General features: G+C 57.4%; 68 protein-coding genes. 34 read left to right on the top strand and 34 right to left on the bottom strand.

The annotated features are described in order from the left end of the window. On the bottom strand, nucleotides 1–317 hold a 317-nt coding region (gene tnpA / locus A9Q02_RS08480), incomplete at its 3' end, for an IS200/IS605 family transposase (protein ID WP_097651919.1). Nucleotides 318–803: 486 nt separating this feature from the next. Between tnpA and A9Q02_RS08475 the strand changes: the two genes are divergently transcribed. Together A9Q02_RS08475 and A9Q02_RS23645 are read left to right on the top strand one after the other, a co-directional pair. Then, nucleotides 804–1,052: a helix-turn-helix domain-containing protein gene (locus A9Q02_RS08475; protein WP_097651918.1), complete on the top strand. Its 249-nt coding sequence runs from the start codon at nucleotides 804–806 to the stop codon at nucleotides 1,050–1,052. 68 nt (nucleotides 1,053–1,120) lie between these two features. Beyond that, entirely contained in the window at nucleotides 1,121–1,732 is a 612-nt protein-coding gene (locus A9Q02_RS23645) for a hypothetical protein (protein WP_141508781.1), read from the top strand. On the opposite strand, the gene A9Q02_RS08465 is transcribed toward A9Q02_RS23645, so the two are convergent. From A9Q02_RS08465 to A9Q02_RS08445, 6 genes are all read right to left on the bottom strand, one after another. Continuing rightward, nucleotides 1,729–3,702: an N-6 DNA methylase gene (locus A9Q02_RS08465; RefSeq protein ID WP_172450798.1), complete on the bottom strand. Its 1,974-nt coding sequence runs from the start codon at nucleotides 3,700–3,702 to the stop codon at nucleotides 1,729–1,731. The two genes, A9Q02_RS23645 and A9Q02_RS08465, sit on opposite strands and share 4 nt — an antisense overlap. 289 nt (nucleotides 3,703–3,991) lie before the next feature. Further along, nucleotides 3,992–5,287, bottom strand: a complete 1,296-nt coding sequence (locus tag A9Q02_RS23640; RefSeq protein ID WP_172450796.1) for a VWA domain-containing protein — start codon at nucleotides 5,285–5,287, stop codon at nucleotides 3,992–3,994. 399 nt (nucleotides 5,288–5,686) lie between these two features. Continuing rightward, nucleotides 5,687–7,384, bottom strand: coding sequence for a thiol reductant ABC exporter subunit CydC (gene cydC / locus A9Q02_RS08460; RefSeq protein ID WP_097651915.1), 1,698 nt, complete (start codon nucleotides 7,382–7,384; stop codon nucleotides 5,687–5,689). Beyond that, nucleotides 7,381–9,054, bottom strand: a complete 1,674-nt coding sequence (gene cydD, locus A9Q02_RS08455) for a thiol reductant ABC exporter subunit CydD (RefSeq protein WP_216361474.1) — start codon at nucleotides 9,052–9,054, stop codon at nucleotides 7,381–7,383. Before cydD ends, cydC begins: the two co-directional genes overlap by 4 nt. A 92-nt stretch (nucleotides 9,055–9,146) precedes the next feature. Then, a complete protein-coding gene (gene cydB / locus A9Q02_RS08450) occupies nucleotides 9,147–10,160 on the bottom strand; it encodes a cytochrome d ubiquinol oxidase subunit II (protein ID WP_097651914.1) in 1,014 nt (337 codons plus the stop codon). 14 nt (nucleotides 10,161–10,174) lie between these two features. Beyond that, nucleotides 10,175–11,569, bottom strand: coding sequence for a cytochrome ubiquinol oxidase subunit I (locus A9Q02_RS08445; protein WP_097651913.1), 1,395 nt, complete (start codon nucleotides 11,567–11,569; stop codon nucleotides 10,175–10,177). A 351-nt stretch (nucleotides 11,570–11,920) separates the two neighbouring features. Between A9Q02_RS08445 and A9Q02_RS08440 the strand changes: the two genes are divergently transcribed. The 11 genes from A9Q02_RS08440 (at nucleotide 11,921) to A9Q02_RS08390 (ending at nucleotide 22,258) form a co-directional block, all read left to right on the top strand. Further along, on the top strand, nucleotides 11,921–13,003 hold the full coding sequence (locus A9Q02_RS08440; protein WP_097651912.1) for a vitamin K epoxide reductase family protein: 1,083 nt from the start codon (nucleotides 11,921–11,923) through the stop codon (nucleotides 13,001–13,003). Between the two features lie 28 nt (nucleotides 13,004–13,031). Then, nucleotides 13,032–13,493 (top strand): GIY-YIG nuclease family protein, encoded by a 462-nt coding sequence (locus A9Q02_RS08435; RefSeq protein ID WP_097651911.1) that lies wholly within the window; start codon nucleotides 13,032–13,034, stop codon nucleotides 13,491–13,493. Nucleotides 13,494–13,696: 203 nt separating this feature from the next. Continuing rightward, nucleotides 13,697–14,893: a trans-sulfuration enzyme family protein gene (locus A9Q02_RS08430; protein WP_097651910.1), complete on the top strand. Its 1,197-nt coding sequence runs from the start codon at nucleotides 13,697–13,699 to the stop codon at nucleotides 14,891–14,893. A gap of 3 nt (nucleotides 14,894–14,896) precedes the next feature. Then, the gene (locus A9Q02_RS08425) at nucleotides 14,897–15,721 is read left to right on the top strand and encodes a sugar phosphate isomerase/epimerase family protein (RefSeq protein ID WP_216361473.1); all 825 of its coding nucleotides are present in this window, start codon (nucleotides 14,897–14,899) and stop codon (nucleotides 15,719–15,721) included. Between the two features lie 70 nt (nucleotides 15,722–15,791). Continuing rightward, nucleotides 15,792–16,211, top strand: coding sequence for a phosphonate C-P lyase system protein PhnG (locus A9Q02_RS08420; protein WP_097651909.1), 420 nt, complete (start codon nucleotides 15,792–15,794; stop codon nucleotides 16,209–16,211). Further along, nucleotides 16,211–16,759 carry a phosphonate C-P lyase system protein PhnH gene (phnH, locus tag A9Q02_RS08415; RefSeq protein ID WP_097651908.1) on the top strand — a complete coding sequence of 183 codons (549 nt, stop codon included), beginning with the start codon at nucleotides 16,211–16,213 and terminating at the stop codon, nucleotides 16,757–16,759. The genes A9Q02_RS08420 and phnH overlap by 1 nt, the downstream gene beginning before the upstream one ends. Then, nucleotides 16,759–17,868 (top strand): carbon-phosphorus lyase complex subunit PhnI, encoded by a 1,110-nt coding sequence (locus tag A9Q02_RS08410; RefSeq protein WP_097651907.1) that lies wholly within the window; start codon nucleotides 16,759–16,761, stop codon nucleotides 17,866–17,868. The genes phnH and A9Q02_RS08410 overlap by 1 nt, the downstream gene beginning before the upstream one ends. After that, the gene (locus tag A9Q02_RS08405; RefSeq protein ID WP_097651906.1) at nucleotides 17,865–18,839 is read left to right on the top strand and encodes an alpha-D-ribose 1-methylphosphonate 5-phosphate C-P-lyase PhnJ; all 975 of its coding nucleotides are present in this window, start codon (nucleotides 17,865–17,867) and stop codon (nucleotides 18,837–18,839) included. The genes A9Q02_RS08410 and A9Q02_RS08405 overlap by 4 nt, the downstream gene beginning before the upstream one ends. 463 nt (nucleotides 18,840–19,302) lie before the next feature. Next, complete coding sequence (locus A9Q02_RS08400; RefSeq protein ID WP_097651905.1) at nucleotides 19,303–20,121, top strand: ATP-binding cassette domain-containing protein; 819 nt, start codon at nucleotides 19,303–19,305, stop codon at nucleotides 20,119–20,121. 90 nt (nucleotides 20,122–20,211) lie between these two features. Then, entirely contained in the window at nucleotides 20,212–20,886 is a 675-nt protein-coding gene (locus A9Q02_RS08395) for a phosphonate C-P lyase system protein PhnL (RefSeq protein WP_097651904.1), read from the top strand. A 193-nt stretch (nucleotides 20,887–21,079) separates the two neighbouring features. Continuing rightward, the gene (locus A9Q02_RS08390; protein WP_097651903.1) at nucleotides 21,080–22,258 is read left to right on the top strand and encodes an alpha-D-ribose 1-methylphosphonate 5-triphosphate diphosphatase; all 1,179 of its coding nucleotides are present in this window, start codon (nucleotides 21,080–21,082) and stop codon (nucleotides 22,256–22,258) included. A gap of 73 nt (nucleotides 22,259–22,331) precedes the next feature. Here A9Q02_RS08390 and A9Q02_RS08385 read toward each other — a convergent pair whose 3' ends face one another. From A9Q02_RS08385 to A9Q02_RS08375, 3 genes are all read right to left on the bottom strand, one after another. After that, complete coding sequence (locus tag A9Q02_RS08385; RefSeq protein WP_097651902.1) at nucleotides 22,332–23,399, bottom strand: alpha/beta hydrolase; 1,068 nt, start codon at nucleotides 23,397–23,399, stop codon at nucleotides 22,332–22,334. 123 nt (nucleotides 23,400–23,522) lie between these two features. Then, a complete protein-coding gene (locus A9Q02_RS08380) occupies nucleotides 23,523–25,088 on the bottom strand; it encodes an acyl-CoA synthetase (protein WP_245860462.1) in 1,566 nt (521 codons plus the stop codon). A 114-nt stretch (nucleotides 25,089–25,202) separates the two neighbouring features. Continuing rightward, the gene (locus tag A9Q02_RS08375) at nucleotides 25,203–25,745 is read right to left on the bottom strand and encodes a hypothetical protein (protein WP_097651900.1); all 543 of its coding nucleotides are present in this window, start codon (nucleotides 25,743–25,745) and stop codon (nucleotides 25,203–25,205) included. Nucleotides 25,746–25,938: 193 nt separating this feature from the next. On the opposite strand from A9Q02_RS08375, the gene A9Q02_RS08370 reads away from it, so the two are divergent. From A9Q02_RS08370 to A9Q02_RS08360, 3 genes are all read left to right on the top strand, one after another. Further along, the gene (locus A9Q02_RS08370; RefSeq protein WP_483862428.1) at nucleotides 25,939–26,889 is read left to right on the top strand and encodes a glycosyltransferase family 2 protein; all 951 of its coding nucleotides are present in this window, start codon (nucleotides 25,939–25,941) and stop codon (nucleotides 26,887–26,889) included. A 13-nt stretch (nucleotides 26,890–26,902) separates the two neighbouring features. Beyond that, nucleotides 26,903–28,327 carry an undecaprenyl-phosphate glucose phosphotransferase gene (locus A9Q02_RS08365; RefSeq protein WP_245860461.1) on the top strand — a complete coding sequence of 475 codons (1,425 nt, stop codon included), beginning with the start codon at nucleotides 26,903–26,905 and terminating at the stop codon, nucleotides 28,325–28,327. Nucleotides 28,328–28,844: 517 nt separating this feature from the next. Then, nucleotides 28,845–30,368, top strand: coding sequence for a type III PLP-dependent enzyme domain-containing protein (locus A9Q02_RS08360; protein ID WP_245860460.1), 1,524 nt, complete (start codon nucleotides 28,845–28,847; stop codon nucleotides 30,366–30,368). Nucleotides 30,369–30,443: 75 nt separating this feature from the next. Here the strand turns inward: A9Q02_RS08360 and A9Q02_RS08355 are convergent, their stop codons facing one another. From A9Q02_RS08355 to A9Q02_RS08335, 5 genes are all read right to left on the bottom strand, one after another. Next, the gene (locus tag A9Q02_RS08355; RefSeq protein WP_097651899.1) at nucleotides 30,444–30,911 is read right to left on the bottom strand and encodes an anti-sigma factor; all 468 of its coding nucleotides are present in this window, start codon (nucleotides 30,909–30,911) and stop codon (nucleotides 30,444–30,446) included. A 10-nt stretch (nucleotides 30,912–30,921) separates the two neighbouring features. Next, nucleotides 30,922–31,593: an RNA polymerase sigma factor gene (locus tag A9Q02_RS08350; RefSeq protein ID WP_097651898.1), complete on the bottom strand. Its 672-nt coding sequence runs from the start codon at nucleotides 31,591–31,593 to the stop codon at nucleotides 30,922–30,924. Between the two features lie 176 nt (nucleotides 31,594–31,769). After that, nucleotides 31,770–31,982 (bottom strand): membrane protein insertion efficiency factor YidD, encoded by a 213-nt coding sequence (yidD, locus tag A9Q02_RS08345; RefSeq protein WP_097651897.1) that lies wholly within the window; start codon nucleotides 31,980–31,982, stop codon nucleotides 31,770–31,772. 1 nt (nucleotide 31,983) lies between these two features. After that, the gene (locus tag A9Q02_RS08340; protein ID WP_097651896.1) at nucleotides 31,984–32,619 is read right to left on the bottom strand and encodes a 4-vinyl reductase; all 636 of its coding nucleotides are present in this window, start codon (nucleotides 32,617–32,619) and stop codon (nucleotides 31,984–31,986) included. A gap of 21 nt (nucleotides 32,620–32,640) precedes the next feature. Then, complete coding sequence (locus A9Q02_RS08335) at nucleotides 32,641–33,156, bottom strand: MogA/MoaB family molybdenum cofactor biosynthesis protein (protein ID WP_097651895.1); 516 nt, start codon at nucleotides 33,154–33,156, stop codon at nucleotides 32,641–32,643. Nucleotides 33,157–33,368: 212 nt separating this feature from the next. Between A9Q02_RS08335 and A9Q02_RS08330 the strand changes: the two genes are divergently transcribed. The 6 genes from A9Q02_RS08330 (at nucleotide 33,369) to A9Q02_RS08290 (ending at nucleotide 43,207) form a co-directional block, all read left to right on the top strand. Further along, entirely contained in the window at nucleotides 33,369–33,623 is a 255-nt protein-coding gene (locus tag A9Q02_RS08330) for a hypothetical protein (RefSeq protein ID WP_097651894.1), read from the top strand. A 324-nt stretch (nucleotides 33,624–33,947) separates the two neighbouring features. Further along, the gene (locus A9Q02_RS08320; RefSeq protein ID WP_097651892.1) at nucleotides 33,948–36,773 is read left to right on the top strand and encodes a cation-translocating P-type ATPase; all 2,826 of its coding nucleotides are present in this window, start codon (nucleotides 33,948–33,950) and stop codon (nucleotides 36,771–36,773) included. Further along, nucleotides 36,770–36,991, top strand: a complete 222-nt coding sequence (locus tag A9Q02_RS08315) for a PLD nuclease N-terminal domain-containing protein (RefSeq protein ID WP_097651891.1) — start codon at nucleotides 36,770–36,772, stop codon at nucleotides 36,989–36,991. Before A9Q02_RS08320 ends, A9Q02_RS08315 begins: the two co-directional genes overlap by 4 nt. A 206-nt stretch (nucleotides 36,992–37,197) precedes the next feature. Then, nucleotides 37,198–37,629 carry a hypothetical protein gene (locus A9Q02_RS08310; RefSeq protein ID WP_097651890.1) on the top strand — a complete coding sequence of 144 codons (432 nt, stop codon included), beginning with the start codon at nucleotides 37,198–37,200 and terminating at the stop codon, nucleotides 37,627–37,629. A 142-nt stretch (nucleotides 37,630–37,771) separates the two neighbouring features. Next, entirely contained in the window at nucleotides 37,772–39,445 is a 1,674-nt protein-coding gene (locus A9Q02_RS24605) for a PAS domain S-box protein (protein WP_216361472.1), read from the top strand. Nucleotides 39,446–39,466: 21 nt separating this feature from the next. Continuing rightward, nucleotides 39,467–43,207 carry an HD domain-containing phosphohydrolase gene (locus tag A9Q02_RS08290; RefSeq protein WP_097651889.1) on the top strand — a complete coding sequence of 1,247 codons (3,741 nt, stop codon included), beginning with the start codon at nucleotides 39,467–39,469 and terminating at the stop codon, nucleotides 43,205–43,207. 78 nt (nucleotides 43,208–43,285) lie between these two features. Here the strand turns inward: A9Q02_RS08290 and A9Q02_RS08285 are convergent, their stop codons facing one another. Beyond that, a complete protein-coding gene (locus A9Q02_RS08285; protein ID WP_097651888.1) occupies nucleotides 43,286–44,515 on the bottom strand; it encodes an AI-2E family transporter in 1,230 nt (409 codons plus the stop codon). Nucleotides 44,516–44,563: 48 nt separating this feature from the next. Further along, on the bottom strand, nucleotides 44,564–45,109 hold the full coding sequence (locus A9Q02_RS08280; RefSeq protein ID WP_097651887.1) for a helix-turn-helix domain-containing protein: 546 nt from the start codon (nucleotides 45,107–45,109) through the stop codon (nucleotides 44,564–44,566). Nucleotides 45,110–45,472: 363 nt separating this feature from the next. Here A9Q02_RS08280 and A9Q02_RS08275 point away from each other — a divergent pair, with 363 nt between their 5' ends. The 4 genes from A9Q02_RS08275 to A9Q02_RS08260 are packed head-to-tail and all read left to right on the top strand — an operon-like array spanning nucleotide 45,473 to nucleotide 51,112. Further along, nucleotides 45,473–46,726: a Stp1/IreP family PP2C-type Ser/Thr phosphatase gene (locus A9Q02_RS08275; RefSeq protein ID WP_425430793.1), complete on the top strand. Its 1,254-nt coding sequence runs from the start codon at nucleotides 45,473–45,475 to the stop codon at nucleotides 46,724–46,726. 36 nt (nucleotides 46,727–46,762) lie between these two features. After that, entirely contained in the window at nucleotides 46,763–48,322 is a 1,560-nt protein-coding gene (locus A9Q02_RS08270) for a PP2C family protein-serine/threonine phosphatase (RefSeq protein WP_097651886.1), read from the top strand. Beyond that, the gene (locus tag A9Q02_RS08265; RefSeq protein ID WP_245860458.1) at nucleotides 48,319–49,575 is read left to right on the top strand and encodes a vWA domain-containing protein; all 1,257 of its coding nucleotides are present in this window, start codon (nucleotides 48,319–48,321) and stop codon (nucleotides 49,573–49,575) included. Before A9Q02_RS08270 ends, A9Q02_RS08265 begins: the two co-directional genes overlap by 4 nt. Before the next feature lie 7 nt (nucleotides 49,576–49,582). After that, nucleotides 49,583–51,112, top strand: a complete 1,530-nt coding sequence (locus A9Q02_RS08260) for a double zinc ribbon and FHA domain-containing protein (RefSeq protein WP_245860457.1) — start codon at nucleotides 49,583–49,585, stop codon at nucleotides 51,110–51,112. A gap of 76 nt (nucleotides 51,113–51,188) precedes the next feature. Here A9Q02_RS08260 and A9Q02_RS08255 read toward each other — a convergent pair whose 3' ends face one another. The 8 genes from A9Q02_RS08255 to hoxE all read right to left on the bottom strand — a co-directional run bounded on the left by A9Q02_RS08255 (nucleotide 51,189) and on the right by hoxE (nucleotide 60,496). Next, complete coding sequence (locus tag A9Q02_RS08255) at nucleotides 51,189–53,264, bottom strand: TolB family protein (RefSeq protein ID WP_097651883.1); 2,076 nt, start codon at nucleotides 53,262–53,264, stop codon at nucleotides 51,189–51,191. 3 nt (nucleotides 53,265–53,267) lie between these two features. Beyond that, the gene (locus A9Q02_RS08250; protein ID WP_097651882.1) at nucleotides 53,268–53,954 is read right to left on the bottom strand and encodes a LuxR C-terminal-related transcriptional regulator; all 687 of its coding nucleotides are present in this window, start codon (nucleotides 53,952–53,954) and stop codon (nucleotides 53,268–53,270) included. Between the two features lie 131 nt (nucleotides 53,955–54,085). After that, the gene (gene dnaN / locus A9Q02_RS08245) at nucleotides 54,086–55,219 is read right to left on the bottom strand and encodes a DNA polymerase III subunit beta (protein WP_097651881.1); all 1,134 of its coding nucleotides are present in this window, start codon (nucleotides 55,217–55,219) and stop codon (nucleotides 54,086–54,088) included. A 286-nt stretch (nucleotides 55,220–55,505) separates the two neighbouring features. Continuing rightward, on the bottom strand, nucleotides 55,506–56,930 hold the full coding sequence (locus A9Q02_RS08240; RefSeq protein ID WP_097651880.1) for a Ni/Fe hydrogenase subunit alpha: 1,425 nt from the start codon (nucleotides 56,928–56,930) through the stop codon (nucleotides 55,506–55,508). A 67-nt stretch (nucleotides 56,931–56,997) separates the two neighbouring features. After that, nucleotides 56,998–57,531, bottom strand: a complete 534-nt coding sequence (locus A9Q02_RS08235; protein ID WP_097651879.1) for an NADH-quinone oxidoreductase subunit B family protein — start codon at nucleotides 57,529–57,531, stop codon at nucleotides 56,998–57,000. A 20-nt stretch (nucleotides 57,532–57,551) separates the two neighbouring features. Continuing rightward, nucleotides 57,552–58,259 carry a bidirectional hydrogenase complex protein HoxU gene (gene hoxU, locus A9Q02_RS08230; RefSeq protein ID WP_097651878.1) on the bottom strand — a complete coding sequence of 236 codons (708 nt, stop codon included), beginning with the start codon at nucleotides 58,257–58,259 and terminating at the stop codon, nucleotides 57,552–57,554. Between the two features lie 101 nt (nucleotides 58,260–58,360). Further along, nucleotides 58,361–59,977 carry a NuoF family protein gene (locus tag A9Q02_RS08225; protein WP_097651877.1) on the bottom strand — a complete coding sequence of 539 codons (1,617 nt, stop codon included), beginning with the start codon at nucleotides 59,975–59,977 and terminating at the stop codon, nucleotides 58,361–58,363. A 9-nt stretch (nucleotides 59,978–59,986) separates the two neighbouring features. Further along, on the bottom strand, nucleotides 59,987–60,496 hold the full coding sequence (hoxE, locus tag A9Q02_RS08220) for a bidirectional hydrogenase complex protein HoxE (RefSeq protein ID WP_097651876.1): 510 nt from the start codon (nucleotides 60,494–60,496) through the stop codon (nucleotides 59,987–59,989). A gap of 196 nt (nucleotides 60,497–60,692) precedes the next feature. Here hoxE and bchJ point away from each other — a divergent pair, with 196 nt between their 5' ends. From bchJ to A9Q02_RS08205, 3 genes are all read left to right on the top strand, one after another. Next, nucleotides 60,693–61,304, top strand: a complete 612-nt coding sequence (gene bchJ / locus A9Q02_RS08215; RefSeq protein WP_097651875.1) for a bacteriochlorophyll 4-vinyl reductase — start codon at nucleotides 60,693–60,695, stop codon at nucleotides 61,302–61,304. Nucleotides 61,305–61,413: 109 nt separating this feature from the next. Further along, the gene (bchE, locus tag A9Q02_RS08210) at nucleotides 61,414–63,048 is read left to right on the top strand and encodes a magnesium-protoporphyrin IX monomethyl ester anaerobic oxidative cyclase (protein ID WP_097651874.1); all 1,635 of its coding nucleotides are present in this window, start codon (nucleotides 61,414–61,416) and stop codon (nucleotides 63,046–63,048) included. Between the two features lie 260 nt (nucleotides 63,049–63,308). Further along, nucleotides 63,309–63,740 carry a phage tail protein gene (locus A9Q02_RS08205; RefSeq protein ID WP_172450794.1) on the top strand — a complete coding sequence of 144 codons (432 nt, stop codon included), beginning with the start codon at nucleotides 63,309–63,311 and terminating at the stop codon, nucleotides 63,738–63,740. 153 nt (nucleotides 63,741–63,893) lie between these two features. Here the strand turns inward: A9Q02_RS08205 and A9Q02_RS08200 are convergent, their stop codons facing one another. Both A9Q02_RS08200 and mnmG read right to left on the bottom strand, forming a co-directional pair. Then, entirely contained in the window at nucleotides 63,894–64,430 is a 537-nt protein-coding gene (locus A9Q02_RS08200) for an acyl-CoA thioesterase (RefSeq protein WP_205712586.1), read from the bottom strand. An 86-nt stretch (nucleotides 64,431–64,516) separates the two neighbouring features. Next, a complete protein-coding gene (mnmG, locus tag A9Q02_RS08195) occupies nucleotides 64,517–66,481 on the bottom strand; it encodes a tRNA uridine-5-carboxymethylaminomethyl(34) synthesis enzyme MnmG (protein ID WP_097651872.1) in 1,965 nt (654 codons plus the stop codon). A gap of 72 nt (nucleotides 66,482–66,553) precedes the next feature. On the opposite strand from mnmG, the gene A9Q02_RS08190 reads away from it, so the two are divergent. Then, a complete protein-coding gene (locus tag A9Q02_RS08190) occupies nucleotides 66,554–67,762 on the top strand; it encodes a response regulator (protein ID WP_172450792.1) in 1,209 nt (402 codons plus the stop codon). Nucleotides 67,763–67,871: 109 nt separating this feature from the next. Here the strand turns inward: A9Q02_RS08190 and A9Q02_RS08185 are convergent, their stop codons facing one another. The 4 genes from A9Q02_RS08185 to A9Q02_RS08170 form a co-directional block, all read right to left on the bottom strand. Beyond that, on the bottom strand, nucleotides 67,872–69,902 hold the full coding sequence (locus A9Q02_RS08185) for a PP2C family protein-serine/threonine phosphatase (protein ID WP_097651870.1): 2,031 nt from the start codon (nucleotides 69,900–69,902) through the stop codon (nucleotides 67,872–67,874). A 12-nt stretch (nucleotides 69,903–69,914) separates the two neighbouring features. Beyond that, nucleotides 69,915–71,225, bottom strand: a complete 1,311-nt coding sequence (gene obgE / locus A9Q02_RS08180) for a GTPase ObgE (protein WP_097651869.1) — start codon at nucleotides 71,223–71,225, stop codon at nucleotides 69,915–69,917. A gap of 158 nt (nucleotides 71,226–71,383) precedes the next feature. After that, nucleotides 71,384–71,581, bottom strand: coding sequence for a twin-arginine translocase TatA/TatE family subunit (tatA, locus tag A9Q02_RS08175; RefSeq protein ID WP_097651868.1), 198 nt, complete (start codon nucleotides 71,579–71,581; stop codon nucleotides 71,384–71,386). A gap of 114 nt (nucleotides 71,582–71,695) precedes the next feature. Then, nucleotides 71,696–72,379 carry an NUDIX hydrolase gene (locus A9Q02_RS08170; RefSeq protein WP_097651920.1) on the bottom strand — a complete coding sequence of 228 codons (684 nt, stop codon included), beginning with the start codon at nucleotides 72,377–72,379 and terminating at the stop codon, nucleotides 71,696–71,698. A gap of 326 nt (nucleotides 72,380–72,705) precedes the next feature. Between A9Q02_RS08170 and A9Q02_RS08165 the strand changes: the two genes are divergently transcribed. The 3 genes from A9Q02_RS08165 (at nucleotide 72,706) to A9Q02_RS08155 (ending at nucleotide 79,706) form a co-directional block, all read left to right on the top strand. Continuing rightward, on the top strand, nucleotides 72,706–75,294 hold the full coding sequence (locus A9Q02_RS08165) for an MBL fold metallo-hydrolase (RefSeq protein ID WP_097651867.1): 2,589 nt from the start codon (nucleotides 72,706–72,708) through the stop codon (nucleotides 75,292–75,294). Nucleotides 75,295–75,525: 231 nt separating this feature from the next. After that, complete coding sequence (locus tag A9Q02_RS08160; protein WP_097651866.1) at nucleotides 75,526–78,771, top strand: PAS domain S-box protein; 3,246 nt, start codon at nucleotides 75,526–75,528, stop codon at nucleotides 78,769–78,771. Next, nucleotides 78,768–79,706: a diguanylate cyclase gene (locus A9Q02_RS08155; RefSeq protein ID WP_097651865.1), complete on the top strand. Its 939-nt coding sequence runs from the start codon at nucleotides 78,768–78,770 to the stop codon at nucleotides 79,704–79,706. Before A9Q02_RS08160 ends, A9Q02_RS08155 begins: the two co-directional genes overlap by 4 nt. Nucleotides 79,707–79,775: 69 nt before the next feature. On the opposite strand, the gene A9Q02_RS08150 is transcribed toward A9Q02_RS08155, so the two are convergent. Next, nucleotides 79,776–80,954, bottom strand: coding sequence for an MFS transporter (locus A9Q02_RS08150; protein ID WP_097651864.1), 1,179 nt, complete (start codon nucleotides 80,952–80,954; stop codon nucleotides 79,776–79,778). 1 nt (nucleotide 80,955) lies between these two features. After that, entirely contained in the window at nucleotides 80,956–82,197 is a 1,242-nt protein-coding gene (locus tag A9Q02_RS08145; protein WP_097651863.1) for a cysteine desulfurase-like protein, read from the bottom strand. Nucleotides 82,198–82,342: 145 nt separating this feature from the next. On the opposite strand from A9Q02_RS08145, the gene A9Q02_RS08140 reads away from it, so the two are divergent. Beyond that, nucleotides 82,343–82,537, top strand: a complete 195-nt coding sequence (locus A9Q02_RS08140; RefSeq protein ID WP_097651862.1) for a hypothetical protein — start codon at nucleotides 82,343–82,345, stop codon at nucleotides 82,535–82,537. Between the two features lie 68 nt (nucleotides 82,538–82,605). On the opposite strand, the gene pknB is transcribed toward A9Q02_RS08140, so the two are convergent. Further along, nucleotides 82,606–84,417, bottom strand: a complete 1,812-nt coding sequence (gene pknB, locus A9Q02_RS08135; protein ID WP_097651861.1) for a Stk1 family PASTA domain-containing Ser/Thr kinase — start codon at nucleotides 84,415–84,417, stop codon at nucleotides 82,606–82,608. Nucleotides 84,418–84,828 lie beyond the last annotated feature (411 nt).

Here is an 84,828-nt window from a genome sequence, read left to right as displayed (position 1 = left end):
TAGGAGCGCGTCCAAAGTGACGGAAGTTTCCGCAAGACGGCATAACGTTCGCGTAGCTCGTGAGAGGTGAGACCCTTCACCGCCTTCACCACGTCGGCAGCCGAAACGCTCGGCCAAACGCGCACAAAGAGGTGGATATGATCAGGCTGGATCGCCAACTCCACGATCTCCCACCCCTGCTCAGCGCACTTCTGCTCGATGAGCTGCCGACAGTCTACGGCAATCGCATCCTTCAACACGGCCTTGCGGCGCTTCGGCGTCCAGACGAGGTGATAGAGGATGAGATGGACCCGGTGTTCGTCGCGCTGGTACTCCATCGCGCTCCCTTGCACTTGTCGATTTCTATGTTGACAGTATAACATAGAATGACAAAAATCGCAAGGATGTTCGATGTTCTGGCTAAAGCCAGCGAGAAACCCGCCTCACCGCACGCCCTAAAGGGCGGCGGCTTGCGGCGGGTTCCCGAAGGTCAAGATAGACCCGCATGACGTCAGTCGCTCCTTCGATGCGCAGCATTCACAGACATCGTTATTGTATCACAGGGCATAGCGGGTACGATGGGAGGGATGCTCGCTTACGGCGACCTAACGTTCCGCGTCAGCTGCGCCGCTGGCGGGCGTGTGAAGCGGAACGAGCATCGACATGGACAGTCATCGTAGATCGCATCCAGGTTAGGGCCGCGCCAGCGGCGTCAGTTGCACGCGGTTGTTAGGCAGCAAGTACAAGTGAATGATACTCATAGTCTGTAGAATTATAGGGTGTCTACTCATAGAATACAAATAATATGTACTAGGAGCTTATTCATGCAACAACTCTTATCTGACTTCGGCACAACCATTAGAGAAATTCGGAACAAACGAGGACTTTCGCAAGAGGATCTGGCGGATTTATGTGGCTTACACAGAACATATATAGGTGGAATTGAACGTGGTGAACGTAATGTCGCACTCATAAATATTTTCTATTTGGCGAAAGCTTTAAATGTGTCGTTATCTGATTTGTTCGCCAATTTCGATACAGTGTATCTCTCACAACTTCCAGAGAAACTTTAATGGAACTTTGTCTTCAGCGAATTCGTAGTACATCGCGGTTCGATAATGCTCAGCATCGACTTTGTCAGATGCCTAAGGGTCATGACGGTAAACATGATGAATTCCCATACTTGCGTCATCTTCTTAAAACAAATCCAACGGTTGCTGCAAAGATAAAACGCGATTCTACTATGACAACAGGTGCTGCGTGGAAAAGTGAAGATGCTGGGCCAAATAGGATTTTGCGCTGGATGATGCTTCTTTCCGATGAGGAACTACTGGAGTATGGAGTTAATATGGTGGCTTTGTCAGCGCAAGTCGTGGCAAAGCTTCGCGAGAAAGCGGCTAATTACGAATCCTGTATGCGGGTAGCACGCAAACTGACGTGGCTAGCTTACCAAATGCCGGGTGCTCCAGTTCCTCTTGAGCCCATTCGTATATATTTAGAGGACTTCTATGGTTCGATGAATGTTCATAGTACATACTGCTTGGTATGTCGTCTGCCCTTGCATTTCGACCTTTTTGCAAATGCCCGACGCGGAAAGGCTGATGTTGAAACTGCTCATAGCAATCCTCGAATACATGATGACAGTAATGTGGGTTTTGCTCATAGAGAGTGCAATATCGCCCAAGGTGCCAAGACGTTGCCAGAATTTTACGCTTGGATCGAAGCCATACTTGATCGTGTAAAAGCCGATTAAAGCTCGAAAGAATCATTATCGAACTCCCGTAGTCTGGTGAGGAGTTTTGCTCGTTGTTCAATTAATTGACGAAACTCCTCAATTGTGTCATGCCATTGTGTATTACGCTTTGGCTTGGGAATACATATGTCTCCAATCCGCGACCCAAGAGCGCCAAGTGTGGATTGGATAAACACGAGGTTGCGGATTTGATGTTGAACCATTGGTAGACTCAGGAGATACAATAGCTCTATAGAATTTATCGGTGATTTATCCGTGACCGTTATAATCTTTACATGACTTTGTACCACACACTTGTAGTTGTGGGAATGCAGAATAGCAGTTCGTCCAATTCTGTATCGTCCATCACTTACTATCAAGATGTCGCCTGGTGCAAGTTGTTGTAGAGGGGCATACTCCTCATACACCTCCTCGCTAACGGATCTGGTCGGATCAATAGACACCTCGTAGTTTGAAATATCGGATGTCCTAACAAAAGGGATATCTCCTGTTCCATAAGCTTCTGAGCCTACTTCATGTCCTTTTCGTATCTTCAAATGGCCGCTCTTTGCCATCTCTCGGAGCGAAACAAGTTCAATTTCAAATCGTGGATCATCTCTTGAAATGTCACTAAGGGGCGACTTATCATAGTAACGCGGAACAAGATAGTAAGGATCTTTGATATTTACTTGTTGCCATAATCCATTTGCCATTTCTCGCGTCACAAAGGTTTCCCCAATGGTTTTAAAATCATCAGGGTACGGATCACCGGAAGCCATTGTGTTTCGCCCACGCCTATCGTGCCCACAGTGAATAGCTACTGCTGTCCAAACCATGTTTGTTTTAGTTGTTTGCCCCGTTGAATTGGCCTTGCGGAAGAACAAAACGTTTGTCTTGGTGTCTGTCCCGGGCTGAAATGTGGTTCGAGGGCAGTCGATTAACGCAAAAATCTCTCCTTGAGACCGTATAAAGTCCCAGACATAACCATATGTAGAGTTGCCGAAAACCCCTTCAGGTAAGACGATACCCATCATACCAGATGGCTTGAGCAGTTTAATACAGAGTTCAATAAAAAGAATTTGGGGATCTTGAGCCTCTCGAATATTTGGATTTTGTTCCCAAATACCTCCCTTGTTTTGATTCCATCGATAGCCAAGGGCGAAGTTTTTCAATATCGCGCTGTCAGTTATTTTGATATTGGCGCCGAAAGGAGGGTTCGTAATTACATAATCCGCATTAAATGGATTTGTTTCTTCGGGCAAAAGTGCAAGAGATTTCAGGTCTAAAGAGTTTTGATTTAGTACAGTAGCGTGATTCGGCGCAACAATTTCTAAGATTGCTTCGGCGAGACGAGCTAAGTCGCGATCCTTATCAATACCTATGAGTGTGAGGCGCTTTTTTCTTGAGCCCCTGCTATTCTCAAGGAATGCTTGCACTTCGACAAGAAATCCACCAGTTCCGCAAGCCGGATCGACAATCTTGGCACCTTCAGTTGGCTGGAGGACATTAATAATTGATCGAACAAGGCTTTTTGGTGTAAAGAACTGGCCTTTATCTCCACGTAGTCGCGGGCCTATTAGCGATTGAAACGCCTCTCCTAAAACATGAGCAGGTGCTCCTGTCAAAGGTAGAGATATGATCTCCTGTAAAGCATACCGCAACACGGCATCTTCTAAGGAAAAACGATCTTCATTATCTACAAGATGTGGGAAAGCCTCGTGCAACATAGGCAGTAGTATTGAATTTGCAGAGCCTTTGCCATCAAGAAATTGTTCTAATAGTTCCTTTTTGCCGTTTCGCTCCCCAATAACTTTGCACAACAATAGACTTGAAAGATCTGACATTATTCTTTCAGCTCTACTTGCATTACTGTTAGAATATAAGTGATAGTACAACTTGCGAAACGCGTTGGCATAAATTTTCTCATGGGATGTATTATCCTGTAAGACATTAAACAAGTTTTGCTGTCGGAGTTCTTTGATAGTCGGCATCTGTGTGCACCTTTGTCTGCGCGGGTCAAGCATGATGATTATAAGTGTCATCGCACAAAATTGCAAGTGGCTGAATTGCGAGCGTTAGTACGCGATACTCGGCTGAGTGCTGACTATTGCTGCCCAACGGACAGCGGTCAGCGGCACCGCTGGCACGCGTGAAGATCGACAAAGGCGATGGCACGTGAGTGCTGCCTAAAACGCGCCCAGGTTGAGGGTCGCGCCAGCGGCGCCCGCTGCACCGCGTTGTTGGGCCGCTTGCGATCTAGTTAAACGATTTAATAAAATGTTAAATGGAGATATTAAATATAGTGGATATTTGATCTATATATCTAAGATGATGAGTTATAGAATCAGGTGTGGCTTCTTCCATTCTTATAAATGCAATTCTAGGATCGGGTACTTGAGAGGCAAGGTAGGCAATACTGACAAGTAGACCACAGCAAATAATAACTATTGAAGTAAAGCGATTATATTTTAAAAGCCGATCTATTTGCGTTGTCCATTCATCTGTCGGATTTCCATCAAGCATGATAAATGCAATAGGTAAATAGTCGCCCATACAAGTATATGATCGAGAAACAAACTCCTGCTGTAGTGCATTTTCCAATAGTTGTAAAGCGCAACCCAGGTTGGTCTCTTCTTTCGAATTAACAATTAATTCAGGTGGGCAAAAGTCAATTATCGGTGTAAGCGGGACTAGTTGTTGGGCAGAACTCGAAAAACTAATCACACTAATAGCCGCAAGTTCTACTGCCATTCCATCGCTCATTAATTCATTCCAAATTAAGGCCATTCCTTGATTCATGGCCTGTATAGGAGCCCCGGACATTGATGAAGAAACATCTATTAATAGATATACTGGTAACCATCGTTGCGTAGCCCACTGTCTTAGATTTTGAGGATCAGGATACTTAGGATGCCTTTCCTCTAAATCGGCAAGAGCATTAAGAACTATTGGTCGGCGGCCTTCATGGCGCAGATCGCAAATCCTCTGATAAAAGACATCGAGTTCTAGTTGTTGCATAGCCCACTGTCTTAGATTTTGAGGATCAGGATACTTAGGGTGTTTTTCCTCTAAATCCGCAAGAGCATTAAGAACGGATCTCCATTGCCCCTCGTTACGTAGATCACAAATAGTTTGATAGAAGGCGTCAAGTTCTAAATATTGCTGTACCACTTTAAGCTTGCTTCGAACCTCGTCATCTTCAGAATTTGCTGCTAATACTTGAATAAAGAGTTCCTCAGCCAGATTCCATTGTTGCACAAAGTACGCCTTGAGTGCTTGCTGACGAATTTGACGAAACCAAACCGGTGATGTAGTTGATATATCACTGATGCTTGTGTTCATTATTTCGTCCGCTTTATTGTCATCATCAGGGTGATCGTCCAATATAATATTCCATGATCGTAGTGTATTCTTGATTTGATGAATATTTCTGCGTGCGTCAAGTATGCCATTAGTTATACCTGGCGGAATGTAAGCACTACCTAATTCTGCCTGCTGCCGCAGATAATGGGCTAGCGTGCGTCGATAGAGCTGTAGCCGCTCCTGTTGAATTTCAATGTCCTCCTGGGATGGCATGTGATTGCCCCTGCTTAACATAACATATTGTTACGAGTACCTTGTATCATGCAAACATTTTAGCATAGATTTCGATGATTTACACACAGCCCCAGGCATGAGGCAACGACCAGCTGCCGCCCAACATGAATTAGACGGCGTTTTTGCCACCTCCGCCCGCCATACCCATGCCGCACGGCGTTTTTGCCACCTCCACCCGCCGTACCTATGCTACGCGGCAATCTTGCCACCTACACTTGCCTTCGGTTATCGTAGACGGCGCATGCGCCGTCTATGCGAGTTTTCGGTCATATTTCGCGCAGAAGCGCATCGGTAACTAGCAACGGATATTCGGTACGTTGATCAGCGAGCGCCACGGTGCAGCCGGATGAGCGGCTGGCAGCTATAGATGCGGTTCGCTTATGACTCGGCGCCTTTCGTCGTGGGATGATCTGCATCGTTTCCGCAGCGGGCTTGGTAGAGCTTCACAATCCGCTCAACGCTGGCGAGGTGTTCGTGGCGGTGGGTGATCGTGAGCGTGGTGCGCCCCTGCCGCAGTTGCTCGAGTGCGGTGACGACGTCGCTGGCGGTGGCCTGGTCGAGATGCGCCGTTGGTTCGTCGAGGATGAGAATCGGCGCGTCTTTCAGCAGGGCGTGGGCAATGGCGAGCCGTTGACGTTCGCCGCCACTCAGTTTCATGCCCTGTTCGCCGATCCAGGTGTCGTAGCCATTGGGTAGCCGTTTGATCAGGTCGCTCAGGTGGGCGCGCCGACACGCTTCGTCCAGTTCGGCCTGGCTTGCCATTGGGCGGGCAATGCGTAGGTTGTCGGCGATCGTGCCGTTGAAGAGGTGTGTGTGCTGCGCGACAACGCCAATCATCTGCCGTACGTCTTCGGCGCGATACGCCCGGAGCGGAACACCACCAAGCAGAATCTCGCCGCTCCATCCTTCCCAGAAACGCAAAATCAGGTACACCAGGGTGCTTTTGCCTGCGCCACTCGGGCCGATCAGGGCGAGTTGCTGCCCCGCTTCGATGCGCAAACTCAGGTTTTCCAGGACGTTCTGGGACTGGCCGGGATAGCTGAAGCTGACGTTGCGCAGTTCGAGACTGTAATCTTGTGGCTCTGGTGAGGTGGCTGGTTCGTTGCTGATCTGCGCTGGGGTGTCGGTGATGGCGAAGATCCGGCGTGCCGCCGCCAGGCTTGTTTCGAGGCTCTGTAAGGCGACCGCGAGTGGGGTCACGGCTTCAAATGAGGCAAGGGCGGTCAGCGCAAGCAGGGCCAGGTAGACCCCGTCGAGCTCGCCGTTGCGCACTAGGGGGATGGCAAGCAGCAGCATTGCTAGTGCCGCGAGGTGGCTCAGCAACAGTACGAGGCCGTTGCCGAGGCCGCGTACCGTCGCCAGGTGTTCCTGGGCCTGCGCCAGGCGGCGACTATCTTCGCGCACGCGTGCCAGCAGCAGATCCTCGCGCCCAAGCGCCAGCAGGTCGTCAAGCGCCTGCACTCCTTCGACCAGGTTGGTCGAGAGGGCGGCACGGTGGGCGATGCTTGCCCTGGCAGGGCGCCGACTCAGGGCGTGGACAAGCAGGGGGACGACAAGGCCAGCAAGCCCGAGGAGCAGCAAGAGCATAAGGGCCAGACGAACGTCAAAGGCGAGCATCAGTCCGCAGGCGAGCAGGCCGGCGAGCAGCGCGACGAGAGGCGGCGCAAGGACACGCAGGTAGAACTGCTCGAGCGTTTCAACATCGCCGACGGCTCGTGCGAGCAGGTCGCCCCCGCGCTGATCAATGAGACCGGCGGGGGCCAGCGGTTCGACTGCCTCATAAAACCAGCCCCGCATCCCTGCGAGCAGCCGGAAGGTAGCCGTATGTGCCGTATAACGCTCGGCATACCGAAAGAGCGCCCGCGCAATGCCAAAGAAGCGGACACCGACAATCGGTATACTCAAGACGGCAATCGAGGGCATCAGGGCGGCACTGGCGATCAGGTAGGATGACGTTGCGATCAGGCCGATGCTGCTGCCCACCGTCGCAAAACCAAGCAAGACCGCAACGGCAAACCAGCCACGATAAGGCGCGATCAGCACGAGTAGGCGTAAGAACAGGCGTGGCGTGCTCATCGCGGGGCCTCCCGCAGCATGGCTGATGGCGAACCCTGCGCTACCATCGTCTCTTTGTTGCCAAGCGGTTCGAGTTGCACCACGTGATCGACCTCAGCTAGCAGTGATGCGCTATGCGTGATGATCAGCGCTGTCCGACCGCGCAGCAACTCACGCAACGCTGTGCGTACCTCCAACTCGCTGGCCGGGTCAAGGTGCGAGGTTGGCTCATCGAGGATCACAAAAGGCGCATCTTTGAGCAAGGCGCGGGCGAGCGCGAGATGCTGGCGTTGCCCGCCCGAGAGCCGTGTTCCGCCTTCGCCGATGGGGGTGGCATACCCTTGCGGCAGTGCCGTGATGAAAGCGTGCGCACCGGCGGCGCGTGCGGCCACTTCCAGCGCCTCATCGGAAGCGTCGGGGCGCGCCAGGCGCAGATTCTCGGCGACACTGCCATAAAAGAGTGCCGGATGCTGGCTGACCCAGGCCACCTGCTGCCGCCACGCGCCCAGATCGACCTCGGTCAGGGGGACGCCGCCAACAGAAATGCTGCCTTCGTCGGGCTGAACAAAGCCCATCAACAGCGCCGCCACACTGCTCTTGCCGACGCCACTTGGCCCAACCAGCGCCACCGTCTGCCCCGCCGGAAGGCGCAGGTCAAACTGATGCAAGACCGGACGGGCACCGTGGTCATAGGCAAATGAAACCCCCTTGAGTTCGAGGTCTCCGTTCGTAGGGAGTGCCTGTCGCATTGGCGAGGGTGGCACAGCCACTGGGGTTGCCAGGATCGCCTCGATCCGCCCGAGCGCCTCTTTGCCCGCCATGCCGGCGTGGTGGCGCTGGCCGAGCAGACGCAGCGGCAGGTAGAACTCTGGCGCGAGGATCAGGATCGTCAGGGCTGGCTCGAAGGCCATGCGCCCATAGAGCAACCGTAGCCCGATCTCGACCGCAATAATCGCCGTACTGAGGCTCGCAATCAATTCGAGGGCAAAGGCCGAAAGAAACGCAATGCGCAGCACCTGCATCGTCACATCGCCAAACTGCGCACTGATCGTCGCAACCTCTTTCAGGCGTTCGCGGCTGCGCCCAAAGAGCTTGAGGGTGGTCAAGCCCTGGAGCGTATCGAGAAAATGGGCACTCATCCGGCTCATATCGACCCATTGGCGTGCCGTCAGTTCTTTGGCGAGCGAGCCAATCAACCAGAGAAAGAGCGGAATAAGCGGGGCTGTCAGCATCAAGACCAGCCCGGAGAGGGGGTCAAAGGGGAGGACAAAGACCAGCACGATCAAGGGCATCAGCGCTGCTAGCGTCACCTGGGGCAGATACTGACTCAGATACTCATCAAGTGCCTCGACGCCCCCGAGCGTCGTATTCGCCAGTTCGCCACTGCGCTCGCCCCGGACAAACGTCGGTCCGAGGGCCACCAGATGTGTCAGTACACGTTCACGGAGCGCCTGCTTGACGAGACTGGCGAGCCGTTGCCCCGTCATCTCGCCTGCCCAACTCAGGGCTGCGCGCAGCAGCGCCAGGGCGACCAGGCCAAGCAGCAGCGCCTGCACATCGGCCAGATCGGCCCCACCCAGAAAGACTTGCGCAATCACCCTGCTCAAGAGCACCGCCTGACCAACGGCCACCACCGCCGTCAACGCCCCCAGCGCAATCGTCACCCATAACCAGGGGCGCTGCGTTGTCATCAGGTTTGATCGTCTTGACCGGGTCATATTCCCAAACCGGGCCATATTCCCAAGCATCGCAGGGGCGGGACGACAGTCCCGCCCCTGCGATGCTAATACGTCAACTCACTCTCAATGCTTATACGATGCCGAAAGACCCAGTAGGTCCAGGTCTGATACGCCAGCACGATCGGAATAAAGATCAGGGCGACGATGCTCATAATCGTCAGGGTCTTCGGGCTTGACGACGCATTGTAGATCGTCAGGCTCCAATCGGGATTGAGACTTGAGACCATCACCCGGGGGAAGAGCGCCATAAAGATGGTAATGACCGAGAGGCCGATATTGACGCTGGTCATCAAGAAGGCCCAGCCGAGGCGCCCGATATGCACAAAATAGGCGGCGGCAAAGAGCGCGCCCAGGGAGGCGATGGGAATCGGTCCGGGATTGACGCCGAGGCGGCTGAATGAATCGGTCATCAGATACGTTGACACAATGAAGATCGCAACCATCACCGTTGTCACCGGGCCAATGCGTCGGGTCAGGTGCAGCGCCCGCTCGCTCAGTTCACCGCTTGTCTTCAGGTTCAAGAAGATCGCCCCGTGCAGGAGAAACATCGAGAGCGACGTCAACCCACCGATGATTGCATACGGGTTCAGCAGGTCAAAGAAGGTACCGACGTAGTGCATATCGGCATCAATGGGCACCCCGCGCAGCATATTGCCGAGCGCGACCCCCCAGAGGATCGCGGGGATCAGACTACCAAAGACAATGCCCCGATCCCACCAGGCGCGCCATTTTGGATTTTCTGCTTTGCTGCGGTACTCAAACGCGACGGCCCGGATGATCAACGCGACCAGCATCAAAAAGAGCGCGAGATAAAAGCCACTAAAGAGCGTCGCATACCAGTGCGGAAAGGCCGCAAAGATCGCGCCGCCAGCGGTCAGCACCCAGACCTCATTGCCATCCCAGACCGGGCCGACCGTATTGATCACCACCCGCCGTTCGGTATCGGTCTTGCCCATAATCGGCAAGAGAATGCCCACCCCATAATCAAAGCCTTCGAGGATGAAGAAGCCGATAAAGAGCACGGCGACGAGTATAAACCAGAGGATATTGAGATCCATTGCAGGGTGTCCTTTCAGTCGCCAGCGGGGGCAGGGCGTAGCGAAGGTTGTTTGCTCATCTGAGGCTCTTCGCCGGGTACCTGACGGGCATATTTCAGCATCAAAAAGATCGTCGCGGCGATCAAGCCCAGATAGACCAGGGTGAAGCCAATCAAACTCATCAAGACATACCCGACGCCAACGGTCGCCGAGACGCCTTCGCTCGTCAACATCACGCCATAGACGATCCAGGGTTGGCGGCCCATCTCGGTGAAGATCCAGCCGGTCGCATTTGCCAGATAGGGCAGGCCGATCGACGGGATCAGCAACCAGAGAAACGCCGTACTACTCGTGATCCGATTGCGCAAGACAGAGTAGAGGGCCACTACAGCCAGGCCAAGCATGGCAAAGCCTGCGCCAACCATTGCCCGGAAGGTCCAGTAGGCGAGAAAAACATTGGGCGTATAATTGCCAGGCCCATACGTTGCTTCGGCTTCGGCTTGCAGATCTTTGATTCCCGGAACTGCACCCTCAAACCGATTGTAGGCCAGGAAACTCAACAGACCCGGAACCTTGATCACAAAGAGATCGCGTTGTTCTGGCGTGCTTGCTATGGTAAAGAGCGACATCGGTGCGGGATCCTCGGTCTCCCAGATTGCCTCGGCTGCCGCCATTTTCATCGGCTGCACTTGGATCATATATTGCGCCTGGGCATGGCCTGCCAGAATGACGCCGACCACCCCGATAACGGCGGCAATGGCCCCAATCTGGAACGAGCGGCGGAACATGTCGTGCCCAGCCTCGCTGAGTGGGCGGCGCAGATGGTAGGCACTGATACCCAGCACAAAGAAGGCCGCTGTGCAGATCGCCGCCATCATCGTATGCGGCCACTGCACCCAGACATGCCCGTTGGCAATCAGCGCCCCAAAGCTCTCCATCTCGGCGCGGCCATTGCGGATCACATAGCCAACCGGCTGATGCATAAACGAATTCGCCACCAGGATCCAGAACGACGAAATCGTTGACCCGATGGCAACCATCCAGATGCAGGCAAGGTGAACCCCCTTAGAGAGCTTGTTCCAGCCAAAGAGCCACAGACCAAGGAAAGTCGACTCGAGGAAAAAGGCCATCAATGCCTCGATTGCCAGCGGAGCCCCAAAAATATCCCCGACGAACCGTGAATATTCAGCCCAGTTCATACCAAACTGAAATTCTTGCACAATTCCAGTAGCTACTCCGATCGCAAAATTGATCAAGAGCAACTTACCCCAGAATTTGGTCATGCGTTTGTAGGTTTCATTGCCACTACGGAAGTAGACCGTCTGCATAATGGCGACAAGGAGGGAGAGTCCAATCGAGAGGGGAACAAAAAAGAAGTGGTAGACCGTCGTAATTGCGAACTGCCAACGTGCGAGAATGGTGACGTCCATTATAGCCTCCGAGCCAGGCCAAAGCCTTGGCATCAAGAGATTGTGCCAATATACACAATCGTATCAGGTTCCACCCCTGGTGCGGTTATGATCGTATAACTGGTAATGAAGGCTTGATACTTGTGGTTCGGGTTGTCGGCTGATAACCGGGTTTTCAGGCAATGCAATTTTGTTGTCTACTCTGGTTGGGTACAATAAGGGTGTTGCTTTGCTGGCACAACCGCCAGTTTTGCTGGCGGTTGTGCCAGCAAAGCAACGCTTGATGGGGTGCCGCTCCTAGATATGGCTTGCTGCTCTGCTGGTGGTCTGGGTTGGCATTCCCGTGAGGGTTCGAACGTAAGGAGTACGTTGATGATACGTCGAAATGTTTCACGCTGGTCGCTCCTCGGGGTGGCGACGCTCTTGCTGATGTTCGTTTTTGCTGGGCGCGTTGCTGCGGCTGATCCAGCCGCCCGCGCCGTCTTTTTCTATTCGCCGAGTTGCCCCCATTGCCATACGGTCATGGACGAGGTCTTTCCGCCGCTTCAGGCGCGCTATGGTTCACAGCTCCAGATTGTGCGGATTGACGTCAGCCAGCCTGCCGGTCAGACCCTTTATCAGGCCGCGATTACGGCCTTCAATATTCCCGACAATCGCCTCGGCGTGCCCACCATGGTCTTTGGCGAGACAGTGATGGTTGGCAGTGGCGAGATTCCGGCGCTGTTGCCTGGTTTGATCGAACAGGCGCTTGCCACTGGCGGCAATGCCTGGCCTACTATTCCGGGGATCGAACCGGTCATTGCGGCCCAGGTGGTCACGACTGAAGCGGGTGAGGTTGCGGTGGTGCCACAATCTACATCTGCGGTAAGCCCGTTTCAGCGCGATCCGCTCGGCAATAGCATTGCGGTTTTGATGCTCTTGTTGATGACAGTTTCCGTCTTTGTGTTGGGCCTTACCACACGCCCGCCCTTTGATCGCCCGCTGCTCGGGTGGCGTAATCTGGCCGTGCCAATCCTTGCTGTCGCAGGGATCGTTGTTTCGGCCTATCTGGCCTTTGTAGAAGTGAGTGGCGCCGAGGCGGTCTGTGGCCCGGTTGGCGATTGCAATGCGGTGCAACAGAGTGTCTATGCGACCTTCCTTGGTATTCCGGTTGGGGTGCTGGGGGTTGCTGGTTATGCCTTCTTCCTGGTTGTGTGGCTTGTGTATCGCTTTGGCGCAGGTCAGGCTGCCCACTATGCCAGGCTCGCGATGCCGCTCATGGCCCTCGGCGGGACGATCTTTTCGATCTACCTGACGTTCCTCGAACCTTTTGTCATCGGTGCAACGTGTATGTGGTGCATTGCCTCGGCTGCAATTATGACGGGTCTCCTCTGGGTGACGGTTCCCCGTGGGGCACCGCCTGTGCAACGGGGGCGGGGCAAAGTCAATCGTCGCCCCGTGGCCGCCAATCGATAACAATGCTATACCGCTTCCACCCCTACCAATGAAGGGTACCTATATCCTGGTACTCCAACTTGACCAGACGCTCACTCAACTTCAGATTGGGCGTCTGGGTTCTTTTGCGTTTGCCCCGGGGTTTTACCTCTATGTGGGCAGTGCCTTTGGTTCGGGTGGGTTGGCGGCGCGCCTCAAGCATCACGCGAACGCCCACAAACCTCGCCTGCACTGGCATATTGATTATCTCCGGGCGCAAGCACACCTCCGCGCTGCCTGGACGTTGACTGGCACCGGGCGGATGGAGCATGCCTGGTGTCGTGCGCTTGCATCTGTTTCTGGTGTTACAATGCCTGTGCCGGGGTTTGGTGCCAGTGATAGCCCCTGCTCTACTCATCTCTTTGCGCTTGCTACGGCACCTCACCCTACGTTGCTGGCCGAGGTCATCTTCGGTTCGCTTGATCCAACGCAGAGTGCGCATGTCCAGCTCGATATCCATCTTTTTGATTGATCGCTGCCCTGCATCCGCTACGCTTCTCTGAAGCTCGCTTGTGCTGGTGAAAACGGCCAGCTTCGTTGGCCGTTTTCACCAGCACAAGCACGGGTTTTGAGGGCGGCAGTCCTAACTGTTCATGCGTGTAGGGGCGTAGCCCCAGGAAGCGTACGTGAGTCAGTATCAGTATACGTACGCGTTGTAGTCATCAGGAGCCTGTTATGTCTGAGAGTCTCTTTACCATCGCAGTCCACGCTGGCCGTCCCGAAGAAGGCAATCCTTCGATTCCCTCTGTTCCCGGTATTGACTTGGCGGTGAGTTACCGGGCCTCTGATGCTGCGACCCTCCACGCGATGCTCGGGGGCGACGCGCCAGGCTTTTCGTATTCGCGCTATGGTAGCCCGACCAATGCTGCGCTTGAAATGGCGCTTTGCCAGATGGAAGGGGCAGCGGTGGCGCGTGCGTGTGCTTCGGGTATGGCTGCCGTCCATCTCGCCCTGTTGCTCACCGGGTTACAGGCCGGCGATACGCTGCTGGTGGCCCAGGACTCGTATGGTGCGACGTTTGCCCTGGTTGATACGATCATGCGCCGCATGGGGGTCTGTCCGGTTTTTGTCGACGCAACGAACCGCGCCACCCTCGCGGCGGCGCTGGCCGAGCATCGTCCCCGGGCGCTGATCCTCGAGCCGATCTCGAATCCGTTGCTCCGCCTCTGTGATGTTTCGGCAGCGGCTCGGCTCTGTCACGAACACGATGTGCAATTGGTGGTTGATGCGACCTTTGCGACGCCGTATCTGTTGCGGCCACTCGAACTGGGGGCCGATATTGTGTTGCATAGTTTGACCAAGTATCTTGCTGGTCACGATGATGTGCTTGGTGGCATTGTGCTGGCTGGCGAGTCGTATGTCACCGAGTTGCGCAATCTGACGATCCTGACTGGCGGCCTGCTCGATCCGCATGCCGCCTATCTTGCGTTGCGTGGCTTGCGCACGCTGCCCCTGCGCATGCGTGAGCATTGCCGCAATGCCGTCGAGGTTGCCAACTGGCTTGTCGAGCAACCCGGCGTGGCCCAGGTCTACTATCCTGGCTTGTCGTCACATCCCCAGCATCACCTGATGCGCCAACTGTTGCCGAACGGTGCAGGCGGGATGGTTGCGTTTGATCTGGTGCAGGCCAACGAAGCCGCTGTGCTGCGCTTCCTCGATGCCCTGCAGATGATCTTGCCTGTCACGACGCTCGGCGGTGTCGCCAGTCAGATTCTCTATCCGGCCTGCTCTTCCCATCGCTCGCTCTCGGTTGAGCGCCGCCATGCCCTTGGCATTGGTGACGGTTTGCTGCGCCTCTCGGTTGGTATTGAGGATGCGGTTGATATTCAGGCCGATCTCTCCCGTGGGTTTGCCGCTGCTGCAAAGGAGTAAACGATGATCCAGCAAACGGTGCCGCTGATGGGGGCGGCCTTACAGATCAAAGACCTTGAAGTCTATCGCGACTGGTTGCTCGATGGGCCGCGTGATCTTGAAATCCAGGATCCGATTGCGCCCGAAGTCCTTGATGGTGATTGGCGCACCGCCGCTCGCCATGCTCGCGAGATGCTTCGTGGCTATACCGGGCGTCTGGGCATCCACGGGCCGTTTCTTGGCCTCGATCTGGCCCCCTACGATCCAAAGGTGCGCCAGGTGGTCATCGAACGGCTGCGCCAGGGCCTCGCGTTTGCCGAGGCGGTTGGCGCGACCCATATGGTGCTGCATAGTCCCTTTCTCTGCTTTGGCACCCCGGCCCACGTCTTTACCCCGTTTGCGCGTCGTGAGTGGACAATCAAAGAGGCCCATGCGGTCATCGAGCCACTGTTGCCCCAGGCCGAGGCGCTTGATTGCATGCTGGTGATCGAGACGATTGCCGATGGCAGTGTGGCCCCCCTGCTTGATCTGGTGCGTTCGTTCGATACGCCTCTCGTACGGCTCAGCATTGATGTAGGCCATGTGTGCATGATGCAGCAAATCGGTGGCCCTACCCCTGATCAGTGGGTGCGCGAAGCCGGCGATCTGCTTGCGCATGTGCATCTTCAGGATACCGATGGGCACCTTGACCGTCATTGGGCGCCCGGTGATGGCGCGATCAACTGGTATGCCTTTTTTACCGCCCTGCAAACCTTGTCCCATCAGCCACGTCTGTTGCTTGAACTCGAAGATCATGCGCACATCCCCCGTGGGATGGCCTATCTGACGAGGTGCGGTTTTGCGTGTTGAACCTGTCCGGGCTTCTTTTACGTAATCTTTTCACGAAGTTAACGCCGGCTTAATCTCAATGCAGTAGGCTATGCTGATGCAAGCACACGAGCTATTGGATATCTTGACCCGCTCCCCTGCGGATGCGGTCAAGCGCTTTGCGGAGGATCTGCTGCCGCGCCTTGAGCCGGTAGAGGTGTTGCGCAACCGAACAGGATTGGCGATGTTGCCATTTCGTGAAACGGCCCAGGAGAGCAGTTTTTATCTGGGCGAGATTTTGTTGGCCGAGGCTCATGTCCGTGTCGCTAGGGTTGAAGGGTATGCAGCCTGTCTTGGGCGCGATCTTGAACAGGCGCTTGCCCTTGCACTTATCGATGCCGCCCATCGTGCCGGGATCGCTGGCCCTGCCATCGCCGATTTTGCCCGCACCCAGGCTGCTGATCTGGCGGAGACCGATGAAGCTTTGATGCGTGCGGTTGGGCAAACGAGGGTTGATCTGGAGACGTTTTGATGTCTATGCCGCACATGACTCCCGCCGAACTCCGTCAGCACGCGACCTTTACGGCGTTGATGTGGGCGTTCAGTTACCCTGGACGCCCTCAGCGCCTCCCCGCCGCTGGCCTGGCCGCCTTTGTTGCCATCGGTGAGACGTTGCTTGATCTCGAGACCGGTTTTTTTACGCCCTATGACGATCTTGTGCCTGCTCTCGCCGCAACCGGCGGACGTCCACTTCCGCCGATCCACGCACCCTACCAATTTTATCCTCAACTCACGCTCGCCGAGCTTGATCTGCTCGTGACGGCACCGCTTGGTACCTACGCCGAGCCGGATCGTGGGGCAACCCTGGTGCTCGGCTGTGGTTTTGCGCATGGAACGCCGTTGCACCTCAGTGGCCCCGGTCTTGCCCAGCCATTGACGATCACGGTTGCTCGGTTGCCTGACGCACTTTGGCGTGCCCGTGCGACGGTGGCTGTCTATCCGCTTGGCTGGGATCTCTATCTCGTGGATGGCGATCAGGTCATTGGCCTGCCACGGACGACCAGGGTGGAGGTGGGTTGATGGCGTATGTGGCAGCACGCGGCGGCGAGGCGGCGATCCTTCAATCCGAGCAGTTGCATCAGTTGCTCAACGCTCCGTTGAGCCTCGCGACGGTGCGGATGATCGAAGCGAGCCTGCCGTATCTTGTTGATCGCGTGATGGGCGAAGGTTCCCTCTATGCGCCTGAATTGGCTGCACTTGCGCTCGCCCAAACGGGTGGCGATCTCTACGAGGCGGTGTTACTCTTGCGGGCCTATCGTTCGACGCAACCCCGCCTTGCCTATGCCGAGCCGGTGACGCAGACTGAGTTGCTGACGGTGCGCCGCATTTCGGCCTCATTCAAGGATATCCCAGGGGGGCAGATCCTCGGGCCGAGTCTTGATTATAGCCATCGCTTGCTGCGACTTGATCTGCTCGATCAGGACAATCAGGATCGCAGTGCGCCCGCACCTCCTGCGGCTACCGTGTCATCTGATGCACCAGCGGGCGAGGTTCCTCCCTCGTACGATCCATCGCCGCTGGCGGTCGCTGACTGGCAGCGTAGCGAAGGTTTGCTTGCGGCAGTGCCTGAAGTTCTGCCCACCGATCCGGCCTCTTTACCTGATCTGACCCGCGAGCCGGCCGATTTTCCGGCCCCTCGTGCCCATCGTCTGCAAGCCCTGGCACGCGCCGATACGGGGGGCGTGCTGGCACTTGGCTATGCCAGTATGCGTGGCTATGGCCTCGCCCACCCGACCGTCAACGAGTTGCGTCTGGCCTATGCCGATGTGCGGTTGCGCCATCCCGTCACCGGCGAACCCTTTAGCATCGGGCGGGTGCGGGTCAGCCAGTGCGAGGTCGTCAATACGCAGGCCACCGAATTGCGCCTCGGGTACACGGCAACCCTGGGCTGGAATGAGGTCAAATGCATCGCCGGGGCGATGCTCGATCTCGAGATGGATGCCCCGCAGCCCCATCCGGCCCATAGCGAAGAGTTTGTGCTCTACCATACTGAACCCGTCGAAGCGTCTGGTTTTTGCATTCACTACAAACTCCCTCACTATGTCACATTCCAGAGTGGCCTCGATGCCCTTCGTGACGCCCGCGCAACGGCCACCGACGCACCCACAGAGCCAGGAGACGTGCAATGAGCCTTGCCTCGCTTGCCCATCCTCGTCAGGATTTCAGCTACGGTTTCTTGGATGCGTTCGCGAAGCGTGAATTGCGTCGGCGCATGCTCAAAGCCATTGCCATTCCCGGCTTCCAGGTGCCCTATGCCAGCCGCGAGTTGCCGATTGCCCGCGGGTGGGGCACCGGCGGCCTCCAGGTTACGCTGAGCATCGTGAGTCCGGTTGATACGCTCAAGGTGATCGACCAGGGTGCCGACGACTCGGTCAACGCGGCTAACCTGCGCCGCTTCATTGCCCGCATGACGGGTGTCGCCACCACAACCGATACCCTGGCCGCCACGGTCATCCAGAGCCGCCATCGCGTGCCCGAGGAACGTCTGCGCGAGGGGCAGGTGCTTGTCTTGCAGGTACCCGATCCAGAACCCCTGCGCCAGGTGCAACCCGATAGTTCACGTGCCCGCGAGATGCACGCCGATGCCGATTATGCCCAGATGTGGCTGACGCTCTATGAACAACTGGTGCGCTTCGGACGGTTTATGCAGGGTGCCAGCTACCCTGTTCTTGTCCACGGGCGCTATCTGATGAGCCCCAGCCCCATTCCACGCTGGGATACGCCTGCGTTGCACCAGGCCGCCCATCTCACGCTGCTCTCGGCAGGGCGTGAAAAGCGGCTCTATGCGGTGCCACCGTATACCGACGTGCGCCCGATTGAATTTGAAGATGTCTTTTTTCAGGTCGAGAACATGGCCGGACGAATCTGTATGCTTACCGGGGCACGCAACAAATTTATGGATGAACTACCAGTTGCTGAAGGTGGTTCCCAGTTCCGGCTTTCGGACACTGGGTATGCCGCCAAATTGCTACGTCGCGCACGCGGCGACGCAGCCACCCTTGGCGCGACCTATTTTGATGATGAGGGCCATTTTTATCAGCCAGGGGTCATCCGTCATCTACCCAACCGTAATGGTCTTCCAGAAATTAATCCGGTATAGCCCGCGCAGGCGGGCTTCGCTTCCCCTAGCCGAGGGCTTTAGCCCCACGGCATCGGGCGGATAGCGGATCATTTACTGCAAAACCATAACGGTTTGGCTTGTCCCTGGCGCTACCAACCCGAAGGTCGGCATCCGAGACCATAGGCTGAATGACCGCAGCCCTGAAACGACCGAGGCCCGCTTCGATGGACGCACGACCCTTGAACCTTTTACCCGGCAGAGGACTGCCTGTCGGAACCCCCGAAGGCTCAGTTGTTGAAGTGCCAGCCGGTGCTCTACGGTGTCCGGTAGAGTGCCTTTGCACATCTGTTCGTATTGTACAAGAAACAACGGCTTGATGCAACCTCGTGGGCTAAAGCCGATCAAGCAGGGGCGTTCCTCCCGGCGCTCAAACTGCCGGGCTTCCCGCCCTAAAGGGTAAACATCCGTGAAGAGTAAGTCAGGAATAAATGTCGAGCCTGTGATGCCTCAACCGCAGCCACACCAGCGGCGCCTGCTCCCGCCGCGCCTGGTTCGCCAGGCACCCCTGCTGGAACTACGCGGCCTGAGCAAGCGCTATGGGCGCATTGTTGCGGTGCAGGGCGTGAACCTCGAACTCTACCCTGGCGAAACAGTGGGCATTGTCGGTGAGTCGGGCTCGGGCAAATCGACCGTCTTGCGGATGCTCAACCTGGAAGAGGCCGCCGACGCAGGCACGTACCACCTGGCTGTCCCAGGGTTCACGGAGCAGAACCTCTTTGCGCTCGATCGCTTTCATCAGCGGCAACTGCGCATCCAGCAGATTGGCATTGTCTACCAGCAGCCGCATATGGGCTTGCGGATGCAGGCGACCAGTGGCGGCAATGTGGCCGAACGGCTCATCATGGCGGGCGAGCGTCGTTTTGCGACGCTGCGGCGGGCTGCAAGCGACGCGTTGGCAAGTTCCGAATTTCCGGCTGATCGCATTGACGACCCGCCAGCGGTGCTCTCGGGCGGGATGCAACAGCGGGTGCAACTCGCTAAAGCCATTGCGCTGCGGCCAGCCTTGCTGCTGCTTGACGAGCCAACCACCGGCCTCGATGTCTCGATTCAGGCCCTCGTCCTTGACACCCTGCTCCGCCTGAGGCGTGAGCGCCAGATCACCACGCTCATCGTCTCGCACGACCTGGGCGTCATTCGTACCCTGGCCGACCGGGTACTCGTCATGCGCCATGGTGCAGTTGTCGAATGCGGCCTGACCGATCAGATTCTTGATGACCCCCAACATCCCTACACTCAGCAACTCGTCTCGGCCCGTCTCTGATCGAGGGCTGCCGCCCTAAAAGCCCATGCTGCACGCAACCTTTTTCCATAGAGGCCGTAGGTCTCACACTCCCAGCCGGAGGCTGAACGTATGCCGCTTCTTCAAGTTGAAGATTTGAGCAAGAACTTTGTCATTCATGCCCTGGGCCGCACCATTCCAGCCTTTCAAGGCGTTAGCTTTACGCTTGAAGCGGGCAGTCTGTTGCTGATCCGTGGGCCGAACGGGGCCGGCAAATCGTCGCTTTTGCGTTGCCTCTACCGCACCTATCTCCCTGATGGCGGGCGGGCGATCTACGCGACGGCTGACGGAACAATTGATCTCGCCTCGGCCGCTGATGTCGACATTGCCCTCTTGCGTCGAACCGAAATCGGCCATGTCACCCAGTTCCTGCGCCCACGTCCACGAGTGACGGCGCTTGACCTTGTCGCTGAGCCATTGCTCGTGGCGGGGCATAGCCTCGCCGAAGCGCGTGAGGCAGCAGCGGATTGGCTTGGGTCGCTGGGGCTCAAGGCAGCGATCTGGCAGGCCTATCCGAGCACCTTCTCGGGGGGCGAGCAACAGAAGATCAACCTGGCGCGTGCGATGATCGCCCCGCGGCGCTTGCTGCTGCTCGACGAGCCAACGGCGGCCCTTGATCCCGACGCCCGCGCTGCGCTGCGCTCGCGGATCAGCACCCTCAAGGCAGCCGGCGTGGCGATGATCGGTGTCTTCCATCACCCCGAAGATATCGCAGGATTGATCGATGTAGAATTTCATGTAGCATGATTAGTGTGTAACCTACGTTTCTTGATCCCAGCGGGAGCTTCGACAGGCTCAGCCTCCGTCCGTTCGCACCGCCCATCGTCCACCGTTGGCTGAGCTTGTCGAAGCCAATACCGAGAGCAGAAAACTTTTGTTACAGACCAATGATGTGTGCAAACGGCAAAAGCTGTAATTGTCCTAGAGGAGCAAGCGGTCTATGTTGATTACGAATGTTCGTATCGTCCTCCCTACGATGGTCATTGAGCGTGGCTGGCTTCTGATTGAGGGCGAGCAGATCGCGGCGTTTGCTGAAGGTGACGCCGTTGTTGGCGCTATGCCAATTGTTGAGGGGCGTGGGTTGACGCTCATCCCTGGCATGATCGACATCCACGGCGATATGCTCGAGCGTGAGATCGAACCGCGTCTCGGGGCCGATTTCCCGATTGATATGGCGATCTTTGAACTCGACAAGCGCCTTGCTGCGGCAGGCATTACCACCGCCTACGCGGCCCTCTCATTCTGGGATCATGATAGCCACGATAATACCCGTCGCCTCGATACCGTGCGCCTGATGACAGAACATATTCACCAGTTGCGACCACAATTGTTGATTGATCTACGTGTGCATGCACGTTTTGAAGTCTCAACGCCGGTTGTTTCGCCAATGCTTGGCGATCTGCTTGAGACCGGACAGATCGAGTTACTCTCGCTGATGGATCACACGCCGGGGCAGGGGCAGTACCGTAACATCGAGCGCTATGTCACGTCGATGTCGCAATGGCGACGCATTCCGCGTGATCATGTCGAAGAGGAATTAGGGCAACGCCTTGCGCAGGCGGGAAGCCTGGAAGAACGCTGGGCGCTGGCGCGTGACATTGCGGCGCTGGCCGCAGAAATGGGCCTGCCTATTGCTTCGCACGACGACGATACGTCGGCGAAAGTTGATCTCGTCGCCACCCTCGGCGCGACCATCGCCGAGTTTCCTGTGACACTCGAGGCTGCCCAGGAGGCCCGCCTCCGTGGCATGTCGATCGTGATGGGTGGCCCCAATGCGCTGCGCGGCGTCTCGCATTCGGGAAATCTGAGTGCCCGTGAAGCTGTTGCCGCGGGTCTTGTCGATTGTCTGGCGACCGACTATCACCCCGGCACGCTCATCCATGCGGCCTTTGGTCTTGCCCGCGAGGGCATCACTGATCTCCCCACCAGTATTGGCCTGGTGACTGCCGGGCCTGCTGCTGCCCTCAATATGGCCGAACACGGACGCATTGCCCCCGGCCTGCGTGCCGATCTTTGCCTGGTCGAAGACGGTCGCTTGCCGCGCATGCGGGGAACGATCCGCAATGGTACGCCGATTTACTGGGATAAGGTGATGTGGCAGCGTGCAAGTCGGGTTTGAGGGCGTTAGCCCTAACCGCCGTGCCAACAGCCAGTCTTGCTGGCTCTTGGCACGGCAAAGGCACGCACACCGCTCACTTCTTGTGCAAGAGTGCGTGGAATGCGTTATTAAACGCCTTGGGCTTTTCGAGGTAGGGACTATGCCCACAATCGGCCAATTCGATCTCGTGGAAATAGCCACCGGCTTCGATATAACGTTGCAAGACACGGCGCGTCTGCCCCTTCATTGGCTGAGGTGGAAAGGCCTCTTCGCCGGGCCAGTCAGGGACAGCCTGGATCTTGCCGAGCGTCCCGAGATCAAAGAAGCTCATATCGCTTACGATCTGATCATCGGCCCCGTGGATCCAGAGGATTGGCGGTTTATGGTCAGCGGCGAGAATGCGTTCGACCATATCGCCCACATACTTGGGTGACAACGCATTATTCGGACCAATCACGCCTGGCCCGACCCCGGGCCAATTGGCTGATTTGACCATATCGCCGGGATAGTGATCTTCCTTCACGCGAATCGTGAACATGCTCGACAGCAGTTCCTCTTCGCGGGCAGGGCGGAACGGCACCTTCCAATAGAAACTATTCATCACCAGGCGGGGCGAGGCGCGGGGATTGTCAATGCCACGGTCTTGCACTGCCAAAAGGCCAGCAAACTCAGGACTCACCAGACCACCCCCCGAGCCGGCAAAATCAGGCCAGCATGGTGTCCCATCGAGATCCTTGGTGCCCCCAAATCCATACGGTGAACCAGGCGCGGCGAGCGTGATCGTCTGCAGGCGTTCAGGTGCCGTCGCCAACACCTGGAAAGCGACCGAGCCACCCATCGAATGACCAACAACATGGAAACGGTCACACCCCAGCGCATCAGCAAGGGCCAGAACATCATCAGCAAAATCACCGAGGCCACGGGTCGCGTCGACGGGCTTGAACTCACTCTCGCCGTACCCTCGCAAATCGGGGGCGATTCCGCGAAAACCCTCGGGCAACGCCAGCATCGTCTCTTCCCAGAATGTGCCGGACGACACATTGCCATGAATGAAGATCACCGGCTCGCCGGACTCAGGGCCGCTCAGGCGGACGTGTTGGAGCAGACGACTGGTGGCGACCTGCTGAGTTGTTATGCCCGGCATAGTGGGGAGCTTGATCATCGGACAACCTTTCCAGATAGGGTTTCTATTCAATCCGGCATCTGCGTGCGTAGTGAACACGTCAGCAGGGGGTTGCCTCTTGGTGACGCAACCATTGCTGCCACACACACACCGGGTAGCACCTTACTGATGCACATCATTGTGTAGATAGGTACGGAGCAGCGCATGCTTATCAACTTTGCCTGCCGCTGTTTTAGGCAACGGTTCAGCCTGGATAATCACCTGACGGGGCAATTTATAGCGGGCGAGACGGGTTCCGGCAAAGTCTAGCAAGTCATGGCCCTGCAAATGACATCCTTTCCGGGGCACAGCCACTGCCCAACCGACTTCGCCCCAGTGTGGGTCAGGTACGGCAACCAGGGCCGTCTCGGCGACCGCCGGATGGGCCGCGAGCACACTCTCGACCTCAGCAGGATAAATATTCTCGCCCCCTGAAATAATCACATCTTTCAGCCGCCCGACGATGGTATAGTACCCTTCGGCATCGCAGCGGGCGAGATCCCCTGTCCGTAGCCACCCATCGGGCGTAATGGCCCGGGCGGTCTCTTCAGGTCGGCCCCAGTATCCACGGCACACATGAGGACCGCGTACCCAGAGTTCACCGACCTCATCGGGTTCACATGCGCTCCCTTGTTCGTTGGTAATGCGTATGTCAATGAAAAGGAGCGGAAAACCGACAGAACCCGGCTTGCGCCGCACATCTTCGGGGGGGAGCCAGAACGTATTGGGGCCAGCCTCGGTGAGCCCATAGCCTGTCTTGAAATCAACCCCACGCCGCCAGAATTCTTCAAACACGGGCTGCGGGCAAGGTGCGCCGCCACTGATTACCAGTTTCAAGGGGCTAAAATCAACCTGGTTCCAGCGCTCGTGTTGTTGCAGAGCGAGAAAGATCGTCGGCACACTAAAAAAGATGCTGACGAGCCGACTGCCGATCAAATCAAAGATCTGATTGACATCAACACTCTTGCAGACAATCGAAGCCCCGCCTATCATGGCCAGGGGTGCGGTAAAGACATTGAGGCCACCAGTATGAAAGAGGGGCATATTCAGGATCGTCGTATCATCGGCATTGAGCCCCCAGCTCATCACGGTATTGACCGCATTGAAGGTCAGATTGCCGTGGGTCAAAATCGCCCCTTTGGGCAGCCCGGTGGTACCGCCGGTATAACAGATCACCCACGGATCATCAAACCCAAGCTCGATTGGCGGAACGGGTTCGTGGTGCTCATCGCGGGCCATCAAAGGCACATCAGCGGCATGCGCCACGGTCGCTGCCTCGATGGCGATCCAATGGCGTACCGACGTAGCCGTGGTACGTAGCGTGAGCGTTGTGGCCGCAAATTCTGGCCCATAGGCAAAAATGCAAGGGTTCGCGTCATCAATCAGACCAGCCAATTCAGCCGGAGTCAAGCGCCAGTTCAACGGCTGCATAATCGCCCCAAGCTTGCCACATGCAAACCAGAGATCGAGAAACGCGAGGCTGTTGTGGGCCAGCACGGCCACGCGATCGCCCCGTTCAACCCCGAGCGAGCGGAGCAAAGCTGCCGTACGCGTCGCGGTCGCATTCCACTCATCGTAACTGATCTGGCGCATATCACTCTGAGCGTCGTAGAGTGCCGTACGTTCGGGCGAGAGTTGCGCTCGCCGTCCAAGCCAGTCACCAAGGTACATCTGGAACTGTCTGCTCATAACCTGCTCACTGAGAGGGGCAACGAAACTGGTTGTCAACGGGACGGCTCATAAAACAAGCCGATCCATTCCTATTATACAGGCCCCAGTTTCGTTGATATCACGTGCATCGTATTACAAGCCGTGGGCCAGTCCGTGTATCTTCCACGTCTCACCTTGCTCATACAGCCGCAGATCCCATTGCACTGGTGCTGCTGGATCGACCATGGCCTGGGCCATGCCCCCAAGTGCTGGGCCTTCGGTGGCGTTGAACCCATAGGCCAGACTCAGATGCAGCTGGCTTTTGAGCCGGATGGTCTCGCGTCTGCTTGGCGACACCGCCCGCGCCGCAAAGTTGGCGGCCAGGTTCTCGAGCCACGGCGAAACGATCAAGAGGCCGTGAAAAGCCTCGGTACAGGCCAGTTCCGTGACGATGACTGGCTGATCTGGTCGTTGCGCCATCGCTGTTGTCCAGGCCGCCGTGAGGGCGCTGGTATAGATAGGAAGCGCCGTGGCCTCATCCTGAAAAAAGCCCGTCAGCGTAATATGTGGAGGGTAAGCGTGCGCCTTGTTTGGCCCAAACTGGGCACGACTGGCATCGTAAAACGCCGCGATCTGCTCGGCCATTGGCCCCAACGGGCACGCATAGACAATCAAGCGGGCAAGCGATGAACCCATACACCCTCTTCTTTCAGCGTGTCACCAGGCATACTGGCCTGAGTTGGTTCCCTCAAAACCCATGCTTGTGCTGGCGAAAACGGCCAACTTCGCTGGCCGTTTTCGCCAGCACAAGCGAGATTCTTGGGGGCCGCAGGCCCCAAACCCCACCGCCGGAGGCAAACTCTCTGGCTTTGTTGCGAGCAAAGCCAGTATGGTATACTATACACGCTTTTTGATTGCTGGCCCTGTTGCCCTGGAGCAAGCTATGTCGCGCCTAGCGGTTGTCATTCTGAATTATAATCGGGCTGACTTGCTGGCTGATTGCTTAGCTTCGCTCTATGTTGCTCCTCCCCGTTGCGACCTGACAGTCTGGGTGGTGGACAATCATTCCAGTGATGCAAGTGTCGCAGTCGTGCGCGACCGCTTTCCTCAGGCCCGTCTGATCGTCAGCCCGATTAATGGCGGCTTTTCGTATGGCAATAACCTGGCCTTACGGGCGATCAGTGCTGAGCAGTCGGCTGATTATGTGTTGCTGCTCAACAATGATACGGTTGTGCCGGCAGGTGCCCTCGATGGTCTGGTCGATTATCTTGTCGCTCATCCTGAGGTGGCGGTCGTCGGGCCGCGCTTGCTCTTGCCCGATGGCAGCCTTGATCTGGCCTGTCGGCGCAGCTTTCCCAGTCCCGCGATCTCCTTTTATCGCATGTCAGGGCTGGCAGCGCTCTTTCCCCGTAGTCGCCGTTTCGGGCGCTATAACCTCACCTATCTTGATCCGGCCCGTGAAACCGAGGTTGATGCGGTTGTTGGGGCGTGCATGCTCTTGCGGGCGTCGGTGATTGATGAGGTCGGGTTGCTTGACGAACAGTTTTTTATGTATGGTGAGGATCTTGACTGGTGTTATCGCATCAAAGCGTATGGTTGGCGCATTGTCTATTATCCGCAGGTGATCGTTCATCACTACAAGCGGGCTTCGAGTACCCGCCGCGCCATCCCGTCGATCCGTGCTTTTTATGATGCGATGCGCATTTTTCATCGCAAACATTACGCGGCTACGACCGCTGCTCCACTCAATCTCTTGATTGAAGTTGGTATTAGTTTGAAGGAGTTCATGGCACTTGGCCGCAATCTCCTCCTCCCCCCAGCCGCACGCCGCGTCGGCTAAGGTGCGTCCACACTTGCGATCACGCACCTGGCGGGCGTTGCTGCTTTTGATGTTGATCGCTGGCGATCTGCTCGCCCTGAATGGTGCGTTGATTGGCACCTATCGTTTCTTTGCGCCCGCAATCGAGACTTCGGGGGCCATTATGCCCTCTGATCCAGTTGTGGTTGCCCGCTTCTTGCTCTTTTTTAATCTGATGGCGCTTGCGGTCTTTACCTTCAATGGCCTCTACGAGATGCGCCGTGGGGCGTCACGGGTCGATGAGGCGTTCAAGGTCTTTACCGCGATCTCACTGGTCGCTATCGGTGCGATTGTAATCAATACGCTCTTGCCCCAGATTGGGGCTGATGAGTTGCCCTTTACCCGCGATGTGCTGGCCTGGAGTTGGACGATGGCGATTGCGGCATGTGTGTTGCTGCGGGCGTTCCATCGCTCAGTCGTGATCTGGCTGCGTCACCACGGGATTGACACTCGGCGCGTCGTGATTGTGGGTGCCCGCGATCCTGGCCAACTCGTCTGGAATATTATTCGCCACCGTCCCGAACTAGGCTATCGGGTGCAGGGCTTTGTCTCGGATAGTGCCCCGATTGGGAGCATGGTGCTCGATCTGCCGGTGCTCGGTCGTACGCCTCAACTCGGGCGAGTCGTGCGGGCAACTCGTGCCGACGAGGTCATTATTGCGCTTTCTGCTCGCTCCACCCAGGATCTGATGGAAATTATTGCGCTGGCAGAGGATGAGGCGGTCACGATTAAGGTCTATCCCGATACGTTTCAGTTGATTACCAATAACGAGCTCTCGATTGGCGATCTCAGTGCCCTCCCTCTCGTCAGTGTCAAAAATGCAGCCCTTGATAATCCGTGGAACCGGATCTTGAAACGTACCCTTGATCTGGTGGTGGCGTCGCTTATCCTCCTCTTTGGCGCACCGATCTTCATGCTTATTGCGCTCGCGATCCGTCTCGAGTCGCCAGGTCCGGTCTTTTTTCTCCAGGAGCGGGTCGGGATGGATAAACAGCCCTTCTGGATGATCAAGTTCCGCACGATGCGCCCCGATGCCGAGTTGCTGGGCACATGGACAACCGAAAATGATCCCCGTGTCACCCGCGTGGGCCGTTTTCTGCGCCGCACGAGCCTTGATGAGTTGCCCCAGTTGATCAATGTGCTGATCGGCGAAATGAGCATCGTTGGCCCCCGCCCCGAACAGCCGCGCTGGGTTGAACAGTTTAGCCAGGAGATCCCGCGCTATATGCGACGCCATAAAGAGAAGGCTGGCCTCACTGGATGGGCTCAGGTCAATGGTCTCCGCGGTGATACTAGCATCAAAGAACGTACCCGCTATGACCTCTACTATATCGAGAACTGGTCGCTCCTCTTTGATCTCAAAATTATTCTGCGCACAATCGCGAATTTCCTCACTGGCAAGCAGGAAAACGCGTATTGACACAGGGTACTGATGGGTGTATAATTCACAAGGCTGGGCCAACCAGCCAGTTTATTCGCGCCCCTCGTTACGTTTTGGTGACGGGTTTCGCGTTCCGGGAAGGCACCCGGCACTGCGCAACACGCAACATCGAACACGAAACGGATGTCGCTCTGAGAAGTATCACCAGTGTCGGTGGGTTCTTCTGTTTCCAGGGTGCCGAGTGGGCTATGGTGAGGGTCTATGGACGGTAGTGACAATGTACGCACCAATGTGCGGCATAAAAAAGTTGATCGCACCGATCTGCAGATCGCTGGGGGCTGGCCTCTTTGCCTACCCTGGTAATGTCATGACGCGCTTCTGAGGCGTCCTGACGAACGCCTCTCCCCCCAACGACTCCTGCCATTGGTGCAGGGTTTTTTTTTGCCTCCCCATTGTGTCGTTTCCCATGCTTGTTCGCAAGCCGTGAGGGCCTGAATGCCCCACGGTCTGACTCGTTGCGTCTTGATCTTTATCCCGAAGGAGGGTTCTGGTACAATTGAAGCAGCAGACATATACCACCTATCTTCAGAATCAGTTCGATCTTGATGGTGATGGTGCGTTGACTAGTTTTATGACGCGTCAACGTGGCGAGCTTATGTTGGGTGGCCGGGTCAATTTGAATGTGCTGGCGCAGCAGTATGGCGCTCCCTTAGAGGTCGTCTATACGCCCCAGATTACGACTCAGGTTTCCCGGATGCAAGCATGGGCGGCCCAGGCACGGGCAAGCAGTGCCTATCCCGGTCGGTTTCTGTACGCCTATGCGACCAAGGCCAATTTTGCTGCCGAGGCCGTCGAGACAGCGTTGCGGGCTGGGGTTCACTATGAGACATCGGCGGCGGCCGATGTGACCATTGCGCGCAGTCTCTACCGTCAGGGGTTGCTGCCAACTGATCGCTTGATCTGCTGCAATGGCTCGAAAGAACCAAACTATCTTGAGGCTATTCGTGGTCTGCGGCTTGATGGCTGTACCAATGTGATCCCGGTACTCGATGATCTTGCCGAACTAGAGGCGCTGCTCGACACGTCGGCCCCGCTGCGCTTTGGCGTGCGTGAGCGTGCCGCCGGTAATCGTGATGGCCGTCATCCTGGCAATGATCGCTTTGGCTTGACCAGTGCGGAGATCGAGGTTGCCGCTGAGCGGATCGCCAACAGCCAGCACGATCTTGTGCTCTACCATGCGATGGTTGGGAGCCAGATCGAGGACGAGGCGCATTTCCTGGCGACGCTGCGCGAGTCGGTGGCTGGCTATTGTCGGTTGCGCCGTCGGGTGCCGAGTCTGCGCTATTTCAATTTCGGTGGTGGCATCCCAACCGCTGGCTATCGTCTCGATTTTGCGTTTGATTATGCCGGTTTTCTCACGCGTTTGATGCATGAAATCAAGGCGACCTGTGCCGCCTACGATGTTCCACCGCCCGATCTGATTGGTGAGTTTGGCCGCTATACGGTGGCAACGCACAGTGTCTACCTGCTCGAAGTTGGGGCCGTCAAAGCTGGTCAGCCGGGTGAGCCTGACTGGTACCTGATCAACGGAAGCATGATGGTGACCTTGCCCGATGCATTGCTGGTCGAAGGTCAGGAGTTTGTCATCTTTCCCTTGACCGATTGGGATCGCCCGGTGCGCCCGGTGCGCCTGGCTGGGCGGCGTACTTGCGATAGCGACGATGTCTACCCGCGACCCGACGCTCCCCCGTTGATGTTGCCCGACACCGGGGCGGGCCTAGTGCTTGCCATTTGTGGTGTCGGTGCCTATCAGCAGATGATCTCGGGGCGTGGCGGGGCGCATCATTGCCTCAGCCCCGAGCCGGGGCGGGTCATTATCAGCGAGCTTGATGGGCGCTTGCAGACCCGGTATGTCCCGCAGCAGGATCAGGCGTCAATCATGGAGTTGCTTGGCTATCAACCCCAACGCTTCCCCGTTCCGCTAGAGATCGAGCGTCGTACGCCGGTTCCCGTCATGGCACGGCGGCGTCTGGCGCAACGCCCGTCACGTCAGGCGCGTGCGAGCGCCCAGATGGAATAAGCATCCTTGTGCGTCTAGATCCGAACAATCAAAAGGCCGCCCCCAAGGGGGCGGCCTTTTTGGTTGAGCTACGACTCAATTCCGTACTGTTTGACGTTGGGGTTGCTGGTCAAAAGCGAGCCAGAGCATAATCGCCAGGAGGAGCCAATGGATCTGGTCGCGGATCACCAGCAGGATTGCTACTACCTGACGCGAGGCAGGCAACGCATCGTAGAGCCGTTGCAACCCGATCAGTGGTGCGTAGCGCAACTGATCAAACATCGCGATCAGCCCGAGTTCAGCCCCAACCGTACCATAAAACTGCCAGGCAACCCCCAGCGACAGGCCAACCGCCGCTGCCGTCAACACCAGCACGAGCATGCTATACCACGACTGCGGACGCGGCGGTGCTGGCACAGCCGGAGCGGGCACCTGGTTGCCAGGCACCAGCGCCAGCAGGCGTGCTGAGACCTCGGGAGGCGTTTCCCAGTGCAACTCTTGACGTAACACCGCATCGAGGCGGTCGTCAGGGTCACGGGAAGGAGTTTTCATCAGATCGTTCATCTGTTCACCTCTATGCACCGCCAAACATCAAACGCACCGGCACCGCACCTGTTCGCGGGCCATCGGCATCATGGCGCGGCTGGCGTGGCACAGCCTGGGCAGGAGGGGGTTGCTCTTCTGCTTCCAGGATGGCGGCCAGACGATCCTTGCCCCGGCGAATATGGCTCTTGACGGTGTTGAGCGGAATATCGAGGATCTCGGAAATATCAGCATACTTCAGATCATCGAAATAGTAGAGCGTTAAGACCAGGCGATAGTGTTCTTCAAGTTGATCAAGCGCACGCCGTACCTGGCTGCGCACCTCTTGCGAATCAAGGGCTTGCTCGGGACTCGTCCAGCGGTCATCATCAGCCACACTTGCCAATTGGTCAGCCTCGTCTTCTTCGAGTGCGGGTGGGGTCAGAGGTACCTGCCGCCCGCGCCGTCGCAACTCATCGCGGCCCAGATTAACGACGAGCCGGTAGAGCCAGGTGGTAAACCTGCTCTCACCATTATATTGTGGCAGCGCCCGAAACAGCCGGATAAAAGCCTCTTGTGTGAGATCGGCCGCATCCTCGGGATGTTTCAGGACACTCATCGCAATGCTATAGACATAATGTTGCTGAGTCAGCACCAGTTGTGTCAAGGCTTGCGGGTCGCCCTGCTGGGCCTGTGCAATCAACTCACGAGATGGTTCAGCCACCGTACACCTTTCCCTGGCGCGTATGCGCCGTCGCTGATTGTGCTAGAGAGAGTATCGCACAACTATGGCCAACGGGCATCGCTCATGCGACAGAGTGCGGGCCCCAACTTTGGTTGGAGGGTTCCCGTCACAAAGTAGGACGTACGACCTGGGTCAAAAGTTGCAGTCTCTGCTGGTTATGGGACAGGATCGTGCCCACCTGGACCCCAGGGGTGGCAGCGCGAAATGCGTTTGATTGCCATCCAGCCCCCACGTACGGCACCATACTTGCTGATCGCCTCGAGGCCATACTGCGAACAGGTTGGCTGATAGATGCAACTTGGAGGAAGCCACGGTGAAATGGCGAGCTGATAAAAGCGAATCAATTTCAGCAATAACCAGCGGATCATACTATTCAAGCGGCTCCTTGCTAATGGTAAAACGACACGATGGAGCGCCCTGAGCGATGCAACTACACTGTTCCACGGCAAAATGACGCCCACCCGAGACCCAGAACGTCGCCTCTTCAATGATGCCACGGGCAATATAGAAGACCGGCCCTGGTTCGGGGCGGTCAAGACAATTCGAGCAGCGGGTGATATGGTAACTAAACTGGCCGCGCTCTTCTTCGACATGGCTTGACTGGTCACTGAAGCGGTCGAACGTCTGGGCCGTGGCATTGAGCACAATCTTCAATTTCATGGTGACCGGCATCAACTTGAGCGCCAGATCAGCCATCCCGAGCAACGGCCCAAACTCTTTAAGGCCCAACGAAAACGCGACGCGCCCGGCCCGTAACTCTAGGCCACGTGCGCCACGCGGCCCATACATGGTGCCAAGCGCCACCGAATAGGCCGCAATAGCCTCGAAGGGGAACTCGCGTTTCAGGTCATTGGGCGGATACGCATCAATATATTGATGGAGATCGGCGAGGCGCAGCAACGCCTTGACCCCGTTTTCGCCCATCACCTCTTCCAATGACAGAAAGCAGAGACGACCGATGCGATTAGGATAATGCATATTACGAAAAGCATCTACCGAGGTCATTGGCGTGCGTGCTCCTTCGCATCACTGGCGTACTGTCTCCCAGATCAGATGGGCTGTCTGTGGAATGATTAGCTTATCAAGCGCGAGCTTGACGGCTGCAGTTGAGCCAGGGAGACAGAAGATCAGCGCCCCCCCATAGACACCCGCGATAGCCCGTGAGAGCATTGCCGCCGCGCCGATATCGTCGTACGAAAGCATGCGAAACAACTCGCCAAACCCTGGCAGACGTTTCTCGAGCAGCGTGTCAATGGCGTCAACCGTACTATCGCGACGGGCAATGCCTGTGCCACCGTTGGTGATGATCAGCTTGCAACCGTCAGCGGCATAGCTGCGTACCAGTGTGATGATCTGGTCAGGTTCATCGGGAACTACGCTATATCTTACCACATCATGCCCTGCCTGAGTGAGTGCCGTGCGAATGGTGCTTCCACTGGTGTCATTGTCAGGTGTGCGCGTATCGCTGATTGTCAGCACCCCACACCGAATCGTTAGCGGGCCTTCGCGCTGTGCCTGGGCTTCATGTTCCTGGTGTCCCATCGTCTCCTCGTTTCTGTTTTGCAACATTGTATCAAGGATGGTACCACAAACACAGGAGGGGCAAAATGCGGCTTTGCCCATGCTATGACCCGTAACTTTTGGCGGGTTGGTACGGTTCACTCACTGTACACTTCGTCTTGGTGGAAGCTCTGTGAAAGCATAGCCCTGATCGCTGGATCGTGCGCTGACGTTCACAGGGCCAGGGAGTTGTTATGTCCATCGCTACCCATTATCAGATGCCCACTGCTTCGCCATCCGTCGTTCTCGAACAGACCATTTATGCCCATCTGTGTGTCTGGCGGCATCAACGTGCTACACGTCGGGGTTGCCCCGAGCAAATGCTGGTTGATGATGCCACTTTGCACCATATCGCCGGCCATCATATGTCACTCGAACTTGCCACAACCTTCTCAGGCGCACGCAAACCTCCGCGCCCTGATAAAGCTTCACTCTGCCTGATTGCCTGAGCCGTCAAAAAGATTATCTTCTCTGCGGGGGATGCCAACGCAGTTGGCATCCCCCGCAGAGAAGATTCCATAACGTATGGTGAAGATCTTCGCCTCTAGATCAACAATGATCCAATGAGGTATACTGTCTATGAGGGCTGTTAGATCCTGGTTGGGGAGTAGCCACCTGTTCGCAGGTTCGATTGTCGTCAAGACAGCGGTGCCCCCGCTCGGCAATCGATTCGTGTTTCAACACGATTGGCAAGACCACCACGATAACAAGGTATCGTGGTGGTTTTTGTGCATGATTCTGCACACCATCACCTGTAGTGATGAGGTTCCCCAATGAAAGTTACGCTCCCTTCTTCACCTGAGCAGCGTGATCCTGCCAATGAAACACTGTCTGCGACGCCACAGGCGGTGGCCTGGTATGCGCTGCCGCCCAAGGTTGCGCTGCAACGGTTGACAAGTGCCTCCACGGGCCTGGATCAGGGCGAAGCTCAGGTTCGTCTGACGCAGTATGGTGCCAATGAATTAATTGAACACGGAGGTAAGCATCCCGCCAGGATCCTGTGGGAACAGTTTACCAATGTGATGGTGCTGATCCTGATTGCTGCGTCGGTGCTTTCGCTCTTCCTTGGCAAATTCCTTGAGGCGGGGGCGATTCTGGCGATTGTGGTGCTCTTTGCGGTGCTCGGCTTTTTTCAAGAGTACCGCGCCGAGAAGGCGATTGCAGCGCTCAAGAAACTTGCTGTGCCCAGTGTGCGTGCCTATCGCAATGGCAAACTGCTTGAGTTGCCCGCACGTGAACTGGTGCCCGGCGATGTGATCGTGCTCGAAGCGGGCAATCTGGTGCCCGCCGATGTGCGCATTATCGAGAGCATTAACCTGCGCATTCAAGAGTCGGCCCTTACTGGTGAGTCGGAACCGGTTGAGAAAGTTACCGAAGCGCTGACCCGCGCCGAGGTGCCCCTCGCGGATCGTCGCAATATGGCCTACCTTGGTACGACGGTGACCTATGGTCGGGGGAGTGCGCTGGTGGTGGCAACGGGTATGCAGACCGAGCTTGGCACGATTGCCGATCTGCTGCAGGCCGTACCTCACGAGGCAACGCCACTTCAGGTGCGCCTCGATATGGTTGGCAAGCAACTGGCCGTTGCGGGCGTGATTGTGGCGGTGCTTATTTTTGGTATTGGCCTCTGGATGGGTGAGCAGGTGACGATCATGCTGCTTACCGCCGTCTCGCTGGCCGTCGCGGTGATCCCCGAGGGTCTGCCGGCTGTGGTCACGTTTACGCTGGCGCTTGGTGCCCAGCGGATGCTCAAACGCAATGCGCTGATTCGCAAGTTGCCTGCGGTGGAGACGCTTGGCTCGGTGACGACGATTTGTTCGGATAAGACCGGGACGCTCACCGAGAACCGGATGACCGTGACAATGGTCGTGCTGCCGGGGATGCTGGTTGAGCTAAAGAATGGTCACCACGGCCCAGTTGCGCTCTTGAATCCTGATGCGGCTATGCAGGAACTGCGCACCCAGAAACCTGTCGGCTCGGCGCTCTTGCTTGCCGGAGCAGCGCTCTGCAATGATGCAACGCTGAGCCTTGATCCCGCTACGGATCAGTATAAACTGGTGGGTGATCCAACTGAGAGCTCGTTGCTGGTGGCGGCTGCCAATGGTCAGTTGCTCAAGCATGATCTTGAGCATGCGATGCCTCGAGTCGCCGAGTTGCCCTTTGATAGCGACCGCAAGCGCATGACCACGGTTCATTACCGCCCCCAGAAGATGATTGAGGCCCACCTTGGTGCGATTTGGGGCGTTGAGGGGTATGCGCCTGAGATGGCCTATATTGCGGTGACCAAAGGGGCTGCCGATGGCTTGCTGGAAATCACAAGTCAGGTCTGGACTGAAGGTGGGCCTGAGCCGCTGACCGAGACGTGGCGTCAGGCGATTTTGACCGATAATGAACGGCTGGCCCGCAATGGGATCCGGGTACTCGGGGTGGCTTTTCGACCTCTCGCTTCGACCGAACGGATCCACGAGGTCGAGCGCGATTTGATCTTCCTCGGTCTTCTTGGCATGATCGACCCACCGCGCGCCGAGGTGCGTGCAGCCGTTGCAACCTGCCGCGAGGCTGGTATTCGGCCAGTGATGATTACCGGTGACCATCCGTTGACCGCGAGCTATATTGCGCGGACGCTTGGCATTGCCACTGACGAAACCGTCGTCACCGGTAGCGAACTGAGCGCGATGAGTGATGCGCAACTTGTGCAAGCGACGGCCTCGACCGCCGTCTTTGCACGGGTCAGCCCCGAGCACAAACTCAGGATTGTCGCCTCACTGCAACGCCAGGGGCACGTTGTTGCGATGACGGGCGACGGAGTCAACGACGCGCCAGCCTTGAAAAAAGCCGATATCGGCGTGGCCATGGGCATCACTGGCACCGATGTCTCCAAAGAAGCGTCGGCGATGGTGCTGCGCGACGACAACTTTGCCACGATCGTTGCTGCCGTCGAAGAAGGTCGAGTGATCTATGATAATCTGCGCCGCTTTGTCAAGTTCGCGGTCGCGGGCAATATCGGCAAAGTGCTGGTGATGCTGCTCTGGCCGTTACTCTTTTTTGTCGTAGGTATGCCAACGCAGTCCGCCGTCGCGCTCTTGCCCCTGCAGTTGCTCTGGCTCAACCTAATGACGGACGGACTGCTCGGCTTGAGCATGGGCATGGAGCCTGCCGAGCGGCATGTGATGCATCGCCCGCCCCACTCTTCGACCGAAGGCATCTTTGCGGGTGGTATGGGTTGGCAGGTGACGTGGGTTGGGGGCGTGATTGGCGTGCTCGCCCTGGGGGTGGGTTTCTGGTATTACCAGGCCGGCCTGGCGCAATGGCAGACGATGATGGTGGTGAGCCTGACCCTCTTGCAGGTTTTTCAAGCCCTGGCGACCCGCTCGAATACCGAGTCTATTCTCACCATCGGGGTCTTCTCGAATCGTGTCATGTGGGGTATCATTATCCTGGTGGTCGGGTTACAGGTGCTCGCCCTCTTTAGCCCACTGGGTCTTTTCCTTGGTTTACTACCCTTGACCCTCAACGACATGCTGATCTGTGTGGGCCTGGGCTTGCTCCTCTTTATTTTGATCGAGGTTGAAAAACTGATCCAACGGAGGCGATCATGAAAAAAGTGGCTTGGAGCGACCTTTCGCCCAAACAACGGGGCATCCTTCTCGCACTCGCGAGTCTTCAGTTGAGCCTGTTGGCGACCGCGCTGGTGGACCTCTTCTTCCGCCCGCCCGAGCAGGTCAACGGCCCGCGCTGGGCGTGGGCACTGGCCTCATTCGTGAGCTTTGTGGGCCCACTGGCGTATCTGCGCTTTGGGCGTAAGCGAGCGGAGTAGGTTCTCGGTTCTTTGACGAGGTTGGGTCGCACGATGGCAGCAACGCTGCCATTGTGCGGCCCAACCTTGTCATGCGTACCCAGCCGCTATTTCCTCACGCAAACCTGGGAAGAAAGTGCGCTCGTTTGGGACACGCATCAGTCGCTGGCTAGCTATACTCAGTGCATACCTTGTTGTGACGCACCTGGAATGCATTGGGGAGACCTATGGCACTGATGGAGATGACCGGCCGACCACGTGTCTGGCTACACCGCTACCTTCCAGCTGAGGCTGTTGGCCTTCTTGCAACCGTGATTGGCACGCTGCTTGCCCTCGAATGGAGTGGCAGTGTTCTGCTTGCGGCACTAGTTGGTACCTGGGCCGAGAGTCTTGGTTTTTATAGTGTCATCTTCTGGCGTGATCTCCGGCGTCGCGGCGGATTGTCATGGCGATCTTTGCGTGCTACGTTCACTGCGATGCTGGTTGAATTTGGCCCTGCGGAACTGTTTGACAGCTTAGTGGTAGGACCTGCGGTACTTGCGCTTGCCCTCGTGATTTTCCCCTCGCCTTTATTCGGCACGATTATTGGTAAACTGGCTGCCGATGCCATCTTCTATCTGTTGACAATTACGAGCTACGAACTGCTCAATCGCCGGTGAGATGCGCATAGTTTGCGGGCCATTGGCCCGCAAACTATGCTTCCTCCCAATATAAGCCTCAAGCACCACAAGCTATGCCCCTAGCATCCGTTACTCACCTGACGTATAATAGATAGCTATAGACGCTGGTGGGGAGGCTCGGATGCGCACGACATCTTCGGTGACAACAGAGGGCCAGGACTTCATTCAAGCTGCTCTGGACGGTCTTTCCGCCCATATTGCTGTCCTGGATCTGAACGGCAATATTGTCGCCGTCAATAAGGCCTGGTGTACCTTCGCCGATGAAAATCCGCCGGTTCCAGTCAACTATGGGCTGGGGGCAAACTACTTTGCGATCTGCGAATCCCGGCCTGATCCGCATATTTACAACCTCACCGATGCATGTGATGAGACGATCCCCCAAGGTATTCGCGAGGTCATCGCAGGTGAACTTGACGAGTTTATCCACGTCTATCCGTGCCATTCGCCCACCGAGTTGCGCTGGTTTCGTTTGCGTGTGACCCGGTTTATTGATGGTAGTCACCTTATTACCGCGCACGAAAATATTACTCAGCAGATCCTGGCTGAACAGGCACGGGAGGATGCGCAGCAAGCGTATCTTGCCTATGTCGAGGCGAGCAGTCTCCAGCTTGCGTTGCGTGAAAATCACTTTCGTGCGTTGATCGAGCACGCGGTTGATGGTATTGTGCTAGTCCAAGAAGATGGTACGTTGATCTTTGCCAGCCCTTCAGCTTGGCGCACCTTTGGCTATGGTGAAGCTGAACCGCTTGACTTCAAACCCATCCAGGCGACGCATCCTGATGATCTGCCCCGTGTCGTTGAGGCACGTACCCAGGCGCTCAACCATCCTGAGCTTCACCCGACCATTGAGTATCGCGCTCAGCACCGTGATGGATCGTGGCGCTGGATCGAGACGACTTTTACCAATCTCCTTGCCGAGCCGAGTGTGGCTGCACTCTTGATTAATTTTCGCGATATCACCGAACGCAAACAGGCTGAGGCGGATCTGTATCATCGGAACCTCCTCCTGCACATCGCGGGACGGATGGCTCGTCTCGGTGGCTGGTCGGTGGATCTGCGCGATAATCGGGTGGTCTGGTCCGACGAGGTTGCTTTCATCCACGAAGAACCCCTTGGGATTTCACCTTCGGTCGATCAGGGCCTCAACTATTACGCCCCCGAATATCGCGAGCGCATTGCCGAAGTCTTCGGGGCCTGCGCCCGCGATGGGACGCCCTACGATGAAGAATTGCAGATTATCACCTCCAAAGGTCGCCGGGTCTGGGTGCGCACTATTGGTGAGGCTGTCCGCGATGCTGATGGTACGATTATCCTGGTGCATGGGGCGTTCCAGGATATCAGCGAGCGCCGGAAGGCCGAGGAACAACAGCGTAACCAGTTGGACGAGTTGCAACGCTGGCATCTGTTGACCCTCGATAATGAAGAGCGCATCATCGCTCTCAAGCGTGAAATCAACTATCTGCTGCAAGATACCGGCAAAGCCCCTCGCTATGCAAGTGTCGATCTCCACTCTGTGGTTGCGCAAGAGCACGAGAAGTATATCCTCTGTCTCTATATTACCGGGATGACGACCCATTCCTTCCGTGCGGTGACCAATATTACAGCGATCTGTGAAGAATATCTCAAGGGACGCTATGAATTAGAGATTATTGATCTCTATCAGCAACCTCAGCTTGCCGAAAAAGAGCGTATCATTGCGGTACCGACGCTGGTGCGTCAGCAACCGCTGCCTGCCTGTCGCATTGTTGGTGATCTCTCTGATACGGCACGTGTGCTCATTGCCCTCGATCTCTAACCCACGGAATCTGAGACTATCATGGAAGATAAGCCCCTCACGAGCACTGATGCCGATTCCGTTGCTCAATTACAACACGAAAATGCCGATCTGCGTGCTCGTCTGCTTGAACTCGAAGAGGTTATTGGCGCGGTTCGTGACCGCAAGGTTGATGCCCTGGTGATGAGTGGAGCCTGGGGCAAGCAGATCTTTACTGCCAGAACAGCCGATCAGACCTACCGCACGCTCATTGAGGCGATGAGTGAGGGTGCCCTCTTGGTGAGTGCGCAAGGCATTGTGATCTATTGCAATCGGCGTTTCGCCGAGATGCTGATGACTCTTCCCGAACGGGTAACGGCTTCACGCCTGCAAGATTGGGTGACTCCTACGAGTCGCAAGTTCTTTCAGTCTCTGCTCTATGGCGGCGGCCGTGGTGAGTTTCTCCTCGAAGGCTATGGCGATGTGAAGTTGCCGGTGTTGCTCTCGTCGAGTGAGGTGCAACTGGCTGATGGCGAGCACCTGTTTTGTGTCATTGCAACGGATCTGACGGAACAACAACGCCATCGACTCTCCCGCGAAGTGGAACATCAGGCGCACGTTGAACTGGAACAGTCCGAACGTGCCCGGCGCACGCTCCTGAGCCTGCTCGAAGACCAGAAGCGCATCCGCTCACGCTACCAGTCGATCTTTCAGTTTGTCCCGGTTTCGATTTGGGAAGAAGATTGGACGTCAGTCATCGCGATGATTAGAGCGTTGCGCCAGGCTGGGGTTACTGATTTCCAGGCCTACTTTGCTCAGCATCCCGACCGTGTCAACGAGGCGCTGCATCAGATTCGTGTCCTTGATGTCAATGATGCAACCCTCAAGATCTTTAAGGCGCAGTCGAAATCGCAGATGCTCAAGTCGATTGCGCCCAAGTTTGCCCTCCCCGAAACCATGCCAGGCTTTGTGCAGCAGTTACTCGCCCTTGCTAATGGCGAGACCGTCTTTGCAACGGAGATGATGCTCTCGACAGCTTCCCTCGAACGCCTCTATGTCTTGCAGACGATGGTCTTTCCTTCGCTCGACAGTGACACTGGCACGGTGCTGGTGAGCTTGATGGATATTACCAGACGCAAACAAGATGAGCAGCGCATTGCCGAAAATGCCCGGCGTAATCAGATTCTTGCCCGCCTGAGTGTGGAAATTTCTGCGCCCATGGCTCTGGAAGAGAAATTGCAGATCCTGACGGATGGGCTCCGTGAGGCCATTGGTGCCCAGATTGCGCTGACGTTTCTCGCTGCCCAGCGCAGTCTGACGCATCCTCTGCTTATGTCATCCTTCGCTCCTGACTATGCACAGTGTCAACAGACAGATCAGGTTGAGCTCGCCACAGTTGTAATGACTCATTTGAAGTCGCATCACCATCTCGTGCGCTTGACGCACGCCGAGCTTGAGCAGTTCTCGACCTTGCGTCAACTAGTTAGCCACACTGCGCCGTGTCCGCTCTTGGATGGCCTGCTTGCTTCTTTGCTGCCTGGCAATAATGGCGCGTCTCTGGGTTGTGTTATGCTCTCGCGTCCTTCTTCAGGTGAGTTTAGCGTTGACGATGAAGCTGTATTGCTCCAGATTAACCAGATGATTGCAGGAGTGGTTGAGCAAGACTGGTTGCTCAAAGTGACCCGCCAGCGCCTCGATGAACTCGAAGCAGTCTATGCGATTGTTCGTTCGCTTCGCGTCGTCCCTACCTACCGTGAGTTGCTCGCTCTCTTTCTGGAAAAATCACGCACGATCTTGGGTTTTACGGCCAGTTTCTTCCTCTGGCGCGATCTCAACGCGCATCAACTCATCCCCATGGCAATGTCAGGTGACTTTGCTGATGTGCCGTTGACTTCCCTTGAACGGGGTGAAGAGGTCGTGGAAACCTTGATCAATGCTGGCGAGATTCTCCTGGTCGAAGATTTTCAGACCGATCCGCGCCTTGCTGCTTCGTTGCGCCACCAGATGCCCGCAGGCTGGCGGGGTGTCTGCGCTGTCGTCGAGTCGAGCAATCTGATTGAGGGTGTGCTTGTCCTTGCAACACCAATTGTCTCTGGCGGATCCTCTTATAGCCCCCATCTCTTTGCGACCTTGCTCGATATTTTTGGCAATTCGTTGCATCGGGTGCGCCTCCAGCAGGATGCGCAGATGCGCGCTGAACACCTTGCACTGATCAATCAACTCGGTCGCGATCTCTCGAGTACGTTTGATCTGCCGACGATCTATGCGACGGTCAGGGCGACCGTCCAGAAACTCTTTCCTGATGTCGAAGCTATTCTGTTGAGTCGCTATGATGCCGAGAGCCGCATCATCATCCCGGCGCATATCTACCATGATGGTCAAACGGAAGATCTCACGCACGTTCCTTCCGTTGCCCTTGAGCCACCTGGTTGGGGTACCCATAGCGAGGCGATCCATACCCGGCGACCGGTGATTCTTCCTCATTATCAAAAGGCTCTCAGGCGCATCCACGCCCCGCTCTCTGATACAGGTGCTGAACTGATCCAGTCAGCCATCTTTGTGCCCATGCTCGCCAAGGATGCCGTTGTTGGTGTGCTGGCGCTGCAGGATCGTCAGGTCAATCGTTTTGGCGAGACCGATGCTGAATTGCTGACCTGGGTTGCCAATACGACGGCAATTGCGCTGCATAATGCGGAACTCTTCCGCGAAACGCTCAAGAAGATCGAGCAGCAGCAAGCCCTGCGCATGATTGATATGGCGATTACATCGAGTATGGATCTCAGCATTACGCTTGATCTCATCCTCAACCGGGTCACGGCGCTGCAAGATGTCGCTGCGGCAACTATGTTGCTGCTCCAGTCCCATTCCCATGAACTGCGCTTTGCGGCAGGATATGGTTTTCGTACCAATGCGGTCAAACATTCGCTCGTCAAGGTTGGGAGCGGACTCTCGGGCACGGCTGCACTCGAGCAGCGCCCTGTGCGTGCCTATAGTGCCGAGGAGATCGGCACGAACTGGGTCGGTGACCGTTTCTACGAGCGTGAAGGCTTTACGCATTACCTGGCGTTGCCGCTGCTCGCCAAAGGTCAGGTGCAAGGCGTGCTCGAGATTTTTGACCGCAAGCCGATCCCCGAAGATCAGAACTGGATGAACTTCCTTGAGGTGATTGCCGGTCAGTCGGCAATTGCTATTGATAATGCGACGATGTTTGAAAATCTGCAACGGGCCAACACGGAACTTGCCCTTGCCTACGATAAGACGATCGAGGGTTGGTCATATGCCCTTGATTTACGTGATAAAGAGACGGAAGGCCATTCGCTGCGGGTCACTGAATTGACCCTGCACCTGGCCCGTGCCGTCGGGATGAGCGATGCGGAACTTGTCCATATTCGCCGGGGTGCGTTGCTCCACGATATTGGCAAAATGGGTATTCCCGATGCGATCTTGCTCAAACCTGGGCCGCTGACCCCCGAAGAGTGGGAGATTATGAAGCGCCACCCGACCTATGCCTATGAGTTGCTCTCGCCCATTACCTATTTGCGCCCGGCCCTCGCTATCCCTTATTGCCACCACGAAAAATGGGACGGCACAGGCTACCCTCGGGGCCTCAAGGGTGAAGCGATCCCGCTGGCAGCACGCCTCTTTGCGATTGTTGATGTCTGGGATGCCCTCCGCTCGGATCGCCCCTACCGCAAGGCATGGCCTGAAGACCGCGTGCGCGAGCATCTCGCGAGCCTCTCAGCCACGCACTTTGATCCGCAGGTCGTCGAGCTCTTCTTCCGGATCCTCAACGAAGAAGCCTGACCTCGGCGGCCCTGCTTTTTAACGCAGAGACTCAGAGGCGCAGAGCTGGTCTACCTCTCTGCGCCTCTGCGTTAAAACCTACGCCTCTTTATCATCCTCCGCAGCCTCTTGCTCAGGCACACTCTTGGGCTGAGACCCAATCACCAGCAGAGGCATCCCGGCGAGGTGCATTCGTTTGGGAAGCAGCCCGGCCTCACGCGGCGGTTCTTGCAGCCGACCATAGAGATAGCTGAAGGTGTCACGGGCCACAGCCCCAACCGGGGCCGACAAGATTGCGCCGATAATGCCAAAGACTTGCGCCCCCACAACCAGCAGGATCATCAGGATTGCCGGATGGAGCCCCACGCTCTCACCGACAATGCGCGGCACCAGGAAATTGTTCTCGAGTTGCTGAATGACCACATAGAGGATCAAGACCGCGATGCCCGTCGTTGGCGAATCGAGAAAACCGAGCAAAATCGCCGGAATCGAGCCAAGAATCGGCCCGATGATCGGAACAAGTTCGGTGACACCGGCAATCACGGCGAGCAGCAGCACATAGGGAACCTCAAAACCCACGAGATTCAGCACCAGCAAACCGACTCCGGCCGCGCTGCCCACGGCTGCCCCGAGCAACAACTGACCACGCAGGTAGCCACTGAAATCATAATCAATAATCGTCAGCACCGTCCAGAAATCGGTACGGATCCACGAGGGCAACCAACGATCAAGCTTATCGCGCCCTTCTTGTTGATCCATCAATACATAAAAGAGCCAGAAGGGGATCAAGAAGAACCCAAGCAAAAACGAGACGGTATTGACAACCGAGAAGACGCTGTCGATCAGGAAATTACCGACATCCTGGACATAACCGATAAAGTTGGTACGTAAGGTGTTGGCCGCCTGGGCCACAATCTCGGTTACCCAGCCTTGCACCTCCTCGCGCATCCCTTCGGGCAGATTCGCGAGCAACTGCTCGTACTCATCAATGAGGGTTGTGACCCAGCGTTGAATAACCTGAATATCGGGGATGGCGCGAATAAGTTGCCCAACCTGATCAACCAGCGGCGGTACCAGGAAGCCAAAGAAGGCTGCCACGAAGCCAAGCACAATCAGATAGACTAGCAGGATGGCGGCCCAACGCGGCATATGGGGGTTGAACTGATTCACCAATGGAAGAAAGAGATACGCAAGGATCGCCCCAAAGATAAAGGGGATCAGGGCTGACATCGCCTGCACGATCATCCATCCAACGATGTAGAGTGCAGCTAGCACGAGCGCCCATCGCGAAACATCGCGGGCTGTAAAGCGAGCTAAAAAAGTTCTCATACCATCCCTGGGGCAGGCTATCTGCGCATGATAGGCCGGGTTTTTACGCTACCGATCCTCGCGTCCACTGAGGACACTAATCGTTAAAACGTGTGCTATCGTTGTCCCCGTATTGACCCAGCTATTGGGTACATCGTCGCGATAGAAGAGCGTATCACCTGTATTGAGCGCATACTCTTCATCACCGAGGGTAAAGTTCAAGACCCCCTCAAGTACCAGCACCATCTGGCTGCCCCGGCTCGAGAAACTCTGTTGCCCACTGCCGGGTCTAGCTTCGATCAAGCGAGCCTCAAGATCACTATTAGGTGGGAGCAGCGCAAAGACTTGGACAGGCGCCTCATCGAGGCTCAGCCTGATGCGCTCACTGGTGCGCATCATTTGCCCAACCTGTTGATTATCTTCACCTTCAAAAAAATGGGTCATCTGCACACTGAAAAACTGTGCTAGTTTGCGCAGATTAGCTACCGAAATATTGACTTTGTCCCGTTCCAGGCGGCTGAGAAATGAAGGCGTCAGCCCGGAACCTTCTGAAACTTCCTGCAGGGTCAGTCCACGCTCCTGGCGGAGCCGACCGATTTTTTGTCCGAGCGACATCGTGTACCGCCTTCCGAGGCTAGTGGATGGTTTTGAAGGGCTTTGGCTGGTACTATGCTTAGGTACCTTTCTAGAGCCTTTATGTATTATACGTAAAGAAAATTGGCCTGTCAAGGATGTGCACACCCCTTCCTGTTTGTGTATTTGGCATCATAATGGCTTTTTCGGGCTCTCTACTTGCATTTTTGCAAAGGGCCTATGCGCATCATCTTGAACTATAGACAATAACGCCTGGTTTTCAAGTCAATACCCAGAAGATACTATGGCGGGTATGCTATAATCAGCATAGCTTCAGGCTGCATCCTTTTTACCCTGCCCAACGTCCTACTCAGTGCGATGTGCAAGCTCAAAGGGGCGTAACCAGTGACCGCTGTGGGTTCCCGATCCTGTTCTGTCTGTGGGACAAGCCTTAGCCCGGGGGCACGCTACTGCACCCGCTGCGGTGCCGTTGTGGGCGATGAACCCGAAGAGATCGCCTTGTCAGGGGGCCGCCGCCTCCACTTAGCTCCTGATACCCTTAGTTTGCCTGAGCTTCTGGCTGTCGTTGAGTCGGGGGTGACGTTCTGGCGGCAACGCCTTGCGTCGACGGATGGGGTCGCGCGTGCAACCGCCGCCGCAGCCATTAAGGATCTCTCGCAGATCCTTGATAGTCTGGCGACCCAGATCGCGCTCGGGCGTGAGACGGTGCAGGTGACTGGGTGTTTGCCCGCCCAGCGTCTCTTCCCGCTCCCATGCGCTATCTGTGGCCGAGGTAATCGCGCCAGCGCTAGGTATTGCATTGCCTGTGGAACCCCGCTGCGGCCTGATCTTCAGACGGTGCCCCGCGTGTCGCCCTTACCACGGTTGCAGATCGCTTCACGTACTGATATCGGGATGGTGCGACCAGTCAATGAAGATACGTTTTATACTGGTGAATTTACGACGGCTGATGATACAATTGGTACGTTGCTGATCGTCGCCGATGGGATGGGTGGGCATCAGGCGGGCGATGTGGCGTCGACTCTGGCGACAACGACCCTGAAAACCTATCTGGTCAAAGCGTTGAGCTATGGTGTGCCCACCACTGATGCTGGCTGGCATGAATTGTTGCAACGGGCAGTTTTGCAGGCGAATCAGATCGTCTACCAGCACGCCCAGACCCATGCTAATCAGCAGGGCATGGGCACAACCATGACCGTTGCGCTAGTTGTCGGTCGGCGCGTGCATCTTGGGCACGTTGGCGATAGTCGTGCCTATCTGATTAATCCGGCTGGGGTGGTCAACGAGGGCTTGCCCTGGGTGCAACTGACGACTGACCATAGCCTGGTGGCTCGCCTGGTTGATATTGGGCAGATCACGCCCGCCCAGGCGCGTATGCATCCGCAACGCAATGTGGTCTATCGTTCGCTTGGTGGTGATCCGACCCTAGAGGTCGATACGCGTAGCCATGCGCTGGCTCCCGGTGATACACTTTTGCTCTGCTCGGATGGCCTGGTCAACCATGTTGAGGATGAAGAACTCGCTCGTATGGTACTCAATGCTTCCTCGGTTGCTCAGGCGTGTGCGCAGTTAGTCGCTCGCGCCAACGAGGGCGGGGGCAAGGATAATATTACGGTTGTGATGGCCCGTGTGGTCTGATCGTGTGGTGAAGTTCCGCGAGGCCTCCAGGAGAAGATGATGAACCAGTCAGCCCCCAATCTGTTTGCCGACCGCTATGTGCTCCCCGAGGGCGATCGCTCTGGTACGATCAGTGTCGTCGATACGATGCCCTGGCAACGCTGCTGGGCCTGTGGCTCGCTCTCTAATGAGGCTGGTGATGCGTTTTGCAATGACTGTGGCGCAGCCCTTGATGAGCGGAGCTATCGGGCCACCCTGACCACGCCCGATGCCCTCATTGGCCCGGCCCTGGTGCCGACGATTGATGCTGAAGAGGTGCGCCTCCTTTTGCCCGAGGTTGTCGCCCAGGTTGCCGAGGATGATCTCGTCCTGACGCTCTTGCACGATCACGGGCCAACGACGCTCGCCGCCCCGCTTGATGAATTTGCGGCGCTTGATCTTGGTATGACGCTCGCCCGGCTGCTCGTCTATTTGCACGACCACGCGCTGGTGCTCGGTTCGCTGGCAATGACCGATCTTGAGGTGATGCCCAGTGGTCGCGTGCGTCTCCGTGATGCTGCCGGTTTGCGTCGGGTTGAGGCTGACCAGGCCTCGGCGGCGGTGCGCACCGATTTGATGGCCCTTGCTGAATTGCTCGAGCAGTTGACGGTCACGCCGCGTACAACCCGACGCTTGAGTGAAGAGGCTGCCGCCGCTGCAGAGGCTGAACAGCCGGGTTTGCCTCTGTTGTTGCGTCAGGTACGTACTGGTGAGTGTACCAATGCGCTCACGCTGCTCACGCGTCTCGAAGCGATGCGGGCTGAACGTGCCTTGCCGGTTTGTTTGCGCCAGATCGTTGGGGCCGCAACGCATGTTGGGATCGTGCGTGACCATAATGAAGATAGTTACCTGACCTTGCAACTCGCCGCAAATAATAATAGCTCCTTCCAGGCTATCGGCCTCTATCTTGTCTCGGATGGCATGGGCGGCCACGCGGCAGGTGAGCTCGCCAGTGGCCTCGCGATGCGGGCTGCGGCGCAACTCGTGATGCAGGCGTACCTGGCCCAGGCGCTTGATCCTGAGCACGGCTATAACCAGGTGGAAGTCGGGGAACTTGTCCGCCGTGCAGTGCTGGCCGCGAATGAGGCGGTGGTCAACGAGGCCCGTGCCCAGGGCAATGATATGGGCGCGACCCTTACGATGGCGCTGGTTGTTGGTGATCGGGTGACCGTCGGCAATGTTGGTGATAGTCGTACCTATCGCTATCACGAGGGGCGCCTCATCAGGATCAGCAAAGACCATTCGCTGGTGCAACGCTTGGTTGATCTTGGTCAGATTGCCGATCAAGATATTTATACCCATCCTCAACGCAATGCCGTGTTGCGTTCGCTCGGCGATCGCCGTGAAGTTGAAGTTGATATCTTTCACGAGCGCGTCCGCGCTGGTGATGCCCTGCTCCTCTGCTCTGATGGGCAGTGGGAGATGACCCACGATCCCGAGATGGAACTGTTGCTGGCCGCTGATGATGATCCCCACGTGATCTGTGAGCGCCTGATCGCTGCGGCGAATCGTGCCGGCGGCGAAGATAATATTGCGTCGATTCTTGTCCGTTTTGCTGATATTCCCGGAGGCATATGATGGCTGATGCCGTCACGTTGACATGTACATGGGGGCGGGCGCCCCTACCTGTGACCGGTACGCCCCAGGTAGCCTATCTGCTTGTCGAGGCTACCCCCGCGACCCAACCCTCGGTGCCCGTGCCACTCAATTTCTGTTTTGTGCTTGACCGCTCGGGTTCGATGCAGGGTGCCAAGCTTGAGAGTATGAAGGCCGCTACAAGCCGCGTTATCGAGACGTTGACCCCGGCGGATGTGGTTTCAATTGTCATCTTTGATGATACGGTGCAGACCCTGGTGCCAGCGACGCCCGCAACTGATCCTGCGGCTCTCCTTGCGGCGGTCAATACGATTACCGAGTCGGGTGGTACCGCGATGTCCCTTGGTCTGCAAGCCGGCCAGGCCGAGTTGCAAAAATACCTTGGCCCCGACCGCCTCAGTTATCTCGTGCTCCTCACTGATGGGCAAACCTGGGGTGATGAGGATCTCTGTCGTACTCTTGCCAATGACCTCGGGCAGGCCGGGGTTCGCATAACCGCCTTGGGCCTTGGGGTCGAGTGGAATGAGAAGTTGCTTGATGATCTCGCTGACGCGACTGGCGGGGTCTCTGACTATATCGCTGAACCGGCACAGATTGCAACCTTCTTTCAGCGTGCGCTCCGTAGTGCGCAGGGCACAGCCGCTACGGATGCCCGTCTCTTGCTCCGGCTCGTCAAAGAAGTTGTTCCCCGCGCTGTGCATCGTGCAACCCCAACTATCGCCAATCTTGGTTATCAGCCCATTGGCGAGAGCGAAGTTGCCGTTAAACTCGGCGATCTCGTCCATGGACAGGTCAATAGTGTCGTGCTCGATCTGATGGTTCCCGTACGTTCCGCTGGTACCTTCCGTATTGCCCAGGCCGAATTGCACGCTACCCTTCCCGGTGCATCTGGGCCTGAGGTGGTGAAACAGGATCTGTTGTTGTCCTTCACTACCGAGGCTGCGGCCCCTGTCTATGACCCACGGGTGATGAATCTTGTCGAGAAAGTCACTGCCTTCAAGCTGCAGACCCGGGCGCTCGCTGAGGCAGAGCTTGGCAATCTCTCTGGGGCAACGCAGAAACTTCGTGCTGCCGCAACGCGCTTGCTTGACCTCGGCGAACTAGATCTTGCGGCGAAGACGACCGCTCAGGCCGATCAGCTTGAACAGGGGAGTGGGTTGAGTGCTGAAGGCCAGAAAGAGTTGCGCTATGCGACCCGCCGGTTGACCCAGAAATTGGATGAAGCAGATGTGTGAAGGAGTCATGATGATTACCTGTCCCTCGTGCGGTGCGCTGAATGATCCAGCCAATCGCTTTTGTGACCAGTGTGGCGCTCGTTTGACCAATGATCTGCCGGCCTCGCCTCCGCCCCCCGTGGCGGTGACTGCTGCCCCTGCCCCGGTCTTGACGACGGCACCGGTGTGCCCGAGTTGCGGCGCCTCGGTGTTGCCCGGTGAGGCATTTTGTGACAATTGTGGCGCCGATCTGCAGATGCTCTGGCAGCAACTTGCCGCGGCTTCGGCGCACCCAGGGTCACCTCCTTCGTCCGCTCAGGTTCCCCTTGAGGTTCCCGCTGCCCCTGAGTCACCACCAACGCTGCCCGAACTGACCGTTCCTGCCCCCGTCGAGACCGAGCCGGTGGCCCCTGCGCCCGTGATGGAGGCAGTGCCGATTGTATCTGAACCCGAGGCCGAACTCGTCGCGCCTGAGCCGGTGGCCCCTGCGCCGGTCGAAGCCGAGCCGGTGGCCCCTGCGCTGGTCGAAGCCGAGCCGGTGGCCCCTGCGCCGGTCGAAGCCGAGCCGGTGGCTCCTGCGCCCGTGATGGAGGCAGTGCCGATTGTATCTGAGCCCGAGGCCGAACCAGCGTCTGCCATGCCCATCGTGGCTGAGCCAGTTGCCCCTGCACCAGCGCTAGAGGCCGAGCCAAGCGTAAGCGCGTCCGCGCCGGTCGCCCCTGCGCCAGTGGATGTCGCGAGCTACGAAGCACAGCGCAACGAACTCGAGGCCGAGCTTGCCCGCCAGGCGCAGATCATCATTCAGTTTGAACAGATGCAAGCCACCTTTGGGGCCGATACGCCCGCTGCAGTTCTCGCTGGTCTGGCCGAGGCACGTGAGGCCTATACGCGTATCGAGGCTTCGCTGGCAGCGCTTGTACCTCCCGCACCGACCGTTGACCCTGCGGTGGTCAGTGCCCTGCAGGCAACCGTGGCCCGCCAGCAACAGATCATCAGTCAGTTCGAGCAAATGCAGGCCACGTTTGGGGCAGCAACACCTGCGGCCGTCTCGGCTGGTCTCGCCGAAGCGCGTGAGGTGTTGAGCCGTGCTCAGGATGAATTGAACAAACTCGGCCTTGCTCCAGATGCAGCTCCGGTTGCGGTGGCCCCGGTAGCGCCCCCGGCCCCGGTTGCGGTGGCCCCGGTAGCGCCCCCGGCCCCGGTCGCCCCGCCGGCCCCGGTCGCCCCGCCGCCGCTCGGTCCGCATTTTGTCATCGCTGACGGCGGGCAAATGCTGACCTTGCCCACTGATCGGGCCGAAATCATCGTCGGCCGCGAAGATCCGGTGAGTAGTATCTTTCCCGAGATTGACCTTACCTCATTTGGCGGTGAAACAGGTGGCGTCAGCCGCAAGCATGCACGGATCACGCACAAAGACGGTCAGTGGATGCTGACCGATCTCGATAGCACCAACCACACGCGGATCAATGGCGAGCGCTTGCTCCCCAACGTCCCAACCCCACTCCCCGACCAGGCGAAAGTCCAGTTTGGGAAAGTCGTCGTAACCTTTCACGCCTGATCGTTGACGCTTGATCATGCATGAAAAAAAGCCAGCATAGCTGGCTTTTTTTCATGCATCACTATAACACCGGTAGTTAGCGTTCCAACCCAGCCATCCCACGCTCGGTCACGAGCAACTGTCCACGCGTCCCCTCGGCAAGATCCCAGAGCCAGAGTTCAACCGGGTTGCGCGGAGTGAGCGCAACTGGCCCACGCTGCCCTGTCGGTGCGGTGGTCAGCACATAGGCAAGTTGATCGCCTTGCATCACTGCCTGACCAATGCCACCTGTACGCTGGCCCGCCAGGATCAGTTCGGTACGTTGCGCACCGTTCCATCGGTAGATCTGGTAATCGTGTACCGCCTGACTTGCGCAGAGCGTCGTGAGATAGACCAAATGCCCGCGATCATCCCAGCCAAGGGCTCTCGTCCAGAAAGGCCCATCGCGCACCGGTTCGAGTATCGGCGTGGCCGTTGGTGTCGGTATCGTGGTTGGCGTCACCGTTTGTGTTGGCTCGTCCGTAGCCGTTGGTGTGAGCGTTGGCTCGGCGGTCGTGGTGGTGGTGACTGGCTCGGTGGGGAGACTCGTCGGTGTCACCGTTGGTACTGCGGTACTGGTGGGCCTGATAGTTGGGGTAAGCCTGGGCCCAGGCGTGATATCGATCGAGGTTTCTGTACCGATGATATCAAGGATCGTACCGGCGGCATCGAGCACCACCAGGTCGGCACCACGCTCATCGTTGCGCCATGCTTCAACCGCAAAACGTTTGCCATCAGGGGCCACAAGTGGCTGCCCGAGCGCGCTATAAGGAGTCTCGCCATCATCGCGTACGAGAATGGCTGCCCCAACATCAACGACCGTACCATTGGCGCGCCGCAAAAAGAGCGTACTCCGCCCATCTTGTGAAGTAGCCGCGATCACCATCTCACCGTTATCGAGCCACTGAGGACTCGTGCGACCCCACTCATCCACACCTTCGTGCATGCGCCGTGGGGGCGTATTCGCGGTGGCAGGCACACTATAAATAGCGCGTTGGATCGGCATCGCCCCGGTCTCATCTACGGCAAAGGCAATGCTCTTATCATCAAGGCTAAAAGCCGGATCGGCACAACTGACGCCAATCTGGGCGATGGGGCGCTGATTCGTGCCATCTGCTTCCATCAACCAGAGCGTACTTGGTACAGGGAGCTCGGTCTCGGCAGGATCAAGCCCGGGCAAAGCGCGACAGAACGCCACGAGCGAGCCATCGTGACTGACCGCCAGATGCGTCTCGGTCTCGGGTGAGTCGGTCAAATTGACGGCCCCGGCATTATCGGCCCTGATCGCATCGGTAGCGGCCTCAATTCCGTGCTCGATGCGCCAGATATCGCCATCAAGCAGCATAAAGAGGGGGGCCGCAAGTTTGGCACGGGCAGCATCAACGCCGAGGGCCAACGCATCATTGGCACTGGTCAGCGACGACGTACGGGCGACCGCGATCGTGAGCCTGGTCGGATCGCCACTGAGGTTCAGCCGAAACGGCAGTGGCTCGTTCAACGTGAGTTTCACCACCGCCCCGGTCTCACCATCATCGGCAGGCCCAAGCTGTACTCCGGCAAGCGTCCGTGTAGTGGTCACAACTTCAGTGAGTGCCGCGACCGACTCCTCGAAACGGGCATCCCTGATCCAACCGGGGAGGTAGACCTCAAGCTGATGGAGCGTCTGATCATTGTCGTTGGTACTCACACACGACGCGAGCGCACCAATGGACCTCGTTTCAGCGCCCGGTTCAAAATTCAGCACCACCTCTTCGTAGGCCGGATTGCCACTGATTTCGACGGCCACGAGGCGGGCCGAAAAAAGACCGCGCACATCACCAACGAATTGATCGCAGAAGCCAAACCCGACGAGCGCAGGATTCGGCGTAGGGGTTGGGGGCAACGGCGTACTCGTTGGCAACGGAGTGAGCGTGGGTGGTTGAGTCGGGCTAGGGGTAGGCGTGATCGTCGGCGTACTGGTTGGCGCGGGTGTACTGCTGGCGGTCGGAGTTGGCGAGGGCGTCAGAGCCAGGATCGTCTCGATCCCAGCGATCTCTTCGCGTTCCCCAGCCGTGGTCAAATCACAACTGGCGAGCAGCAACATCAGCATCAGTGGAAGCGCGAGCAGAGCGCGCGAGAAGCGGTTTAGAGTCATTGATCAATCACCAGGAAGCACCACCTTGATCCAGCCGCGGCGCATCGCATAGACGACCGCCTGCGTTCGGTCATTAACGGCAAGCTTGCGCAGGATCGAAGAGACATGGTTTTTAACCGTCTGATTGCTAATATCCAGCCTGGACGCAATTTCTCTGTTTGTATGACCGGCGGCCACCAATTCGATCACTTCAAGCTCTCGGGGCGAAAGTGGCGAATAGATACTCTGCGTATCTTCATCAACAACCATCTGGCGAAACGCAGCAATCACCTGCGCGGCGACTTCGGGCAGTGAGAGCACCAGATCGTTAATCGGATAGCCTCCATTGCGCACCTCGTTGATCAACTCAAGCAAATTGGGCCAGGCAATATTCCGTGGCACATAGGCTGATACCCCGGCCCGGATTGCCTTCACCACCGAACTACCCTCCATTGAGGTGTTAAAGAGGATAATGCCCGTTTGCGGGTGGGTGCGTTTCAGCGCCCGTGACACCTCAAGCCCATTGACCCCGGGCAGATCAACATCCATCAACACCAGATCAGGGTTGCTAAGATCAACAAGCTGGATCGCCTGCTGACCATGCCCTGCTTCCCCAACGATGATGGTATCAGGCAAGGCCATGATGTGATGGCGGAGACCTTCGCGGAAAATTGCATGGGCATGTACAAGTACAATCGAAGTGATACTCAAGAACGGCTCCCTTGCACTGATCAAGAGTGCGCACGAGCACGTAAATCGCGACGAGCTATGCCTAGCGTTACGATGCTACATTTCCCAGAACTGACTCATATAGTATAGCTGATGGATTGTCCTTCGACAACCTAGCGAATGCTCATGGGCATAATAATATGGATATAGCCATCTTGCCCAACCGGCTTAAAGACCCCGGGACTCTGGGGCGATTGGGTCTCGAAGGTGATTTGGGCACTCTTAATGGCCCCGAGCAATTCCGTCAAATACTTGACGTTGAGGGCAATCTGCCCGCCCTCACCCTGAATCATACCATCAATTTCGCCGGTATTATCACCAACTTCGGCGGCATTTGCACTGATGATCACCCGTCCTGGCCCAAGTTCGCCGCCGGGTTCCATCGTCAATTTCACGACGTTCTGACTCGCCGTAGCGAAATACGAGGCAAGTTTGACCGCCTTCGCGAGCTCACTCGTTTCGAGCACCGAACGGGTCGTGTGCTGCTGGGGAATGATGCGCTCGACATCGGGGAAGCGTCCATCAATGAGCCGCGAGACAAGTTCGGTCGTTTCGGTATGGAAGAGCACCTGGCTGCCCCCGGTGGCGACGGTGATACTCACCTGGCCCTGGGTTTCACTGGCGATCCGTGCCAACTCGGCGAGCGTACGGGCAGGCACAATGAATTCGCTCTGGCGCGTGACGGGTTCAGGCAGGGGCACAATCCGTGTTGCTAGGCGGAAGCCATCGGCAGCGGCGAAAAAGAGACGTGTATCGTTCAACCGCACGAGCACACCGGCAAGCACAGGGCGCGACTCATCGGTTGCAGCCGCGAAGACGACCTGGTCAATCGCTTCCCGCAGCACATCAGGGGGCAGCGAGGTGAGGGGCTCTTGCCCGGTGATCGACGGAATCGTCGGAAACTCGTCGGCCTCGATACCCTTGATATTGCTTGTGAAACGGCCACATTCGACCTTGAGTGTCTGCGTACGGGCATCAAGGGTCAATGTCACCCGGTCATTGGGCAGGCTCCCAATCACATCTGCCAGCAATTTTGCTGGCACTGTCACGGCACCTTCTTCCTGGATTTGCGCCCCGATCCAGTGCGTAATGCCAACTTCGAGATTCGTTGCCGCGAGTTTCAGCCGACCTTCGTCGGTGGCAAGCAACACATTAGAGAGGACAGGCAGGGTGCTTTTGCCGGCGACCGCGTGGCTGACTGTGGCGAGGCCACGTTTGAGGTTATCTTGCAGACAGGTCAACTTCATACGACGTGCTTGCCTTTAATATAGAAAAGCTGTTTTCCTCGGGTACAAAACGAACCCGTGGCAAGGAAGGCGCAGGCGCTCCTGGCTTCTTCCTCGATACCTGACCACAGGCGTTGCGATGTAGCTTTATTGTGTGGCCCAATTATAGCATAGAACTGCGTACGTGCTTCGTGGGGATTAGGGCTGCGGCCCTAAAAACCTTCCGTGTGCTGGCGAAAACGGCCAACTTCGTTGGCCGTTTTCGCCAGCACACGTGGCGATTCTTGGGGCCGCAGGCTGCCAAACCCTACCGCACCGCGTGATCCACCACCCGCCCATCGGGGCCGATCAGGCTGATTGCAAAGGCCGCCTGGCCTACTGCGTGGGTCGAGCAGCTCAGGCACGGATCATATGCTCTGATGCCAGCCTCGACCCGATTGAGCAAACCTTCTTCGAGGCGATCCCCGCGCAGGTAATGGCGGGCGATCTGCGCGACGGTCTGGTTCATCGCCAGGTTGTTCTGCCCTGTCGCGATGATCAGGTTCAGATAGGTGATCAGGCCATTCTTGTCGACCTGATAATGATGGAAGAGGCTCCCCCGTGGTGCTTCGCTACATCCGACGGCTTCGAGATGATTGACCCCGGCATCGGCGCGCAATACGCTCGAACCCAGGTCGGGGTCGTCGAGCAACTGAGTAACCAGTTCAAGCGCCGCGAGGATCTCGATCAGCCGTGCATAGTGGTAGTAGAAACTTGCCGTGACCATCCGGTGCCCAGCACGCTGGCGCATCTCGGTCAGTTCTGCGTCGGCGAGCGGTGTCCCTACCTGGTCGCACACGTTGAGGCGCGCCAATGGCCCCACCCGATAAATGCCGTCGGGATAGCCGAGGGGTTGATAATACGGGAATTTTAGGTAGCTCCAGGCTTCCGATGCTTCGCCAAAGAGTTGCTGATAGGCGTCAGCTTTGACCTGGTCGGCCAGGATCTGGCCTTCGGCATCACGCACGCGCAGTTTGCCGCCGTGATGTTCCCAGTTGCCTTCGGGCGTCACCATGCCCGCAAAAAGGCTAGGGAAGAAGCCATAGCTGCGAACTTCTTCGTCACTGGCATCAAGCACGGTCTTGAAGCGAGCCATCGCCTTGCGGGTGACATCCATTGCTTCGGGCAAACGCTGGCGAAAGGCCGCCCGCACCTCTGCACTTATCCCCGAACGGACACCGCCGGGCACCGCCCAGGCGGGGTGGATCTTGCGCCCGCCGAGCGCCTCAATGATCTCCTGCCCAAACTGGCGGAGCCGAATGCCCCCACGGGCAAAGTCTGGTTCAGCCGCAATTAGTCCAAAGATATTGCGTTTCGCCGGATCACTCTCATAGCCAAGAAACAGGTCGGGGCCGCTGAGATGAAAGAAACTGAGCGCGTGCGATTGAATAATCTGGCCGAGATTCATCAGCCGCCGCAACTTATCGGCAGCCGGCGGAATCTCGACAGCCAGTAAGGCGTCGCCTGCCTTGGCCGATGCCAGGATGTGGCTAATTGGGCAGATACCGCAGATGCGGGCCGTAATCGCCGGCATTTCCCAGAAGGGCCGCCCGATGCAAAAGCGCTCAAAGCCACGAAACTCGGTGACGTGAAACTGGGCATCGCGCACCGACCCGTCATTGTCGAGATAGATGCTGATCTTTGCGTGTCCCTCAATACGGGTGACAGGATCGATCACGATTGTCTGTGTCATTGGTCGTTCCTCTATAGGCCTCTGGCGAGGGCCATATGCGTCCAAGTGCGTTGCTTGGGTGTCGCGCTTACCCGAACCCTCCGGCTAGTTCAGGAGGTGTACCTGCCAGCAAGGCTTCGAGCACGGCGCGAATGCGTGGGCCAGAAGGAGGACAACCTGCTAGGAAGAGGTCAACGGGGATGATCATATGGATCGGGACGACCTGATCAAGCAGGATCGGGACAATCCCTGGCGTACTCGGCAGGATCCCGCGTGGATCGCCGTGTTCAATATAGACCTGCTGCAGGATGCTACGCGCCTCGCCGAGCGGGTTGCGCAGCGCGGTCACATTGCCGGTGACGGCGCAATCACCGAGCGCAATGACCATGCGGCTCCGCTCACGGACATCCTGGATCAATTCGAGATGCTCTTCATTGGCAATCGCGCCCTCGACCAGGGCCAGATCGACACCTTCGGGAAAAGTCTTCTGATCGGCAATCGGGCTATAGACCAGTTCGACGTGGGCAGCAAGATCGATCAACCATTCATCAAGATCGAGGAGCGACATATGGCAGCCCGAGCACCCTCCCAACCAGACAGTCGCAAGTTTCAGACGGTTCATATAGGCTCTCCATTTCGGTGTCACCAGCGTTCATTGCGGGCTGCCACAATCGTGGCAATGCGACTGGCATCGCGTTCAAGCTCAGCCACGGTGCTGCCCCGACTAAAGATGGCCCCGGTCGGACATGCCAGGAGGCACTTGCCACAGGAGGTACAACTCGTCGCCTCGCCCCATGGCACATTGAGATCAGTAATCAGCCGTGCATTCGTTCCGCGTCCTGCAATATCCCAGGTATGCACGCCTTCGACCTCGTCGCACGCACGCACACAGCGGGTACAGAGCACACAGCGATTATGGTCAATGCCAAAGCGGGCGTGGCTGATATCAACGCTGCAATCTGGCGAGAGATACTCGTAGCGCACATGGCTCATCCCAACTTCGACGGCCAGTTGTTGCAATTCACAGTGTCCCGAGGCGACGCAGACGGCACAGATATGGTTGCGTTCAGCAAAGAGCAGTTCGACGATCGCTCGGCGGTGAGCCTTGAGGCGGGGCGTATCCGTCTGCACCTCCATTCCCTCGGTGACGGTGGTATGACAGGCGGGTTGCAGTTTGGCCGAGCCAGCGATCTCAACCAGACAGAGCCGACAGGCACCTACTTCAGAGAGGCCATCCAGGTGGCAAAGCGTCGGGATGCTGATCCCGGCCTCACGTGCTGCTTCCAGCACCGTCTCATTCGAGCGGGCACTGATCAGCGTTCCATTAATTGTCAAGGTTCTTGCGGCCATGCCATCATTCCTTTGGCGCTAGGCGGCGGGGGCGGTCTCAACACCCTTTGCGCCTTTGCGCCTTTGCGTCAAATCATCAAAAAACTCACTTCACACCCTACTCAGCGACTGGTCAAATTGATCGTCACCCGTTTGCGTAGCAGCCGTTCATACTCTTCACGAAAATAACGCAGCGTACTCTGCACGGGATTAGGCGCAGACTGGCCCAGGCCACAGAGACTCGTCTCGCGCAGCAGGTGGCAGAGTTGTTCCAGGGTCGCCAGATCGGCTGCTGTGGCTTGCCCAGCACTGATTTTGCTCAGCAGGCGATACATTTGTACCGTCCCTGTGCGACATGGAACGCACTTGCCGCATGACTCATCCATGCAAAATTCCATGTAAAAACGGGCAATTTCCACCATGTTGGTCGTGGCATCCATCACGACCATGCCCCCCGAGCCCATAATCGAGCCAACCTCGGCGAGCGACTCGTAATCAACGGGCGTATCAAAGAGGGCTTCGGGAATACATCCCCCCGAGGGGCCGCCGGTCTGCACCCCTTTGACCGGGGTTCCATCGGGGGTACCGCCGCCGAGCTCTTCGACAATCTCGCGGATGGTCATACCCATCGGCACCTCGATCAAGCCGGTATTGCGGACCTTGCCAGTCAGGGCAAAGACCTTAGTGCCTTTGCTGCGTTCTGTCCCAATGCCGGCGTACCAATCGGCGCCATTGGTGATAATCGGGGCAATATTGCCAAAGGTCTCGACATTATTGATCAGCGTGGGATAGCCCCAGAGGCCGTGTTCAGCGGGATACGGAGGCCGGGGCCGCGGTTGGCCGCGGCGGCCTTCGATACTCGCGATCAGGGCCGTCTCTTCACCACAGACAAACGCGCCGGCCCCAACCCGAATATCAACCCGGAAGTTGAAACTCGTATCAAAGATCTGGCTCCCGAGCAGATCATGTTTTCTCGCCTGGGCAATGGCCTTCTGCAGGCGCGCAATTGCGAGCGGATACTCACCGCGCACATAGAGGTAACCCTGATCGGCGCCGACCGCATAGGCCGCAATACTCATCCCTTCAAGGATAAGATGCGGGTCGCTTTCGAGGATACTGCGATCCATAAAAGCCCCGGGATCGCCCTCATCGCCATTGCAGATGACAAATTTGCGTTCACCGGGACTCTTCGCGACCGTCGCCCATTTCAGGCCCGTTGGATAGCCGGCCCCGCCTCGTCCGCGCAGACCACTGCGGGTGATCGCATCAATCACCTCAGCCGGGCTCATCTCGTGGAGCACATGATAGAGCGCCTGATAGCCACCGACCGCAATATACTCTTCGATCCGTTCGGGATCGATCACGCCGCCATTACGCCGCACAATATGCAATTGACGGGCAAAAAACGGATGGGCGTGGTCGCCCTGTTTGACGTTACATGGCCCGCCATCAAGTGAAGCAATAATTTCGGGGGCCTGTTCAGGGCGCACATGTTCAAAGAGCACCCCATCAGCTTCGACACTCACCATCGGCCCCTGGCCGCAAAAGCCCATACACCCGACGCCAACGATGTCAACCCGCTCACTCTGTCCTGCCGCCTCAACCGCCGCTTGCAACTGATGAAAGAGCTCAAGCGCCCCCGAAGCCTGGCATCCCGAGGAGGTACAGCAGTGGATCCGAATCGCCTTCCGGCGGCTTCGCTCCTGCTCGGCCATGATCTGAAGATCTTGAAATTCCATCACACCCCCTCAATCCTCATCGAGCAACGCACGCACCCGTGCTCGCATCACTTCGGGATCGGCATGGCCGGCCACATTGCCATCCACGATCACCGCAGGCGCAATGCCGCACGCCCCGAGGCAGCGAGCGGTCAACAGCGAAAGCTTGCCATCGGCGGAGGTTGACCCGGCCCGCAGGCCACTCTCGGTTTCGAGCGTCGCGAGCAGCTCCATCGCCCCTTTGACATAACAGGCTGTCCCAAGACAGACGGTACAGCTGTGCTCGCCTTGCGGGGTCAGGCTAAAGAAGTGGTAAAACGTCGCCACCCCATAGACGCGACTGGGAGGAAGGTGGAGGCTATGGGCAATCGCCAGTAACCGATCTTCGGTCAGGTGCCCATACAATTCTTGCGCTTTATGCAAAACCTCGATCAACGCATCGGCGCGGTACTGGTGGCGTTTCATGGTCGCCTCAAGGATCTTGAGGCGTTTGTCATTCGCCTGGTCAGCGGGTGACCTTGGGGGAGAGGCAGTAGCCATACGTAGCCCCTATCTCGTCAACAATGACGCTCATATTGTCTCATGGTAGCATCCTGGCTCATCCTAATCAGAGAAGAAAACCTTACGTAGTGTTGAGCGATCATTACCCTTTGACCCGAGCCTGCGTGGTAGACTTTTCGCGGGCTATCATGATATGAAATGTCATGGGATTGTTTTCATGGTGAAAGGTTCTGTTATGCACACAACATACGCGCCGGCAGGTGTTGTGCGCATCGGCCCTAACTCGATTATCCAGACGGTGGGGGCGCTCAACGAGTTGTATGGTGCCGAGGCTGCCCGGGCGATCCTGGAGCGGATTGGGCACAGCGCGTTGAACGAGCAATTGCCGACCGACATGGTTGATGAGCAAGCGTTTATGGCGCTGATCAACGCCTTGCGTACCGATCTCGGTCTTGAGGCGACTGGCAAGGTGCTTGCCCGTTCAGGCGAACGCACTGCCGACTATTTGCTCGCCAACCGTATTCCTGCGCCGATCCGGATCCTTTTACCATGGTTGCCCGCTTCATTCGGCCTGCGCATCTTTTTGAAGGCGATCGCTGGTCATGCCTGGACATTCGCCGGGAGCGGCCGTTTTAGCTACGTTGTGGGGCGGCGCGGCGCTACTATTTGTCTGGCCGACAGCCCCGAGTGTCGTGGCATCGCAACCGATGCCCCGTTGTGCCACTACTACACCCACTGTTTTCAAACTCTCTTGCGTCCCTTGATCAACCCGCAGCTCATGGTTCGTGAAACGGCATGTGGCGCGATGGGTGCTGATGCGTGTACGTTCGAGGTGACCATCCCCTGACAAGGGGCGTTCGCCGGAGGCACTGGCCTCCGTTCTCGCAGGTTTTTGTAGTACAGAGTCTGTTGTCAGTCGCAGGGCCATCACGGCCCCATCAACAAGGGAGACCGCTATGCGGATCATGATGATCCAGCCCAATTACCACGCGGGCGGAGCTGAAATTGCCGGTAGTTGGCCGCCGAGCTGGGTCGCCTACATCGGCGGGGCGCTCAAAACGGCCGGATTCGACAATGTTCGTTTCATTGACGCCATGACGCTTGATATTCCCAATGATCAATTGCGGGTCATCATCGAGCGCAACCGGCCTGACGTGATTCTGGCAACAGCGATCACCCCAATGATCATCAAGGCCCAGGAAACCCTGAAGATGGCGCGTGAGTTGTTGCCCAACACCAAGCTCATCCTCGGTGGTGTCCATCCAACCTTCATGTATGCTCAGGTCTTGTCTGAGGCACCGTGGATTGACTACATCGTGCGTGGTGAGGGTGAAGAGATCATTGTTGAGTTGCTCAAGAGCATTGAGGCTGGGAGTGATCTCAAAGATCGGGCGACGATCCAGGGCATTGCCTATCTCGAGAACGAGAAGGTTGTGGCGACGCCTGCACGTGATCCGATTGCTGATCTTGATACCCTGACGCCTGACTGGAGCCTGCTCGAGTGGGACAAGTACATTTATGTTCCGATGAATGTGCGGGTCGCCGTGCCCAACTTTGCCCGTGGGTGCCCCTTTACCTGTCGTTTCTGCTCGCAGTGGAAGTTCTGGCGCAAATATCGTTCGCGCAGCCCGCTCAAGTTTGTTGATGAGGTCGAGACGCTGGTTCGCGATTACAACGTGGGCTTCTTTATTCTTGCCGATGAAGAGCCGACCCTCAACCGCAAGAAATTTACGGCGCTCTGCGAAGAATTGGCGCGTCGCAAGCTGCCCGTGCTCTGGGGGATCAATACCCGTGTGACCGACATTATGCGTGACGAAGCCCTGCTGCCCCTCTGGCGCAAGGCCGGGTTGATGCATATCTCGCTTGGCACCGAGGCTGCCGCCCAGATGAACCTTGACCGCTTCCGCAAGCAGACGACGATTGAGCAGAACAAGCGGGCGATCAAGATGATCCAGTCCCACGGGATGGTTGCCGAAGCGCAGTTCATCATGGGCATGGAGAACGAGACCCCTGAGACGATCGAAGAGACCTACCGCCTCTCGCAGGACTGGAAGCCCGACATGGCGAACTGGAATATGTATACGCCGTGGCCATTTGCCGAACTCTTCGAGGAACTGGGTGATAAGGTCGAGGTTCGTGACTATAGCAAGTACAACTTTGTCACCCCGATCATGAAGCCCGAGGCAATGGATCGTGAAGATGTGCTCAAGGGTGTGTTGCGCAACTATGCTCGGTTTTATATGCGCAAGGCCTTCTTTGAATACCCCTTCATCAAAGATCCCGTCAAGCGCAAATATATGCTCGGTTGTCTGCGTGCCTTTATGAAGACGACCGTCACCAAGCGCTTCTATGACCTCGGACGTGTCCATATGAATGGGACACAGATGGAAGTCGACCTGGCCTTTGATGAGTCGCGTGTCTTTACGATGGAGCAGTTGAGTACGCTGAAGGAAGATCACCCCGAATTGGTGGCCGATATCACCTTCGGTGGGGCTATTCCTCGTGGCTTTGACCCCGAAGAAATCCGTCACCAGTCTGAGAATACCCTCAATACCCCTCTGCGTGACGAGAATAAGCAGGTTGGATGTTAGGTTCTTGGTGGCCCCCACGACCAGTTGTGCTGGTCGTGGGGGCTGTGTGGCGCTGGTTGCCTGTTCCTCATTCACGCCCCTTGACATCCCTGTAATGCTCTCTTAACTCTTAGGATGCATCTTACCACCCTACAGCTGTGCCTGTGGGGTTATACTGCATGGGACAGGGGATGTGTCGTTTTGTTCACAGCGGGAAGAGGTTCGATAGACAGGGTCTTGTAGGATCTGTTGACAGGACTATGTTTAAGAGGGAGGTAACCATGGCGTACAGAAAGTTGCCCAATCCCTTTGCCAATGTTCGCTACCTTGTCGAGGTTGATGGTGTTCCACGGGGTGTCTTTGGCTCTTGCAGTGGTCTTGAAGTTGAGCATCGCCATGTCGAGTTCTACTTTGGCCCTGATGCCATTGATCTCTTCGATGTCTACTCTCCCAATCACGAGGAGCGAGTGATACTGGCTGAGGGAATCGCGCTCGATGACATGCTGCCGGAATGGGAACATGCGAATGCCGAAGGTCATGTCGAGCGCCACGATGGTTCGATTGTTGCGATTGATGAGTTTGGTCGCCCCTGCGCACGCTGGCGCTTCCACGGGGCGTGGCCCGAGCATCTCGAGAGTGGGGGTGCTGTGGGTGATCGGCGTCGCCGGATTGAAAGTGTCGAGTTGATTTGCGACGATATTCGGATGAACTAGGACGATATGCCCCTGACAAGTGAGGAGACCTGTCATCACGGTGGGTTTGGATGGCAGGTCTTTTGCATGCCTTCGCTCTGCTTCGGGACAGAAAAGACGGCAACCAATTGGTTGCCGTCTTTTTTCGTTGTGGTGCGGTCAGGCAAGCACGACTCAAGCTGACTCAGGGCTCAGTTCACTGAGCATATCTTCGGGGTGCTGGCGAATCTCCAGGCTGCGTGCTTCGATCTCTTTGCGGAGATCGCGACGGAGCTTGGCCGCTGCCCAGCGGCGACGCTGTTCGGCATTTTCGATGGGCACGGATGGAATGGGGCGTGGATTGCCCTCTTCATCAACCGACACCATGTTGAAATAGCAGGTCAGCACGTGGCGAATGGAACGCTCGGTGATATTTTCCGAAACAACCCGAATCCCGATCTCCATCGACGTTTTGCCGGTGTAATTGACCGAGGCAATGAAGGTGACCAGTTCCCCAACATGAACTCGTTCGTGAAACACCACCTGGTCAACTGAGACCGTGACAACGTACGATCCTGCATAGCGCGAGGCACAGGCAAAAGCAACTTGATCGAGTAGCTTGAGCAGATGCCCACCGTGGACGTTGCCTGAGAAGTTTGCCGTATCCGGTGTCATAAGCACCGTCATCTCGAGGGTGCGAAATTGCCCGGCGACACTGTTCGGGCTCTGCATACGAGCGCTCCTTGGCTTGGCTCTGGAAGATGCGACCATACAGAAGGGTTTGATGTTGCCCTTCCCCTTTAGTATAGATCGACTGGTTACAGTCTACTTTCAGAGGTGCGGCGTTCGAGGGCAAAGAGCAAAATGGCGACATCAGAAGGGTTGATGCCTGCGAGACGACTCGCTTGCCCAAGCGTTGCTGGACGGAACCGTAGCAAGACCTGGCGCGCTTCGTTGCGAAGCCCGTTGAGCCCGTGGTAATCAAAGGTGTCAGGGATGCGCCGGTTTTCCATTTTATGCATCCGTTCGACTTCACGTTGTTGCCGTTCGATGTAGCCTCCATATTTGCATGTGACTTCGACCAGTTCCTCGATCTCCCGTGCTGCCTCAGGCAGATCCAGCGCGGTGCGCAATTGCGGATAGCTGACATGAGGCCGGGCAAGCACGTCGGCGGCACTGGCCGGATTGTTCAGGGTTCCAATCCCTGCGGCGGTGAGTCGGGCATTGGTGTCAGCAGATGGGAAAATCCGGCGCTCGCTGAGCGTTGTGTAGAGGGCTTCAGCGGCGGCGCGGCGGCGTTCAACGGCGGCGGCGCGGGCAGCGTCGATCAGCCCCAGTTCGTGGGCCAGCGGGCTCAGCCGCAGATCGGCGTTATCCTGACGCAACAACAGACGATGTTCGGCCCGACTCGTAAACATGCGATAGGGTTCGTGGATCTCTTTGGTGACGAGGTCATCAATGAGCACCCCGATGTAGGCCTGGTCACGGCGCAGGATAAGTGCTGGGGCCTGCTGTGCGAAACGAGCCGCATTGATCCCCGCCATCAGACCCTGTGCAGCCGCCTCTTCGTAGCCGGTGGTACCATTGATCTGCCCCGCCAGAAAGAGTCCGGCAAGGCGCCGCGTTTGAAGATCGGCCCCGACCTCGCCGGTACTCACGGCATCATACTCAATTGCATAGCCAATGCGCATCAACTCTACCTTGCGTAGGGCCGGAATAGTGCGCAACATGGCCCACTGCACATCTTCGGGTAACGAGGTATTGCACCCCTGCACATAGACTTCGTGGGTCTTCCAGCCTTCAGGCTCAAGAAAGAACCCGTGACGTTCTTTGTCGGCAAAACGGACGATCTTGTCTTCAATGCTGGGGCAATAGCGCGGGCCAACGCCTTCGATGACCCCGCTAAAGAGGGGCGCACGGTCGAGATTCGCGCGGATCAGGCGATGAAAGTCCGCCCCGGTATAGACCTGATAACACGGGAGTTGGGGCCGCCACCCTTCGCGCAGGGCAGCAGGATAGATGGCGGCTGGCTCGCCGTGGTACGCTGGGGCGGGAGGGGCTTCGAGATCGGCATAATAGTGCCCAAAATAGTAGGGTACGCGGCTGCCGTGCTGGATCTCGGTCTGGCTAAAATCAATGGTGCGGGCATCGATCCGTGGAGGTGTGCCGGTTTTGAGGCGTACCAGCGGAAAGCCGAGTGAGGCGAGATCATTGCCGAGCGCCATGGCCGGTGCTTCGCCTGCACGCCCGGCCCCCCATGCCGCCTGGCCCGTGACAGCACGGCCACGCAGAAAGGTTCCGGTGGTCAGCACGAGCGCCCGTGCCTGGTACTGCCAGCCGGTGTGGGTGACAACGGTAAAACGTGCCGCTCTGGGATCGGTCGGGTCAGTGGGCTGCAGGGGGATAATCTGCTCGACCATCGCCTGGCGCAGATCAAGCCCGGGCATGCGTTCAAGCGTCTCTTTCATCACCTGGGCATAGAGCCGCTTGTCGCACTGCGCACGTAGTGACTGCACGGCTGGCCCTTTGCTCTCGTTGAGCAGGCGAATCTGAATGGCCGTCTGGTCGGTCACACGGGCAATCAGCCCGCCCATGGCATCAAGCTCGCGCACGAGATGACCTTTGGCTGGCCCGCCGATGCTTGGATTGCACGACATATGGGCCAGTTTATCGAGATCAATCGTGAGGAGCAGGGTGCGGCAGCCGAGGCGTGCCGCTGCATTGGCCGCTTCACACCCGGCGTGACCGGCACCGATGACAATGACATCATATAAGTGTTGCATAGTTACTATGGTATAATCGCCACGACCGGATAAGTGTATCACCGTCTGCTGAAACCGGTGAGGAGCGATGGCTTGCCTTCTATTCTGATTATAGACGATGATGTGACTTTGTTGACGCGCCTGAGCATCCAGCTTGAACTTGCTGATTTTGAAGTTATCAACAGCAGTGATCTGGTCTATGGCGAGCAACTCTTTCATAAACACAAGCCCGATCTGGTGATGATCGAGGTTCGTTCGGGGAACGAGGCTGGCTGGGACGTACTTGAACGGCTGGGTGGCCGTGCCCAAGTGATTGTGCTCAGTGCTGCTTCGCGTGAAGAGGATGTGGTTCGTGCCTTTACGTTGGGTGCGGTTGATTATGTGAGCAAACCCTACCGGTCCGCCGAACTGGTGGCACGGTTGCGTGCGCGTGTGGCCGCCGTAGCGACGAAGACTCGCTCAGTTGGGATGGCTCCCCCAGATACGGTTGCGCCTGCCCAGGCTCCAGCCCCAGGTGCGACGGGGAAGATGAGCAGTGGTGCAAGTGCGGCTGCTGGTTCTGTTGCGACAACCCCGCCTCCTCTCGTTGAGCCGGCGTCTGTTGCTACGTCAAAGCGCGAACCGTCGATGACCTCCCCAGCGGCTTCGGTTGCGACAACGCCTACCCAGCCTGCGAGTGCGCCAGCGTTGGTGCGCCCAGCCTCGGTTGATGCGCCACCGGTTGCCCCCGGCCCACAACGCACCCCTCCTGATGAGGATCGCGTCTTTATGACGGAAGCCGAAGAGATGGCGATGCTCCGCATGCCGCCTGCTGCTTCGGGTGGATCCAAAACGACCCTTGCCCCTGATCTTGATGAGCACGCGGGCATCGGAGCACGGATCCGACACGAGCGTCAGCGTCGGCATTTGACCCTGGTGCAGATCGAGAACGAACTCAAAATCCGGATGTCCTATCTGCAGGCGATTGAAGACGAGAAGTTCACGCTCTTGCCGCGTGGCCCGGCTGCATTGCAGATGTTCCGTTTGTACCTGAGCTACCTGGGGCTTGAGACGCCAGAAATCATGGACGAGTTTCGGCGTTTGCACTATGTTGAAATCAGCGAACCGCCGCCGGCTCTCGGGGGCATCGCTATGCCGCGTACGATCTCGCGTCGCTTCATCGTCATGCTGGCAATCGTGCTGGCTCTTGTTGTAGGTTTGACGCTGATCTTTGTTTTTGATCCCGGCTTCTTTGCCCGCCTACCCGAGTTTTTTGTCTATCTCTGGCAAGAACTGGTAGCCTTGTGGCCGGGCGGTACCTAGTGCGATTGCAGCTTTGCGCCTTTGCGCCTTTGCGTCAAAACAACCGCCTTCTTTGCAAGGTATTGTGCCGAGACTTGGGTTCCCGCGTGCGCGGGAACGACATGGTTTTCTAGTGGCGGGCGAGGATCAACAGGGCAATATCATCGGATTGTGCGGCGTTGCCGGCGAAGGTCGTCACCGCATCCAGAATGTGCTCTTGCAGTTGATGGGCGTCGGTGGTGGTGCGGGCAACGGTGAGCAACCGTCTGGTTTCAAACATCTCTTCGTGCTCGTTCTGGGCTTCGGTGATGCCATCGGTATAAATGACGAGCACATCACCCTGCGCAAGGGTGAGGTCGCGGGTTGCCCAGGCGCGTTCGTGATCAATGCCGAGAGGAACGCCGGTATTGGTCAGGGTGGCAAGTGAGCCATCGTGACGCAGCAAAAAAGGCGGATTGTGGCCGGCATTCGCGTAGCGCAAGGCTCCGGTTGCCGGGTCGAGGATGCCGTAAAAGACCGTCACAAACATGGTGCTGTCAGTATCAATCAGGATGCGTTCGTTGGCGGCACGCAAGACCGACGAGGGATCATCGCGATACTCAAACGCATACGTACGAAGCAGCGTCCGTGAGAGCGCCATAAAGAGGGCGGCCCCGGTACCTTTGTCGGCGACATCAGCGATAATGAGCCCGAGACAGCCGCCGGGAAGCAGCAGGAGATCGTAGAAGTCGCCGGAGGTCTCGCGGGCAGGGCGGAGGGTTGCGGCGAGTTGCCAGCCGGGAATGTCGGGGATGCTTGTGGGCAAAAAGCTGGCCTGGATCTGCCCGGCCATCGCCAGTTCTTGATCAAACCGATGGAGCCGCAGCGTGCGGCGGTGTTCGTCAACCCGATGGATCGCCGAAACAATCGTTGCGCCCAGGGTTTGTAGGGCGGGCAACATACTTTCGGGATCGCCTTCGAGCGTGCCGAGTTCAAGAAAGATCATGCCGATGGCTGGTTCGTTCTCGACGGCACGGATCGGCACGGTGACGCGTACAAAGCGGCCTTCGGCCCCGGGCCAGGGTGGGGTTTCATGCGGTTGCCAGATCCGCTCGACCGGATGCGCTGCGAGCCAGGCGAGCAAGTTCGGATCAACTGGCTCATCGGCAGGCCGTCGCAGCAAGATCTGACCATCAAAGAGCCCAATGCAGATCCGCCGCTCGCGGAACATGCCGGCAACGTGCTGTGCAAGTAACGTGGGGAGTGCAGCAAGCTCGGGCGGGCTGGACAAAATACTGCGCCCGAGCGCTTCGAGGCGCGCCAGTTCTTCGCGGCGCTGATCGCTTGCGGCGACCGATTTGCTGAGCCAGTGGGCGATCAGGTTGATCATCACGACACTTGTACACCAGAAGAGATAGCCGATCAGGGCATAGGCGCTGTAGACAACCGCCCCGAGCAGGGCAAACGGCAGCGGGGGCAGGATCGTCAACCCAATAAAACGAGTGAGGTACTGCATGCCCATGCGCCGTCCTGCGGTTTGCTTGAGCACGATCTGCAGGAGAAAGAGCATGGCAAAACAACCGAGCAACACCGCGCTAAAGACAAGCAAAGCCCCGAGCATCGCGCCAAGCGTTGTCAGGCCAAGATCGTTCGGGGGGCGGCTACCCCCGAGCATCGTGAACGCATAGTAGCAACTCAGGTAGCTCAGCCCGAGGGTACTTTGCGAGACGAGCGAATTGCGGATTACATTCCAGCGCTGGACAAAGAGACGATACTGCCAGAGACGGTGGGCGAGCTCGAAGAGATGGGCGAGCAACAGCATCCAGATCAGGCCGGGGCCGACAATCAGCAGCGTTGCCAGGCCGATCAAGACACTCAGATTGCCACTGATCATCTCGGTCTCGCCATCAGGCTGGCGGAGAATCCAGAAGAAACTCAACTGATTGATAATGACGATAAAGATGATCCCGCTGAGCATCAGCAGCCAGTTGGCCCGCACGTCAGCGCGATCAGTGGCGAGGGTGAGCCAGCCAAGCATACACGCAAAGAGCACCATCCCATAGAGGGTGCCTACCACCTCGCGTTGCAAGATGGTAAAATCGCGGAGTGGCAGGTTGACGGCCTGTGGCCAGAGACGAACAATGATCCTGGACAGGCGGTTGGGAGGATCTGCCTGTGTCATCGTGCGTTGGGCTCACTCAAAGCGCTGGCTATCCCATTCGAGCTCGATATCACCAATATAGACCATATCGCCCTCGTGGAGGCCAGCCTCAAGGAGGGCCTGACTGATCCCGGTCGCCTCAAAGACGCGTTGTACGCGATCAACGGCCTCGATCTGGTCAAAATTGGTCATCTTGAGCAGCCGTTCGATCTTGATGCCGCGCACGCGCCAGCCATCGCCTTCGGGTTCAACCGAGAAGGCATTCTCTTCGACCTCAGGTATCGGCCAGGTGAGGGGTGGCTCATCGGGTTCAACCGGTTCCAGATGAGAGACTGGCATAGCCCGCAGGTGGGTTGCTACGCGGCGTAACAGGTGGTCAACGCCCTGCTGTGTTGCCGCTGAGATCGCAAAACAATCTTCGGGGTCAAGGCCAAGCTCGTGCTGCAGACGGGCGAGATTTGCGCGGGCCTCGGGCAGATCAACCTTATTGAAGGCAACGACCTGGGGGCGTTGGGCCAGTTCAGGCTCATAGAGCCGCAATTCTTCGTTGATCTGATGGAAATCGGTGACTGGATCGCGCCCGTCGACCCCGGCGGCATCAATGATATGAATAAGCACGCGGGTACGCTCGACGTGGCGCAAAAAAGCGTGCCCCAGGCCGACACCTGCGTGGGCACCCTCGATCAAACCGGGGATATCGGCAACCACAAAACGATCATATTCCCCCACATCAACCATGCCGAGATTGGGTTGGAGCGTCGTAAAAGGGTAATTCGCAATCTTGGGGCGAGCGGCACTGATGACCGAGAGCAGCGTTGACTTGCCGGCATTGGGAAAGCCAACGAGACCAACATCCGCAATGAGCTTCAATTCGAGCTCGATGGTCAGCTTTTGCCCTGGCTCACCGAGTTCAGCGATACGCGGTGCCTGGCGCACCGATGAGGTAAAGTGAACATTGCCAAGGCCCCCGCGCCCACCACGCGCAACAAGCAAGCGCTGCCCGGGGCGTGCGAGGTCAACCTCGTAGGTTTGACCATCGATCATGGCACGGACAACCGTCCCTGGCGGGACATTGATCACCAGATCATTGCCCTGACGCCCATACATCTTATTTTTCTGCCCATTGCCACCTGACTCGGCACGAAACGAGCGCTCGTAACGGAAACTGAGCAACGTATTGAGATTCGGGTCGGCGAACAGATAGATGTGCCCTCCACGGCCACCATCGCCGCCATTGGGCCCACCGCGGGGGACGAATTTTTCACGGCGAAAGGTTGCTGCGCCAGATCCGCCTGTGCCGGCCTGTACCTGGATGGTTGCCTGGTCAAAATAATCAACTGCCATGTTTTTGTTCCACAAAAAGTTCGGTTCATCTGATGAGCAACCGGCACAAAAAAGAAAGGGGCAACAGAGCAGCGGAGATTCACGCCTCTCTGATGCCCCACACTATGCAAGCCAACAACGTGTCTGGTCAGGCCAACAGCCCATCATCGGTGTGGATGTTACACCTTGCTTTCGCGCTCGGCTTTGGTCTCAGTTGTCGTGGTTGGTGCTGCATCATCGTCTTTCACGGCGTTCTTGAACTCACGGATGCTGCCCCCAAGGGCGCTCCCGAGGCCAGCAAGGCGTCCGGCACCAAATATGGCAATCACAATCACCAGAATAACAATTAATTCGCCCCATCCCAGTCCTAACATGATTCACTCCTTTTGCTATCTTTGCCTGAACAACCCTCTGATGAGAGCGCATGGCATAGCAAGGTACCTTGTACGGATGCTTGATGTAGGTTCATTATACCCTAGCCGGGGGGTGTGTCAACTGAAACCGACTCGGCGCATGCGGGCTAGCAATTCGCTTAACAAGAGCGCGGTGGCCCCCCAGACTTTATAGCCTTCGAGGGCAAAAAAGGGCACCCGCATGCGTGTCTGGCCCCGTTCCCAGATCTCCTCCTGGACTATCGCTGGGTCAAAGAGGCATCTGAGCGGCACACTGAAGGCAGCCTCAACCTCGTCGGGGTTAGGATGGAGGTCAGGTTCAACGAGGCTGAGGCCGACCACCGGGGTGAGTCGGCTATTGCTTGGGGGGATATAAAAAGGTGTCAGCGTACCGAGTGGCTCGACATAACTCGTCCTGATGCCCAGTTCCTCCCAGGCTTCGCGGAGGGCGGTTCCGATAGGGCCATCGTCCTCCGGGTCAGTCCGTCCTCCTGGTAGCGAGACCTCGCCGCGATGGGTGGTAAGGCGGGCCGAGCGTACGGTCAGGGGGAGCCAGAGTTCACCCTCACTCGGATAGAGCAAGAGCAGGGCTGCTGAGGCGCGGGGTGTGACACCGGGCGGTGGTTGCATCGGGCGCATTGGTTGACCATCGAGGTCGCGTAGAATCAGCAACTCGTCCATGGTCAGCGCAAACGACCGGCTCATGGCCTGGCGCACGACCTCACGTTGCATCGTTAGCAGAGGTGTTGCAGGGGCAACACCCTGGGATAATTCTGGGCTCATATCTTCCTCAGCCATATCTTCTTATGGTATTGTAACATGCTTGCAGCGGGCTTTTCTGCTAGAGCGGCGTCGCCCTAGGGCGATTGCATTTTCTTCCGTCGCCGTGAACGGCGCGGCTTTTGGTTTGCAAAGGCCACCTGCATGGCCTGAGCGAGTCGGCGCAGGCAGGCTTTGCAGCCCGTCGCCGAGGCGTTCTGGGTTTTACCCATTCCATCGGGCGTACCGGAGTGCCGACTGAAGTCGGCACTCCCTCCTGGTTTCTTCCGCGAAGGAACGACTCTTTTGCTGGCGCACGCTGCCAGCGTAGCTGACAGCAGGTGAATGATATGCAGATCCAGTTTCTTGGTGGTGCGAGTGGCGTGGGTGCGACCTGCCAACTGGTTGCGCTTGGGGGGCGGCATGTGCTGGTTGATGCCGGGGTGCGTATGGATGGCGGCGATCGTTTGCCTGATCTGGCTGCCCTCGATGGAATTCACCTTGATGCTATTTTGGTGACGCACGCCCATGCTGACCATATTGGTGCTTTGCCCCTGGTGGCTGATCGCTTTCCGGGGGTGCCGATCTATGCGACGGCGGCGACCCTGCGCTTGATGGAGGTGATGCTCGGTGATGCTGTGCGGGTGATGGCCCGCCGTGCCGCCGACGAACTTGAGTTGCCTCTGTATGACGATGCGCTGGTTGCCGCGACGTTGCGCCGCCTCCGTCCGCTTGCCATGGGTGAGCAGCGCTTGCCCGAGTTGCCCGATGTACTGATCTATGCGCAGCGTGCTGGCCATATTGCCGGGGCTGTGAGCCTCGGCTTTGAGGCCCAGGATGGGCGTCTGGTGATCAGCGGCGATGTCAGCATCACGCCGCAACGGACGATCCTGGGGGCGGCGACACCTGCACCGCTACGCCCGGATTTGCTGGTGCTCGAGAGTACCTATGGGGCGCGGTTGCATCCTAATCGGGCGATCGAAGAGCGCCGCTTGGCCGAGGCGGTGGCCGAGGTGATCGAACGGGGCGGCCACTGTTTGATTCCGGCCTTTGCGCTCGGGCGGGCGCAAGAGGTGATTCTGATTCTGCGCGCCGCTCAGCGCGATGGCGTGATTCCGCCGTTTCCCATTGCCGTTGATGGACTGGTTCGTTCGGTCTGTGCGGCCTACGCCGCGTTTCCTGATGCGCTTGGCCCCGCGCTCCGTCGTTATGTGTTGGGCGGCGGGCGGCCCTTTTTTAGCAGTCGGATTCAGCCCGTCGAGAATCAGATCCAGCGTGAACGTGTGTTGACCGGGCCGCCCGCTGCGATCATTGCCTCATCGGGGATGCTCACCGGCGGCCCGTCGGTCTGGTATGCCGAGCGCCTCGCCGAGCAGCCGCAGGCGGCGATCTTCTTTAGTGGCTACCTCGACGAGGAGGCACCGGGGCGTCGCTTGCTTGATTTGGCTGATGCGCAGCCTGAGCGGCGCCAGATGACGTTTGGAGCGCGTACGGTGCGGGTGGCCTGCCAGATCGGGCGTTATGGGCTTAGTGCGCATGCCGATGGCGACGAACTGGCTGCGCTGGTGCGTACGCTCAAGCCGCGTACCGTTGCGCTGGTGCATGGCGATCCCGAGGCGCGTGCGGCGCTGGCGGCACGCCTCACTGACCTAGCCGAGTTGGTTTCCCCTCAGGATGGTCAGACGTTGACGGTTGCGCCGTCCGCGCGAGGGGGACGACGTGTGGTGCTTCCCCCTTCGCCCGAACCTGCCGAGTCTGCCCATACCCTGGGCAACGGTGACGCGCTTGAGACCGCCGGACTCGAACGGCTCTGGACGGCGCTGCGTGATGGTTCGGGCATGCAGACGATGAGTGTACGTGAGCTTGCGCGGGTCTGGTATGGCCCAGAGGTTACCAGTGAGCAGGAAGCGCAGGCCGGGGCGATCCTGGAAGCTGGCAGCGCCTATTTTATGCCGTTGCCCCTTGCTCCGGGTTTGTGGCGCTTGCCTGCCCCTGCCGAGGTGCGCCGGGCGCTGGCGGCGGGTGGTGGTCGTCGCACCGGGCCACGGATCAATAGTGCGGGCATCCAGGCGATCATTGATCAGCATCTTGGGTCTGCCCCCGATCTCTACCAGCGCAGCATTGATGCCGAGACCGGGGCGGTGATGCTCCGCTACTTCTTTCCGGTGGTCGCTGCGGAACGTGATGCTGCGGCGATCACGCAGATCGCTGCCGAAGCAGGTGTCCCCGTCACGGTCTGGCCGTATCCGCACCAGGCGCAACTCGCCGCCCTGGCGCTCGAATTGCTCCCTGATGGCTTGCAGGCCGAGCGGAGCCCGGCGATCTACCAGGATGAAGGAAGGGTTGAAGTGCGTTGTCAGGGTAGCGTCGATCCGGCAACCATTGCTGCGGTTGAAGCGGCCTTTCAGCAGCGGACTGGGCTACGTCTGACGCTCAGAGTGCCCGGGGTGCCGCAGGCGGCTGAAGTGCCCGCGGTGGTGGATGAGGCGAGTTTTGCGCCGCCTGAAGGGGCTGTGCCAAGCGAACTCAACTTTGCCCTGAGCACTGCGCGTACCTGGTTTGGCCCCGCGAGCGGTTGCTACAAAGCGAGTGCTGACCAGCAAACGCGGGTCATCACGCTGCGGTTCTATTTTCCCCTGGTTGCTCGTTCATCCTATACAGCACAACTCGCTGAGTTGGCAGCGTTTATCGGCTGGACCGTACGCCTCTGGCCGCAACCTCACCAGGAGGCGCTGATGCGAGCGGCGCGTGAAGCCTTGCCACCAGGCCTGACGGCGCAAAGTTCGCCGGCCTTGCAGAATGCCACCTGCGAGGTGGTTGTGCGGGTTCAGGGCGCGTGTAGCAGGGCTGAATTGACCGAGGCCGTCACGCGTGTGCGTGAACAGACGGGATGGCTCTTGACCGTACGTGGCGCGAATCTTACGGATGCATCCGTATGAGTACTGATGGACAACGTGCGTACATATATTTATACTTAATTATATGACTTTTCATGGCATATACGTAGTCTGCACGGTCACCCCGAACGAACGTGAGGGGTCTTCCATGCAGATCCGTGAAGATTCCTCACTGCGCCTGCGGCTCCGTTCGGAATGACCGTGGAGCCGTTGCGCTCCGACCATAAGGTTTTGTTGCTTAGGAGCGCAGCGAAGCATCTATGAATATTGATTATGAATATTGACGCACTCACCCTCTCGATCACCTTGATCATCGCTAACCTGCTGCAAGTGGTAGCGCTTACTGGTCTCACCTGGGTCAACCAGAGTCGCCCTGGCGTGGGCTGGTGGGCGCTAGGTATGGGGGCGCTCACCCTGGGTTTTGTGACCTACGCCTTGTCTCAGCAGCGCATTCTTGGCACCGTTACTATTTTTGCCAGCAACATCTTTTTTCTGGCAGGCATCACGGGGCTCTACATTGGTGTCGTGCGGTTTTTTGGTGAGCGTGAGCAGCGTGGGTTTCTGCTTGCCTTTTGGGCGAGCTTTCTGCTGGCCCTTGTCGCCCTGATCTATGGTCTTGATAGCCTGGTTGCCCGCCGCATCCTCTTCTCGTTCAGCGTGGTGCTCTTCTCAGGTTTGATCGCCTGGACGTTGTGGCGCAACAGAGGTACGGTCCTACCGAGCGCGTCCTCTTTTCTGGCGTTTATTTTTCTGGCCAATGGCATCTTCTTTGGCTTACGTGGCTTTGAGCCGTTGGTGTACAGCATGGATGCGGCGAGGCTTGAGCTTTCGCCGATGGAAACTGTGACCTATCTGCTCGCGCTTGGCACCACCACCCTCTGGACTTTCGGCTTCATTCTACTGGTCAATCAGCAGTTGCATAATGAAAACCGTGAAGCACGTGAAAACCTGGAGGCCATTTTTAATGCGCGCTTTGAGGCCGTAATCATTACCTATGTAGAAGGCGGGTATGTTGTCAAAATCAATGAAGGTTTTACTGGCCTCACTGGTTTTACCCCAGAGGATGTGATTGGCAAGAATGCGGGTACGATCAAAATCTGGAAGAACCCACAAGATCGCAATCAGATTCTCGATCTGATCCAGACGCAAGGGTTTTGTCAAAATGTTGAGGTAGAACTCTTGCGTAAAGATGGAACTGAATTTACGGCAGTGATTTCGGTCAAGGTCATCTCGTTGCAAGGTGTTCCCCATATGATCACGGTGGCGTATGATATCAGCGAGCGCAAACGGATCGAGCAGGCACTCCAACAGAGCGAGGCACGCTATCGGCTGATCTCAGAAAATACCCAGGATGTGATCTGGCTGATGGATCCATTGAGTGGTCGTTTTAACTACGTGAGTCCGTCGGTGCAGAAGCTACGTGGCTACACCCCCGAAGAGATCATGGTCGAGCCGGTGACGGCAGCCCTGACCGAGGAGTCGCGACGTCTGGTGGAGGAGGAACTGCGCCAGCACCTGGATGCATTTCTGGCCTTGCCTGAAGGAACGATCGCACGGATCAACGAGATTGATCAACCGCACAAAGACGGCCATATCATCCATACTGAGGTCGTGACAACCTACGTACGAAACCAACAGGGTGAGGTCGAAATTCTGGGCGTAACGCGTGATGTCACTGAGCGTAAACGGAGTGAAATGGCGGTACGTGAGACTAACGCCTATCTCGAGAACCTGATCAACTATGCCAATGCGCCGATCATCGTCTGGGATCCACAGTTTCGCGTGACGCGCTTCAATCGCGCCTTTGAAGACCTGACTGGTTGGCGTGAAACCGAGATCAAAGGGCAATTCCTGTCGTTGCTCTTTCCGCTAGACCTTGCCGAACCATCAATGATGCTCATTCGCAAAACGCTGACCGGTGAGCGTTGGGAAACCGTGGAGATCAAGATCCAGCATCGTGATGGGTCGCTGCGGACGGTGCTCTGGAACTCGGCGACGCTGTTTGAGGCGGACGGGGTGACGCCGCTGGCGACGATTGCGCAGGGCCAGGATATCACCGAACGCAAGCGCGTTGAAGAGGCATTGCTGGTTGCCAAGCAGCAGGCCGAAGCAGCCAATCATGCCAAGAGCGTCTTTCTTGCCAATATGAGCCACGAATTGCGCACGCCGCTCAATGCGATTCTCGGGTTTTCGCAATTAATGACGCGTGATCCCAACCTGACCCCGGCGCAGCACGAGAATCTTGATACGATTAACCGTAGTGGTGAGCATCTGTTGCATATCATCAACGACGTGCTCGATATGGCGAAGATCGAGGCTGGTCGCCACTCGTTGCTGGCTGGCCCGGTTGTCGTCAAGCGGCTGCTTGACGACCTGCGGATCCTCTTTCGGCTGCGTGCCGAGAGCAAAGGGTTGGCCCTGAACATCGAGGCGGCACCGACTGTTCCAACGCTGGTGATCACCGACGAGGCCAAATTGCGGCAAATCTTGATCAACCTGCTGGGCAATGCGATCAAATTCACCACCGTTGGTCAGGTGAGCCTGCGGGTACGCACCGCGATCTTACCGGTTCCGCAACTCATCTTCGAGGTGCAGGATACAGGGACTGGCATTGAGCCTGATGATCTGGAGTCGATCTTCAACCCGTTCATTCAGTCATCGACATCCAACAAAATGCGCGAAGGCACTGGGCTTGGCTTGACGATCAGTCATGAGTTTGCGCAGTTGCTGGGCGGAGATTTGATTGCGGCAAGTAGCGGAATTCTGGGTGAAGGCTCGGTCTTTACCCTGACACTGCCGTTGCAGGTGGAAAGTTCCGCAACTGAGTCGGTTGTGCCTCTGCCGAGCCACGCGCGCGCAACTGGGCTTGAGCCCGATCAACCCCACTACCGTATGCTGATCGCCGATGATCGTCCTGAAAATGCACGCTTGCTAGTGGCGCTATTGCAGCAACTTGGCTTTGAAGCCGAGAGTGTGCCAAATGGCGCTGAAGCAGTCGAGCGGTGGCGTGCCTGGCAGCCTCACGTCGTCTGGATGGATCTACGGATGCCGGTGATGGATGGCATTGATGCAACCCAGCATATCCTCCGGGCTTGCGAGGATGATCCGACGCTCTTGCGTCCGGTGATTATTGCCCTTTCGGCGAGTGTCTTTGGCGAGGCTCAGTCGCACATTCTCGCTTCTGGTTGCGATGCTTTCATTGCCAAACCATTTCGTGAGCACGAAATTGTGTCGATGATCGAACAGTATCTGGGTGCCCACTTTTGTTATGAAACCCAGCCAACTAACGGCACCCATCCGTCTGCGGGAGATCGAGCAATGTATAGCCTTGATCCGATCTGGCGTGACCAATTGCGTCAGGCAGCCGTTGAAGCCAATGTTGCCCAGATGCATGCGCTGATCGATCAGATAAAGGTGAACTATCCTGATTTAGCTACGCAGATGGCAACCTGGATCGATGACTTTGCGTATGAAACCTTGCTTGCCTGGCTTGAGATGCCAGGGTCAGAATCACTATGACAACACCAAAGTTACCAACGATCTTGATCGTTGATGATACACCCGCGAACTTGCGCTTGCTTGCGCAACTCCTGGCTGACCATCAGTATGAAGTTCGCCCAGTGACCAAGGGCACGGCAGCGCTGGCAGCGGTACGTGCCTCAGCACCTGATCTTATTTTGCTTGATATTCGTATGCCTGATCTTGATGGTTACAGCGTATGCGAGCAACTTAAAGCTGACGAGGCGACGCGCAGCATTCCGATTATTTTCCTGAGTGCCCTTGGCGATACGGATGATAAGCTCAAAGCGTTTCAGGTGGGTGGGGTTGACTATATTACCAAGCCGTTTCACCCCGAAGAGGTGTTGGCGCGGGTACGCACCCACCTGGCGCTGGAACAAGCGCGCTCAGCCCTCGAAGTTGCCAATCGCGAATTGAAAGAGGCCCTGGTGCGGCAGGAGTATCTTGCGCGCACCGACTGGCTGACGGGGGTGCTCAACCGGAGTCATTTTTTTGCGCTGGCGGTACACAATTTTAATAACGCAGTCCGTTATCACCGTCCGCTCGCGTTGATGATGTTTGATATTGATCACTTCAAACAGGTGAACGACCGCTTTGGGCATCCTGCGGGTGATCTGGTCTTGCAAGAGGTGGCGCGGGCTACGATTGAACAAATGCGGTCGGCTGATGTGATTGGGCGTTATGGCGGTGAAGAATTCATTGTGTTGTTGCCCAATACAGGGCTTGACGCAGCAACGACGACAGCCGAGCGGTTACGTGAGCAGATCAGCCAGCTTGAGGTGGCGACCGAGCGTGGCGTGATCAAGGTGACGGTGAGCATTGGGGTTGCTGAGCATCGGCCGAGTGACGAGTCGATTGAGCACGTGATTGATCGTGTCGATCAGGCCTTGTATGCGGCCAAGGCGCAGGGGCGCAATTGCGTCGTGAGTGGGTAAGCTTGTGTGCGCACGAGGCCGAGCGTCGCTCGGCCTCGTGCGCACACATCGTTTGGTTTGCGTTGAGGCTCAGATGGCGTGGGGGAGGACGGGCCGCCGACGGTAGACGCCGTAGGCTACGACCCCCGCGAGCGCGGCGAGCACGCCCCCGAGCACGAGAGGCGCCCCCGGAGCAACGGCACCGAGCATCCACGTGGCGGGGATAGGCGCAACCATGCGGGCCAGGCTATCGAGTGAGGTGTAGACCCCCAGCACCTGACCGCGTTCGTCGGCCTCGCTGGTGCGGATCAAGAGGCTCTGCAGGCTTGGCCCAATCAGTCCTGAGCCAAGGGCGACAAGCATCAATGAGATGAGCAGGATCGGCCAGATCCAGGCGATCGCCGTGATCATTAACGATGCATAGAGCAAGATCGTTCCGGTGATGATGAGGCGTTCTTCGCCAAAGTGTTTGACGAGGCGTCCGGTAAAGCCTGCTTGCAAAATGACGGTAATTACGCCGACATAGGCAAGCAAGAGGCCGATCTCACGCGGGCCAAAGCTGTAGCGACGTTCACCGTAGAGGGCAAAACAGCTCTGAAAAAAGATGAGGGCCAGCGCACTCAGGAACCCGGTCAGATAGAGAGGCTTTAACACGGGGCGCTGGCTGAGCCTGAAGATCGTCTTGAAGGTTGCAATGGGACCGCCCTGACCACTGCGGCGGCGCTGGGGTGGTTCTGGCAAGACGGTAAGCGTGACGAGCAGCGACACGAAAGCAACGGCCGCCGCCGCAAAAGCAGGCATCGCAAAGCTAAAGGTGGCAAGGATCCCGCCAAAGACTGGCCCGAGGATGAAGCCCAGGCCAAATGCCGCCCCGATCAGCGCCAGGCCACGGGCGCGATTGCTCTCGTCGGTGACGTCGCTGATGTAGGCCTGGGCGACGGTGATATTGCTGGCCATGATGCCGCCGACAAAACGGGCCAGAAAGAGCATCGGCAGCGAGGTTGCCAGGCCAAGCAGCACAAAGCCCAGGACGGTGCCAACCTGGCTCAGGACAAGAATGCGGCGGCGTCCAAACCGATCCGACAGGCTCCCGATGATTGGTGCGCCAACAAACTGCGCGGCGGCATAGGTGACCAGCAGCAAACCAACCTGCACCTCACTTGCCCCGAGGTGTTCGGCATAAAACGGCAGAAGGGGCAGAATAATGCCAAAGCCGAGCATGTCAATAAAGACGACCAGAAAGATCGCCAGCAGGGGTGATTTTTGCATATCAGTGGGTTGTCGCTAACTGTTCGAGCTCGGCAAGCAGGTACTCGACTTCTTCGACGGTGTGATAGTGGGCCAGACCGATGCGCACCATGCCCCCGTGGGCTTCAACGCCGAGGCGCTCACTGAGGCTCAGTGCATAGTAGTTGCCGTCCCAGGCAAAGATGCCGCGGGCGGCCAACGCCTCGGTGATGGCACGTGGAGTATAGCCTTCTAGCCGGAAAGAGACGGTGGGTGTGCGTGCGGCAAAGCGCTCGGGTTCGCGCAGGCCATAAAAGGTGAGCCCGGGAATCTGGAGTAACCCGCTAACCAGGCGCTCGCTCAGCGTGCGTTCGTAGGCCTGGATGCTCTGCATTGCCTCTTGGATGGCGGTGCGTCGATTGGCGCTGTCTGGTTGGGCAAGACTAGCGAGGTAAGCAACGGCAGCCACGGTGCCTGCCAGCCCCTCGTGGTTCTGGGTACCGGTCATCCAGCGTTCGGGCGAGGTGTTGGCGGCGGGGCGCACTTTGTAGGGCTGCAGGCGTTCGAGGTGTTCGGCTTTGCCATAGAGCACCCCGACGTGGGGGCCAAAGAATTTATAGACACTACAGGCGAGGAAATCGCAGTCAAGCGCCTGGACATCAATGGGGCCGTGGGGGGCATAATGCACAGCATCAACAAAGGTGAGTGCCCCGACCTGACGGGCCTGGCGTACGATCGTAGCGACATCATTGATTGTTCCGACGGCATTCGAGGCATAGCCCACAGCGACCAGCCTGGTGCGCGGCGAGAGCAAGGCCGCGAAGCTTGCCATATCGAGGGTACAATCTTCGACATCAACATCGACCTCACGGATGGTCACGCCGCGCTCTTCGAGCGCACGCCAGGGGGCCACATTGGCATCATGGTCGAGGCGGGTCACAATGATTTCATCACCTGGCCCCCAGGTACGCCCGAGGGCGCGACTCAGGGCAAACGTCAGACTCGTCATATTGGCCCCAAAGACCGTCTCGTGGGGGGCACAGCCGAGCAGATCGGCCATGGCTGCGTGGGCAGCGGCAAGCGTCTCATCGGTACGCTGGCTCGTCAGAAACGCCCCGTGGGTATTGGCATTGCGCCGGGTCAAATAGTCACTGATGGCATCAATCACCATCTGGGGCACCTGGGTACCACCGGGCGCATCAAAGAAGACCGCCTGACGACCGGCAACGAGCTCGGACAGGGCAGGAAACAAAGGGCGTACGTGGTGGGGATCAAAAAGGTACATAAGACTTTTGTTACCTCGCGAGCACATTCCTGCAAACACCTTGTTATCAAGCAATGGTATACTATATTTGATTCTATCCTACTGTAACTGTTTTAGCTACAATCAAGTAGAACTATCAACCAAACTTTGGTAAGGAGATCCGTTCATGTCATCATCCCTGGAACTACGACGTTATAAGGCTCCTCGCTGGATCAGCACACCGGCTGGTCAGTGGGCGTATGAAGTTAATGCAGAATGGCGCAAGCAGGCTGATGGCACATTTGCTGTTTCTGAGCGCCGCCTCTTGCTCGAAGAGGCTGAAAAACTGCAGAAGGTGGCTGTTGAGGCGCAGCAAGACTAAACGTAGAGCCCATTGATACGACGAAGAAACCGCCAATTTTGCTGGCGGTTTCTTTGTCGTATCAATGTTTAGCCACCGGGGGCTTTGACCCCGAGGATCACCCGGCTACCGCGAGGAAGCAAGTCGCCATTGCGTACTGGTGGCCCATCGGCAATTTGCGCACTCACGACTTCGTTGTCACGGAAGCGATCATAATCAATGAGCCGATCGCGCCCCTGTTCATCGACGTAGATCAGCGTAAGGCCCGGTGCATCACCGAGAATCTGCTCGGCTTGGTCGCGTTGCAACCCGATCACATTAGGGAAACGCACGACATCGCCCTGGCTCACCGTTAGCACCACAACCTGGCCTTGGGGGATACGGAGACCGGGCCCAGGGGTCTGGCGAATCACAAAGCCCACGTCAATTGTGGTGCTTGGCGTTTCGACGACTTCAACGCCGAGGCCGGCCCCGGTGAGACGTGAACGAGCGTTGGAAGCGGGGGTGCGGATCACATCGGGTACTTCAACAAGTTGCGGGCCAAGACTGACGGTAAACGTCACCCGCTCGCCTGGCATTACCAGGGTGCCTGGGGCGATTTCCTGGCTCACAACCTGCCCGGCAGCGACGGTGGCATCAAAAGTCTCACGGCGAACTGGTTCAAGTTGCAATTGACGCAGCGATGTTTCGGCAGCTTCGGCACTGAGCCCGATCAGATTCGGAATGCCCACGTCGAGTGATACTGTTGGCGTTGGCTCATCCGGCATACTCGTTGGCGTGACAGCTGATGGTACCGTTGGCGTTGGGCGATTGCCTCCTGTGCCCCAAAGACTACCGATGACACCCTGAAACATCCCACTGCTGAAGAGATAGATCATCCCGACGAGCATCCCAAGCACGAGCATACCAACAAGAAAGACTCCACAGCCCGGGCCTTCCTGCCGTGGGGCACGTGCTGGTGTCGAGCGCGGTGCTGGTGGTACCGGGAAACGCCCAGAACTACTGGTGCCTGAGGATGGACGCACTGGCGGGGTGGCGATCGTGGTTTGCGCCAGCGACGGATTCACCGTTGTCTCTTGCTGGGCCGACTGGCTGTAGTTGCTCAGGAGATTGATGAATTCCTGGGCGTCGCGGGGGCGTTGGGCGGGATCCTTCGCCAGTGCGCGCAAGATTAGGGCCTCAAGACCAGGCGGGATCGCCGGATTCAAACGACGTGGCGGAACCGGTGGCTCAGAGACATGTTTCATCGCGACGGCCACCGCGTTATCGCCGCTAAAAGGCAGACGCCCGGTCACCATCTCGTAGAGCACAATGCCAAGCGCATAGATATCAGACTGGATGGTTGCCGGGCGCCCCTGGGCCTGCTCAGGTGACAGGTAATCGACTGTCCCAAACGAGATTCCGGTCTCGGTGAGGGCGGTCGAGAGATGGCTTTTGGCGACGCCAAAATCAGTGACGTGGGCCTGACCATCGTGGGTGACGATCACATTCTGGGGTTTGATATCGCGATGGACCATCCCGGCACGATGTGCGGCCTGGAGACCACGGGCAATCTGGGTGGCGAGATCAATGGCTTTGGCGACTGGCAGCGGTCCTTCGCGCAGAATAATCGTCTTGAGATCCGTGCCATCCACATATTCCATCACAATATAGTGAACATCACCATCCTGGCCGACATCATAGATGTCCACAATATTGGGGTGCGCGAGCATAGCTGCTGCTTGCGCCTCGTGGCGAAAGCGTTCAAGAAAATCCTTTTCACTGAGAAAATGGCGATGCGGGATTTTGATCGCCACGCGTCGATTGAGACGACGATCAAGGCCCAGATAAATACGGGCCATTCCTCCTTCACCGATCTTTTGCTCAAGCTCGTAACGCCCATCAAGGACTTGTGTATGCATATATAATCGTTATTACAACACCCTGAAACCATGTCGAAGCAACAAAACCGGCCTTCAGACCTCACAGGTCTTCAAGACCTGTGAGGTCTGAAGGCCATGTAGTACTCAGGGTGATACAACCCCAGGAAACGTACGTTACAAACTACTGATGCGGGACGCAAAAGTATTGCAATGTACAGGGTCATTATGACACTTTGCGCCAGAGGCGTCAATGCAGATCGCTGAAGGCGCTAGGGCGATTGCATCTTGCGAAACCGGATAAAAAATACGCTCTATTTGGCAGCATGTGCATGCAACTAGCGGCGCAAACGGCTGCACCCGGCAACAACGAGTGCCGCCAGGGCACCCGCCAGGGCACCCGCCAGGGCACCCGCCAGGGCACCCGCCAGGGCACCCGCCAGGGCACCCGCC

Source organism: Candidatus Chloroploca asiatica (assembly GCF_002532075.1).
Lineage (GTDB): Bacteria > Chloroflexota > Chloroflexia > Chloroflexales > Chloroflexaceae > Chloroploca > Chloroploca asiatica.
This window is presented reverse-complemented; position numbering and strand designations above follow the sequence as displayed.

Excerpts from the sequence above, each read along its gene's own strand:
- A9Q02_RS08155 (WP_097651865.1), top strand. The coding sequence starts at position 78,768 with ATGACAACACCAAAGTTACCAACGATCTTGATCGTTGATGATACACCC.
- A9Q02_RS08465 (WP_172450798.1), bottom strand. The coding sequence starts at position 3,702 with ATGCCGACTATCAAAGAACTCCGACAGCAAAACTTGTTTAATGTCTTA.
- A9Q02_RS08225 (WP_097651877.1), bottom strand. The coding sequence starts at position 59,977 with ATGGAATTTCAAGATCTTCAGATCATGGCCGAGCAGGAGCGAAGCCGC.
- A9Q02_RS08170 (WP_097651920.1), bottom strand. The coding sequence starts at position 72,379 with ATGAGCCCAGAATTATCCCAGGGTGTTGCCCCTGCAACACCTCTGCTA.
- bchE (WP_097651874.1), top strand. The coding sequence starts at position 61,414 with ATGCGGATCATGATGATCCAGCCCAATTACCACGCGGGCGGAGCTGAA.
- A9Q02_RS08280 (WP_097651887.1), bottom strand. The coding sequence starts at position 45,109 with ATGTCGCTCGGACAAAAAATCGGTCGGCTCCGCCAGGAGCGTGGACTG.
- A9Q02_RS08435 (WP_097651911.1), top strand. The coding sequence starts at position 13,032 with ATGAAGGGTACCTATATCCTGGTACTCCAACTTGACCAGACGCTCACT.
- A9Q02_RS08370 (WP_483862428.1), top strand. The coding sequence starts at position 25,939 with ATGGTATACTATACACGCTTTTTGATTGCTGGCCCTGTTGCCCTGGAG.
- A9Q02_RS08440 (WP_097651912.1), top strand. The coding sequence starts at position 11,921 with ATGATACGTCGAAATGTTTCACGCTGGTCGCTCCTCGGGGTGGCGACG.
- A9Q02_RS08315 (WP_097651891.1), top strand. The coding sequence starts at position 36,770 with ATGAAAAAAGTGGCTTGGAGCGACCTTTCGCCCAAACAACGGGGCATC.
- A9Q02_RS08200 (WP_205712586.1), bottom strand. The coding sequence starts at position 64,430 with ATGCAGAGCCCGAACAGTGTCGCCGGGCAATTTCGCACCCTCGAGATG.
- A9Q02_RS08335 (WP_097651895.1), bottom strand. The coding sequence starts at position 33,156 with ATGGGACACCAGGAACATGAAGCCCAGGCACAGCGCGAAGGCCCGCTA.
- A9Q02_RS08395 (WP_097651904.1), top strand. The coding sequence starts at position 20,212 with ATGCCGCTTCTTCAAGTTGAAGATTTGAGCAAGAACTTTGTCATTCAT.
- A9Q02_RS08140 (WP_097651862.1), top strand. The coding sequence starts at position 82,343 with ATGTCATCATCCCTGGAACTACGACGTTATAAGGCTCCTCGCTGGATC.
- A9Q02_RS08265 (WP_245860458.1), top strand. The coding sequence starts at position 48,319 with ATGATGGCTGATGCCGTCACGTTGACATGTACATGGGGGCGGGCGCCC.
- A9Q02_RS08145 (WP_097651863.1), bottom strand. The coding sequence starts at position 82,197 with ATGTACCTTTTTGATCCCCACCACGTACGCCCTTTGTTTCCTGCCCTG.
- A9Q02_RS08385 (WP_097651902.1), bottom strand. The coding sequence starts at position 23,399 with ATGATCAAGCTCCCCACTATGCCGGGCATAACAACTCAGCAGGTCGCC.
- A9Q02_RS08410 (WP_097651907.1), top strand. The coding sequence starts at position 16,759 with ATGGCGTATGTGGCAGCACGCGGCGGCGAGGCGGCGATCCTTCAATCC.
- A9Q02_RS08205 (WP_172450794.1), top strand. The coding sequence starts at position 63,309 with ATGGCGTACAGAAAGTTGCCCAATCCCTTTGCCAATGTTCGCTACCTT.
- A9Q02_RS08355 (WP_097651899.1), bottom strand. The coding sequence starts at position 30,911 with ATGAACGATCTGATGAAAACTCCTTCCCGTGACCCTGACGACCGCCTC.
- A9Q02_RS08240 (WP_097651880.1), bottom strand. The coding sequence starts at position 56,930 with ATGACACAGACAATCGTGATCGATCCTGTCACCCGTATTGAGGGACAC.
- A9Q02_RS08420 (WP_097651909.1), top strand. The coding sequence starts at position 15,792 with ATGCTGATGCAAGCACACGAGCTATTGGATATCTTGACCCGCTCCCCT.
- A9Q02_RS08310 (WP_097651890.1), top strand. The coding sequence starts at position 37,198 with ATGGCACTGATGGAGATGACCGGCCGACCACGTGTCTGGCTACACCGC.
- hoxE (WP_097651876.1), bottom strand. The coding sequence starts at position 60,496 with ATGGCTACTGCCTCTCCCCCAAGGTCACCCGCTGACCAGGCGAATGAC.
- hoxU (WP_097651878.1), bottom strand. The coding sequence starts at position 58,259 with ATGGCCGCAAGAACCTTGACAATTAATGGAACGCTGATCAGTGCCCGC.
- phnH (WP_097651908.1), top strand. The coding sequence starts at position 16,211 with ATGTCTATGCCGCACATGACTCCCGCCGAACTCCGTCAGCACGCGACC.
- cydB (WP_097651914.1), bottom strand. The coding sequence starts at position 10,160 with ATGGATCTCAATATCCTCTGGTTTATACTCGTCGCCGTGCTCTTTATC.
- A9Q02_RS08340 (WP_097651896.1), bottom strand. The coding sequence starts at position 32,619 with ATGACCTCGGTAGATGCTTTTCGTAATATGCATTATCCTAATCGCATC.
- A9Q02_RS08185 (WP_097651870.1), bottom strand. The coding sequence starts at position 69,902 with ATGACACAGGCAGATCCTCCCAACCGCCTGTCCAGGATCATTGTTCGT.
- A9Q02_RS08255 (WP_097651883.1), bottom strand. The coding sequence starts at position 53,264 with ATGACTCTAAACCGCTTCTCGCGCGCTCTGCTCGCGCTTCCACTGATG.
- A9Q02_RS08160 (WP_097651866.1), top strand. The coding sequence starts at position 75,526 with ATGAATATTGACGCACTCACCCTCTCGATCACCTTGATCATCGCTAAC.
- A9Q02_RS08380 (WP_245860462.1), bottom strand. The coding sequence starts at position 25,088 with ATGAGCAGACAGTTCCAGATGTACCTTGGTGACTGGCTTGGACGGCGA.
- yidD (WP_097651897.1), bottom strand. The coding sequence starts at position 31,982 with ATGATCCGCTGGTTATTGCTGAAATTGATTCGCTTTTATCAGCTCGCC.
- cydC (WP_097651915.1), bottom strand. The coding sequence starts at position 7,384 with ATGAGCACGCCACGCCTGTTCTTACGCCTACTCGTGCTGATCGCGCCT.
- A9Q02_RS08430 (WP_097651910.1), top strand. The coding sequence starts at position 13,697 with ATGTCTGAGAGTCTCTTTACCATCGCAGTCCACGCTGGCCGTCCCGAA.
- A9Q02_RS08290 (WP_097651889.1), top strand. The coding sequence starts at position 39,467 with ATGGAAGATAAGCCCCTCACGAGCACTGATGCCGATTCCGTTGCTCAA.
- A9Q02_RS23640 (WP_172450796.1), bottom strand. The coding sequence starts at position 5,287 with ATGCCATCCCAGGAGGACATTGAAATTCAACAGGAGCGGCTACAGCTC.
- dnaN (WP_097651881.1), bottom strand. The coding sequence starts at position 55,219 with ATGAAGTTGACCTGTCTGCAAGATAACCTCAAACGTGGCCTCGCCACA.
- bchJ (WP_097651875.1), top strand. The coding sequence starts at position 60,693 with ATGCACACAACATACGCGCCGGCAGGTGTTGTGCGCATCGGCCCTAAC.
- A9Q02_RS08320 (WP_097651892.1), top strand. The coding sequence starts at position 33,948 with ATGAAAGTTACGCTCCCTTCTTCACCTGAGCAGCGTGATCCTGCCAAT.
- cydD (WP_216361474.1), bottom strand. The coding sequence starts at position 9,054 with ATGACAACGCAGCGCCCCTGGTTATGGGTGACGATTGCGCTGGGGGCG.
- A9Q02_RS08150 (WP_097651864.1), bottom strand. The coding sequence starts at position 80,954 with ATGCAAAAATCACCCCTGCTGGCGATCTTTCTGGTCGTCTTTATTGAC.
- mnmG (WP_097651872.1), bottom strand. The coding sequence starts at position 66,481 with ATGCAACACTTATATGATGTCATTGTCATCGGTGCCGGTCACGCCGGG.
- A9Q02_RS08400 (WP_097651905.1), top strand. The coding sequence starts at position 19,303 with ATGCCTCAACCGCAGCCACACCAGCGGCGCCTGCTCCCGCCGCGCCTG.
- A9Q02_RS24605 (WP_216361472.1), top strand. The coding sequence starts at position 37,772 with ATGCGCACGACATCTTCGGTGACAACAGAGGGCCAGGACTTCATTCAA.
- obgE (WP_097651869.1), bottom strand. The coding sequence starts at position 71,225 with ATGGCAGTTGATTATTTTGACCAGGCAACCATCCAGGTACAGGCCGGC.
- A9Q02_RS08285 (WP_097651888.1), bottom strand. The coding sequence starts at position 44,515 with ATGAGAACTTTTTTAGCTCGCTTTACAGCCCGCGATGTTTCGCGATGG.
- A9Q02_RS08165 (WP_097651867.1), top strand. The coding sequence starts at position 72,706 with ATGCAGATCCAGTTTCTTGGTGGTGCGAGTGGCGTGGGTGCGACCTGC.
- A9Q02_RS08390 (WP_097651903.1), top strand. The coding sequence starts at position 21,080 with ATGTTGATTACGAATGTTCGTATCGTCCTCCCTACGATGGTCATTGAG.
- A9Q02_RS08270 (WP_097651886.1), top strand. The coding sequence starts at position 46,763 with ATGATGAACCAGTCAGCCCCCAATCTGTTTGCCGACCGCTATGTGCTC.
- A9Q02_RS08445 (WP_097651913.1), bottom strand. The coding sequence starts at position 11,569 with ATGGACGTCACCATTCTCGCACGTTGGCAGTTCGCAATTACGACGGTC.
- pknB (WP_097651861.1), bottom strand. The coding sequence starts at position 84,417 with ATGCATACACAAGTCCTTGATGGGCGTTACGAGCTTGAGCAAAAGATC.
- A9Q02_RS08235 (WP_097651879.1), bottom strand. The coding sequence starts at position 57,531 with ATGAACCGTCTGAAACTTGCGACTGTCTGGTTGGGAGGGTGCTCGGGC.
- A9Q02_RS08425 (WP_216361473.1), top strand. The coding sequence starts at position 14,897 with ATGATCCAGCAAACGGTGCCGCTGATGGGGGCGGCCTTACAGATCAAA.
- A9Q02_RS08405 (WP_097651906.1), top strand. The coding sequence starts at position 17,865 with ATGAGCCTTGCCTCGCTTGCCCATCCTCGTCAGGATTTCAGCTACGGT.
- A9Q02_RS08475 (WP_097651918.1), top strand. The coding sequence starts at position 804 with ATGCAACAACTCTTATCTGACTTCGGCACAACCATTAGAGAAATTCGG.
- A9Q02_RS08260 (WP_245860457.1), top strand. The coding sequence starts at position 49,583 with ATGATGATTACCTGTCCCTCGTGCGGTGCGCTGAATGATCCAGCCAAT.
- A9Q02_RS23645 (WP_141508781.1), top strand. The coding sequence starts at position 1,121 with ATGCCTAAGGGTCATGACGGTAAACATGATGAATTCCCATACTTGCGT.
- A9Q02_RS08375 (WP_097651900.1), bottom strand. The coding sequence starts at position 25,745 with ATGGGTTCATCGCTTGCCCGCTTGATTGTCTATGCGTGCCCGTTGGGG.
- A9Q02_RS08330 (WP_097651894.1), top strand. The coding sequence starts at position 33,369 with ATGTCCATCGCTACCCATTATCAGATGCCCACTGCTTCGCCATCCGTC.